The organism is Polynucleobacter sp. AP-Ainpum-60-G11 (genome assembly GCF_018688375.1).
Taxonomy (GTDB): domain Bacteria; phylum Pseudomonadota; class Gammaproteobacteria; order Burkholderiales; family Burkholderiaceae; genus Polynucleobacter.
On sequence record NZ_CP061318.1, the window covers coordinates 1,497,314 to 1,612,656 of the forward strand.

Sequence of the window (115,343 nt, forward strand, 5' to 3'; positions counted from 1 at the left end):
CTGACTACTCCCCGCGGCACGGTTACCTTAGAAAGAAATGGGAATAAATGAACATAGGCTTCAGCCTGCTCAAAATTCATCAGGCGAATACCCGGGGTTTCATAAAAACTTTTAACCAAAGGGGCTTCAGGAGCGCTGACTAAAAATACAACATCTAACTCACCTTTTTTGAACTTCTCTAATGCATCAAGCGGCTTTAGTTTCTCAGCACGAATATCATTCATACTTAAGCCACTTGCTTCAAGCAATTGGGATGCTAAGGTCAAGGTGCCACTGCCCTCATTACCAATAGAAACGCGCTTACCTTTTAATTGACTCAATAATCCCAATCGACCAGATTCATTTGGGAAACTAGAGTCGCGATACCAAACCCATACCGGCTCATAAAACACACCAGCAATTGAAACAAAATTAGGATACTTGGATAGGTCAGCAACACCACCCTGGACCATTGCAAAATCGACACCAGAATCAGGGTTGTTTAATAAAGCCAAGTTATCGCTAGTACCGCCAGTGGTGCGCAACTTCAGCGATACCCCCTCCTGTGCTAATTCAGCCTGAAGCTTTTCACCGAACCGCTGATACAAGCCATTTGGGAAACCCGTTGCTAACTCGATCGATCGAGGTGGTGGAGGCACCAAAACCCATAAGGTAGCAAAAAGTATGGCGACCAGAATTAAAAAGCCTATGCCAAATGCAATGGGGTTATAGATATTTTTGCGTATGAAGTTCATCAGAATTCTTCTCGTTTTTTGTCATTATGCCCCGAGCCAAAGGATCAAGAGCGGAATGAATTCAATTGAATTATTTCGGGATAAGATGGGGGTTTTCAAGAAACCATCGGGACAAGAATGAACTCAGCCGTCAAGAAAGTAGCCCTCATTACGGGAGCTGGAACGGGTATCGGCAAGGCGGCTGCAAAAGCACTCCTAGCAGGCGGCTTTCAAGTTGTCTTAACCGGTAGAAATCTTGAGAAACTCAATCTAGCCATCCAGGCTATTGACGGGAATCAGCAAAACAGCTTGGCGCTTGCTTGCGATGTAGGTAAGCCAGAAGATGTAAAACAACTATTTTCAGCAATCCAAAAGCAGTTTGGCCGTATTGATGTGCTCTTTAATAATGCCGGTGTAGGTGCTCCAGCAATACCCATGGAAGAGTTGAGCTACGAGCAATGGATGAATGTCGTCAATGCCAATCTTTGCGGAGCCTTTCTGTGCTCACAAGAGGCTATTCGCATGATGAAAGCACAATCACCCCAAGGGGGCCGAATTATCAATAACGGATCCATCTCTGCACATGCACCCCGCCCGATGTCTGCGCCTTACACAGCAACCAAGCATGCAATTACGGGATTAACCAAATCTATTGCATTAGATGGTCGCCCATTTAATATTACTTGCGGTCAAATTGATATTGGTAATGCTGGCACTGAAATGACTATCCCCATGGCCGCCGGCATATTGCAGCCCGATGGCTCGAAAAAAGTGGAACCACTCATGGATGTAGATCACGTTGGGCAAGCTGTGCTGCATATGGCGCAACTGCCTCTCGAGAGCAATATTCTCTCAATGACCATCATGGCAAGCAATATGCCATTTGTTGGTCGAGGCTAATTAAGGCCTAACTTGATTAATCATCAGGCGGGCATTCGTTGTGCCCACTTTGATATTTTGAGGTGCAGATAACAAATCGCCTGACTCCGGCATTGCCATACCTGTTTTAGAAATACGCACCTCAACCGACACTTCTGGCAATTGTGAGATCAAGGCATTGGGACTCATTGCAAGGGCGTCGTTCAGAACAAAATTTATTGGGAATGCAGTCACTGCAGTTTTTAGGACTGCTACTGGCATACGCTCACCAGGTTTACGTGCAATCACCATTAAGACATCGCCAGGCTGAATTTTGGATTTCAGCTCCGGTGCAATCTCTACTTGCCCACTTACACCTTGATTGCTGATTACTGGAGCCTTAGCTGGGGCCAAGCCTCCCTTGCTTCGCGCCTCAGCTATGGAGGCTGCAATGGCGCGGGCCTCATCTGTATCAGCAGGTAATTGCTTTGCCAATTTTTCCCAAGACTGTACTGCAGCTTTGTAGTTTTGTGCATTAAAGGCAGCCGTTCCGGAAAGCCATAGCGCTAGCAAATTATTTGGATCTAGTGCCAATGCTTTATTAATCAATTGCTGAGGTTTTCCGGCAAAATTGCCATCTGCATTTGCCGCCAATACATCAGCATAGTCAGCCAATAATTGGGGATCAGCATCCACAAAGGATCCTGCGCGGGCATAAGCCTTAGCAGCCTCAGCATTTCGACCCAAAATTCGGTAAGAGCGTGCCAGCATGGCCCAACCCTTCAAATTATCTGGCTCTTTTTCCATCTTGGCAGCAAACTCTGCAACCATCTTTTCGACAGACTCTTGCGTCATTGGCGCTTCAGCATTCTTTTCAGCTACGCGTGTGGCGTCGCCAAGATAGAAATAAAAACCTGCGGAGAGTAGCACCACAAAAAGGCAGATGCCGATAATGGTTTTCTTAGGTGAGCCCAACACTGCAAGGTCATCCGCCTCATCTGTATCCTGAAACAGTCTTTGACGCATTTCTGCATGGGTTTGTTCATAGCTATCGCCATCCACCCTGCCCGCTAAACGATCAGCCTCGAGCTTATCGAGCTCTTCTCGATAAATAGCTGCATTCATTTGACGACGTGAAGTTGCAGACTCCTTGGCGGGAAAAAATAACGGGCGCAACAAAAGCACCAATACCAAAATCAACAAAAGGAGAGCGGAAATTAAAAAACTAGTCATGTACATTTTCTGTTGGGCTGGATTTAACATCCCGAAGTAGCGCATCAATACGACGGTTGTCCTCTGCAGATAAGGCAGTGCTTGGTACGCTTTGATTTCTTCGGCGTAGGTAGACCATCAGACCGATAATGCCAGCAAGCAAAATAACAAAAGGGCCTATCCATAGAAGCCAAGTAATCGGCTTTACTGGAGGGCGATATAAAACAAAATCGCCATAACGCTCGACCATAAAGTTGCGAATTTGCTCATCCGTCTTGCCCTCATGAATGAGAATGCGAATTTCTCGACGCAGATCATTTGCCAAATCCGAACGTGATCCAGCTAGAGATTCATTCTGACAAACTAGGCAACGCATTTCTTCCGAGATCGCAATGAGGCGCTGCTCGGTAACAGGGTCATCCGCAAGTGGAACAGCATCTTTAGCCCAAACGTTATTGCCAGCACATGTCAGAGCAATAGCCGCAAGAGTAGAAAGAAAAAGCTTGTTCAAAATCACTTGAGCTCACCTAGCAAAGGGATAATTTTCTTGTTGAGCAATTCCATCGTGATTGGGCCAATATGTTTAAATCGAATTACGCCGGCTTTATCAATGACATAGGTCTCTGGTACGCCATACACACCGTAATCAATACCCACCCGTCCATTAGCGTCGAATGCAGATAAAACGTAAGGATTACCTTGGCGCGTCAGCATAGCCATCGCATCGTCACGCTTATCTTTGTAATCCAAGCCAATAATCGGTGCAACTTGTAACTTACCTAACTCAACTAGAACCGGGTGCTCTTCACGACACGCAACGCACCAAGAAGCCCATACATTCAAAATCCAAGGCTTACCTTTCATACTTTCCGGTGAAAAGGTTTTTTGAGGGTCAGCCAGTTGGGGCAACTCAAAAGCAGGGGCTTGTTTACCAATCAGAGGTGAAGGCACTTCATGTGGATCACGATTTAAGCCTACCGCCAAAAATCCAACCAAAATGACAAACAAGAGCAGTGGAATTAAAAACTTGGCTTTCATGCTGCTGCCTTGCGTAATTTAATACGATAGCGTTTATCCGACATTGCCAAGATGCCACCCAAAGCCATTAATAAACAACCGCCCCAAATCCAATCAACAAAGGGCTTGTAATAGACACGTATAGCCCACGCCTTATCTTCGAGCTCTTCGCCCAATGAGACATAGATATCCCTAGTGAGGCCTGCATCAATAGCCGCCTCAGTCATTGGCATAGTTGAAGAAAAGTAGCTACGCTTTTCTGGGTACATCGTGGCTTCCAGCTTTCCGTTACGGCTTAGCAAGAGGGTGCCTTGCATTGCCTTATAGTTCGGCCCGGGCACTGCAGTGACGCTTTGAAGTTGAATTTGATAGCCGCCAACGCTGACACTTTCTCCCGCCAGCATGCGCACATCTTTTTCTTCTTGGTAAGCACCCACCATAGTGACGCCAATGACGAAAACCGCTATACCAAGATGTGCCAATTGCATACCAATAAATGAGCGCGTTGGTTTACCTGCTTTTGCTTGGCGAATAATCTGCAATATGCCTGAAGCAATCACCCAGAATGCCAATAAGAAACCGAGGCTGCTAAGCCAGGTAAATTCACCCATAGCAAATGGGATTAAACCTGCAGCAATCACTGCCATTAATGCTGCAACCCATAGACGCTTAATGACATCCACGAGATTGGAGTTCTTCCAGCTAGTCCATGGCCCAATACCCATGAGTACCAGCAAAGGAATCATGATGGGTACAAATACGCTGTTGAAGTATGGGGGCCCTACTGAAATCTTGCCTAAATGCAAAGCATCAATCAGTAGAGGGTAAAGCGTACCCAGGAGCACGGATGCGGCAGACACCACCAAGAAAACATTGCCAAGCAAGATAAAAGTTTCACGCGAAGTTAGGCTGAACTTGCCGCCAAGCGTACTTTTAGGAGCGCGCCAAGCATAGAGCGTCAAGGAAGAGCCCACCACCAGCACCAAGAAAATCAAAATAAAGATACCGCGCTTAGGGTCAGTCGCAAATGCATGAACTGAGGTGAGCACTCCAGAGCGCACCAAGAACGTTCCTAAGAGTGACAGTGAAAAAGCAGTAATCGCTAATAGGACTGTCCAACTCTTAAAGCCACCACGTTTCTCTGTCACCGCCAAAGAATGGAGCAAGGCAGTACCAACCAACCAAGGAATAAATGAAGCATTCTCCACGGGATCCCAGAACCACCAACCGCCCCAACCTAATTCGTAATAAGCCCACCAAGAGCCCAAGGCGATACCGAGAGTTAAAAATACCCAAGCTGCTGTTGTCCAAGGACGCGACCAACGTGCCCAAGCAGCATCGAGTCGTCCAGACAATAAAGAGGCAATCGCAAATGCAAATGCAACCGAGAACCCAACATAACCCATGTACAACATAGGCGGATGAAATACTAATCCCGGATCTTGCAAGAGTGGATTTAAGGAACGTCCATCTTGCGCAGCAGGTAATAGCCGTTCAAATGGATTTGAAGTTAACAGGACAAATAAGAGCAAGCCGGTGATGACCAAGCCCAAGACGCCAATCACTCGAGCAACCATAAACTCATCAAGCGACTTAGAGAGCTGGGCGACTAAAAATGTCCAAGTAGATAACAAGAAGATCCATAGCAATAGGGAGCCTTCATGACCGCCCCATACAGCGCCCAAACGGTAAATAACGGGCATCTGTGAGTTGGAATGTTCTGCTACATAGAGAACAGAAAAATCATTTGTATAAAAACTCCAGGCCAAAATCACAAATGCCATAGCAAGCAATAGGAAAACTGTTTGCGCAGCTGGCCTAGCCAACAAAATCCATTCGCGACGACCTTGATGTGCGCCAACCAATGGCAGGATGCCTTGAATGACCGCAATGCATAAGGCTAGAATTAATGCGTAATGCCCAAACTCAGGAATCATTATTTATTTCCATTTTTTTGAGCTTGCTCCAAGGCATGCTTAGCTTCTGGAGGCATGTAGTTCTCATCATGCTTAGCCAATACTTCGCTAGCAATAAATTGTCCATCTGGATTAAGGCGACCTTGAATAACTGCGCCCTTACCCTCTTTAAATAAATCCGGAAGAATGCCGGTATACGCAACTGGAATGTCTTTCACCATGTCGGTAATCACAAAGTGCACTGTTAAACCATCTCGTTTAACTGAGCCATCTTTGACCATGCCACCAATTCGGAAAACTTGACCGGCCGGAGACTTTCCAGCAGCCACTTCACTAGGCGTTACATATAAGGCGATGTTGCTATTGAGCGCATTCAAAATCAACACAGCCGCAATGCCAATAGCAATGAGTGCGCCAACAATAATGGCAGCTCGTTTGTGTCTTGGTTTCACTTGCTACCCTTTTGATCAAACTGCTGCGCCATCACTTCACGTTGGAGCCTTTGAACGATTTTCTTGTGGCGAGCACGAACAGCCAAAGGCTCTAATAGAAGCACTAAAGCGCAAACACCAAAGCTGCACCATACGTATAGCGCATAACCACCCATTGCAAAGAATTCAGCTGGACTATTCCACATCAAGGCTTTACCTCGTTTAATTGCTTAACCCAGTCAGTATGGGCCTCACGCTCCAAAATGATGGCGCGGACACGCATTAACCCCACTGCAATTGAGTACATCCAGAAGCATAAAGCCATTAAGAGCATTCCCCACAGCATGGTTTGAGCCATGGCTGGGGCCTTGGTTAAGGAAACTGAGGCACCTTGATGCAAGGTATTCCACCATTTCACTGAAAAATAAATGATGGGAACGTTCACCACACCCACTAAGGCCAAAATGGCACCTGCCTTATCGGCACGGCGCGCATTATCAATAGAGGCTTGCAGCGCCATAAATCCAAGGTACAAAAAGAGCAGAATTAACTCTGAAGTTAGACGTGCATCCCAAACCCACCAGGCGCCCCACATCGGCTTACCCCAAAAGGCACCAGTCCATAGAGAAAGAAACGCCATCCAGGCACCAATGGGAGCCAAGGCCTGCGCCATCATGGCAGATAGTCGCGTATTAAATACCAACCCCAATCCTGCCCAAGCAGCCATCACTAGATAGATGAACATCGACATCCAGGAAGCGGGCACATGAACAAAAATAATGCGATAACCCTGACCCTGTACAGCATCTACTGGAGCCACAAAGAAGCTAACCCACAGGCCAGCAACCCCAAAAATAATCGTGAGCGCCCAGAACCAAGGGATCATTTTTCCAGCGAGCGGATAAAACGTACTCGGGCTCGAGAACTTCAACCAATTCATGATGCGACTAGAGGATAAATTATTTACATTACTCATTCGATTGCAATCTTTACTGCATTAGCACTCACCCAAGGCACAAATGCTAATGCCAAAATCAATAACGCGCCCAATAGCGAAAAATGCCCCGTGATATCTAGCCCCACGCTACTGGCGTACACGGCACCTGCGCCAAAAATCAATACAGGAATATAGAGAGGCAAAATCAAAAGACTCATCAAGACGCTGCCGCCTCTCACTCCTAGAGTTAAGGCCGCCCCTATCGACCCCAACAAGGACAAAACTGGTGTCCCCAGCAATAAAGTCACCATCAACACTTTCAAAGACTGAGCATCCAGGTCAAACTGAATACCAATCACCGGCGCCAGCAAAACTAAAGGTAGTCCACATACCAACCAGTGAGCAATAATTTTGCCAAACACTAAGGACGTAAATGCATTTGGAGATAAGACCAATTGCTCTAAGGTACCGTCTGCATAATCAGCTGCAAACATTCGCTGCAAACCAAGCAAGGTAGAAAGTAAAGCGGCGACCCAAATCACGCCTGGGGCAATTTTTCTGAGTAAAGCGGTATCAGCGCCAATGCCTAGCGGAAATAAGCTAGTCACGATGACAAAGAAAAATAATGCTGTCAGCACCTCACTCTTGCGACGCATTACTAATAGTAGATCGCGCTGGACGATAGCAATAAAGGCGTTCATAGGTCCAGCACTCGCAGACCAGGAATAGCTAAGGGCTGATGACTAGTCAATACAACCAAGCCATTGCTCTCAAGATGTTCGGCTATTAATGCTTGTAACTCCTGAACTGCATGAGCATCTAAGGCATTAAAAGGTTCATCCAAAATCCAAACTTGTGCGCGTCGCGTCAACATGCGGGCCATCAATACGCGTTTTTTCTGACCTGCTGATAAGCAACTCACAGACAGATCTTCGCGCCCCTTTAAACCAAATCGCCATAAGGAGGCAAAAGCATCTTGCTCAGAAAGAGTAATGCCATCGATTGCGGCATACAGACGTAAATTTTCTAGGGCACTGAGATCCTCTTTCAAAGCATCGCGGTGCCCTAAAAATAAGAGCTTGCTGTGATATTCCGAAGCTTCTTTTTTAATGGCATTGCCATTCCAAAGAACCTCGCCAGTCTCCGGGGAAGCTAGACCAGTTAGCAAGCGCAACAGACTTGTTTTGCCAACGCCATTCTCCCCACGAATATGGAGGCACTGACCAGCAAATACCTGTAAATCAAGATTTGAAAAAAGTTCTCGCTCACCCCTCACACACGAGATCGCTCGAGCCTCAAGGGCTGCAGTTGAAGATGCTGGAAAGGTGGGGTTAATGGCTGTCATCGGAAGAAATGGCTTGAATCAAACCACCTCAGGCATTGTCCAAGACCCATTTGGGGCTGTCAAACTACCTAAAACAGTATCTAAAGAATAAATTTCTTTTAATTCAATCGCTTAGCCAATTATAAGCGGATTGAGGGGGGAATACCTCTCTCACGCACGCTGTAACTACATAGGCTTAATGCCATTTTCCGGGAAAACAAGGATTACTTGCCCTCTGCGGACGCTTTAGAAAGTTTTGCGACTGATAGTCCCCGGACCTGATATTGCCTAATGAGATCAGCCACTAAACCGGATTCGATGAATTCCGCTACACAGGCATTTAAAAACTCAATCGACTCTTGGTGGGATTTTTGAGTAGCAATTGCCTGCTGTATTCCGGTAAATTGGCCGTCCAGAATTCTTGATCCAGGGATATCTTGAGAAACGGAAACTAGGCCGGATTTTAAGCCCGCTAAAGCATCTAATTTTTCACTGATAAATATTTCATTGCTTGCCTTCACGCTATCAGCATGTACTAAGCTGGCATATTTAAGATTGCGCTGTAGCCAAAGGTCATAAGCACTCTTGTAAAAAGATGCAATCCGAATGCCCGGCTGATCTACCTGCGACAAATCAGTGATAGGTGAATCAGCAGGCACCAAGTAGCAGGCTTCTAGTTCGACATAAGCAGGTGTAAACGTGACCTTTTGAGCGCGAGCGGGATCAGAGCCCAACAATACGATACCGCAGCTTCCGCTGACGGCAGCCTCAAGCAACTCATCCTGAGTATTGAAGCCATGTAGATTGAGCTCAACATCCAAATGCTTTGCAATAGCTCTACAGATATCTGGCGCAATACCAATCAGCTCACCAGCAGATGATCGACCAGTAACCAATAAGAAGTTACCCAAATAGACTCCAGCAGAGAGAACACCATGAGGTGCGAGCTGCTGCAACACTTTAGATGAAATCAGGTTCAAGAGGATCTCCAAAAGAGATTGATCTTCTGTGGCAATGTCGACTTTACGGCAATAGATCTCTTTTGAACTTTCTCTTCATAAGTTCCCTCAAGCTGGTAATCGCCTGTAGGTAAATTAATGAGCATGTAAGGGCCATCGGCTTGCGCATCAAATACGACTTGATTATTGGCATTCAGAATTTTGATCTTGGCACCAAAAATCCAAACACCACGACCATTTTCAAGCTGCGATAACTCTAGTAAAACAGGCCACTGCTTTGCTTCCGCCAAAATCGCCTGTGACTCTTCTTCTCCTACCCCGCCAGAGATATAGGAGACTCCCTGAGAATATTGAGTATTTGGAATTTGTGCGTATGTCATTGAAAAGCAAGTAAGACAGATTGTAGAAAGAATCGTCTTGATATAGAAGTTCATGTGAGCCTCTGTTAATTAGCGTAAGTGCTTGTATTTCATTCTACAGTTAAGTGAATCAATTAGCGGTCGAGTAGAAATTAAAAAAGCCCCGCACAAGCAGGGCTCTTCAACGAGCTACATCATTAGATCTCATGTGCGGTAACCCACATTAAGGCATGATCACAATCGCTCCTGAAACTTTTCTTCCCTCAGCAGCCTTATGTGCATCAGCTGCCTGCTCCAGCGTGAACTTGGCACCGATCTGCACTTTCACGCGACCTTGGGCAATCGCATCAAATACTGCACGAGCATTTTCTTGTAGCAGCTCTGGAGTAGCGTTATGCGGGAAGACAGAGGGTCTAGTTAAAAAGAGGCAGCCCTTCTTGTTCAAAATCTCTGGATGAATTTCTGGCGCTGGGCCAGAGGCTGCACCAAATAAAGCTACTGTGCCAAATGGCGCTGCACAGTCTAAAGATCCTAAGAATGTGGTTTTAGCAACTGAGTCATAAACTACATTCGCTTTACGACCACCTGTAGCCTTGATAACCTCTTCAACCCAATTCGGCTTCGAATAATCCACCACGGCATCACATCCCGCTTCTTTTGCAGCAGCAAACTTGGCCTCAGATCCTACAGTGCCAACCACAAAAGCGCCTAATGATTTTGCCCATCCCGCCAAAATCTGGCCAACTCCACCAGCGGCAGCATGCACTAGCACCACGTCTCCAGATTTCACTTTATATGTTTTCTGTACCAAGTATTGCGCAGTCATTGCCTTAAAGAAAACAGCCGCAGCTACTTCATCGGATACGCCGTCTGGTACAGATACTAGCTTATCTACAGCAACATTACGCGCACTCGCATAAGCACCGATGCCGGCATTCATATACATCACACGATCACCTACCTTGAAGCGAGTAACACCTTCACCAAGGGCTTCGACTACGCCAACTGCCTCATGACCTAAGCCTGTTGGCAATTCCAATGGGTAAACACCTGAGCGCTGATACACATCAATAAAGTTAAAACCAATCGCAGTTTGGCGAAGCTGTACTTCACCCTTACCCGGAGCTGGCAACTCTTTATCAATTAATTGGATTACGTCAGCGCTACCGAGTTCTGAAAGACTAACAATTCGAGCAGTTGTCACAAGTCACCTTATTATTTTTATATTGAAAAAATTATCTTACTGCAACAGAGGACGATACAAGATCTTCATCCTCAACGACAGCCCATGTGCTATCACCTAGCTTTTTGACCGCCATGGAATAAGTCCAGGCATCAGGGATACCGCAGCTCCATTGGTCAGGTCCATTCTGAATTAATACATTTAAACCAATGCGACTATCAAAATACAGATGGTAGGTTTTGCCATGCAGGGGGTTAAAACTAAATTTAGCGCTATGAACCATTTCCGTAGCATCTAATCGCGCCTGAAGCGAACGTGCCTGCTTCATCAATACTTCAGCTTGCTCCATGATGCGATCATATTCAAGCTTGGCATTTTGGCGAGCGACATTGACTGCCTTGTCTTTTTCCTCCAGGACTTTGATTGGTGCAAATACAGGCGCGCCCACTTCCATGGGGTACTCAATACCGGCATGCCGTGCTGGATCCGTGTCTTCAATTCTCATGGTTCTTTAACCCGCTGATTTATTTAGCGAAAGTGTGACACAAATTGACAAAATGCGTTGTAGCCGCTTATAGATCGGATAAGCCCATTACAGGGAGTTCAAATCCCCTAGCAAGCCTTTGGCATGAATCGCAATTGCCTGTTGGTCGGCTTCACTAATTCGAGATAAATTGGCTGTCATTAGCCGGGTACGTGGGCTTGCCTCAAATTGAGTGCGATGCTGAATTAAGAAGTTCCAGTACAAATTAGTCATCGGGCAGGCGCCCTCTCCAAACCGAATATCTGGCTTGTATTGGCAAGAGCCGCAATAGTTACTCATTCTCTTAATGTAAGCCCCGCTGGCAATGTAAGGCTTGCTGGTAAAGCGGCCACCACTCGCAAATAAGGCCATACCTGCTGTATTGGGCAGCTCCACCCACTCAATTGCATCTATGTAAACCGCCAAATACCAATCACACACCTCTTTTGGCAGAATTTCTGCCAGCAGGGCAAAGTTGCCTGTCACCATGAGGCGCTGGATGTGATGGGCATACCCATATTCCAAAGTCTGCCCGATTGCCTCCTGCATACACTTCATCTTGGTGTCACCAGTCCAATACCAGGCTGGCAATCGATTCTGATGATTGTAAAAATTATCCAGCGCCATTTGTGGCATATCGAGGTAGTACATGCCACGCACAAATTCTCGCCAACCTAAGATCTGGCGAATGAATCCCTCTACCGTCGCCATCTCTAAATCCTCTTTTTTCCAGGCCGCCACAACTGCATTAATAACTTCCCTGGGATTGAGTAACTTTAGATTTAATGAACTCGACAACAGTGAGTGCCAGCCAAAAGGCGTATCGGTCCACATAGCATCTTCATAGCTACCGAAGGTTGCTAAGCGATGCTCTACAAATCCCTCAAGAGCCTGAAGTGCTTGCTGACGAGTAACTGGCCACTGAAAGCGCGCAAGGGATCCCGGATGATCCGGATAACGCTCCTCTACCTCAGCAATAAGAGTCTTCGTGATGGCATCGGGTTCAAATAATTCTGGAGGCGGAATTAAGCCAGGGCCTTTTTTGGGGAAAGGCTTGCGATTATCTCGATCAAAGTTCCACTGCCCACCTTCAGGGTTACCATCTTGATCCACCAAGATCCCATGGGTTTTACGCATGAGTCTATAAAAGTATTCAAGCCGTAACTCTTTTTTGTTGGCAACCCATTCTTTGAATTCAGAATGCGTGCAATAAAAGTGGCTATCTTGTCGCATGTCTAAAAAAACCTGAAGCTCTTCCGACAAAGCTTCAATCAACTGCTTAAGACGCCATTCACCAGGCTCTACGCAGATCAGATGCGTAAATTTTTCCTTAATGATTTTGCTTTTGAGATTCTCAACAATACTCTTGGGGGAGTGCTGAACGTAGGTAAGGGAAAATCCTTGGCTTTTAAGATATTCCGCAAAGTGGCGCATAGCCGATAAAAATAAAACTATTCGCGCCTTGTGAGACCAAACGTGCTGAGCCTCATTGGCTGACTCCACCATCAATATTTCATCAGTCTTGGGATTGATGTCTTTTAAGGCGGCACTATCCACATCTAGTTGATCACCCAAAATTAATATGAGCTTTTTCAAACTAGTCTTTCTTGCTGATAGATGAATCTGAAATACGAATAAGCCATTAACTAGCGCTTATAGAAACTTAAAGTAACTTCACCCAAATCAATCCCAAACTTACTCATCTTGGCTTTATTGAGCATGACCTTTGGTGTAACTAAATACATCCAATCATTAAATTGCACATGATAGATAGTGCCGTCAACTGGCAAGGCTAAGGTGTAAGCCCAGTTGAGTGCATTACCTGCTGACTCACCTAAAGCCTCACCCACTACATCATCTGCTGTGCCAATATATTTACCAGGAGCAGTTTCAGTCAAAGTCCAAATGCGTTTTTGCTTAGTCCCATCGGAATATTCAAAGCTCTCATCCAGAGTGCCTACTTTTTTACCGTCCACGACTTTCCACTGCGCGACTAAGAGTACGGTAAATCGCTTTTTAACCTCGCCACTACGGTCAGTAAAAATCCCATAGACATCAATCGTGCCGTTGAAGTATTCACTGAGGTCTAAACTGGGTTTTTCCTTGGCGTACTGAGTAACTGAAGGCGATGAGCAGGCAAATAAGCTCGCCGATACCAAGCCAACGAGCACCCATTTGGCAGTCATATAAGTTCTACGCATTTAACATGCTCCCGAAATAAGTGGTGGCGGACAACCCTGTCCTAATAATTCTGTTCTGAGTTTTGGTGCGCTGGTTTTGGAATCTAGCCAAATACCAAAGAAGGCTTTCGCAAAATCGGCACCCTGAATTTGGGATATTTTTTTACCCTCAAAAAAGAAACTGGTCCCCTGCTTAGGTATGTAGACAGCTGCAATAGTTTGACCAGGCTCCACGTTGGGAAGAATGCTCGCAAGCTCTTTACCCCAAGAGGTCGCTTGAGTATCAGCTACGCCTAAATTTCTCATCTCATCAGCTGTGCGGCTGGCGATTGCTTCGCCAGAGAAAGATCTCTGGTATTTCAGCTCGAGAGCAAACTCCTGCGAATCCTTGGCGCTGCCACGATATAAATTAGCGTCGTACACATGGAATCCCCAAAAGTTCAGCTTTCCAAGCCCTTGCAGTTGGGTTTGACCCATCATACTTTTGATGTGTGGAGGCTCCTTAGCAAAACCAATTGGAGGTACCGCACTGAGGGCCAGAGTGATCACCAATGAATATGTCAGTTTCATATCTTCACCCTTTTCTATTCACTAGTCGCAAAGCTGTAGGGCCCAGTAAGGCAGAAATCGCATGGCGATGCTTTGCGAAAAATCGATAGCCAACATTCCAAAAAGGCTTAAGTGCCGGTCTAGAAAAAATCCATGCGAGTTTAGGTAGATTAGCGCGACTATAAGCGGCCGAAAATACCTCAACCCCCTCAATGAGCTGACCATCATCATATTGAGCGCACATTGAAGCTAGGGCCCGATCACAAGAGACCCCCACACGCTCAGGAGAATATTGATCGGAGTTGATGTCTACAAAGTTTAGTAACCCCGCTTGATTACGCCCGGACAGAAATTGAATTTCTGCCTGACATAGTGGGCAAAGACCGTCATAGAACATGGTGAGCTTTTTCATGGGGCTTACTTTTGTTTGTACTGAGTTGCACAGTAAGCGCGAGTAACTAACTTGCTGCGTAAGGCTACATGCTTAGTGGCTCTGCCAGTTACTCGCTTGCGCCACAGCTCAAAAGAATTACGCTTGAGATTTTTCCTCATCAAAGCTTTTACCTGAGGCTCGGAATATCCAAAAGTAGCCTCAATCGCATCAAAAGGGGTGCGATCCTCCCAAGCCATCTCAATTAACCTCGAGAGATCGGCTTCGGAAAGTATTTGAGGTAGGCGCGTTGACATCAAGCAAGTTTAAGACTTATTCAATAAACTGGCTGGACCCCATTCATTTACCCCATTCATGTCATTAATTCCTAATTCTTTCCGAGCACTCGTGATCGGCTCCTCAGGAACCATCGGCTCTGCCTTTATGGAATTGCTTGAGAATGACCCAGCGTGTTCAGAGGTCATCGGCATCAATCGCAGCTCTGCTAACCCGATTGATTACCAGGATCTCACTACGATTGAGGGGGCAGCAAAAGCCCTTGCAGACCAAGCACCATTTCAGCTCATTATTAATACCATTGGAATCTTGCACTCTAGCGAGTGGATGCCAGAGAAAAAGCTGGATGACCTTAATCCAGAGCAACTACAAACACTGATGCAGATAAACGCAATAGGCCCTGGCCTCACGATTAAGCATTTTTCTAAGATACTAGACCCGGCAGGATCCGTGATGGCAACACTCTCGGCTAAGGTAGGCAGCATTGAAGACAATCGTCTCGGTGGCTGGTACAGCTACCGCGCCTCTAAGGCTGCACTCAATATGCTCATCAAAACGGCATCGATTGAATTCACTAGAACTAAACCACACACTGCGCTTGTAGCACTACATCCAGGGACGGTTAATTCTCGCTTATCAAAACCCTTTAAGGGCGAGCAAATTGGTAGACCCCCTTTGGATGCTGCGCAAGATATGCTCAATGTATTGCTCTCACTGAGCAAAGAAGATTCAGGTACCTTTATTAGCTACTCAGGAGAACGCTTACCCTGGTAAGCCACACATCTTTATGAAACTACGCTTATCTTTTTTTCTAGCCCTTTGCGCCCTGCTTTTGGCCCAGAGCAATTTGGTTGTAGCGCAAAGTGAATTAGCCAACAAACTCCAAGATGGGACGCATGTGCTTTTAATGAGACATGCAGATGCCCCTGGGTATGGTGACCCAAAAAATTATCAAATCAGTCAATGCTCTACTCAGCGTAATCTGGGCGACCTAGGGCGGAAGCAAGCTAAGACTATTGGTGACTGGCTATCTAAGCAAGGCATTCAGCAGGCAAAGGTCTACAGTAGCCCATGGTGTCGATGCGTAGATACAGCGACCCTTCTAAATAAAGGGGCGGTTAAAAAAGAGCTTGCCTTAGGCTCATTCTTTGATGACATGAGTCAGGCAAAAAAGCAGACGGAAGAATTAACAAAATTCATTGCAGTTGAGACAAAACAATCTCCAAATATACCCATCATTATGGTGACTCACCACGTCAATATTCAATCTTATGTTGGCGAGGTTGTTAACTCGGGTGATATGGTCTTAGTCAAAGTAGACTCAGCCGGAAAGCCGCTATCTTTTAAGTTGTACCCAAGCCCTTAAAGCGGTTTCACTCTCATTTTTAATACAAAGAATACTTATGCAAGATGCCATCACCTTAAATGTATTGGGCCAACCTTTAGTGCCCTGCTCTTTCGATCCTTTAACGGGATTTTTTAGGGATGGGTGCTGCAAGACCAATGAGGAAGATGCGGGCAGTCATCTAGTTTGCGCAATTATGACGAATGACTTTCTACAGTTCAGCCTCAAAAGAGGCAATGACCTCATTACTCCACGACCTGAATATCAATTTCCAGGTCTCATAGCAGGCGACCAGTGGTGCCTTTGCCTTAATCGTTGGATTGAAGCCTTAGAGGCGAATTGTGCCCCCACAATTCAATTGGAAAGCACGCACGCAAACGCCTTGGAGAAAGTATCCCTGGAGGTGCTACTGCAATACTCTCAAAGCCATAGCCTTTGATACTCCCCCTGGGGATCGTGATCTTGGGTTTGTTTGGCGATATTAAAACGCCTTCCCCCTCGAGGATCCGTTCCTCGTCCGGCTAAATATAGCCAGTTACCTTGATTGCTATAAACATCATAGTCAAGCAACTGAGACTCAAACCAGGCAGCGCCTAAGCGCCAATCACCCTGTAAATCATAGATCCAGTAACTGGCAACAACCTGACGCATGCGATTAGACAGATAGCCAGTTTTGAGTAACTCACGCATTCCGGCATCTACTAGAGGCTCACCAGTAGCGCCAGCCTGCCATGACTCAAAGCTTTGAAGATTACTGCGCATGACAGGGGCGTCACTTAAGCCCTGAGCTTGATAGAGCTGCTTCCCATATTTAAAGTGCAGGAAACGGAAATAATCTCGCCATAGCAACTCAAACCACAACCAATAAGTACCGTCATTAGCACCATGAGATTGTTCATACGCAGTTAACTCAGTAGCAACCGTCCTAGCGGAGAGACAACCCAAAGCAAGCCAGGGAGAAAACTTACTGGAATAGTCCTTGCCAATGAGTTGGTTGCGAGTTTCTTTATAGGTATCTGGTAGGCGCCTTGCTAGATATTGCTTTAGATGATCAAGAGCGCTGCGCTCACCACCTGCAAACAGATAGGGTGAGGTGTTAGCTTGCTCAGCAGTTCTTATCAAGGAAGTCTCTACAAGTTCAGGCAAGGAGGGTATTTTCGAAGGCGCTACTACTGGCGCTGAAAATCTTAAGCCTGCGTTCTCTACTTTTTTACGAAACTGGGTAAACATGTCTGGCATATCTTGAACTGGAAAGGGCAGACACTCCAGCGATAACATGCTTGATTGCCAGAACTCCTTAAGCAAGATTCCCCGCTCTTGAATTGCCTGGCTCTGATGTATTTCTTCTGGGGCTTCAATGCGCTCACAATAAACCGCACTGGCACGTGTGAATTGCGCCAACTCCAGAAGCACTTCCGCGGGTTCGCCCTCATACTCCAATAAATCAGATCCCAGGGTACGAAGTTGCGCCTTTAAATCATTCAAAGATTCCCGCAAAAATACTCGGCGATGACGATCCCCTCTTGGGAAGCCCAAAGTATGAGTCTCCCGTGCCTGCGGAAGATGAATGTATACCGGCAACAATCTGTCAGCACGAAGACAAGCCTCCAATAAAGCCGGGTTATCTATCAGCCTAAGGTCATTTCTAAACCAATAAATGAGAGTGCTCACTTATTTCACCCCAGGTACGACTGCAGAAGATTTCTTGAGTCGGCAGGCATCGGAGCAATACTTAATAGACTCCCAGTTTTTAGCCCAAGATTTACGCCAAGTCATCTCCCTGCCGCAAGTCACACATAACTTACTTGGCAAAAAGGATTTATTTCCTTTAAATCCAGACTTTTCTGACTTACTCATACCGACCCATTTAAAAACGAATAGACTACAAAGCAAAATCGAGAAAGAGATTGCTTTGAAAGCTTTTTACGCAGATCACTATGTTTTACCACTTCCCGCCGGACACCGCTTTCCGATGGAGAAGTATGGAAGACTGCGCGATTTAGTTTCACAATTGGATGGCATTCAACTTGAGAACGCCCCCACCGTCACTGATACTCAAATACTGTATGCACATGATCCTAGCTACCTGATCAAAGTGCTACAAGGCACTCTCAACTCAAAAGAGCAACAAGAAATTGGCTTTCCCTGGAGCGTCCAAATGGTTGAGCGCTCGCGAAGATCTGCAGGAGCAACACTGGCAGCTGCAAAGCTTGCGCTCACTGAAGGTATCGCAGGAAATTTAGCTGGGGGCACACACCATGCCTATCGCAATAAAGGTAGTGGGTTCTGCGTCTTTAATGATTCAGCGATTGCAGCTAGGGCGATTCAGAAAGAAGTGAATTCCCAATTAAGGGTTGCCATCGTTGACCTGGATGTTCACCAGGGCAATGGCACTGCCTCCATTCTGGAAAATGATCCCTCTGTATTTACCCTATCGATACATGGGGAAAATAACTTCCCATTTAGTAAAGAGCTAAGTGATCTCGATATTGGTTTGCCAGATGGAGCTGGCGATGAAATCTATATAAGAGCTCTCCACCAAGGCCTAGAAATCCTAGATTCTCGCTTTAAACCTGACTTGATTATTTACTTGGCCGGAGCCGATCCACATGAAGGAGATCGCTTAGGAAAACTCAGCGTGAGTAAAGAAGGAATGCGCCAGCGAGATGAATGTGTTTTCCAGTACGGCTTAGATCGTCAAATTCCGATCGCATTTAGCATGGCTGGAGGCTACGGTAGAGAAATTCAGTCGACCGTGGATATTCATTTTCAGACCATTCAAACCGCACTGCGATACCAACAACAATACCCCTAAATCAATTTTTCTTTATTGGCAGGGTGTTCAATGTCTTTGCATCATTGAGTTGTCTATCAACTAAGTACAGGGTTCCACCATAGTTAGCCTGCAGATCGTAGCCAGATAAACCCACTGTATAGATTGAGATGTAGGGGTTGAAAGAGCGAATAGTTCCACCAGAGCCTGCAGAGAAATTAGCATCAACATCCATGCCGCCACGCTGGCCATCAATCGATGTTAGTAAGAACTGGTCAATGGCATCGGTATTTTTAAAGATGATGACTTGGTATTGCTCTTGATATCCCGCGCCAACTCCTTCACCGGTTTTCATAGCCTCCATAAATATAGGTTCCGGGCGACGCTTATCAAAGAGCGCACCTTCGCCTCTGGCGAGAACGAGTAAGACCACATTTACGTTCGTTGTGCTGAATACGGCATATCCCGGGGCTGTCTCGACCTCTTTTTTAATCGCCGGATTTTGCTTAATCAAAGCGGCCAGGCCTGTCTTAGACATTGCTAGAGTAGCTTGACGTTTTTGCAGAATCTCTTGCTCCGTTAAAGGCTTTCCATCACTACCGGTGGACTGGCAAGCAACTAAAGCCAAGGCGCAAACGAGAACCAGCAATCTTGATACAAAGAACATGAGAATCCTAAATACTAAAAGGTTGGCTACTAAGGTGGTATTTGCAATATTGGAAAATTGCCCCCAGTTTCAGGGGGCATCTTAATTAACCAGTAATTACGGTGTCGCCTTTTAATGCATCGACTTTATGGAAATATTTTTTTGCATAAGCTAGCAACTGTCCATCAGTAGGATGATCAACAGTTTCAATGCCAACTACTTTGTCAGCAATCAGATGATCATGCTTAGTAGCATGCTTCATGAGCTCTAATTTTGCAGATCCTGGTCCAACAATCAAAATCTCTTTTGATTCTTTCACTGCCTGAATCACTTCATGCAAATAATGCTCGTCTGGTCCAGCATGCGCACCACTGACGTTTCCACTTTTATGATGGATGTTCTTGTGCGTAGATCTCGTTTTGATCACTTCACTCTCACTTGCAGTGGGATTGAAATAAATAACATGTGCTTCTTGGTGGTCAATCCAAATTACTGAGTGATTAAATGACATAGGTTCTCTTTCTTATTAAAAAACGGACTACTAAGCACTACAAAATGATCAATCCAGGATTAAATCATGGCTAAACAAATGAACGGCACCATCAATAGCATGGCCGTTGATAATTTTTTGCTCTGCTATCGAAAGCAACTTTAATTGATGATTTTTAAATAACTGCAACGCATTCGTCTCAACGCTGTCAGGATCCAAATCCTGAAGAGCCTCATAGCTAAAACTGCACTTGAGGGCTTTACCGTCAAGTATTGCTGGATAGGAGACATCACCATTCTCTAAAACAGATACGGGACCAACAAATTCAAGCTTCATGGGGGCTCACTTTATTAAAAATAGTCAAATAGCTCTAATATTTTGAACCTGATATACAAAGTGTACTTGATGCATATCAAAATCTTTGGCCTTAACTAGCTGGCATCTAGCTTTCGTTGATTCAAAAAGTTCTGGGTAGTTCTAGCCAGATGAATGTCGTGAGTCTTACTTAAAGTCGACGATCGCCCTAATAGATCTTCTGCGGATGCTTGAAGATCCGAACCATTGCTGACAAAAAGAATTTGATTCATTCGATCATCCTCCACCACGAGGACCGACGGGTAGTCAAAAACACGATCAATGCGCTCTTGATAGACCTGATTAAGCCCCGCTGCGCCCGAGAAGTTGATCACTAATATGCCATGTGGCTTTAGGCACGCCAGACAACTGGCATAGAAATCCTCACTACAGAGCTGGGCTGCTTGTCCTAGCTTGGTATACCCATCAACCAGCAATACGTCAAATTGCTCTTCAGTATTGCGCAAATATGCTGCACCGTCAGCCTCCAAAACCTGAAATTCGGCTGTATTTTGCGGGACATGGAATTTATCCTTAAGTGCAATCACTTTAGAGTTATTTTCCAAAACCAAAATAGATGCAGCCGGCAAATGGTGGTGGCAGTACTTAGCTAAGGATCCACCGCCCAAACCAATCATTGCAATTTTTCTGGGATCAGTATGAAAAAGCAGAAAGCCCATCATAGTTTCGGTATAGCTCACCACTAAACGTATGGGCGCCTGCATGTCCATTAAGCTTTGCGTGGACTCACTATCAAAATACAGGGCTTTAAACTTGTTGCTTTCGACGATATAGGGTTCACCTTGTGTACCGTCAAACCTTTCTTTTAATTTAGAAAGGCCTTCTTTAAGACTTTGAATTCCTGCTGACTGGATGAGTGACATCCCTCATCATAAAGCCACCATCAGCAAGTAGGATGGGCTTAGTTTTTTCTACTAGCTAAGTACTGAACGCCTTCATTACCATAACTTTCAGCATGTTCTTGACTATGCGGCAAGTGAAATACGTCTCCAGTCAGATAAGTGCGCTTAGTGCCATCAATAACAATATCGATTTGACCTTGCGTCACTAGAGCCCTCACCTCAAATGGGTGGGCGTGATTATCCAAGAAGCCACTCCGCTCTCGAATCACCAAAACGGGCTCAGGAAAATCTTCTGCACTAAGCACTTTTAGAAAAGTTTCCAGATTCATACACTCAGACTTAAATTGGCACACTAATTTCAATGAGATTTTGATCTGGATCTCTCACATAGACTGAATTGATCTTTGTAGTGGCCCCAGTTCGAATGACCGGCCCCTCCATAATCGGCCAACCCATCTCACCGAGCTTTGAAATCACTTGCTCTAGTGGTCTATCGGCAATAAAACACAGGTCGAGAGATCCCGGCGTCGGAATATCTGCTTTAGGTTCAAATTCTTTGCCCTTAATGTGCAGATTAATTTTTTGATTGCCAAACTTAAAGGCCTTACGCTCTACTGGTGGCGTGCCGCCAATAAAGCTTTCTAGCTTCATCCCTATGACGCGCGTATAAAAGTCAACGCAGGCTTCTTCATTTGCAGTGGTTAATACCAGGTGGTCTAAGTGATCAATCATCTAATTCAACCCTCTATCAATCAGCCTCAATCTTGGCCGCCTTAACAACCGAAGTCCATCTGCCATTTTCGGCCTTAATAAACTCATCCAATTGCTTGGGATTCATATAGACAGCTTCTGCACCCATCTCTACTGCCTTTTGCTTAAACGCTGGCGCAGACATTACCTTAGCAATTTCAGTTGTGAGTTGATTCACAATTGGCGCTGGCGTATTGATTGGGGCAAAGACTGCAAACCATGAGGTGGCGTCTAGTTTTGGCAAGCCTGCTTCAGCAGCTGTAGGAACATCCGGTAGGCTCGGAATTCGTTTTTTACCAGTAGTGGCTAGGGCACGCAATTTACCAGTCTGAATATGCGGGATGAACGGTGGGGGCGTTCCGAATGTGAGATCTACCTGACCACCCAATAAATCAGCTAATGCGGGACCAGTTCCCTTGTAAGGAATGTGCGTCATTTTGATGCCCGCTTGTTGCTCAAGCATTGCACCAGTAACGTGCTGCAAGGAGCCGTTACCAGAAGACGCGTAATTTAACTTGCCAGGATTTGCTTTAGCGTAAGCAATGAGTTCATTCATCGTCTTAAATGGCAAGTCAGCCCGGACCACCACAATTTGTGGAGCTGAAATTACATTCGCTACAGGCTGGAAATCCTTAAGCTCCCATGGCAGTGGGTTCTTGCTTACCAAAGGTGTGATGACGTGATAGCCGGAGTACTGAACAAGCAAAGTGTAGCCATCGGGATCGGATTTTTTCACGGCTGCCGCTGCAATTGCACCAGAGGCCCCCGCTTTATTCTCAACCACAATTGTTTGACCCAATGCAGCGCCAAGGGGTTGAGCCAATACTCTTGCCGTGAAATCAGTTGTGCCACCCGGTGCAGATGATGCAATAAATGTAATCGGTTTATTTGGGTACTTACCTGAGTCTTGGCTATAGGCGGCAAACGGAGTTTGTGCAAGCAATATTAAAGTCAGAATATGCAGATTTGAAAAATATTTACACATGAAAAAGCCCTCAAAATGAAATCAATAAGAATTAACGTAACTCTGCCACATAAGTAGGTGCAGGATGCAAATCACAAGTGCTGCCAGCTTGAGCAACTTGCCCTGGGACAGCATGCCCCACAATTAGCGGCAACTCACGCGCCAACCCAATTAAACGCGGAATATCAATCCCAGTGTCATACCCCATCGCATCGAGCATATGAATCGCGTCTTCACTAGAGATGTTGCCACTGGCGCCTGGTGCGTAAGGGCACCCTCCTAGACCGCCAAGAGAGCCATCAAAGCGCACAATTCCGGATTGCACTGCTGCAAGTACGTTAGCTAGCCCCATTCCACGGGTATTGTGAAAATGAAAAGTTAACTGCAGATTGCCAAACTTCTGCTGCAAATCTTCAGACATTTTGCTAACTTGTGCAGGATGAGCCATTCCGGTTGTATCGCAAATAGTCACGCCGCGTATACCCAGATCCGCAAAGCGCTGAACAAATTGCTCGACCACAGACTGAGGAACATCCCCCTCCATTGGGCAACCAAAAGCTGTTGATAAGGAAACGTTGATTGGCGTTCTTCCATCAACAAATTGAATGACTTCAGCTAATCCTGCAAAGCTTTTTTCTCGGCCCATTCGTAAATTAGCTAAATTATGAGTTTCGGAAGTCGACATCACAAGATTGAACTCATCTGCGCGAGACTCAAAAGCGCGCTCTGCCCCACGTAGGTTGGGCACCAAGACTGTGTACTCAACTCCTGGAATACGTTGAATTCTGCCCATAACCTCTTCGGCATCCCGCAACATGGGAATGGCTTTGGGTGATGTAAAGGAAGTTACCTCAATCTTGGCAAATCCACATTGGCTTAATTCATCCACCAATTTAACTTTGTCATCAGTCGGAATAAAGTTGGGCTCAATCTGGAATCCGTCCCTGGTAACAACATCATTGAAATAAATTCTAGTCATAAGATTGAATCTTCTAGTTAAGTTAATAATTATTTAGTAAAGGCAATGCCGCGCTCTTTTAACGATGCTACCTGTGCCTCGGTTAATCCAATACTTTGCAGAATTTCATCTGTGTTCTCGCCAATATTCGGAGCCAAGGTTTTAATGGATCCTGGTGTGCGAGATAACTTCGGAATTACTCCGGGCACATCTAGCTTGCTGCCGTCTTGCATCTGGATTGTTTCAATATTGCCCCGTGCCTTGAAGTGTGGGTCATTTGCAATATCAGCAATGGTATAAATTTTCCCTGCAGGAACCGCCACAGAATCGAGTAACTCCAAGGCTTGATCTGTAGTCATTGTTTTTGCCCAAACACCAATTGCCTGATCCAACTCTGCAACACGAGCCACTCTGCCATCGTTATTTTCAAGCGCTGGATCATTGGCTAAATCTGCCCTATCAATCATCTTCATCAAACGCTTGAAGATGCTATCGCCATTACCAGCAACTAGTACATAGCCACCATCAGTACAAAGATAAGCATTGCTCGGAGCAATGCCTGGCAAAGCGCTACCACCAGCCTGTCGAACTTCACCAAAGGCGCTGTACTCAGGTAGCAAGCTTTCCATGCAATTAAAGACTGCCTCATACAAGGCTATATCGATCACTTGACCTTTGCCACTTTGATGACGCTCTTGTAGCGCCAATAAAATTCCGATAACACCATGTAGTGATGCCAAGGTATCGCCGATACTCACCCCAACTCGCACGGGCACTCTACCTGGCTCAGCAGTGAGATGACGCAGGCCACCCATAGCCTCAGCCACCACGCCAAATCCCGGCTTATCGCGGTAGGGACCAGTTTGACCATATCCACTAATTCTTAGAACAATGAGTTTAGGGTTGAGCTCGAGCAATTCTTCAGGAGCAAGACCCCAACCCTCTAAAGTGCCTGGCCGAAAATTTTCAATAAGAACATCCGCCTCTGTAATTAAAGTGCGAACAATGTCTTGGGCTTCAGCTTGTTTTAAATCCAGGGAAAGAGAGCGCTTATTTCGTGACTGAACCTGCCACCAGACTGAAGTGCCATCTTTGAGTAAGCGCCACTTACGCAAGGCATCCCCTACTTTTGGTGGCTCAATCTTAATAACATCGGCACCAAAATCGGCTAAGGTCTTGGCGGCAAAGGGGCCGGCAATTAACTGCCCCATTTCAATCACTTTCAAATTGGCTAATGGCTCCATACCTATCCTTAAATCTACTTTTTTAATAAATTACGCCCATTTGCCCCGCCTGAGAATTGCTATGAACTGAACAAGCCTTCTCATTTTGCGAAGGCTTAGATAGAATATATTCATGAACGCCTTCATAAACCCTGCCAGAATCGACTTTGTCACCCTCAAGCTCTTTTGCGCTGTTGCAAAATCGGGAAGCATTACCAAAGGTGCGAATGAATGTAGCCTCGCATTATCAGCAGCCAGTCGGCGGATATCCGAGCTAGAGGAAACGGTGGGCATCTCTCTCCTTGATAGATCTGCCAGAGGCGTCACCCTGACTCAAGCAGGCCATGCAGTAATGCAACATGCTCTACGCCTCTTCCAAGGTTTTGAACAATTTAGCAATGAATTAGGTGAGTATTCCAAGGGGGTGAAGGGACATGTTCGCCTCTGGGCGAATATGTCAGCCCTCACAGAATTTTTACCAGCCGCTCTAGCGCAATTTCTTATAGAGCATCCCGAGATTCAGGTTGAGGTAGAAGAGCAGATTAGCGGCGATATTGTGAGGGCCCTCATGGATGGAATTGCAGATATCGGCGTATTTGCTGAAGGATCTCCCACTACCGGCTTAGACACTCAAGTCATTGGCAATGATGAGCTCGTTATTACGTGCAGTAAATCTCACCCACTCAGCAAGAAGAAAAGCGTTACTTTTGAAGAGTGCCTAGAGTATGACTTTGTTGGACTCAATCGAGGCAGCTCGCTTCTAGAGCTCACCTCTAGAAGCGCCGAGAAGTTAGGCAAGCAAATGCGATTACGGATTCAAGTGCGAAGCTACGATGCAATGTGCCAAATGATTGCAGCCAATCTGGGAATTGGCGTTCTACCCATCCAAGCTTGCGCAGCACAGATCCAGGCCATGGGACTAGTAGCTATTCCCTTGAGAGAATCCTGGGCTAATCGCAATTTATTAATTGCAACTAGAGAAGGTGCAACCTTATCTCCCCCAGCTACATTGCTTCGAGAGCATCTGCTGGAGCAGTGCGTGAAATAGACTACATAGCGATAAATGCCAACCCTAAGGCTGGCATTTATTACTTACCCACCATCATGACAATTAATGTAAAGGTCTAGACTGCTTAGTCTCAGACACCGGAATAACTTTGCCACCCAATATAGTCGCAACAACTCCCACATCTTTAATCTTGATGCTAGGGATTGTTTGTGGATCCGCATCTAGTACTGCAAAGTCAGCAAACTTACCCGCCTCAATACTTCCGACCTTATCTTCGACACCCAAGGTGTAGGCAGCATTAATCGTAATCATCTTCATGGCATCGTTAGCACTAACAGCCTCAGCTGGCGCCCAGACTTTGCCATCGTTATAAACATCTTTACGGGTAACAGCAGTCCAAACCTCCTTTAATGGCGCCGGCGCTGACACTGGTGCATCTGAGTGAATGGAGGTCACAATGCCACTGCGCACTAAGGTTCCAATACGGGTTGCATAAGAAGCACGATCAACACCTAAGGCAGGGTACTCTAACTTGGCACGTTCAGAGATATAAGACAAATTGGCGCTTACAACTGCACCTAATGTCTTAATCTTCATTACCATCGCAGTAGATGGAATGCCGAAATGATTAATCGTATAGCGATGATCAAAACGCGGCTTTGCATCAATCATCAATTGCAAGGCATTGATTGAGTGCTGATTTCCGATATCACCATTGCTATGAATATGGATATGAAAACCAGCATCCCACCAAGGTCTCATCGTATTTGCAAAATCTACTGATGACTTGTAATTAGAGGAACCTAAAGTGTTATTTGTGTAGCCTGGATGCTCCATACGCATCGTTTCTGGCAAGTAACCACCGTCGCTATAAAACTTCACACCTTGGAAAATCAATCTGTCGTTATCTAGCTGACTCAAGTTTTGGGCTTCTTGGATAGCTTTATCGCCATACTTTTGAATAAATGGTTCAGCATAAACAACTGGCACGATACGAAGAGCACCGCGAGGTGATGTAGTGTAAGCCTTAGCTATTTTGGTTTCAGTTTCAATATTCAAAGTACCAAAAGCTAGATCACCTGATGTAGTAATGCCCGCCTGCTGCATCAAGTCATTGATATACATGTAATCATTTGGAATTTCACCTGGCTTCAAAACATTCTTTCCAGCCAAGCCAAGAATGTAGGTAACCGCAGGTATTTCCAAAAATTGGCCATTTAGCTGACCATCTTTGTCCAGACCAACGCCTTTGATAGTTTTCACCTTCTCTGGTGTGATGTCATATGACTTAATGAATGCACTATTAACGTACATATCATGGCCGGAGATATCCCACACAATGATCGGCCTTGTTGTTGATGCTTGATCTAGAAGTTGACGATCCGGCAACTTGCCCATTGCCACTACATCGTATCCCCAAGCCAATAGAGTCTCCTTGGGATCTTTAATATCAGTAGAATATTTTTTGAGTTGCGCTATTGCCGCCTGTAGGTTAGGAACCCCTGGAAACGGGGCGCCCCATGGATTAGGCATTGGAGATGGCGTTAGCAGTGGCTTATTAAATAAGACTCCAGCAAGTAGAGGATGCGCATGTGGCTCAATAAAGCCTGGATACATTACCTTGTTTGCAAACTGTCTATTAATTTGGGTTGGATACCTATCAGTCCAGGGCTTCATATCCTCTAATGTGCCGACCGATAGAATGCGGCCATCAGCAACCGCTACAGCCGTGGCATTTGGAATGGCAGGGTCCATTGTGACAATTTTCTTCGCCACAAAAACAGTAATCTCAGCGATCTTCGGCGTTGATGGGGGATCAATCAGCTGTACTGATAGAGCCGTTCCTGAGAAAAGCCCCGCCACGAATACATAAATAATTTTTGATTTCAAACTCATAAAGATTCCTAAAATTTTCTTCTACTTGACCGCGATAGATAACCATTAGCCCATTAAAGACAAACACCCGCATCAGCGAGTGTTTGTCATGACTACTTAATTAGTTAAGCTTTTTTATTTCAGACTCACCTGCTTACCGTCAATCCAGGTTCCATTCACTTTGATATTACGAATTTCTGCTGGCGGAGTCTTGCGTGGATTCTTCTCCAATACCACCAAGTCAGCTTGCTTACCAACCTCTAAGCTACCCACGATATTGTCAGCAAAGATTTGATATGCGGCATCGATAGTAATCGCACGAATCGCATCATCAACAGAAACTGCTTGGGTTGGCCCAAGTACTTTTTGTGGAGGCAGTTGCCATAGGCGCGTTACCTCTTCACTTACATAGTTCAAAGGTCCGACATTGGAAACCGGTGAGTCGCTATGAAGCGTAAATTTACCGCCCAAACGCTTAAAGTCTCCGGCTGGGTCAATTCGCGCAGCACGCTCTGATCCAATGATGTGGTTACTAAATGCCGCACCCCAATAATTGACGTGGCCAATAGTAAAGCTAGGTATTACACCCAACTTCACCGCTTTTTTCACCTGTGACTCACTATTCACAGTGAAGTGTTCAATACGCAAGCGACGTTCTTGCGGCTTTGAATTGCCAGTCAAAAGCTTAGCGTAACTATTCAAAGCTTGGTCAATTGCTTTATCACCATTAGAGTGTGAAGAAATCTGCCAACCCTGATCAAAGAACGACTTCATGGAAGCATAAATATCAGCATCCTTATAGTTCAATGCCCCAGTCCACTTAGTATCTTTTGGATAAGTGTAAGGCTGGTTGAGTGCCGCCGTTAAACCTTGTGTAGAACCATCGGTGATGTATTTGATTCCAACAAAGCGTAACTTATCATCGCCCTCATTAGGCTTAATAGCGTTATAGCCTGCAGGCAAAGTCTCACTAAATAAATAACCACGAACCCGAATAGGTGATGCATTTTTAGCGAAGATTGCTTTATAAATTGCCACTTCTTTATCCACGCCAAAATTACCACCAACACTCATATCGGAGGCAGTTGTTACCCCTGTTGATGCCATTTTCTTCATAGTCCCCTGAATAGCACCAAACAACTCAGCTTCAGTAGGATTGGGCATCTTTGCCATGAATGGCAAGTAAGAAGGTGGCTCTACCAACTTGCCTGTAAGCTTACCTTTGGCATCTTTTACATAGATACCACCACCCTTGGGGTTTGGAGTCTTATCAGTAATGCCTGCTAACTCTATCGCCTTATGGTTAACATATCCAATGTGGCCAGACTGATTCACAATGAAGATTGGAACTTCTTTAGAAACCTGATCCAAATCATCTGCCGTAAGCTCTGCCATAAATGGCGTTGTACGTGATGGATCTACGCCAAACCCAAACAACCAACCCCCCTGCGGAATATTTTTTAGGTGAGCCTTCATTTTTGAAATCAAAGTCTCTTTAGTGTCATAGGGCAATGAGAAGTTGCTGAGATTCAAGCCCAAGCCTTCAAAAACCGATGTAACCATAATATGGACATGTGGCTCAACAAAGCCTGGCATCAATGTTTGCCCTTGAAGATCAACCAACTTAGTGCCGCTTGACTGCCATTCTTGGGTGATGGCATCTTTAGTGCCAACCGCAACAATCTTCCCATTCTGAACCGCAAGGGCCTGAACTTCTTCATTCTTAGCATTCACTGTAACAATAGGGCCACCATAGAAAATGGTGTCAGCATTACCTTTTGCAAAGGTAAGCGCACATTGGGTCATCAATAATGTGCTTAATAGTTTTTGTGCAAATTTCATCTTAAGTTCCTAACTTAGGTACAAATTATTTCAGAATCACAACGGTTGCAGTTGCACGAGCGCCCCAGCCAGATGGTCCGCCCGGCGTATTACTCACGTAGTACATTGGTCCAGCGCCAAACTGAAATGGCACACCATCAAATACCATGAGCTTTGAGACTCCCGCGTACAGTGGATTTGAAGTACGGCGTGCGTCATAGTTATATTGCGCTTCCATATTGGCAGTGAGAGTCCAAGCTGTCTTAGTCGTATAGGCTATAAAAGGCTGGCCATAGAGATTATTTTGAGTTCCAAAACTTGGATTACCACCAACACTCCAAGATTGGTAACCCAACGCACCATAAGTCCAAGGCCCAGCACGATTGAGAACAACCGCCGTCACACCGGCGCCAGTTTGTTGAGATCCAAATTTGCCGCTATTACCAGAAGGTGATTGAGCGTAAGGGCCCACACCCCAGATCCAGGAAGAGTTGGTGTTAGGCGCATAAAAAGATTCGAGCGTAACACTTGCGATACCGTATCCTGAAAATGATTGGCCTGCTGCATTTTGGACGCTGACTTCTCTAGCTCCCGCAACAATAGGACGCACAATAAATGTATCGCCGCCCCCAAGGTCAAATGGAGCTACCGGCTGAAACAGTAAAGTTTGCTCAGAGCCGCCTTGATTTTTTCCAACACCTCGACTGAACTCATACTGCAGAGGTACTGAAATCATATTGGCGATAGGGTTTGCTAATTTTTTGGCAATATCAACCTTATCAACATCGCCACTAGGCGCTGACACAGCAGAAGATTTACTAGCTTGCGTAGATTGACCTAGCACAGGGGCAGTAATAGTAAGTGCCAGCAATAGAGTTGCTAGCGTTTTAGAGAAATGATTCATGAAGTATCTTTAGAGGTAATTAGAATTTAAAGGTAATGGCAACTTGAGGGCCTTGCATAGTGGTCTTTTGCAACACGCCACCAGATTTCATATCGTAGTAGAGAGCACGATACGTTAGCGATGCATCAATCAAACTACCAAATGATTTACCTACACCGGCCATTGCTTGCCATGTCAGGTTAGTAGTACCCCCACCACCACCAATATCAGCATATGCAGGAATGTACCAAGTGGAATCTGCAATACGGTAACGCCCCTTGGCACCAATAATCGGGTCTATCGTAGAGGTCGTTTTGGAAATAGACTCCTTCTCAGCTGTACCAACGAGGTTGCCGAAAAGTGTAGCGGTAACATTAATTGAGCGTACGCCAAGCAAAGCATCAACGTAGGCATCCTTCGTATTAGCTAGCGTATAAGTGGCAGCACCAGTCAAAATAGTCTGCTGCAAAGTAACCCTATCTGCAACGGTGGCGGCTCCACCCGCTACTGGAACCGAACCAGACTTTTGCAGGGTAGCAGAGATGACATCACCCATGATTCCCCAATTACCTTTATGCGCCTCTGCTGCGATCATGCCACCGGACTTCAGGTTGCTAAGAACATCGCTGGAAGTAAAGTCCGCAGATTTAGCAAGGCCATTATCAAAATTCATGGTGCCTTTGATGCCCGTAAGCCAGAGATAGGGGGTTACTTCAAAGCGCCATTCATTTGAGGCCTTGGGGATTGGAGAGACTTCTTGGGCAAGAGCAAAACCTGAGGAGGCTAGTAGCGCAAATATTCCAAAGAAAGTCTTAAAGAGGGATTTTTTCATAATGGGTGAATAATTCAGAGTGAAGTAAGAAGGTGATAAAAATAACAATCGTTATTTTAAAGGGCTTTATCTATTTAAAGGCTTATTGGAAACCCCAATAATGGGTGGCTCTGCAATTAACTCTAGCCTCCGCTAAACTGCATCCAAGTCAGCATAAATGCACTAGAAGGAAGAAAAATGAGCTTAATTAATCAATTACAGTGGCGCTATGCAACCAAAAAGATGGATGCCAAAAAACTGGTTCCGCTTGAAAAGGTCGAACACATCCTTGAGGCTATTAGGTTAACTGCCAGCTCAAGCGGACTTCAGCCCTATGAATTGATTGTGATCACCAATCAAGATATTCGCCAAAAAATTAAGGAGGCGGCCAATAATCAATCTCAAATTACAGACTGCTCCCATTTAATCGTTTTTGCAGCCTGGGACAACTACACCGCTGATCGCATCAATGCTGCCTTTGATATGACGGAGACAATTCGCAACTTTACAAGTGAGTCAGGTACCGCATACCGACAAATGCTCTTGAAGACATACCCAGCCAGAGATGCTGAAGTGAACTTCACGCACGCTGCCAAACAAGCATATATTGGACTGGGCACCGCCTTGATTGCAGCCGCTTACGAAAAAGTAGATTGCACTCCGATGGAAGGTTTTAACCCGACAGCAGTAGATGAAATTTTGAATCTGAAAGCCAAAGGTTTACGGAGCGTTGTCATGTTGCCCTTGGGATATCGAAATTCAGAGGAAGACTGGCTAGTCAATCTTAAAAAGGTGAGAAGAACTAAAGAGCAATTTATCTCATGGATAGAGTGACGGGGTTTAAGCCTGCATTAAATGCCCGGTCTTAACAAAAATCGTGCAACCTTCCTTACTGAAAGGCTGATGCAAACTCATATGAGGACTACGAATCCATGAGCCAGCTGGATAGCGTCCATGCTCATCCTCAAATACGCCTTCGACTACAAAAATCTCTTCACCGCCATAATGCTTGTGGGGGTTAAAGTAAGTTTGCGGCGCCCACCTTACTAATGTTGAGCCTGTGCCCTGATTCATTAAAGGCATCACCGTCAGCCCAGGAACCATTCCCTGAAACCAAGATGTCGAATGGGTATCCACAATCTCTCTCTCAATTTGCTCCGACCCTAAGTGTCGTAACTTCACAAAAAGAGTACAGCCATGCTCGCTAAAAGGCGCATGAGATGAGCCGGGAGGATTCATGATGTAAGTACCAGCAGGATAACTTCCTGTTTCATCACTGAAGACCCCCTCTAAAACGAGAATCTCCTCACCCAACTCATGAAAGTGATTTGGAAAATTCGCTCCTGCCTCATAGCGAACAATTGAAGTGGCCCTAGCCACCTCATCCCCCTGACGATCAAGCATGCGCCTCTCAACCCCCAACGAAGGACTGGGGATCCATGGCAGATCATGGTGGTTAAGCACTACTCGTTGACTATAGTCAGAATGAAGATCCATTAAGAACTTTGCAGTTATTGATTTTGATGAGTAAGCATAACAATGGATTGAAATTGTTGCTCAAAAGAAGAAAACCACCCGAGGGTGGTTTTCTTGTTGCAGAGAATGACTAGCCCTACTTTTGAGGACAACTATTCGCCAATGACTTTCCAGCAATGCGATCTTTAACCCAGTCAAGATACATCGGGGCTGAAACTCCGGGAGTAGTAAAGTGAGTTTGCTCTCCTGGCAACTGAATTCTTCCTACATTTGCCCCCATACCGCACATTTGCTTCTGATAAAGCTCATGCATGATTGGAGGAACTGCGGTATCTTTTGTGCCCCAATAAATCACAACAGGTGCAGTAGGTTTTACCGGCTTAACACTGCCATCAACAAATGCCTTGACCCATGCCAAGGAGTTGCTTGGTTCTGACTTCAGGAGAGTTTTATAGTTATCCCCATAAGCATAACTAAAGGTATCTGCTAGAACATGCATGCACTTGTTTCTAGATAATTTATCTACCACCTTTACACCCTCATCAGTCAGTACATCGGATAGCTTCAGATCAGGAAAAGCCGCCTGTGTACCCCACAGTCCCATCATATAGTGGGCGAACAGAAATACGTTTGGCACATTAGCCTGGGTAAAGCCATTCATGAGTTTTTTCGCACCTGCCTCATCAGCCGGTACATTTGGAAGCATGGCTGCTACATCTTCTGGTGCCAAGGCAACAAATCCTAGATATTGCAGATTATCTGCTGCAGTGCCTTGAAGGGCTTGGTAGTCTGGCAGACTTGCGGCAGCAATAGTAGCGCCACCACCCTGAGACCATCCATACACTACAGTCCTTTTACCGGCGCCCACTTCTTTCATGGAGCTGGCAGCTCTTGCAGAATTAATAACGTCCCTACCGTTTGTTTGTGCCACAGCATACTGATGCTTGCCACCGCCACCCAAGCCTTGGTAGTCTGTAGCAACAACAACATATCCTTGATTGATGAACTCTTGACCATTTGGAATTCCGTAATCGGTCCAAGAGTTACCGTCCATCAGGAAATATTCATTTAACGCAGCAGTTGGATCAATAATTTGAGATGGTCCACAGTTTTGAGCCGAACCTGTTGTGCCATGTGCCCAAGCCAATATTGGCCTTCCTTCTTTTGGGCTTGGTCCAACAGGCGCGATGATGGTCCCAGTAGCAATCGTTTTACGGCCCGCCACATCAGATGAGATATAAGCAATCTTCCAAGCCTGCGCACCTTTTACAGATGTTGCAATTTTCTCTTTAGAGATGACTTGACCCAACTTACCTTCAGGCGCCATTTTCATGACGGAGGCATAAAAAGGTGGCATTGGTGGATCGGCATATACAGCGGAAGACAAAACGCCTAGGGCTGTGCTAAGTACTACTAGTAAAAGTTTAGTAATTTTTTTCATGATCCATAAAAATAGAAGAAGCTATAAGTTCAATATTAAACGACAACTCTACATACTAAATTAGGGACGAACATACAGATCTTTACCATTCTTAATCGTCTTCACAATCTGAATATCCTTAATCTCCATTGGATCCACTTTCAATGGGTTGCGATCAAGCAGAACCATATCGGCAAGCTTGCCGGCGGCAATACTACCCTTTGATGCCTCTTCTTTGTATTGATATGCAGCTACAGAAGTAAATGCACGAAGAGCAATATAAGGATCGATACGTTGATCAGGGCCCAAAACTCCCCCTCCGTAGATATTACGGTTTACAGCAGTTCCAATCGTAAACAAGGCACTTGGACCAGACGAGGGGGTGTCATTATGAATACCAAATTGCATCCCCTTTGTATGGGTCAAATTGAGCGGCACCATATTGCTAGCCCTCTCCTCGCCTAGAATTTTTCTATACACATCGCCATACATCCAGATATGGTTAGGCATAAATTGAGGAAGGATTTTATTAGTCTTGTACTGATCTAGTTGATCATCGCGAATAAAAAAGGAGTGTGCAATCGCTGTTCTGCGATCTTCAGTAATACCCGTTTCACGGATTGCTTTAGTAATACCAGAAAGAGTCATATCAATCCCAGCATCGCCATTGGAATAGCCGTAATACTGGATATTTTTTTCGTAGGCCAGCTTTGCGTAATGATCAACCAAAGCCTGGGTAGCAACAGCCATACCACGCCAATCTTTTGGGAATCCCGTAGTGTCGTTATAAGGCTTAGTAAAGTACGCTAAACGTAATTGAGGTGCGCCATCGGTAGACACCAAGATTCCAGCCACTTTGAAGCCACCATCACCCCTTGTGTAAACACCAAATGGGTATTTTTGGTTTGTTGCCAGCAACTGATCGACTACATCGTAAGTTGGTAGCGCAATCAGATCCAGACTAATCATGTTGCGATCCACTGCTTGACGCATATTGCGAATATCCTCAAGTGTAGTTTCATAGCTCTGTGCAGTGGTAAACCCATTTGAAGCGTAAATCTTTTCAGCCTTGCGATAGGTTTCCATCATCAAGTCTTGGGAATATTTACCAAATACCTTAGCAGTTGCACTTATATTAGGGCTGCCAATTAATTCACCGGTAAGTTTTCCTGTTTTTGGATCAACAGGAATCATCCCCTGCACAACTTTGGTGGATTTAGTAATGCCTAATTTTTTCAAGCCAGCGGAATTCACAATTCCTGTCAGAGTAGAGATGTTATTAACAAAAACAGGCTGATTCGGAAATGCCGCGTCTAATTGCGCAATTGTCAAAGGGCCATCAGTTAAAAAAGCATCCGCATACTCCGCCCCAATGATCCATCCATTAAATGGTCGAGCCTCAGCCTTTAAGCGGCCTATGAGCTCCTGAGTTGTATTGGGAGGCTTCTTTGAAAAATAACCGAGATTAACGCCCAGAGTATTTTGAGCAATTAAAGTGAAGTGACCCCAAGCATCAATAAAACCCGGGATTAAGGTTTGACCTTTTAAATCATGAATATCTGGATTTGCACCAGCTTCATTTAAAGCATCTTTCATACTGCCGGTATAGCTAATCTTCTTACCCTTCACCACTATTGCCTCAACATACTGTGGCTTATCACCCTCCATAGTCAGGATGTCGCCATTGAAATACACGCTTGCACTACCAGCAAATACTTGAGTAGTCGTTAATAACAATAAAGCGGATAAATATATTTTGAGGATTTTCATGATTGAATCACTTATGAATGGATGCGGGGTTCTGTGGGGCAAGATTACTCAAGGCAAGGCCAACTAAAAACTGGATAGCCCATTATTACAAAAAGATAGCCCTAACCAACAAAAAACCACCCGAAGGTGGTTTAGTGGAGAAACTTATTTTAAGAACTCTGCTGTCAGGTCATTTTGAGGGTATGGTAATTTATCAACCAACCAAGTCTTCGTCTTTCCGGACTTAAATACTTCATTCAAATTAATCTCAATAAAGTTCGTACGATTTGCATAGTTTGCAATTTTCATGCGATTATTTTTTAAGTCCTTGATATTAACCCACTGCGTGTAATCAGAAGTAATCTGCTTACCATCCATTGACCGAGCAACGCCAATAGGAATATCGACGTTATTTAACACATGGTCGGCGGCTTGCATTGCATCAGCGCTATTACTTGGCTGATACATAAACTGCTTTAAATAAGTCGCTCTCACAAAGCGAGATGGTGGAGTGTAATCTGCTGGTAAACCCAATAAGCCCCCACCCTGACCTAGTTCAGTAACGTTGGTATTGCCTACAGTTACAGATGCGGTTGCAGTAGATGTAAGTGATATGTAATTACGCACATTGTTCAGATGCCAGTCATAGGTTGGCGCATTAGTCAGCACTCCAGCTACGTTATTGTGGATCGTCATTTGACCCTTCACAAACTCAACAACAATGCTGTCACCACCTCGGTCCGTTAACACCAGGTGCAGCCATGGTGGCGTTGGCAATCCTTTGACTTCACTTGGGTCAAACCACACCTTGTATTTAGGTAGTTCGTTTCGCAACTCTTTAACTGAACCAAACATTCCTAAAATGAAGCCTCCTAAATTCAAGATAGAAACGTAGTTCTTATCTTGTGGAGTAACGGTTTGATATTCAGTAAAGCCAGGTAAAAAATTTCCGCTAATAGCTAGGCCTGCTTCATTTTGACCCTCAAGATATGCAGGGGGACCGGCTAAGACTCCAGGGGCAATTGCAGCAAATGCATATTTACTAGATAGGTTTGTTGCAGGTAACTTAAGCGATGCTGGGGCGCTAAGGGATATTGGCGTGCCCTTAGGATTTGCGGTGAGCTGCCACTTCATATCGAATGCCCACTCCATCGTTCTACCTGCAACAACAGAGCCATCTTTTGCAACGATATTGACAGCGGTACATGCATTACTCGCAAATGGGGTAAAAGTCAGAGTAGTGACAACCGAAGCAGCCACTATTTTTTTAATCATTGTTTGTTTCACTGGAACTCCTTAGTACAGGTCAAATTGAATGTGAAAAGCATAGCATTGATCAGGTGTCGATAGCTGCTAGCCATCAAAGAAAATGAAATATGGGGCGCAAAAACTTCTAAGTTTCCCTCACTTAAAGTATTTTCCTTGAGCTATTAACGACTTCTAGCCCTGCAGACCTCAAGCAGACATCCAAAAGAGCTTCATCTCCGGAAGATCTTGCATACCTCGCTCATACCCATACTTGATAGCAGGCCCCATAATTTCTGGGTCTACAACACTCATGGTTTTTCTACCTGGCAACATGCCAACAACAACTAACTTTGTCTTTGTGCCTCCCGCCTCTAGATCTTTTACTTCTTGCAAAATCGTATTAGGCAAATGATTTAAACGCAGACCTTCTTTTTCTTGTTGAATCGTATCCGCTAAAGCAACAACAAGGGCCCTTCTTGACCCAGCCACAATATCGCAGTGCGTTTCTGTCGAGCCAATACTTCCATCCATGCAAACGCGATCTTTTACCCAGGTTGGTCCAGTGACTCCAGGTGCTGAGGCGCTGGCAGCACATGCATCAATCACAGATACACCCGAATCTGGAGCAATAACTAAACGCTCAGCGGTGTAGCAATCAATAGTAGTGATATACATTTTTTTCGGGATAGTTTTCATATCACCTAGAAATACTTTCATGTTTGCTTGAAACTTATCAGATGGAATTGATTTTGCAGCCATCGCAGCATGGCCAATTGCCTGAATAGTATCGGGATTGCCATCCTTAGCAGTGAGACCCATTTTCATTACTCGCTCCTGGCTAGGGGAGAACTTCTTGGTTGGCACTAACTTAGCCATGATCTTTGGATAGTCTGCTAATAAATTAAATTCTGCAGAAAATAAATCTAGACGGCTACCCAATAAAGCGCTGCCTAATACTGCACCAGCAGAGGTGCCGACAACGATATCAGCCAAGCGTAGATCAATTCCATTTGTCAGCATGGCATGAAAGTAGCCAACTAAAAAAGAGCTCATATATTCAGAGCCACCACCCAAAACGATTGCCCGATCCTTACCCTTTCCCGGGGGATTTTTATACGGTATGGGATGAGCTAGGCCATCATTCCAGCCAGAGGTCGTTTTCTGAATTTCTTTAGCCTCTAACGCTCTCACCTCGGCTATCGTTTTCTTAGATAGATTGAGAGATTGTGAAAATGCCTGCGTGCTTGCGACAGCTGCCACGCCTGCAGCGGAGGATTTTAAGAAATTGCGTCGAGAAGATCGTTTCATATTAGCCCAGTTAATTGTTATCCCAATAACTATCTTTATATCAAACCTTTCTTAACGCCTAGCAATCCTAAATATTCGAAAATTTCCACACCTTGATTCGATACTTTGCGGCATCAATAGAAAAACGACTTAGGAATTTCTCCCTAAGTCGTTAATTTCATTGGTGGGCCCACCAGGACTTGAACCTGGGACCAAAGGATTATGAGTCCTCTGCTCTAACCAACTGAGCTATAGGCCCGTTAGTCTTTGGATCAATCTTCTTCGAGGAAGGTCTTGAGTTTGTCGCTGCGGCTTGGATGACGCATTTTTCTCAAAGCCTTGGCTTCAATCTGACGAATACGCTCACGCGTCACGTCAAACTGTTTACCCACTTCTTCGAGAGTATGGTCTGTGCTCATCTCAACACCAAAGCGCATACGCAATACTTTTGCTTCACGTGGTGTTAATGAATCGAGTACATCCTTAACCACATCGCGCATCGAATCATGCAATGCCGCTTCAGCCGGAGCCAAGGTATTGCCATCCTCAATGAAGTCACCTAAATGAGAATCTTCATCGTCACCAATTGGTGTTTCCATAGAGATTGGCTCTTTAGCAATCTTCATAATCTTGCGAATCTTGTCCTCAGGAATTTCCATCTTGAGAGCCAAGGTTGCAGCATCTGGCTCATGACCAGTTTCTTGCAAGATCTGACGGCTAATACGGTTCATCTTGTTGATCGTCTCAATCATATGAACTGGAATACGGATCGTACGAGCTTGGTCGGCGATAGAACGGGTAATTGCCTGACGGATCCACCATGTTGCATAGGTAGAGAACTTATAACCACGACGGTATTCAAACTTATCTACCGCCTTCATTAAACCAATGTTGCCCTCTTGAATCAAATCCAAGAACTGCAAACCACGGTTGGTGTATTTCTTAGCAATCGAAATTACTAAACGTAAGTTGGCAACCGTCATCTCACGTTTCGCTTCACGCGCACGCTTCTCACCAGCGATCATTTGCTTATTCACTTCTTTTAATTCTGGAAGTGGCAATACAACACGGGTTTGTATATCGATTAACTTCTGCTGCAGTTCCTGAATCGCTGGAACGTTACGTTGTAACAATGCAGTGTATGGCTTGTTTTCTTTGAGTAGCTTATTGACCCACTCTAAATTCATCGACATCTTCGGGAAGTCTTTTAATACATCACCACGATTGACGCCAACTTTATCCACCAACAAGCTCACAATACCGCGCTCGAGTTTCCAAACTTGGTCTACTTGTGAGCGCATGGTGTCGCATAACTTCTCAACACTCTTTGCAGTCAAGCGGAAACCAAGCAACTCACCACGAATAGCTTCTTGTGCCTTGATATACGCTGGGCAGTTGTAACCCTCTTTATCAAAAGCCCGACGCATCTTGTCAGCCTGGGTGCGAACAATTGCAAACTTCTCTAATGAGATTTGCTTCAATTCTTCTAATTGCTTGGCGTTAGCTGTAGCTGCACCACCGCCGCCACCGCCACCTTCATCTTCTCCACCCTCTTCGTCGCCCTCTTCGGCATCTGGGTCAACTTCTGGCTCTTCAGGTCCAAGCTTAATATCTTCAGCATTAGGATCGACCAATCCATCAACGAACTGATCAATCTCCATCTCGCCACTAGCAATCTTGTCTACGTTCGCCAAGATTTCGCCAATCGTGACAGGGCAAGCAGCCAACGCCATCACCATGTCTTTAAGGCCTGCTTCAATCTTCTTCGCAATGACGATCTCGCCCTCGCGAGTCAAGAGGTCAACCGTACCCATCTCGCGCATATACATACGCACTGGATCGGTTGTACGACCGAACTCTGAATCAACAGTAGCTAAAGCAGCTTCCGCTTCTTCTTCAGCCTCTTCTTCGGAAGTGGTTGCTGAAGCGTTTTCATTAAGCAAGAGTGTTTCAGCATCTGGAGCTTGCTCGTAAACAGTAATGTTGATGTCGTTTAAGAGGCTGATCAAGGTCTCTAACGCATCTGCATCAGACAACTCATCTGACATCACGTCATTCATCTCACCATGAGTTAAGTAACCCTTGGACTTACCCATCTTGATCAAGATCTTGAGGCGAGTACGGCGTAATTCTTGCTGCTCCTCTGAGCCTAACTGCTGTGCTGCGAATTCTTTTAAGAGTGCTTTTTCTTTTGCTTTGCGCTCACGTGCTTTTTGGCGATCCGTTAATACTGGCTCAGCGCCTTCTGCAGGGGCATCCGCTTTTGGCTTGCGGCCTTTCTTTACTTCTTCGGTCGCCACAACCTCCACCTCAACTGCTTTTGCTTTTTTACCTTTAGCCTCTTTGACTTCTTTTGCGGGCTTGGCTGGCTTTTCTACCTCAACCTTAGAAGCAACAGCAGCCTTACCTTTCTTAGGCGCCTCTACTTTTGCTGCTGGCTTGGCCACAACCTTAGCTGCTGGCTTAGCTGGAGTCTTTGCTGCCGGCTTGGTCGCTTTAGCAGAGGTCTTCACTGGCTTAGCAGGCGCTTTTGCTACTGGCTTAACCGCTTTCACTGGAGTCTTAGCTTTAGCAACTGGTTTAGCAGGTGCCTTGGCTTTTGCTACTGGCTTGGTGACTTTAGCTGGAGTCTTAGCTTTAGCAGCTGGTTTAGCTGGTGCCTTGGCTTTTACTACTGGCTTAACTGGTTTAGCGGGGGCTTTTGCTTTAGCAGCCGGTTTAGCTGGTGCCTTGGCTTTTGCTGCTGGTTTGGCAGGAGTCTTGGCTTTTGCTACTGGCTTAGCTGGTTTAGCTGCAGGTTTTTTCTTGGTATTAGGCATTTATTAGCACTTACTCACGTTACTGATGATTGTTCTGAACTGCTTAGGTGCAGCTACTTTTTCCACTTGCCCCAAATTTCTTCAAAATAAAGCGCAAGTGGCTGAATTAAATCGGTTTTTTTCTGGGAATAGAGGATTATAGTCGATTGTGACTTTTTTACCCCCTAGGAGGATAAAAATATGGTGTAAATTTCGGGTTTTTCTGGGCTTAAATCAGAAAATTCTTAGGAAAATTTCAATCTTTCGCCCAACTCGCGATATCGAGCCCGATCTTGCTCGGTAGCGGTACTTCCAGCAATCTTTTGAGCAATTTCCGTCATCTCCATCTTGAGATGGGTAAGCTCCAACTTTTTAAATGCACCCTCCAGATCGGCAACCGCACCATCGAGGTCTAAATCCGAGCCCATCACCCGCTTTCTCAACACCTCATAGAGCGGAGCCAACTCACTTCGGGACAACTGCTCTTGGAATAAAGCGAATGCACCGGCACCAACTGTGGGTGGCTTGCCATTCTCGCCAGGAATCAATTCAACCTGATCACATTGAGCCAATAAATCCTTCATGAGTTCCAATGCTTTTACTGAACGCAATTCAGAAGCCTGCAAAGCAAGCGCCCTCTGATTGGCATCTAAGGCTTTCCCCAAATGCGGGAACTGAATCAAGACGCGCAACATCTGCTCAGCTAAATCCGTGGGAGCTTGAGGAGGTGGAATGTTTTGTATTGGCGCTCTTTTTGCTGAACCTTTAGATGCTTGCCAAGGTGCTCCCTGTGTCCTGTTGCCGCTATTGGCTTGTACAAAGTTTGGTGCACGTTGATTGGTTGTTGCGTAAGAACCTTGCTGCACTGGTGCAGGCGCCACCGTCAATCCACAGAAAGACTCTAACTCGGCAGGCGTTGAATTTGTTCGAATCGCTAGCTCACGCAAAATTTGTGTACGCAGCGCAATTGGCGGCATGGATAACAATAACGGCTTTGCAGCGTGGTGTGTTTGCGCTCTACCTTCAGGCGTTGTCAACTCATGGTCTTGGCTGGCAATCTTGAAGAAGAAGCTCGAAATCGACATGGCCTCTTTGATCACCTTCTCAAAGGCGGGTGCACCATAGGCGCGGACATAGCTATCGGGATCATGCTCTGTCGGCAAGAACAAGAAACGAATTTCTTTGTCGTCGGACATTAAGGGCAGACATGCTTCTAATGCTCGTTGTGCTGCACGCTGACCAGCAGAGTCACCATCAAATGAAAACACAATGCGATCCGTTTGGCGCAACAACATGCGTACGTGATTGGCGGTACAGGCTGTACCTAATGTAGCCACTGCATTAGGGAAGCCCAATTGCGCGAGCGCCACGACATCCATATAGCCCTCACATACGAGAACGTATTCTTGAGAGCGAATGGCTTGCCTTGCTTCGAATAAACCGTAGAGCGTATTACCTTTAGAGAACAGTGGCGTCTCTGGAGAATTTAAATACTTCGGCTCGCCTTGATCCAAGATGCGACCACCAAAGCCAATCGTCTGCCCTTTGGGATTACGAATTGGAAACATGATGCGATCACGAAAGCGATCATAGCGTCTAGCAGTTTGACTACTTTCGCCCTGCTCACTCTGAATGAGCAAGCCACCCTCAAGTAAAGTCTTTGCCACTTCATCATTGGCATAAGTACCAAAGACTAACTCAAGCCCTTGCCAACCATCGGGCGCATAACCCAAGGCATAGCGCTTAGCGATTTCACCGGTAAGGCCGCGCCCCTTGAGATACTCAACTGCACGGGGCGCTACTTTAAGTTGTTGTCGATACCAATCTGCTGCTGCACTCATCACCTCACTCAATGCCATGGTCTGCTGTTGGCGTGCAACATCATTTGCAGTGCGCTCTTCACGTGGCACATCCAATCCCGCGGAACGCGCTAAGTCTTCAATGGCATCCACATAGCCAAGACCGGAATACTCCATGAGAAAACTAATCGCAGAGCCGTGAGCTCCACAACCAAAGCAGTGATAAAACTGCTTAGTAGGTGATACCGAAAATGAAGGGGATTTCTCAGAATGAAAGGGACACAAACCTTGATAGTTCGCGCCCGCTTTTTTTAACTTCACGTGCTGCCCAACCACATCCACGATGTCGACCCGATTCAATAAATCGGCAATGAAGGATTGAGGTATCAGAGCCATCAGTAATTGATGAGGCTTTTAAGTATTGAGTCTTAGCTTATCTTTAACTTACTTAGCTAGCGCAGCTTTGACCAAACCAGAAACTTTACCCATATCGGCTTTACCTGCCAATTGGCCTTTGAGAACGCCAATCACTTTACCCATATCTTGCGGTCCAGCAGCGCCAGTCGATGCAACTGCCGCAGCTACAGCTGCTTCTACCTCTGCATCAGATAACTGTGCTGGTAAGTAGTCTTGCAAAATGATCATTTCGGCAGCTTCAATTGCAACCAAGTCATCACGACTGGCTTTTTCAAATTGAGAGATCGAGTCTTTACGCTGCTTAATCATCTTCTCAACAGTAGCGATTACGCTGGCATCATCCATCACAATGCGCTCATCCACTTCACGCTGTTTGATGGCCGCCAATAAAAGACGGATAGTTCCCAAGCGCGCTACCTCTTTTGCACGCATAGCGTTTTTCATATCTTCAGTGATTTGATCTTTCAGGCTCATGGCATTTTTCCCGGTATTCAGTATCTAATAAATTGCTGGCGATTCAAAAGCAAAAACCCGCTGCGTTTCACCGTCAGCGGGTTTCAAAGCCTCTCGGTGAGGAGAGCTTTTAAATTCGATTAGTAAAGCTTTTTAGGCAACATCTGGCTGCGAATACGCTTGTAATGGCGTTTAGCAGCAGCGGCCTTTTTACGCTTACGTTCAGCCGTTGGCTTCTCGTAGAACTCGCGGGCACGCAAGTCTGTCAAAAGACCATTTTTTTCAATGGTGCGCTTGAAACGGCGCAATGCCACTTCAAAAGGTTCGTTCTCACGGAGGCGGACTGTAGTCATACTTGTTTAACTCGTATATGCTCGAAAAATATCGAAAAATTAACTGAAACGCGATTCTAGCACGACCAAGCGAAAAAATGATTGTTTTAGGCATAGAAACTTCTTGTGATGAGACCGGGGTAGCCATATACGACACAGCCCCCTGGGAAAACCACGCCCCAGCCCACCAGGGCATCCTAGGACAGGCATTGCACTCCCAAATTGATATGCACCGTGACTATGGGGGCGTTGTCCCGGAATTAGCCTCTAGAGACCATATCAGGCGGGTTTTACCCCTTTTGGATGATGCTTTACATGATGCTGGGCTCAAATTAAAGGATATGGATGCGGTGGCCTATACCGAGGGTCCAGGCTTGGCTGGGGCCCTGCTTGTGGGTAGCGCTTTCGCCAAATCCTTAGCTCAGGGTCTTAATTTGCCCTCGATTGGGGTTCATCACCTCGAAGGACACCTACTTTCCCCGCTTTTAGGGGTTTCTGTACCGGAATTTCCCTTTATCGCCCTTCTAGTCTCCGGCGGACATACCCAGCTGATGCTGGTGAGTGGTGTTGGTAAGTACCAACTTCTAGGTGAAACCTTGGACGATGCTGCTGGAGAGGCCTTTGATAAAACCGCCAAATTACTGGGCCTGGACTATCCGGGCGGAGCCTCCATCTCCAAGCTGGCAGAAAAAGGTCAATCCGGACGATTTGATCTACCGAAACCAATGCTGCACTCAGGGGATTTAGATTTTTCCTTCTCCGGACTCAAGACTGCGGTTCTGAATCAGGTGAAAAAATTTGAGGCCTTAGGCATTACTGATTCAGATGAAATTGCGACATTCCATGCGGATCTTGCACGCAGCTTTGTAGATTCCCTAGTAGCGGTGCTAGTCAGTAAATCCGAAAAAGCATTGAGGCAAACCAGCTGCAAACATTTGGTGCTTGCTGGTGGCGTAGGCGCAAATTTGCAATTACGCGCAGCTCTCAATGCGAGCGCCAAGAAGAATCGATTTGAAGTCCACTACCCACCAGTCGATCTATGTACCGATAACGGTGTGATGATTGCATTTGCTGGAGCACTCCGCATGTTGGCAGAAAACAATGGTTCCACTACTTCGGGTGCTTTTGATATCAAACCCCGTTGGGATTTGGCGAGCAATAATCTCGCTTAAGTAAATCTCGTTTTAGTGCTGCTTACTTAGTCAGACTAATTTTGGCGTAAGCACTGTGATTGTGAATCGACTCAAAGTTCTCAGCCTCAACTACTAAAGACGAAATACGATCATCGCCTTTCAGTTGACCGGCAACATCTCTCACCAAGTCTTCTACAAACTTTGGATTGTCATAGGCACGCTCAGTAACCCACTTTTCATCAGGGCGCTTGAGCAAGCCCCACAACTCGCTTGAGGCTTGGCTCTCAGCGGCTGCAACCAAATCTTCGACCGTCATCTTAGTCTGTGGATCAAGCTCAACAGACATCGTTACATGTGAGCGCTGATTATGTGCTCCGTACTCAGAAATCTCTTTTGAGCAAGGACACAAGCTCATCACTGGAACTAAGGCACGAAGGTTTAACTCAACGTCAATTACCCCAGATGCCTTTTGTTTAGCTTTCGCTGTCCAAGTCACTTCGTAATCCATCAAACTTTCAACACCAGATACAGGCGCAGCTTTTTTAACGAAGTGTGTATACGTAAATTGAATGCGGCCTTCTGTTGCATTAAGTAGCGGCAACATCTCACGCACCATGGAAACTACAGATGCACTATCAATGGGCTCATTGTGTTTTTGCAAGAGCGCAATGAAACGGGACATGTGGGTGCCTTTCACATGCGCAGGCAAAGCCACATCCATTTCAAAATTACCAACAGCAGGCATTACGCCTGTCTGAGTGCGAATACTTAATGGATGACGCAATCCCCGAATCCCCACCTGCTCAATTGGCAAAGCACGCTCATCATGCGAGGATTGAATATCCGGCATGGCTTGCGGTTTGAGAAAGGCGGTGTTGATGTCGTTCATAGCGCTATTTTCAGGCAAAAATGACTTATTTGCCTACAGCCACAGGATTTGCAGCAGTTTTAACCGGGAAACGCAGGGAAATAGCCTTAGCAATGCCCTCCAAGTCTAGGCCACATTTACTCATCAAGAGCTTGTAATCGCCGTGCTCAACAAATACATCTGGAAGACCAAGTTGAAGCAAGGGCTTATTGATACCCATAGCGGAGAGTGCCTCCAAGCAAGCGCTACCAGCACCACCCTGAATTGCACCATCTTCAATCGTCACAAAATAATCATGATCTTGCGCCAAGGATTTAAGCAGATCAAGGTCTAACGGTTTTACAAAACGCATATTGACAACGGTGGCATCAATTTGTTCAGCAACTTCGAGAGCCGGATAGAGCAAGGTACCAAAAGCCAAAATCGCAATGCGTTGACCAGCAGGTGCATTGGACTTGCGACGCAATTCACCTTTGCCTAATGGCACAGTACGTAATTCTTTTGAAGGAATCGTTCCAACACCAGCACCACGTGGATAGCGAACTGCGCTTGGGTGCGGTTGATGAAATGCGGTGGTTAATAAATCACGGCACTCCGCTTCGTCTGCAGGCGTCAATACCAACATATTCGGAATACAGCGTAAGAATGGAATGTCGTACGCGCCTGCATGCGTTGCGCCATCTGCGCCAACTAAGCCGGCACGATCCAACGCAAACAACACCGGCAGATCCTGAATCGCCACATCATGAATGAGCTGATCGTATGCACGTTGCAAGAAGGTTGAATAGATTGCCACAACTGGCTTCATACCCTCGCACGCCATACCAGCAGCAAAAGTCACTGCGTGCTGTTCCGCAATACCAACGTCGTAATAACGCTTCGGGAAATTCTGCTCGAACTCTACAAGGCCTGAACCTTCACGCATTGCTGGAGTGATACCAATTAACAATGGATCAGCATGCGCCATATCGCAGAGCCATTCGCCAAAGACTTGAGTAAAGGTTTTTTGAGACGGCGTAGCGGACTTCTTAACACCCTCTTCTGGATTAAATTTACTAGGGCCGTGATACAGAACCGGATCTGCTTCAGCTAACTCGTAACCTTGACCCTTGCGGGTCACGACATGCAAGAACTGTGGGCCACGACCTTCAAGCGCTAAACGACGTACGTTTTGCAACATGGGTATCAATGCATCTAAATCGTGACCATCAATTGGCCCGAAGTAGTTAAAGCCAAACTCTTGAAAAATAGTTGATGGTGAGACCATACCCTTGGCATGATCTTCCAAGCGTTTTGCAAACTCACGCAAAGGAGGGGCAATCGATAAAACACTATCAATACCCTTTTTAGTGGCAGAGTAAATGTTGCCGCTCAATAATCTAGCCAAGTGTCGATTGAGCGCGCCCACTGCTGGCGAGATCGACATATCGTTGTCATTCAGAATTACCACCAATGGCAAATCGTCATAGACACCGGCATTGTTCATAGCTTCAAATGCCATGCCACCCGTCATGGCGCTATCACCAATCACGGCAACAGCAACTTGTTTCTCGCCCTTGGTTTGGAAGGCGCGTGCCATACCCATCGCCGCAGAAATACTCGTAGAAGAGTGGCCGGTGCCAAAGGCATCGTATTCACTTTCAGCGCGACGTGGAAAACCAGATAAGCCATCGAACTGACGCAGGGTATTCATACGCTCACGACGACCAGTCAAAATTTTGTGTGGATAGCTTTGATGACCCACATCCCAGACGATTCGATCCTGCGGCGTATCAAATACATAGTGCAGGGCAATCGATAGCTCAACCGTTCCTAAATTAGAGGAGAGGTGTCCGCCCGTTTTGGAAACAGAATCCAATACAAATTGACGCAACTCATCAGCAAGCGCAGGTAACTGCTCGCGAGGAAGTTTTTTTAAATCTGCAGGGGAGTGAATGGAATTTAAAGTCATCAAATCTTCAATAATCTTATTTGCCTCTATTAACTACCAACAGAGCCAAATCTTTCAGAGCTTGAGCTTTGGGGCCAAAACTCTCTAAGCTAGCAATTGCCGTTTCTTGCAAATCTTTTGCTGCCTTCTGAGCATAGTCTAAACCCATCAAGGTCACATAGGTCGGCTTGTCATTGGCAGCGTCTTTCCCGGCGGTTTTACCTAGGGTTTGACTATCCGCGGTGGCATCGAGTACATCATCCACAATTTGAAAAGCTAGACCCAAAGCCTCAGAGTAATGATGGAGATACTGCATTTGAGTCGAGTTGAGCTTGGCAGCAATACCACCCATCTGCACCGAGCAAGAAAGTAGAGCTCCTGTTTTCATAGCGTGCATTTGCTTTAATCCGTCAAGGTCTAATTTTTTACCCACACTCTCCAGATCGATGGCCTGCCCACCAGTCATACCGCGTGAACCAGATGCACCAGCTAATGCACTAATCATTGCCAAGCGAATATCGGCATCGCACTCTGCGTTTGCCAAGACTTCAAATGCACGGGTTTGTAATGCATCCCCCACCAATAAGGCAGTCGCTTCATCATAGGCCTTATGCACGGTAGGTCGCCCACGACGCAAATCATCATCGTCCATGCAAGGTAAATCATCGTGCACTAATGAATAAGCATGAATACATTCGATTGCTACTGCAGCAGCATCTAATGCATTTTGATTTGCATCCTCACTCAAGGCGCCAGCGGCATAAACCAATAAAGGACGAATCCGTTTGCCGCCGCCCTGAGCAGCGTAGCGCATAGCTTCATGTAAACGCACAGGATTGGTATTGGCAGCATCTAGCAATTTCTCTAAAGCCACTTCAGTTCGCTGCCCGTGAGTGTGAACCCAATCCTCGAAAGAAAACATGTTGTTCATGAAGGTCAAATTTCAGCGCAGCTTACGCTTCAAATACCCGAACTTGTTGCTCAACTTGAGCAAGCATGGCCTGGCAATGCTTCAAGAGTGCTGCACCACGTTGGTAAGCCAAAAGCGTCTCCTCCAGGGAGAATTTGCCTGACTCCATGTCGGAAATGAGCTTTTCCAGCTCCTTCACAGCCTGCTCGTAACGCAAGTTAGGGTCGATTTGAACCTCAAGACCGGGTTTCTGACCCTCAGATTTCTTTGCTGGCATTGGCTTATTTCCTTCAAATTTCTTACAGATATAGCCCTACATATTAAAGCGAGACGGGGGCCAGATGGGTATAATCCCCTCCTTCCTTTCCAATATCGATCCGTCGATGGTTGGATTGGTTATTCCGCTTAGCTTCGGCTGACGTTTTCGGGGGTGGGGAGAATGACTAATCTGGCTACCGCGCAGCAGCTTGCGCCGTCCAATTTACAACTGCCGGTTTCGGCTTATTTTGACGTTGATCTCTATCAGCGTGAAATTGAACTGCTTTTTAAGCAGGGCCCAGGCTATGTTGGTCACGAACTCATGGTTCCTGAAATTGGCTCCTACCAAACATTGACTTCAGAAAATGAGGGTCGCCTACTAGTTCGAAACCAAGCAGGTATTGAGCTCCTTTCCAATGTCTGCCGTCACCGCCAAGCACTCATGCTCAATGGCAAAGGTAAAGCGGACAATATTGTTTGCCCACTACATCGCTGGACCTATGATTTAAATGGTCAGCTCATGGGTGCGCCGCATTTTGAAGATAAGCCTTGTCTCAATCTCGGTAAATCACCTTTGCAAAATTGGCAAGGGCTCTTATTTGAAGGTCCGCGCGATGTCCGCACGGATCTCGCCAAGCTTGGCGTTGCTGAAGATCTCAACTTTGAAGGTTACGTTCTGGATCACGTTGAAGTCCATGAATGTAATTACAACTGGAAGACTTTTATTGAGGTCTACCTCGAGGACTATCACGTCGTTCCGTTTCATCCTGGACTAGGTAAGTTTGTTTCTTGCGAAGACTTGCGCTGGGAATTCGGTGACTGGCACAGCGTACAGACTGTCGGTATTCACAAGAACCTGGAGAAACCCGGCTCACCGGTTTACCAAAAGTGGCATGAAGCAGTATTACGCCACCATGATGGCAAAACACCGCGCCATGGCGCCATCTGGCTTACCTACTACCCCAATGTGATGGTGGAGTGGTATCCAGGCGTTTTATGCGTTTCGACATTACACCCCATGGGTCCAAACAAAACGCGTAACGTTGTGGAGTTTTATTACCCAGAAGAGATTGCCCTCTTTGAGCGCGAATTTGTAGAAGCAGAGCGTGCAGCTTATATGGAAACCTGCATAGAGGATGATGAGATTGCAGAGCGCATGGATGCGGGTCGCGCCGCCCTTCTCGCCCGTGGTCAAAATGAAGTAGGGCCATACCAAAGCCCGATGGAGGATGGCATGCAGCATTTCCATGAATGGTACCGCCGCGCCATGAGTTACAAAGGCGCATAATTCAGTAACACTTACCCGCTCTCAACAGGAAGCCATCATGACGCCGCTCATCACTGCAAATCAGTTAGAAGAAATCATTAACAGCGGCGAAAATGTTTTGGTCTGCGACTGTCGATTTGATCTCGTCGATCCACTGGCAGGCAAAAAATCTTACCTAGAGGGTCATATTCCTGGTGCTCTCTATGTCGACCTAGACCACGATTTATCTGGTGAAAAAACGGGCAAGAATGGTCGCCACCCACTACCTAGTCCTGAGGCTTGGGCAAAAACCAAATCACGCTTAGGCATTGACTCAAACACTTTAGTAGTCGCCTACGACAATCAAGGTTCCGTATACGCTAGTCGCTTATGGTGGATGCTCAAAGCTACTGGCCATGCCAATGTACAAGTCTTAGATGGCGGTTTGGATGCTTGGAATGGTCCGATTGGCACAACACCGCGTGAAGCAGAGCCAACAACAACGCCAGCGCCTGTCATGCCTTACGTTGGCTTAGTAACAGTAGAGGAAGTGGTTCACAACCTCCAGGCCAAAATGAATGTCGTTGTTGATGCTCGTGCAAATGATCGCTTTCATGGTCAAAATGAAACCTTAGATCCTGTTGGCGGACATATCCCTCATGCGATCAATTATTGCTTCAGAGAAAATCTTTCCAAAAAAAGCTTCAAGGCACCAGAGCAACTTTTTAAAGACTTTGTAGATCTCCTGGGCGCAACTAAAGCCTCTGAAGTAATTCATCAATGTGGCTCTGGAGTAACCGCCTGCCATAACCTGCTGGCTATGGAAATTGCCGGCCTTAAAGGTTCACGTTTGTATGCAGGTAGCTGGAGCGAGTGGTGTGCTGACCCCAGCAGGCCAGTTGCACTTTAATGTAGCAGCGAGAGCAGAATCACAAAGCCAACACCACAGGCAATCAAAATCGTTTGACGTAAAGACTCAGCCCAATGGGGTCGTCGATGCATTTGCGGAATAAGATCACTCACTGCAATGTAAATAAAGCTACTGGCTGCAATCACGAGTAAGTAAGGCATCGCCGCATGCGCTTTCTCCAAGAAGAAGTAAGCCAATACGCCACCCACCACTGCAGATAAACCGCAAATCAGGTTGTACATCAATGCGCGGGTGCGAGTGAATCCGGCATTTAGCAACACGATGAAATCCCCAATCTCTTGTGGAATCTCATGAGCAATGATGGCAATCGCAGTAAAGATACCTACCTGATAGTCCGCCATAAAAGCTGCAGCAATCAAAACACCATCAACAAAATTGTGCAGGCCATCACCAACCAATATCATCCATCCACTTCGACCCGCAACCTCTGCATCATGGCCGTGATGGTGGCCGTGACCATCTCCTTCATGGTGATGACTGTGGCGTAGTAGAGCAATTTTCTCAAGCAAGAAAAAGCCAAGGAGACCTGCCAGTAAGGTTGCAAATAGCAACTGAGGATGCACACCTGGCATCGTAAATGCCTCAGGCAATGAATGGAGCAAAGCAGTGGCCAGCAATATACCTACTGACACACTGACCATGCTGTGAACCATCTTCGACAACAATGACAAAGAAAAGCTCGCGGCAACCAGAACGCTAACGGTTCCCGCTAGCGCTGTTACCAACAAGATGCTTTGTAGTACTGACATGAAAATTAAGCAACTCCGTTTTGTTTAAACCAGGCGATGCATTTTTCCCAACCGTCTTTAGCGGGGCCTTCGCGATAAGTGGCGCGGTAATCAGCATGGAAGGCATGGGGTGCATCAGGATAGATTTCAAAACGACAGGCTTTGGCTGCAGGATTTTTGGGAGCGGCTTTTGCAAGCGCTTCACGCATTTGCTCAACACTCTCCAAGGAGATGCCAGTATCAGCACCGCCATACAATCCCAACACTGGAGCCTTCAGGTCAGCAGCAATATCTACCGGGTGACGCGGGTTGCCTTCAGTTTTTTCGCCGATGACGCGACCGTACCAGGCTACACCAGCCTTAACTTGAGGCAGCGTGGCTGATAGCCAAGTAATGCGACCACCCCAGCAAAATCCAGTGACACCAACTTTTTTCAAGTTGCCGCCGTTCTTGCCAGCCCAGACTAAGGCAGCCTGCAGATCATTAAGGACCTGTGTATCCGTAGTTGGGGCAACGATATTTTTCTGAATCTCAGCAATGGTGCCGTAGGTGTTCGGATCGCCAGCGCGCGTAAAGAACTCTGGGGCAATAGCCAAGTAACCCAATTTAGCAAAACGTCTAGTGACGTCTGCAATGTATTCATGCACACCAAAGATTTCACTAGCGACGATCACAATTGGCAAACTACCTTTGGCTTTTTCTGGACGAGAAACATAAGCAGGCATCTGAAAGCTGCCAACCGGAATCATTTGCTCGCCAGCTTTAATGCCGGTGAAATCCGTTTCAATCGCCGCTGCCAGAACTGGCTCAGAGGCAGCGACAAAACCAATACCCATTGTTGTTGCGGTAATAGCAGAGGCTTTCATAAAACCCCTTCTATCGCTAGACACTATTTTTGAATCTTGATCTTTTTTTGTTGTCATTTTTAGTCTCCTGAATTAGTGCGCTTCTTCCCAATTATCGCCAATCCCAATACCAACTACCAAAGGAACCTTCAGTTCAGCTACTTTGCACATTAAGTCCGGTAACTTTGCCTGCAAGAGTTCCAATTCATCCAAGGGTACGTCAAATACCAATTCATCATGGACTTGAAGCAGCATACGGGTTTTAAGCTGCTCTTTTTCTAGCCAGTTCTCCACAGCAACCATAGCCAATTTGATCAAATCTGCCGCAGTTCCCTGCATTGGCGCATTAATCGCAGCCCGCTCGGCTCCTTGGCGGCGAGGACCATTCGAACCCTTAATCTCAGGAAGCCATAGACGTCTGCCAAACACCGTCTCAACATAGCCATTCTCCCTAGCTTCCAAGCGAGTGCGTTCCATATATTGAGCAACACCTGGATAGCGATCAAAGTACTTGGCGATGTAGTTTTGAGCTGCTGAGCGCTCAATACCCAAATTACCTGCTAAGCCAAAAGCGCTCATACCGTAGATCAAACCAAAGTTGATGACCTTGGCATAACGACGCTGCTCTGAATTCACGCTCTCTAGCGGCACGCCAAAAATCTCAGCAGCTGTAGCCTGGTGGACATCTTTTCCAGCAGCAAATGCGGCTAGTAGATTTTCATCTTCGGCAATGTGGGCCATGATGCGCAATTCAATTTGAGAATAGTCAGCAGAGAGGAGTTTGCAGCCTTCAGCCGGAATAAATGCCTCACGAATACGACGCCCCTCCTCGGTGCGCACAGGAATGTTCTGGAGGTTTGGATCGCTCGAGGCTAAACGCCCTGTCACTGCAGTCGCTTGAGAGAAGCTGGTGTGAACGCGCCCCGTCTTAGGATCAGCCATGCGTGGCAACTTCTCGATATAGGTCGACATCAATTTAGCAAGACTGCGGTAGTCCAAAATACGCGCAGGCAAAGGATAGTCTTCAGCCAACTTTTGCAAAACCTCTTCGTCAGTAGATGGCGCGCCCGATGGCGTCTTCTTAATTACCGGGAGCTCCAACTGACCAAATAAAATTTCTGCGATCTGTTTTGGGGACTGAATATTAAAAGGCTGTCCTGCAAGCTTATGAATCTCACCCTCTAAAGAGAGTAGTCTTTTGCCAACTTCTTGACCCTGCCGTGAGAGCAGTGCTGAATCAATTCGAATTCCATTGCGCTCCATGATGCCAAGGACACGCATCGCTGGCATCTCGATGTTTTCATAAACATAGAGCAGGCCAGGACTAGTTTGGATTTGTGGCCACAAGACATGATGTAAACGCAGGGTGATGTCCGCATCTTCAGCCGCGTAGTCTGTTGCGATCTTGAGATCTACTTGATCAAAGCCAATCTGATGCGCACCTTTACCGCAAACTTCTTCATACTTAATGGTCTTCATGCCAAGATGTCGCTCAGCCAAGTTATCCATATTGTGTGGCATGTGTGATTCGAGTACGTAAGACTCCAGCATGGTGTCAAACGCAATACCCTGCAAAGTAATGTCGTAGTTCGCGAAGATGTGGCTGTCGTACTTGAGGTTTTGACCCACCTTCAGATGGGTGGCGCTTTCTAGCCAAGGCTTCAAGCGCGCTAACACCAATTCGCGGCTAAGTTGAGCCTCTCCATTACGGTGCGCTACTGGGATATAACATGCCTCTCCGGGAGTAATGCAAAGCGAGATGCCAACCAGCTCTGCGGCAAGTGCATCTAAGCTAGTAGTTTCAGTATCAACCGCCGTAAGATCAGCGCCTTCAATTTTTTTAAGCCAACGATCTAATGCCGCCTCATCAACAACGCATTCATAGTACTTAGCAATCGCACCTTGCAGATCGGTTGTTTCTTGCGATAAGGCAGTTGTCGCTTCTGTAGCAGTGGGACCAAATTTATTAGTTGTCGCTTTGAGATTGTCTTCGGCAATAGTTTTGATAGGGCTTCCTGCCAAATCAAAACCACCGCCGGATTCATGAGAGATACCGCCTAATTGCTTCTCCACGTCACGCAACCAAGTCTTAAATGCGTAGCGCTCAAACAATTCACGCAAGAGCGGCGCATCCTCTGGTTTCGCGTGAAGGTCATCTAAGCCTGGAAGATAGGGAGATAGATCGCAATCCGTTTTAACCGTAATGAGTTGGCGCGCTTGTGGAAGCCACTCCAAACTGTTTCGTAAATTCTCACCAACAACGCCTTTCACTTGATCAGCATTTGCCATCAAGTTGTCTAAGTCACCAAATTCAGCCAACCATTTATTGGCTGTTTTAGGGCCGGCTTTTGGTACGCCCGGCACGTTATCAACCGTATCTCCAATGATCGAAAGATAGTCGACGATACGCTCGGGAGGTACGCCAAATTTGGCAATCACGCCATCGATGTCCAATTTCTCATCGGTCATCGTGTTGATCAGAGTTACGGAGGAATTGACTAGCTGGGCTAAATCTTTATCTCCGGTAGAAATAATCGTTTCCCAACCGGCTTGGGTTGCTTGGCAGGCCAAGGTCCCGATGACGTCATCAGCCTCAACCCCAGAAACCATCAGTACCGGCCAACCTAAGGCCTTCACCATAGCGTGGATCGGCTCAATCTGCTTAACCAAATCCTCTGGCATGGGAGAACGGTGCGCCTTGTACTCGGAGTACATTTCATCTCGAAAAGTCTTGCCTTTGGCGTCAAAAACACAGGCAATGTGGTCAGCCTTGAGTTCTGATCGTGCTCGGCGCATCATGTTGACCATTCCATAGATTGCCCCCGTTGGGTCGCCTGCCCCATTTCTGAGGTCTGGCATGGCATGAAAGGCGCGATAGAGGTAGCTAGAACCGTCTACCAACAAGAGTCTATGTTTAGTCATACCGCAATCGTACAATCTAGTTGCTAACTGCCTACAGATCAGGTTCAAATCCTCCTGAAAAGAGGCCTAAAAAGGTGAAAAATGATGCACGCTCTAACTAACTTACTCCACTCTGCTGCGAGCCAAACCCTTGTTCTGACAAGCTTTTTAGTGGCTTTTGCCTCTTTTGGCCTGAATTCAGCGCATGCCCAAAATAATTCTCAAGCGTTAAGCCCGTCAGAGCTGCAGCGCATTAATAGCCAACCCCTAGCACCTGCGGTCAGCGCATCACAAGTCACAAATGCGCCTGAAGGTCGTAAACCCAGCTTTCAGCACAAAGAGGCGACTGGCACTGAAATTACTGAATACAAAGATACCAATGCACCCACTCAGGTGGATGTGAAGACACGCTATACCAGCTACGAAATGGCACCTCCGGCAACAGTGATGCCTGGCGTCCCAAGAGAAACCGATCTCATCAGCGTTCCTAGCGTCAGCATTCCTTTTTAATATCTGATTCGCTTTATTACCCACGCCCTTCATTTTTAGTTATGGCCGTCTTTACACCTGTTGAGCTGAGCGATATCTCAGACTGGATCGCGAGCGATTTTGACATCGGGCAGGCAATCGATATTCGCGGCATTCATGGTGGCATCGAGAACTCGAATTTCTTTCTCGACACCAAGAAGGATGGCAAGAAACAAGAATATGTTCTCACTATTTTTGAAAGACTGTCGGCAGAGCAACTACCCTACTACTTAGAGTTTATGCGTCACTTGGCCAACAAAGGCATTCCAGTACCCAAGCCGCTTGAGAATAAACAAGGGCAAATTCTGTTTAGCCTAAAGGGCAAGCCGGCAGCCATAGTGAGCAAGCTTCCAGGCCTCTCCAGACTGACACCTGAAGCAAAACACTGCGCCTTAGTTGGCGAGAACCTAGCAAAGATGCACTTAGCCAGTGCTGACTTTCAGCAGCACCAAGAAAATCTCCGCAGCCTTTCTTGGTGGCAAAAAACTGTGCCTCAAGTGTTGCCACACCTCAATGATTCTCAAAAAGAATTACTTACAACTGAGCTTGCAACTCAAGAGCAATTCTTTAGCTCTACAGCCTATGCATCACTGCCGCAAGGGGCAAGCCATTGCGACCTCTTTAGAGATAACGTGCTGTTTGATCCGCAGGGTGCGAGCGATAGTTCTCAAGATCGACTGGGCGGTTTCTTCGATTTTTATTTCGCTGGAACTGATAAGTGGTTATTTGATTTAGCAGTCACCGCGAATGATTGGTGTCTTGCTGACAATAAACAAGATTTGGATCCCGCTCGCTTCAAAGCCCTGATGGATGCCTACCAATCGGTTCGTCCACTCAGCCAAGAAGAGCAGGCAAGCTGGCCCCTCATGATTCGCGCAGCAGCTCTACGTTTTTGGATTTCTCGCCTGTGGGATTTTTACTTGCCACGTGATGCGCAGATGTTGACCCCACATGACCCTCGTCATTTTGAAAATATTCTCTTAAGCCGCAAAGCGATATGAAACTAAACTCCGTCCCTCCAAAAGAAGGCTATACCTGGATACGTCAAGGCATTTGGCTATTCAAGCAAAATCCTTTGGGCTTTTTGATGTTGGTATTCATGTACGTGTTTGTGGCGCAGCTAGCGGTACTCGTTCCCGTGATTGGTATTTTCGCCGTTTTATTGCTGACACCTACTTTATCGGTTGGCTTTATGACTGCCTGTCGCCAAGCAATTCAGAAAGAGCGTATTCGTCCATCGGTATATGTTGTTGCCCTGCAATCCTCACCATTAATTCGTAAGCGTATTCTGCAATTGGGCTTGGTATATGCAGCGCTCATTCTTGCTCTCAGCTTTATCTTAAGCATGTTGGTAGATTTTGAATTGCTCATCCCATTGATGACTAATGACAAACCCATTACCCCTGAAGCCGTGCGTCAAATTTATTTGATTCTTTTTTTCGGCGGACTGTTCTATGTGCCAGTTGCGATGTTGATGTGGTTTTCTCCCGTGCTCGTTGCCTGGGCTGATATGTCAGTTGCACAGGCACTCTTTTCTAGCGCTATTGCTTGCTGGGCAAATCGCGGGGCATTCTTTTTATATATCGCGATTTGGGGGGCGATCTTAATCGCAATCCCTCTAACGATTGGCTCTATCTTTGATGCGCTCGATTTAGGTCAAGCGGCATCATTCATCATTGCCCCAATTTCCATGGCGGGTTTGACAGTAATGCACTGTTCATTCTTTGCCACTTGGAAAGCGTGCTTTGCTGAAAAAGAATCAGCAAGCTTAATTGCATAGTAATTTATCTGACTGCTTGCTCAGTCTATTGCTGCAAGCTTAGCAATACTGAGCTGCAACCATTTCACACCATGTCGCTTGAAGTTCACTTGAGCTCGCGCATCAGCATCATTACCCTCTAAGCCTGTAACCTTTCCCTCTCCAAACTTGGTGTGGAAAACATTTTGCCCAATCGTAAATGGGTAATTACCTCTTGGTGGTGAAGCCATTCTGGTTACAGCAGTCGATGCAGAGCCTACACGCCCAATTTGTCTAGCGGGTCGCTCGCGTTCATTACCGCTGTCAAAAAAATCATTAGATCCAAATTCACGCTGACGCGTGTAGCCATCCTGCCAAGTCGAGCCTGCGCGACCGCCATTGCCACCGGTAGCACCACCCCAACGAGCATCTTTTACTTTTGGGGTAAGCCACTTCAATGAATCAGACGGCAACTCTTCCAAGAAGCGGGAGGGCATGTTGTAACGCACCTGGCCATGAAGCATCCGAGACTGCGTGTGAGAAAGGTAGAGACGCTCTTTTGCTCGAGTAATCGCGACATACATCAAGCGACGTTCTTCCTCTAAACCATTCTGCTCATTAATACTGTTCTCGTGCGGGAACAAACCTTCTTCTAAGCCAGTAATAAATACGGAGGTGAACTCCAAACCTTTGGCGGAGTGCACTGTCATCAACTGCACAGCATCTTGACCTGCTTGTGCCTGGTTATCACCAGCCTCAAGCGAAGCATGCGAGAGGAATGCTGCTAACGGGGAGACCTCTACTGTCCCGGGTGCGTTCTCACCCGGTAGCGTGGCAGCGGTGGCATCCTGACCATAACCCTCTTCCGCAATAAATGCGGTTGCGGCATTGATGAGTTCTTGTAAGTTTTCGACACGATCCTGGCCCTCACGCTCTGAGAGGTAATGCTGAATCAATCCGCTGTTCTGAATCACAAACTCCACTGTTTCAGGCAGAGTGTTGTGACGCGTAGCTTCACGCATGTGATCTACTAAACGTACAAAACCTCCCAAGGAAGCGCCGGCTTTACCATCCAAGGTTGAGGCTGCTAAATACAGAGAGCAGTTTTGTGCACGCGCTGCATCCTGCACTGCTTCAATGGATCTCGCCCCAATGCCGCGTGTTGGGAAATTGACGACACGAGAGAAAGAGGTGTCGTCATTCGGATTTTCTAAAAGGCGGAGGTAAGCCAAAGCGTGCTTAATTTCAGCGCGCTCAAAGAAGCGTAAACCACCATAGACACGATAAGGGATCGCTGCAGAAAATAAAGCGTGCTCGATGATGCGTGACTGGGCGTTACTGCGATAGAGCAAAGCAATTTCAGTACGCTTGATACCGCTATTTACTAGCGCTTTGATTTCGTCTACGAGCCAAGCGGCTTCTGCGTGATCACTCGGAGCATCATAAATACGGACTGGCTCGCCATGACCCGCATCGGTTCGCAGGTTTTTGCCTAGACGATCCGTATTGTTGGAAATTAGGTAGTTAGCAGTATCCAAGATGTGGCCATGTGAGCGGTAGTTTTGCTCAAGCTTGACCATCATTGGGTGATATTGCTTTTCATACAGACGCATGTTCTCTACATCGGCGCCGCGGAATGCGTAAATACTTTGATCATCATCGCCCACTGCGAAAACTGCACTGCTTCCCATGCCGCTGACATTGACGCGACTAGCATCATGACCGGAGAGTAATTTAAGCCACGCGTATTGCAAGGCATTGGTATCTTGGAACTCATCAATCAAGATATGGCGGAAGCGCTCTTGGTAGTGCGTACGAATCGCTTCGTTATGTTTGAGCAATTCATAGCTGCGTAAGAGGAGCTCAGCAAAATCAACTACGCCTTCACGCTGGCACTGCTCGTCATAAGCCTCATAGAGTTGAGCCATCTTTGCTTGGAAGTCATCCCCTACGGATAATTCTTTGGCGCGCTGACCACGCTCTTTGGCATGCGCAATGAAATACTGCAACTGCTTAGGGGGGTATTTTTCATCATCGACCTTTAAGCCCTTTAAAAGACGCTTAATGGCAGAAAGCTGATCCTGGGTATCCAGAATCTGAAAAGTAGATGGTAAACCCGCTTCCTTGTGATGCGCACGCAGTAAACGATTACAAAGACCGTGAAAAGTACCAATCCACATACCCCGAGTATTGATGGGCAACATCGCGCTTAAGCGCAACATCATCTCTTTAGCGGCCTTATTGGTGAAGGTCACTGCTAGAACACCAATGGGTGAAACCTGGCCCGTCTGGATCAACCAAGCTATACGGGTCGTGAGGACGCGGGTCTTTCCACTGCCGGCACCAGCCAAAATGAGGGCTGACTGGGCCTGGCCATTTGAATTGACAGGCGGGAGGGTCACTGCCTCGCGTTGTTCTGGATTAAGGTTTGCGAGCAAGTCTGAGTACATCGCCCCAATTATAATTTGCCTCTTATGCCAAATGCTTCGAATACCCCTAATTCACCAGCGGCCAGTTCCTTAGACGAACTAGCCAAATCCTACGAACCCGCCCCAATTGAAGCTTATTGGGGTCCGGAATGGGAACGCCGAGGCATTGCCGACGCCACCCTAGATGAGGGCAAGGGAGATTTCTCGATTCAATTGCCACCACCGAATGTGACGGGCACCCTCCACATGGGTCACGCCTTTAATCAAACCATCATGGATGGCTTGGTGCGTCATGCCCGCATGTCTGGCAAAAATACTTTGTGGGTTCCAGGCACAGATCATGCTGGTATTGCCACACAAATTGTTGTTGAGCGCCAGCTTGATGCACAAAAAGTTTCTCGTCACGATTTAGGTCGTGAGAAATTCTTAGAAAAAGTCTGGGAGTGGAAAGAAACTTCCGGCAATACCATTACCCGTCAGATTCGTCGCCTAGGCGCTTCGATTGATTGGGGCAAAGAATATTTCACGATGGACAGCAAGATGTCCAAGGCGGTTGTTGAAGTCTTTGTGCGCCTACATGAACAAGGTTTAATTTACCGCGGCAAACGTTTGGTGAACTGGGACCCTGTTTTAGGAACTGCAGTCTCCGATCTAGAAGTAGTGAGCGAAGAAGAAGATGGCTCCATGTGGCACATCCGCTATCCATTAGCTGATGGCTCTGGACATCTCACCGTTGCCACCACTCGCCCAGAGACTCTGTTAGGCGACGTGGCCGTCATGGTCAATCCAGAAGATGAGCGCTACAAACACCTCATCGGTAAGTCAGTGCAACTACCGCTGTGCAATCGTGAAATTCCGATCATCGCAGACGACTACGTGGATTTAGCTTTTGGTACTGGCGTGGTTAAAGTGACACCTGCGCACGACTTCAACGACTATGCCGTTGGACAACGTCATCAGTTACCACTCATTAATATCCTTACTCTGGATGCCAAGATCAATGAGAATGCGCCAGCGGTGTATCAAGGTCTTGAGCGATTCGCTGCACGCAAACAAATCGTTGCTGATTTAGATGCTGCCGGTTTATTGGAAAAAGTACAGCCACATAAATTAATGGTGCCACGTGGTGATCGCACTCAAACCATCATTGAACCCATGCTCACTGACCAATGGTTTGTTGCAGTCTCAAAGCCAAGTCCTGATAACAAATATCAACCTGGCGCATCCATTGCTGGCGCTGCATTAGATGCCGTCACTAAAGGTGATATCAAACTCGTTCCAGAAAATTGGATCAGCACCTATACGCAGTGGTTAGAGAATATTCAAGACTGGTGTATCTCGCGCCAACTCTGGTGGGGTCATCAAATCCCTGCCTGGTATGGCGATGATGGGCAGATCTTTGTGGCTCGCTCTGAAGAAGAAGCCAAGGCTAAAGCTGCTACTGCCGGATACAAAGGTCAACTCAACCGCGATCCTGACGTTCTGGATACCTGGTTTAGCTCTGCGCTAGTGCCTTTTAGCTCCTTAGGCTGGCCAGAAGAAACGCCTGCGCTCAATCACTTCTTACCATCTTCAGTATTGGTAACCGGCTTTGACATCATTTTCTTCTGGGTAGCCAGAATGGTCATGATGACTTGCCATTTCACCGGCAAGGTACCGTTTAATACGGTGTACGTTCATGGTCTAGTCCGTGATGCCGAAGGTCAGAAGATGAGTAAATCCAAAGGAAACACTTTGGATCCAATCGACCTCATTGATGGCATCAAGATTGAAGGCTTAGTTGCTAAGCGCACCACCGGCTTGATGAATCCTAAGCAAGCTGAAAGCATTGGCAAGAAAACCAAGAAAGAATTTCCCGAAGGTATTCCTGCATTTGGTACAGACGCTCTGCGTTTCACCTTTGCCTCACTCGCATCACTCGGTCGGAATATTAACTTTGACCAGAAACGCTGCGAAGGCTATCGCAACTTCTGCAACAAGCTCTGGAATGCCACTCGCTTTGTGCTCATGAATTGCCCTGGCAATGATCAAGAGAATGGCTTTGCTCCTTGTGACAGCCAATGTGGTCCAGAGGGACAGCTTGATTTCTCTCCAGCAGATCGCTGGATTGTTTCTATCTTGCAAAGAACTGAGGCTGATGTTGCTAAGGGCTTCCAGAACTATCGCTTTGACAATATCGCTACCAGTATTTATCAATTTGTATGGGATGAGTATTGCGATTGGTACTTGGAGTTGGCCAAGGTTCAACTACAAACGGGCACGCCTGCACAGCAACGCGCGACTCGTCGTACGCTACTACGCGTTTTAGAAACGATCTTGCGCATAGCTCATCCACTGATTCCATTCATCACTGAAACTCTTTGGCAAACCGTTGGACCTAAGGTTGGTAAAGAGTTGGCAAAGCAAGATAAACAAACCATTGCTCTGCAGCCTTACCCTGTTGCTCAGCTCGATAAGATTGATGAGCAAAGCGAAGCTTGGGTAGCTCAGATTAAATCGATTGTGGATGCTTGCCGTAATTTACGTGGAGAGATGCAAGTCTCCCCTGCACTAAAGGCACCCCTCTGGATTAGTGGATCGCAAGATTTCTTAAAACAGGCAAGCCCTTACTTAACTGCCTTAGCCAAGCTGTCTGAAGTCAAAATCTATGATGATGAGTCAGCCTTAGAAAAAGATGCTCCAGGTGCGCCGATGGCCTTGGTTGGGAATCTCAAGTTATTACTCAAAATTGAAGTCGACGTAGCAGCCGAGAGAATTCGCCTCAGCAAAGAAATTGAGCGCTTAGCCAATGAGATCACTAAAGCCCGCAGCAAGCTTGGCAATGAAAGCTTCGTGGCTCGCGCCCCAGAAGAGGTTGTAGCTCAAGAAAAGCAGCGTCTTGCTGGCTTTGAGCAAAACCATGAGAAGCTTGTTGCACAATTAGATCGACTGAAATAAAGCAGCAAAATAACTGATCGGAATTGCCATGCCATTAAGCACTAAAGCCGTTACTAAAGCAGTTTTCCCCGTTGCAGGTTTGGGCACACGCTTCTTGCCGGCCACCAAGGCTAGCCCAAAAGAAATGCTGAATGTAGTAGATAAGCCCCTCATTCAGTATGCGGTTGAGGAAGCAATTGCTGCTGGCATTACCGAAATGATTTTCGTGACAGGTCGCAGCAAGCGCGCGATCGAGGATCACTTTGATAAGGCCTATGAATTAGAAGCGGAGCTCGAAGCAAAAAATAAGCAGGCTCTGTTAGAGATTGTTCGTAGCGTGAAGCCAAGCCACGTAGATTGTGTTTATGTTCGCCAACCAGAAGCACTGGGTTTGGGTCACGCTGTCTTGTGCGCAGAAAAGCTCGTACGAGATGAGCCTTTTGCCATCATCCTTGCAGATGACTTACTCGATGGCCAACCCCCTGTACTCAAACAAATGCTCAAAGTCTTTGATGAGCAAAATGGTTCAGTCTTAGCCGTGGAAAAGATTGATCCATCTAAAAGTAGCTCCTATGGAATTATCTCTGGCGCAGAGGTACCTAAAGGGATCTATCGTTTAAATGGGATTGTGGAGAAACCACAGCCCAAAGATGCGCCATCTAACTTAGCGGTAGTAGGTCGCTATGTTCTATCTTCAGATATCTTCAATCACATTCGCAATCTTAAGCCGGGCGCTGGCGGCGAAATCCAACTCACCGATGCCATTGCCTCCCTACTTAAGGAGGAGCCTGTATTCGCTTATGAATACGATGGCGTGCGCTATGACTGCGGTAGCAAGCTGGGTTACCTCAAGGCTTCCGTGGAGTTTGCTTTACGCCACCCAGAGGTGGGCACTGAGTTTGCAGCGTATCTTAAGAGTCGCTCTTTAACTTAAATCCAACCCCATCTCCACTGAGATCAAATCCAGTGAAATAAAAGCAAAAAAGGCAGAAATCACTTTCTGCCTTTTTCTTTGCTATCAAGAGTTTATAGATCGGTTCATCTTCTCTTGAGAAAGAAAACCAATACATTACCCTCGGTAGTGCTTGAGAGAAGTTCATTGCCAGTCTGCTTTGCGAATGCAGGAAAGTCATGAGCCGCACCAGAATCCGTCGCCTTCACTTTGAGCACTTCGCCAGATTGCATCGTAGCTAAAGCTTTCTTGGTGCGCAAAATAGGAAGTGGGCAGTTCATGCCAATCGCATCTACCTCGAGATTAAATTCGATGGCATCACTCACTTGGAAGCCACCCAATCTTTGACGCCAGCCAATGCCGCGCCCAATTTACTTGGATCGGTACCACCAGCCATTGCCATCTCTGGTTTGCCGCCGCCTTTACCGCCAACTTGCTGAGCAACAAAGTTCACCAAGTCACCCGCTTTAACTTTGGCAATCGAGTCTGCAGTCACGCCAGCAATCAAGCTGACCTTGTCGCCCTGGACGGAAGCCAAAACAATCGCTGCTGTTTTCAGCTTGGCTTTTAAGGCATCCATAGTCTCGCGTAATACTTGCGCATCCGCACCATCTAAGCGGGCTGCCAAGACCTTGATGCCGTTGACATCAATCGCCTGGGTTGCTAGCTCGTCGCCTTGGCTGGCAGCGAGTTTGGAATTCACCTTATCCAACTCACGCTCGGCTTGACGCAGGCTCTCTTGCAGTTGTGCAACACGATTCACTAAATCACCAGGATGGGTTTTCAGAACCGCAGCTGCTTCACTAATCTTGTCTTCCAAGTCCTGTAAGAAGTTCAATGCATTTCTGCCGGTGACTGCTTCAACACGACGGATGCCGGCAGCAACACCACTCTCAGAAACAATCTTGAGGCTACCAATGTCGCCCGTGCGACCCACGTGGGTACCACCGCATAGCTCTTTAGAGCTACCGATTTCTAGCACACGAACTTCGTCACCATACTTCTCACCAAAGAGCATCATCGCGCCAGTCTTTTGCGCATCATCCAAAGACATCACTTTTCCGGAAGTCGCAGTATTAGCCAAGATCTCCGCATTCACGATATCCTCTACCCGACGAATTTCTGATGCAGTAATTGGTGCATTGTGGGTAAAGTCAAAACGGGTTTTGCTGGCATCAACCAAAGAACCTTTTTGCTGCACATGGTCACCTAAGACTTCACGCAATGCTTTATGCAAAATATGGGTAGCACTGTGATTACGCATCGTTTCAGTTCTTTGCTGGGCATCTACCAAAGCATTGATTGCATCGCCCACTTTGAGCTCGCCCTCTTGCACTTCACCTTGATGACCAAAAACATCAGCCTGAATCTTGAAGGTATCTTCAACTGCAAAACGCACCGCTTCATTACGTAACTCACCCTGATCGCCAACCTGTCCACCAGACTCAGCATAGAAAGGGGTGTTATCCAGCACAACGACTGCAGTATCACCAGCCTTCACTGATTGCACAGCAGAGCCGTCAACGTAGAGTGCCGTTACTTTCGCGCCTTCATGTTTTAAGGTGTCGTAACCATGAAACTGAGTTGGCTTGCCGGAGTACTCCAAACCTTGGGCCACTTTGAACTTGCCGGCTGCTCTCGCTTGATCGCGTTGCTTTTGCATCGCCAAATCAAAACCTTCAGCATCCACCGTGACATCGCGCTCACGGCATACGTCTGCAGTCAGATCCAATGGGAAACCAAAGGTGTCGTGCAAACGGAAAGCGGTTTCACCATCAACGGTCTTAGCACCACCAGCAAGTGCGCCTTCCAAGATTTCCATACCGTTAGCGATGGTCTGGAAGAAGCGCTCTTCCTCCTGCTTAATTACCTCACTGACTTTATCTTTTGCTGCTTGCAACTCTGGATAAGCCAGGCCCATTTCTTTTACAAGCGCAGGAACCAATTGATAAAAGAATGGTTTACGTGCACCTAACTTATAGCCATGACGAATCGCACGGCGTGTGATGCGACGCAGAACATAGCCGCGACCGGCGTTACCTGGAATCACACCATCGACCACGATGAAACTACAGGCGCGAATATGATCAGCAATCACTTTGAGTGATGGGCTAGTTGCATCACAATTCTCACCACCGGCCGCATCAACAGCTTCTTTAGCTGCTTTGAGCAAATTAACAAAGAGATCAATCTCATAGTTGGAATGCACGTGCTGCAACACGGCTGCAATGCGCTCAAGACCCATACCGGTATCGACGCTAGGCTTAGGCAATGGATGCATATTGCCCGCTTCGTCGCGATTGAACTGCATAAATACGTTATTCCAGATCTCAATGTAGCGATCGCCATCTTCGTTAGGACTTCCTGGAGGACCACCGGCAATATGAGGGCCATGGTCATAGAAGATTTCAGTGCAAGGACCGCAGGGCCCTGTGTCACCCATCATCCAGAAGTTGTCTGAAGCGTAGCGGGCGCCCTTGTTGTCGCCGATGCGAATAATCCGCTCAGCTGGCACGCCAATTTGCTTATTCCAAATCTCGTAAGCCTCGTCGTCTTCCGCATAGACAGTAACGAGCAGCTTTTCTTCTGGCAATTTAAAGACTTCAGTCAATAAACCCCAAGCAAACTGGATGGCATCTTTCTTAAAGTAATCCCCAAAAGAGAAGTTACCCAGCATTTCAAAAAAGGTGTGATGACGGGCTGTGTAGCCCACGTTATCCAAATCATTATGTTTACCACCGGCACGGATACATTTTTGGGCAGTGGTTGCGCGGTTATAGGGACGCTTATCAAAACCCAAAAAGACGTCCTTGAACTGATTCATTCCCGCATTGGTAAATAACAGGGTTGGATCATCTCCAGGCACCACGGGGCTGGAAGGGACAATTTGGTGGCCTTTTTGGGCGAAGTAGTCCAGGTACGCCTGGCGAATTTGGGAGACTTTCATGCGAATAATTATCGCATTGGCACTAGTCGGGGGCAAACCCTAGTCAAACCCGCTCAATCCTGCCTTACAATCCCCTAACATTAATAAATAGATCGGCATTTAAGTCGATACATAAGGAGCTCAACTTGAAAATTCGCAATCAAAAAGACTTTGGTGCAGGGCTGATGTATATGGTCATCGGCCTATTCTTCACCATCATGGCGCTGCAATACCCTATGGGTAATGCGGCCAAAATGGGGCCTGGGTACTTCCCGTTTTGGTTGGGCCTACTTATGACTGCCTTAGGCCTATTAATTCTGGTGAAATCCCTTGGTGCCAAGGCTGCCATTGAAAAAATTCCACCATTCCACTGGAAAATCATCGCCCTCATTACTGGTTCAGTCGTGCTCTATGGGCTTTTATTACCAACCATGGGCTTCATCGTTGCTGTATTCGTATTGGTTTTCGTATCCGCCAGCGCCAGCCATGAGTTTCATTGGAAAGGCACCTTAATCAACGCCAGTTTCTTGGTTGCGTTTACCTATTCAGTCTTCGTTTTGGGCTTAAGTCTTCAGTTCCCATTACTACCAGCTTTTTTAAATAACTAACCGGGAAACTAAAAATGGACTTATTTGCTAATTTAGCCCTTGGTTTCGATACGGCTTTTACCCTCCAAAACCTGCTGTACTGCTTTATTGGTTGCATATTGGGCACACTAATTGGCGTTTTGCCAGGTCTAGGCCCCATCGCTACGATTGCGATGCTATTGCCAGCGACCTATGCACTGCCTCCAGTTGCTGCCTTGATTATGTTGTCAGGCATTTACTACGGATCACAATACGGTGGCTCCACAACAGCGATTTTGCTCAATATCCCGGGGGAAACGTCCTCGGTGGTGACGGCAATCGATGGCTACCAAATGGCCAGAAATGGCCGAGCGGGTGTAGCCCTCTTTACTGCCGGTATGGGTTCATTCTTTGCTGGTTGCGTAGCCACACTCGTTTTAGCTGCATTTGCTGCACCACTCTCTGAGCTGGCATTTAAGTTTGGACCAGCTGAATACTTCTCCCTAATGGTTTTAGGGTTAATCGGTGCGGTTGTGCTGGCTTCCGGATCCTTAGTTAAAGCAATTGGCATGATTGTTCTAGGCCTGCTCATGGGCTTAATTGGCACCGATGTTAACTCTGGCGTTTCACGTTATGCGTTTGATATTCCTCAGCTAAGCGATGGTATTGGCTTTGTTTCAGTTGCGATGGGTGTCTTCGGTTTTGCTGAAATCATGAGTAACCTTGAGAAAAAGGATGGTGATGAGGGCTTCTTGAACAAGATGACCACCATGATCCCAACCAAGCAAGATCTTAAACGCATGGTTCCCTCAATCTTACGCGGCACAACCATTGGATCCATCCTCGGAATTCTACCGGGCGGTGGCGCAGCTTTAGCCGCCTTTGGCGCGTACTCAGTTGAAAAGAAATCTTCCAAGTACAGCCATGAATTCGGTAAGGGCGCCATCGAGGGTGTCGCCGGTCCTGAAGCGGCTAACAATGCGGCAGCTCAAACCTCTTTCATTCCATTGCTCACTTTGGGTATTCCGCCAAATGCTGTGATGGCCTTGATGGTTGGTGCAATGACCATTCATAACATTCAGCCAGGTCCACAAGTAATGACCAGCAACCCAGCCTTGTTCTGGGGTCTGATCGCTTCCATGTGGATTGGTAACGTAATGTTGATTCTCTTGAACTTGCCACTAATCGGTATTTGGGTAAAGCTCCTGAAGATTCCCTACCGCTTCATGTACCCAGCCATTCTGGTGTTCTGCTGCATCGGCGTGTATACCGTAAACAATACGGTGTTTGATGTTTACGTCACCGCAGCATTTGGCTTAATTGGCTACCTTTTCTTCAAGCTGGGTTGCGAACCCCCTCCCCTGCTCTTGGGTTTTGTGCTCGGACCAATGATGGAGGAGAACTTCCGTCGCGCCCTGTTGCTTTCACGTGGTGACTTCTCAACATTCTTTACGCGTCCACTATCCCTCTGCTTGCTGATTGCAGCAGCCCTCTTGGTGGTGATCGTGGCCTTACCAGCGGTTAAGAAAACCCGTGAAGAGGCCTTCGTAGAGGAATAATTCTCGAATGCTTCCCAGAAACGAGCCCGCAGCAGTTTGCGGGCTTTTTTCTTTCTGGGCGGGGGTTTTCTCTACAATGAGCGCATGTCCCAAGATAGCAAACCCTCGAAATTACCCGGCACAGTTGCTGAGCCCTCTAACTTTTTGCGCCAGATCATCGATCATGATCTAGCGACTGGTGCCTACCAGAACCGCAGCAATCGAGATGGCCAAGCTATCCCCTCCATCATTACGCGCTTTCCACCAGAGCCCAATGGCTACCTCCATATTGGTCACGCTAAAAGTATTTGCCTCAACTTTGGCTTAGCTGCTGATTACAACAATCACGCAGGTGGTGCACGTTGCAATATGCGCCTAGACGACACCAACCCAGTCAAAGAAGATGTTGAGTACGCAGACAGTATTTTGGATGCAGTCAAATGGCTTGGTTTTGATTGGGGAACACATCTTTATCACGCAAGTGATTACTTTGATCAACTTTATGAGTTTGCAGAAATTCTGATCCAGAATGGTAAAGCGTATGTCGACAGTCAAAGCGCAGATGAGATTCACACCAATCGCGGTAACTTTGGTCAAGCTGGAAAAAATAGCCCTTACCGCGATCGCACTGCTGATGAAAATCTTGCCTTATTCCGTGAGATGCGTGATGGTAAATTCAAAGACGGTGAACATGTTCTTCGCTTGAAGATTGATATGGCGCATCCGAATATTGTGATGCGTGATCCCGTGGTCTATCGCATTCGCCATACCGATCACCACCGTACTGGTAATAAATGGTGTATCTATCCTTTATATGATTTCACGCACTGCATTTCAGATGCATTAGAAAATGTTTCACACTCTATCTGTACTTTAGAGTTTGAAAATAATCGCCCACTCTACGATTGGATTGTGGGTTCACTAGCCGAACTGGGAATCTTCAAAAATCCTGTTCCACATCAATATGAATTCGCCCGCCTCAACCTCACTTACACCATCACCAGCAAGCGCAAGTTACTGCAATTGGTAGAAGAAAAACGGGTTGATGGATGGGATGATCCTCGCATGCCAACTATCGTGGGTATTCGTCGCAGAGGTTACACACCTGAAAGTATTCGCCTGTTCTGTGAACGCATTGGTGTTTCTAAGGCGGATAGCTGGATCGATATGAGCACTTTGGATCAAGCCTTGCGCGATGATCTTGAGGCGAAGGCTCCACGTGCTACAGCGGTACTTAAGCCACTCAAACTAGTGATTGAAAACTTCGATTCATCTGCGAGTGAGCCTTGCTCAGCGCCGCGCCACCCCCAGCATCCTGAGTGGGGTAATCGTGAGTTTCATTTCACAAAAGAATTGTGGATTGAAGAAGATGATTTTATGAAAGAACCTATCAAGGGCTTCTTCAGACTTTATCCACCGATTGGTGATCAGCCTGGTGGTCGTGTGCGCTTGCGTCATGGCTTTGTGATTGAATGCACTGGCTTTGAAGTAGATGCCAATGGCAATGTGATTCAAGTTAATGCAACACACTTCCCGGACAGTAAGAGTGGCACCCCTGGCTCAAATAATTACAAGGTGAAGGGCAATATTCATTGGGTCAGCGCAGCAGAAGCGGTGCCAGCAGAAGTACGTCTTTATGACCATCTGTTTAACGACCCGCATCCAGATAGTGGCGATAAAAATTTCCTGGATGCGATCAATCCAAACTCCAAGCAAACGATTACTGCGTATTTAGAGCCTTGCATGAAAGACGCTAAAGCGGAAGATCGTTTCCAGTTCGAACGACATGGTTACTTTGTAGCAGATCAAAGCGATTGCAAACCAGGTCAGCCCGTATTTAATCGTACGGTCGGACTTAAGGATTCTTGGAAATAGTTTTCAGAAACTCTGCGACGCTGGGATAGCGTAGCGGAGTTTTCAATTCTGCTAGTCGCGTATTCGTTACGCGCCGTGACTCTCGCATAAAAGACCACAGCATTGGGGATACGATTTTCTCCAACTGCTCAGCGGGCAATCTTGGTGGTCGCTCTAAACCAAACGCATCAGCTACTTCATCAAAGTAATCACCCATCTTGGTTTCGCCGCCGTCACAAGCATTAATGACGCGCTGTGGTTTACCGTGATAGACAGCAGCACAAACCAATCTCGCCAAGTCATCACTCTGAATGTGGTTCGAGTAGGCATCCTCAGTTGCAACTAAAGCAGGTGTTCCCGCCTGAATACGCTCCACTGGCAAGCGGTCAGTGGCATAGATGCCTGGTACGCGCAGAATGGTGAGTGCGACTCCATGAGCCGGGGCCCAAAGACGGAGGCAATGTTCTGCATCGACTCTGCGCTTGGCGCGCTCACTTTGGGGATTCACCCGAGTCACCTCACTCACCCGACCACCCGCATGATCACCATAAACACCAGTCGTGCTCACATAAATCAAGCGCCCAACAGTATCGGAGCCTTGGGATAAAATTCGGAGGAGGTTGCGAGTTCGGCAATCGCGATGACCTGTATTTTGGGGTGGTGCCAAGTGGATCACGGTTTGCGCTAGTCCACTTAAACGCCACAAGCTATCGGGCTTATCCAGATCCCCCAAAATCGGAATCGCGCCCACTGCTCTCAACTCCTTAAAACGGATTTTTTGGGAAGTTAGGGCATATACGCGATGACTTCGAGCAAGCTGCTTGGCAACACGCAGGCCAATATCGCCGCAGCCGACGATCAGGATTCGAGATTTACCAAAAGGTTGCATAGGTCACATCGTAACGATTTATTGAAAGGAATGAGAGTGTCTTACCAAGTCACGCTCAAGACGAGCGGCAAACAATTTACCGTCCAAAAGGATGAGACCCTGCTTGAAGCAGCATTGCAACAGGGCATCACCTTGCCCTACGGCTGTAAAAATGGCGCTTGTGGGTCCTGTAAAGGCAAGGTTTTAGAAGGTCAGGTAGAGCATGGTCAACATAGTGCTGCAGCCTTAAGTCCGACTGATGAAGCTTCTGGAGGCACCTTGTTTTGCTGCGCCCACCCCAAATCAGATCTCATCATCGAGGCTCGCGAAGTTCAAGGCGCTGGCGATATTGCGATCCGCAAAGTCCCTTGTCGTGTGAATGCCATTACAAAGCCGAGTGCAGATGTAGCGATTCTGAAGTTGCAATTACCGGCTGCTGAGCGCTTTCAATTTCTGGCCGGGCAGTATTTGGAGTTCCTACTGAAGGATGGGCAACGTCGCGCCTATTCGATTGCCAATCCACCAGACCAAGAAGGCCCGCTTGAGCTGCATATTCGCCACTTGCCAGGCGGCCTCTTTACTGACTTTGTGTTTGGCGCAAAAGATCCTGCGTTAAAAGAAAAAGATATCCTACGCTTTGAAGGGCCATTAGGCAGCTTCTTCTTAAGGGAAGATTCCAAGAAACCCATCATCTTTGTAGCCGCAGGCACCGGCTTTGCTCCGATTAAATCCATCGTCGAGCAAATGCAGCTTAAAAAAATCCAGCGTCCGATTCATCTGTATTGGGGCGGAAGGCGCCCGAGCGACCTTTACCTTGATGCGCTCTGCCGGTCATGGGTAAAAGATATTCCGAGCTTTAAATACATCCCAGTTATTTCGGACGCCCTTCCCGAAGATCAATGGGCTGGGCGTACGGGCTTTGTGCATCAAGCGGTGATTGCCGACCACCCCGACCTTGGGCCATACCAGGTCTACGCCTGCGGTGCCCCCGTCATGGTGAATTCAGCCCGGCAGGACTTTTCATCTCACTGTCATTTACCTGAGGAAGAATTCTTTGCAGACTCCTTTACCAGTGCCGCTGATCTCGCCGCAAACTAAGCTCGTAACTAAGCGTGATAATAGAAACTTCATTTGATTTCACTTTGTACATGATATGAATAAGCCAGCCCAATCCGTAGATGCCCACTCAGTGATGTTTATTACCTCACGACCAGAGCTCGTCATGGTTGAGGGCAAAGGCTCATGGCTCACTGATAACAATGGCAAGCGTTACCTGGACTTCTTGCAAGGCTGGGCAGTGAACTGCCTTGGTCATAGCAATCCAGGGATGATTGAGGCGCTCAATGCGCAATCTAAGAAACTGATTAATCCGAGTCCGGCGTTTTATAACGAGCCAATGATTCGCCTATCTAATCTGTTGACTGATAACAGTTGCTTCAACAAAGTGTTTTTTGCCAATAGCGGCGCTGAAGCCAATGAAGGCGCCATCAAGCTGGCTCGTAAATGGGGTCAACTCAACAAGTCAGGCGCCTTTGAAATCATCACCTTTGATCACAGCTTTCATGGTCGCACCTTAGCGACGATGAGCGCGTCTGGTAAGCCGGGCTGGGATACGATGTTTGCCCCACAAGTTCCCGGTTTTCCAAAAGCCGATTTGAATGATTTAGATTCTGTCAAAAAACTAGTGACTGATAAAACAGTTGCAGTCATGCTCGAGCCAGTACAAGGCGAAGGTGGTGTGATCCCAACTACTAAAGAATTTATGCAAAGCCTGCGTAAATTCACTAAAGAAAATAACATTCTGCTGATCGTAGATGAAGTGCAGGCTGGTTGTGGACGCACCGGCAAACTCTTTGCTTATCAGCACTATGGTATCGAGCCAGACATCATGACTCTAGGCAAAGGCATTGGTGGTGGCGTGCCCTTATCTGCACTGATGGCTACTGATGCTGTTGCTTGTTTTGTGCCCGGCGACCAAGGCGGCACTTATAACGGCAATCCACTCATGACTGCAGTTGGCATCAGTGTGATCGAGCAACTATTAGCGCCAGGTTTCCTGGAATCTGTTCGCAGCAAAGGCGAGTTACTGAGCAAAGAGCTGCTATCAATCTCCGCAGAATTTAATTTAAACGGTGAACGTGGTGAGGGCTTGTTACGCGCTCTTATGTTGAGTAGTGATATTGGCAGCAAGCTAGTTGAACTTGCACGTGATCGGGGTCCCGAGGGGTTGTTGATTAACTCTCCTAGACCTAACCTCTTGCGCTTTATGCCAGCACTCAATGTGTCCGACGATGAAATCCGTCAGATGTGCAATATCTTGAGAGAATTGCTCAAGCAAGTTGCTTAATAAATATTGAAATTCAATTTAATAAAGGAGCTGTACGGCTCCTTTATTTTTTATCGCTAAGCAACTAAATTCTTTGGTAGCGAGAAGGTGATATCTTCAACCACGCCCTCTAAGTTACGAATACTGCGCGGGCCAAACTCTTGAATCTTCTCCACAATCGAGAGGGCTAAGCTTTCAGGAGCCGAAGCCCCTGCAGTAAGACCCACTCGCTTTTTGCCCACAAACCATTCAGCTTGAAGCTGCTCCGGCGCATCAACCATGTAAGCCGGTACGCCCAGTTTTTCAGCTAATTCGCGCAAGCGATTCGAGTTCGAGCTTGCCTTGCTTCCCACCACAATAACTACCTCAACTTGAGGTGCCATAAATTTCACAGCATCTTGTCGATTTTGAGTGGCGTAGCAAATATCTTGCTTACGCGGCTGCACAATATTCGGAAATTTTTGAGTCAAGGCGTCGACGATTTCTTTTGTCTCATCTACGGAGAGAGTGGTTTGCGTTACAAAAGCAATTTTTTCATTCTCAGCAAAAGGCAGATTGGCGACATCGGCCACTTTTTCAATCAGATGAACACCATTTTCAACCTGCCCCATCGTGCCCTCAACTTCAGGATGCCCAGCGTGACCAATCATCAAAACAGTAAAGCCATCTTTGCACATCTTAACGACCTCAAGATGCACCTTCGTAACCAATGGGCAGGTTGCGTCATATACCTGCAATCCGCGCGCCTCAGCATCTTGGCGAACCTCTTGAGAAACACCATGGGCACTAAAGACCACAATGCCACCTTTGGGAACCTCATGCAATTCATCTACAAACACGGCGCCTTTTTCACGGAGGCCATTAACAACATAGGCGTTGTGAACAATTTCATGACGCACATAAATTGGTGCGCCAAAGCGTGTCAAAGCCTCATTCACAATATTGATTGCACGGTCTACGCCTGCGCAAAATCCGCGAGGCTGTGCCATCAGAATTTCTGCAGCGTCTGGGGCAGCAGCTTGCGAAGTAATTTGATTACTCATCAATTAAAGAATGGCAACGATTTCAGCTTCGAAGGTAACGGGCCTTCCAGCAAGTGGGTGATTGAAATCAAACCAAGCACCCTCTTCATTAATCGATTGCAATACACCGGCGTATTGCGCTCCACCTGGCGCATTAAATTCAATCACATCGCCAGGATTAAATTCCACATCGTCATCGCGGCCCTCTTTGAGTGCACCCAAAGAAACCCACTGAATTAATTCTTCTTTACGCTCACCAAAGCTTTCTTCCGGCGGCAGTAAGGCGCTTTTCTTTTCACCCACAGCCAATCCAATTAATACCTTTTCAAAACAAGGCGCAAATTGTCCAGAACCCATCAGCACCGTCGCAGGACGATCGATAAAAGTATTGATGTAGTCATCCCCACTAGGCAAAGTCAGCCGATAGTTGAGGGTGAGGAAGGAGTTGGGCAAAACCGTAAGCTTAGTCATAAGGTAATTGTATCTAGGCCAGACCCCAGCGTGCATTCACCCATTACAGATTGGCCAAAAATGGAACAGCCCCGCGAGAAACTGCGTACCCTGGGAGCCGCAGCTCTCAGTGATGCTGAGTTACTGGCGATCTTCCTACGGGTTGGCGTCAAAGGCAAAACCGCGGTTGCTTTAGCGGAGGACCTACTCCACCACTTTGGCAATTTGCCACGCTTGCTCTCCTGCACCCCAGCAGAATTAACCCAGATTCATGGCATGGGTATTTCCAAATGGCCACAAATTCAGGCGGCTTATGAGCTTGTAAAGCGAAGTCTTGAGGAAACCCTCTCTCAAGAGTCTGTTTTTTCATCTCCTGCCTACGTAAGAGAGTTCCTGCAGGCTCGATTTGGGCGCCTGCCGCACGAAGTCTTTCTATGCCTGTACCTCGACTCCCGACTGCATCTGATTGAGTGCCAGGAGCTCTTTAGAGGCTCCCTGACCCACACAGCTGTGTACCCACGAGAAATCCTCAAGGAGGCCCTTTCTAGGAATGCCAGCGCCCTGATCGTGGCGCATAACCACCCCAGCGGCAATCCACTCCCTAGCATTGCCGATCAAGAACTCACCAAGATGCTCGCCAAAGCCTTGCAGTTAGTGGATATTCCACTGCTTGACCACTGTATTGTTAGTGAGAGCGGATTTTTCTCATTTTCAGATGCGGGTCTTATGAAAAATACTCTAAATTAGAAGTAAACACTAACTTATTAGGCATTTTTGCCCAATATCAGCAAGCAGGCAGTCCAATCGATAAAACTAAAGCCAATTAGGGGTAGATCAAAGTGCCCGGAGACTGATACAATCTTCTTTTTTCGCAATTAATGGAGTTATGTCATGGCAAAAGTTTGCCAAGTCACTGGGAAGAAGCCGATGGTTGGCAACAATGTATCCCATGCAAACAATAAAACGAAGCGTCGCTTTTTGCCGAATTTGCAAAACCGTCGTTTCTGGGTTGAATCTGAAAACCGCTGGATTAGCTTGCGCTTAACCAATGCTGGTTTGCGCGTTATCGACAAAAACGGCATCGATGCTGTTTTGTCTGATCTCCGTGCACGTGGCGAAATTTAAGGAGCGCACAAATGGCTAAAGGCGGCAGAGAAAAAATTAAATTAGAGTCATCAGCTGGTACTGGTCACTTCTATACAACTTCAAAAAACAAGCGTACAAAGCCTGAGAAAATGGAGATCATGAAGTTTGATCCAACCATTCGCAAGCACGTTGCTTACAAAGAAACAAAGCTCAAGTAATTTATCGATTCGATATTTATTTGCAGCAAATAAAAAACCCGCTGATGTAGCGGGTTTTTTATTATCTTGATTTTTACCAAGATCAAAATCAACTCATTTCTTAAGCGTAACGACGCAATCTCAAAGAGAAGTCACGTAGACTTGATAAACCACTCTCTTCGGCACGCTGACACCAAGAATGCAACTGAGAAACCAGTTGATCACCTGTAGCATTGGATCGATTCCAAATCGCTTGTAAATCACGGCGCATCTCAATCATCTTACGAAGCTGCGCATTCGTTGCCATCAACTCCTCTAGCTTGATTTTTTCTTCTGCACTTAAACGACTCTCATCTTTACCCAGCCAGGTACGCGCATCTTGCAAATGAGCAGCCAACACATGCATATGCTGAACCTCATTACTGAAAAAGGCGCTCAGGGTCTTACTGTAGCGAGCCATGATTTCATAACGGTTGGCAATGATGGCTTCGAGTGTGCCCTGATCGGCAGGACGTAAGTCACTCAGTATCGGCTTGGGAGAGGTCTTCTTCACTTTAGCTAAGCCAACCGCACTCATCATCTGAATGTACATCCACCCAATGTCAAATTCGTACCACTTACTCGAGAGCTTGGCGCTCGTAGCAAAGGTGTGATGGTTGTTATGCAACTCTTCGCCACCAATCAAAATCCCCCAAGGGAAAATATTTCTAGAGGCATCTTCGCAGTCGTAGTTGCGATAGCCCCAGTAGTGGCCAATGCCATTAATAATTCCAGCGGCAGTAATTGGAATCCACAGCATTTGTACTGCCCACACTGTTAGACCAATTGCGCCAAATAAGAACACATCGACAATCAACATCAAAGCAACGCCTTGCCAAGAAAACTTGGAATAGATGTTGTGCTCTAGCCAATCATCTGGGGTGCCATGACCAAACTTATCCAAAGTCTCTTGATTACGTGATTCTTCTTTATACAACTCAGCGCCACGAGAGAGGACGGTATTAATACCAAGAACTTGCGGGCTATGTGGATCATCCACGGTCTCGCACTTCGCATGATGTTTACGATGAATCGCTGCCCACTCTTTGGTGACCATGCCAGTGGTTAGCCAGAGCCAAAAACGGAAGAAATGAGACATGATTGGATGAAGATCCAAAGCACGATGTGCTTGGCAACGGTGCAAGAAGATGGTGACGGCTGCAATCGTAATATGCGTCGCCACTAAGGTGAAGACAGCGATTTGCCACCAAGCCCAATTGAGGTAACCGGAAGAAAGCCAGTTAAGAAATAAGTCAAAACCTGAGGCTGAAACTGTGTTCAAAAGGGGTATCCCTGAAAAGATCTAAAACCCTATTTTAGTTCTTTAACCGCTTTCTTGCTTTTGACTTTTACCGACTTTTCGTCATCTTTATCGACAGTTACTGCAGAAACAGCCGCTTTTTTCTGAAAAACAGCCCCAAAGAAGCCATCTGTACCATGAATATGGGGCCACAACTGCCACCAAGGGTTATCAGGGCTGCAGCCTAAGGGAATTTTATCCTTTGGAAACAATGATTTAAGAACTTCAGCAGCAGGAATAGCCTCAAAATTAGGGTGCTTTGCCAAGAAATCTTCTGCAATTTGCTGGTTTTCTTGTGGCAATAGGCTGCAGGTGGCATAAACCAAGCGACCACCTGGTTTGAGCAAGCGGCTGGCGGAGGCCAAGATATTCATCTGCTTTTGATTGAGCTCCAATACACCCTCTGGGGTCTGACGCCACTTGAGATCGGGGTTGCGTCGCAAAGTGCCCATGCCGCTACAAGGAGCATCCACTAACACACGGTCAATCTTGCCGGCTAAGCGTTTGATCTTGGAGTCGTTCTCACTATCAATCCACACAGGATGAACGTTAGAAAGGCCGCTACGGGCTTGTCGTGGCTTCAAATTGGCCAGGCGACGCTCAGATGTATCTAGGGCGTATAAACGGCCTGTGGAGCGCATGATTGCCCCAATCGCCAAAGTCTTGCCGCCAGCACCTGCACAAAAGTCCACCACCATCTCACCGCGTTTAGGGGCAAGCAAATAAGCCAACAGCTGACTGCCTTCATCCTGAACCTCAAACATCCCTGCTTTAAAGCCAACCGTATTTTGCAAAGCAGGCTTACCCATGATGCGCACACCATCAGGAGCATACGGAGTTGGAATTGCTTGATAGCGACCACCAAGGGCATTCATCTCTGCAAGCAATTGCTCGCGAGTTGTCTTCATGGTGTTCGCACGCAAATCCAAAAGTGCTGGATGCATGAGTGATTTAGCTAACTCTTCACGAGATTCTTCACCAGGATATTTTCCAAAAGCATCCCACAACCATTCCGGTAAATTATTGCGAACCAAGGGATTGAGCGCGGATGGATCGACTGTTGCAAAACGTTGCAACCACTCGTACTCGCCTGTCTTTAATACGTGGGCTAAATCAGCAATCGCACTCTCAGCACGGTTAGCAGAGCCTAAACCACCTTCAGACAAAGCAGACAGCAAACCCAATAGGGCTAAGCGTCTAGCCTGTGAACCCTCGCCACTAGAAGCGAACTGTGAGAACTCATTTTTACGACGCAAGATAGCAAAAGCACTCTCAGCAATTAAGGCGCGATCACGATTACCTAGTTGCGGTTCAGAGCGGAAATACCGGCTCACAACACGATCTGCCGGTTGCTCAAAATTCAACAACTCTGGAAGCAAGCGCTCCAAATGAATTGCATGCTGAGGCAACGCCTTGGCATTAGAAAAGTTTTTTTGACCTTCTGGCGCAATGATGTTTCCGCTCGCATTACGGCGCTCTGGGCGACGCAATGGATCTTTGGATTTAGCGGCGTAACTTTTTTGTGGGCCTAGGCGTGATCCAGACCTAGATCCAGACTTTGAACCAGCACTGGCTCCTCGGGATGAACGTTCTTTACTCATAATTTTATTAATTGCGACTCCGGTGGTTGAACCTGAACTTGATTACCTTCTATTCGCAATCGTCCATCTAGGAACCATTTTACGGCCCGCGGATAAATCTGATGCTCAGCAGCCAAAACTCGCGCTGCCAAACTATCCGCATCATCGCCCGGAAGCACAGGAACTGAGGCCTGGCAAATGATGGGGCCTTCGTCTACACCCTCAGTCACAAAGTGCACGCTGGCACCGTGTTCGGCCACGCCAGCCTCCAAAGCCCGCTCGTGGGTATGCAAACCAGGGAAGGCTGGCAGCAAGGCAGGGTGAATATTGATGAGTCGACCCTCAAAATGGCGAATAAAGCTCGGGGTCAGAATTCTCATGAAACCGGCTAAAACCACCAAATCAGCACCTAATTCATCGATTTTATGAATGAGGGCAGCATCAAAGGACTCTCGGGTGGCGTGCTCCTTGTGCTCAATGGCAAAAGCAGGAATCCCCTGGGAGCGAGCAAAATCAAGGCCCTTAGCTGCAGAGTGATTAGCAATCACCCCCGCAAATGTGACTGGCCAACGCTCTTTTTGAGCAGTTTTGACTATGGCCTCGAAATTGGATCCGCGGCCTGAGATTAAGGTGACGATAGATGGCATGCCCACAATATAATTGATGGTTACCCCGAAAGCGACCCTGAAAGCGATTTAGTGAACGTATTCCGTGGCCCCACCCAGTTTTCTGCAGGACCAGCTTGTGCCTTAACCATCGGTAATTTCGATGGCGTGCACAGGGGTCACCGCGCCCTGCTCAAACAACTGAAGGATGGCGCACATGATCGTGGCTTGGTTAGCTGCGTGATGACTTTCGAACCGCACCCTAAAGAATTCTTTTCCCCAGAACAAGCGCCCCCACGAATTTTAAACTTGCGTGACAAGCTAGCTGCCTTTGCTGACATTGGTATTGATCGCGTAGTGGTGGAGCATTTCAATAGCGCATTTGCGCGCCTCACCCCAGAAGAATTTGTTTCTGCAATTATTGTCAAACAACTTAATGCCAAATGGATTTTGATCGGTGATGATTTTTGTTACGGTGCAAAACGTGCGGGCAACTTTGCAAGCCTCAAAGCAGCAGGCGAACAATTTGGTTTTGAAGTTTCTAGTATTCGCACCGTGCTAGAAGATGGTGAGCGTATTTCCAGCTCAGCGCTACGCAATGCGCTAGCCAATGGAGATATGGATCAAGCGACAAAATTACTAGGACGTCCTTACGGCATCTCTGGCCACGTGATTCACGGGCAAAAGCTAGGCCGTACCTTGGGCTTTCCTACGCTGAATCTTGCTGTTGCTAATCACCTCCATCATCGTAAGCCCGCTTGCACCGGCATCTATACCGCACAAGTATTGGGACTTGGAGATAAACCACTTCCCGCTGTAGCTAGTCTCGGCGTAAGACCAACAGTTGAAGATGAAGGTCGTGTATTGCTTGAGACGCACATCTTTGATTACAACGCCGATGTTTACGGAAAAATTATTACCGTAGAACTCTTAGAAAAAATCCGTGATGAGGCGAAGTACTCTGACCTCGACACCCTTACTAAAGCGATTGCATCTGATGCAGCGCATGCCAGAAATTATTTCCAGAAAAAAGCTTATGTCTGAAAAAGAAAATTCTTATCCCGTCAATCTTCTAGAGACCTCCTTCCCGATGCGGGGAGATTTGCCAAAGCGAGAGCCGCAGTGGGTTGCGCAATGGCAAAAAAACAAGCTCTATGAAAAGATTCGTGCAGCACATGCCAATCAACCAAAGTTCATCTTGCATGATGGCCCCCCATATGCAAACGGTGATATTCATATTGGACATGCGGTCAATAAGATCCTCAAGGACATGATTGTGAAGTCCCGCTGGCTAATGGGCTTTGACTCTGCATACGTCCCAGGCTGGGATTGCCACGGCATGCCGATTGAGATTCAGATTGAAAAAGAATTTGGCAAAAATTTGCCGACTGCCGAAGTCCAATCAAAAGCACGCGCCTACGCTAAGGTGCAAGTAGATAAGCAGAAGAAAGACTTTGAGCGTTTAGGCGTGCTGGGCGACTGGAACAACCCTTACCTCACCATGAACTACCGCAATGAAGCTGATGAAATTCGTGCGCTTGGGAAGATCTGGGAAAAGGGGTATGTTTTCCGTGGCCTAAAGCCTGTCAACTGGTGTTTTGATTGCGGCTCTGCATTAGCTGAAGCTGAAGTGGAATATCAAGATAAAACCGATCCAACAGTCGATGTTGGTTTTGCTTTTGATGATGCGCAGCGCCCTCAACTTGCAAAAGCGTTTGGTCTGCCTGAGATTCCAGCTAAACCTGGAATGATTGTGATTTGGACAACAACACCTTGGACCATTCCATCAAACCAAGCACTCAATGTTCATCCTGAACTCAGCTACGCTTTGGTAGACGCTGGCGACAAGTTACTTATCTTGGCTAAAGATCGCGTAGAAACTTGTCTGGAAGATTTTGGTCTTGAGGGCAAAGTAATTGGCACCTGCTTAGGCAGTCAGTTAGCCAACATCTCTTTCTGGCATCCACTGGCGCCATTGCATGAGGGATACAAACGCCTCTCACCAATCTACCCTGCTGAATACGTCACCTTAGATACCGGTACTGGTGTTGTGCACTCTGCCCCAGCCTATGGCGAGGAAGACTTTAAGTCTTGCAAGGCAAATAAACTGGCTGATAAAGATATCTTGAACCCAGTCATGGGTAACGGTGTCTACGCTTCTTGGTTACCACTCTTTGCCAATGAATATATTTGGAAAGCCAATCCGAAGATTGTGGAAGCTATGCGTGAGGCAGGAAGTCTCTTGCGAGATAAGACCTATACCCACTCTTACATGCACTGCTGGCGTCATAAGTCGCCGATTATTTATCGCGCGACCTCACAGTGGTTTGCGAGTATGGACAAGAAACCATCTGATGGCAGCGCGAGTTTGCGTGAGACTGCATTAGCAGGTATCGAGAACACAGAGTTTTTCCCAGCCTGGGGTAAGCAACGTTTGAACAGCATGATTACTAATCGCCCAGATTGGACTCTGTCACGCCAACGCCAATGGGGCGTACCTATGGCCTTCTTTGTTCATAAAGAAAGTGGTGAGCCACATCCTCGCACAGTCGAATTGCTTGAAGAAATTGCAAAGCGTGTTGAAAAAGAAGGTATCGAAGCTTGGCAAAAACTCGAAGTGGCTGATCTGCTTGGCGAAGAAGCTACTCAATACGAAAAGAATCGCGACACCTTGGATGTGTGGTTTGACTCTGGCACTACGCATTGGCATGTCATCCGTGGCTCACACCGCAATGAACTCTATCGCCCTGAAGCTGAAAATGCAGATGGTCGTTTAGCTGACTTATACCTTGAGGGCTCAGACCAACATCGTGGCTGGTTTCATTCCTCTTTACTGACTGGCGCCATGCTTGATGGCAAGCCGCCATATAAAGCACTGTTAACGCACGGGTTTACGGTTGATGGCCAAGGCCGCAAGATGAGTAAGTCTGTGGGTAATGTGATTGCCCCCCAGCAAGTTGCCGATAAGTTGGGTGCAGAGATTATTCGCTTATGGGTAGCGTCTACCGATTACTCCGGCGAGATGACGATCTCGGATGAGATTCTGAAACGCGTTGTCGAAAGCTATCGTCGCATCCGCAATACATTGCGTTTCTTATTAGCCAACCTATCCGACTTCGATTCAAGTAAGCACACAATGCCAACAAGTGAATGGCTAGAGATTGATCGCTATGCGCTTGCACTCGCCAATCAATTGCAGCAAGATGTACAAGCACACTACAAGGCTTATGAATTCCAGCCCGCAGTAGCACGCATGCTGACTTTCTGCTCAGAAGACTTGGGTGGCTTCTACTTAGATATTCTGAAAGATCGTCTCTATACCAGTGCACCGGATTCGAAAGAGCGTCGCGCTGCACAGAACGCCCTCTTCCACATCACTCGCAATCTACTCAAGTGGCTCGCTCCTTTTCTCTCCTTCACCGCTGAAGAAGCTTGGTTGTCATTACCTCATGGTGAGAATGAGAAGCTTAGTGAATCCATCTTCATGGAAGAGTTCGGGACTTTCCCAGAAATCGCTCAAGCTACTGAACTGCTTGCTAAATGGAACCGAGTACGAGAAATTCGTTCTGAGGTAACCAAGGCGATTGAGATTGAACGTGAAGCCGGTAATGTTGGCTCATCACTTCAGGCGGAGCTCACCATTAAAGTAGGTGATGTCGATTTCGCAATTCTGCATTCCCTGGAAGATGACTTGCGTTTTGTGACCATCACCTCTAGCGCCAATATTGAACTCAGTAATGCAGGTCTTGAAGTGCTGGTTCGCGGTAGCCAATATAAGAAATGCGGTCGTTGCTGGCATCACACTGCTGATGTTGGTGCAAATGCCGAACATTCCGAGTTATGTGGTCGCTGTATTAGCAATCTCTTTGGTGATGGCGAATCACGCTTGTTTGCATAAACAAAAGATACTCAGACCCATCAAGCTCTATGAATGCAAACTTATCATTTCTCCGTTATCTAGCGATTGCAATTGTTACGCTATTGCTTGATCAACTGAGCAAATGGTACGCCTTGAGTAATTTGCAAATTGGTGTGCCGGAACCTGTTTTGCCATTCATGAACTGGCTCTTATTACTTAATCCTGGTGCCGCTTTTTCATTTTTAGCTCAAAGCTCGGGTTGGCAGCGTTGGTTCTTCACAGTTCTTGGCCTCGCAGCGTCTATCTATATTCTCTGGCTGCTTCGCAAGAGCCTGGGCGACAAAATGCTTTGCTGGGCCCTCAGTCTCATTTTGGGCGGCGCACTAGGGAACGTCTTGGATCGGATCATGTATGGCGCTGTAGTGGACTTCATTGACCTGCATTACGCGAATTGGCATTGGCCGGCCTTCAATATTGCTGATAGCGCTATTTGCATCGGTGCAGCCCTCATCATTTGGGGCGAGCTTCGCAAGTCATTTGGCAAAACCTCTCAACCCCAGTAAGCTGGCGCCATGCAATCACTTTTAAATAAGAAAATCGTTCTCGGTATCTCTGGTGGCATTGCAGCCTATAAGTCTGCAGAGCTAGCACGTCAGTTGATGCAAGAAGGGGCTAGCGTTCAGGTCGTGATGACTGAGGCTGCTCAGCAATTTGTGACGCCAGTCACTATGCAGGCGCTCACAGGCAATCCGGTCTATACCAGTCAATGGGATAGCAGCATTCCTAACAATATGGCTCACATTGAACTTTCTAGAGCTGCAGATGCCATTTTGATTGCACCAGCAAGCGCTGATCTCATGGCCAAGCTCTCACTCGGCTTGGCAGATGACTTGCTCACCACACTTTGCCTGGCTAGAGACTGCCCTCTATTACTAGCTCCCGCTATGAATAAGCAGATGTGGGAACACGCTGCAACACAAAGAAATGCAGAGCGACTCGCAGCAGACAAGGTTGCATTACTCGGTCCGGCTAGTGGCTTTCAGGCATGTGGCGAAGTCGGCTACGGACGCATGCTCGAGCCCGTAGAAATTACTGAGCAACTCATTGCCTTCTTCCAGAAAAAATCATTGGAGGGCAAACGGGTACTCATCACTGCAGGCCCTACCTTTGAAGCGATTGATCCCGTCCGCGGTATTACCAATCGCAGCTCTGGCAAGATGGGTTTTGCGATCGCGCGCGCGGCTGTTGAAGCTGGTGCAGAAGCTCACCTGATAGCCGGTCCTTGCGATTTAGATACACCGCTAGCTGCAACTGGAAAAATTACACGAACTAATGTTGTGAGCGCTAAAGAAATGCACGCCGCCACAATGCAATCCTCTGATTGCGATATTTTCTTTGCGGTAGCTGCAGTGGCTGACTGGGGCATTGCCAAGCCATCCAAAGACAAGATTAAGCGTCAAGGCAAGCAAGCTCCCAATTTAGAGTTCCTTGCAAACCCAGACATCCTTGCCGATATAGCTAAAGTAGTCAAAACCAAAGGCGGCAAGGCGCATCCTTATTGTGTTGGCTTTGCAGCTGAATCCACAGACCTCCTGAAGCATGCACAAGAAAAACTGCAGCGCAAAGGTATTCCGATGATCGTGGGCAATATTGGCCCAGATACTTTTGGTAGCGATCTAAATGAATTACTCATCATTGATGAGAGCGGCAGTAAGAAAATTGCGAAGGCTGAAAAACTTCAACTAGCACGTCAGTTGATTCAGCTAGTCGCCAAGAAAATTTAATCTCGCTTTAGGAAACTCTATGCAAGCACTTCAAGTCAAAATTCTCGATGAACGTATGCGCGATCAATTACCTACATACGGAACCCCTGGTAGCGCCGGGTTAGATTTGCGCGCCTGCATTGATGAAGCCATTGAAATTGCCCCCGGCCAAACCGTACTCGTGCCAACCGGCTTAGCAATCTATGTAGAAGACCCGCGCTATGCGGCGTTCATCCTGCCGCGCTCTGGCCTAGGCCATAAGCATGGGATTGTTCTTGGGAATCTTGTCGGATTAATTGATTCCGACTACCAAGGCCAACTGATGGTTAGCACATGGAATCGCGGATCTACAACATTCAAGCTCGAGCCTATGGAGCGCCTTGCTCAGTTAGTAGTGATGCCCGTGCAACAAGTAGAACTCAAAGTGGTTGAGGAATTCACCGAGAGTAGTCGTGGCGCAGGTGGGTTTGGAAGTACAGGACGCAGCTGATTTAGATATTTCGGCCTTACCCAATAAAAAACCACCCGTAGGTGGTTTTTTTCCTCAAATCTCCTCGACTGGAGCTACATCAGCTTTAGGTCTCTTACCCGGTACCACTGGGGCATCAAACTGAAGCTGCACTTTGCCATCAGCATCAATGTCGACATCCACATGACCGCCTTGCGCCAACTTACCGAATAGCAATTCATCAGCGAGTGCTTTGCGAACTGTGTCCTGAATAATTCGCTGCATTGGTCTTGCGCCCATGAGTGGATCAAAGCCATGCTTAGCCAAATGCGCGCGTAATGCTGTGCTGAATGTAGCATCCACCTTCTTCTCGTGGAGCTGCTCCTCCAACTGCATCAGGAACTTATCAACCACACGCATGATGATGGTTTCATCAAGCGCCTTAAAGGACACAATCGCATCCAAGCGGTTGCGGAACTCTGGGGTGAAGAACTTCTTAATATCCGCCATCTCATCGCCAGACTCACGCGCATTGGTAAAGCCGATGGTGGACTTCTGCATCGCTTCTGCACCAGCATTGGTTGTCATGATGATGATGACATTACGGAAGTCTGTCTTACGACCATTGTTATCCGTGAGAGTGCCATGATCCATTACCTGCAAGAGGATATTGAAAATGTCAGGATGGGCTTTTTCGATCTCATCGAGCAGGAGAACACAATGCGGCTTCTTATTGACAGCCTCAGTGAGCAAGCCGCCCTGATCAAAGCCAACATACCCTGGAGGCGCACCAATCAAACGGCTAACTGCATGGCGCTCCATGTACTCGGACATATCAAAACGTAAAAGCTCAATGCCTAGGATGTACGCAAGCTGCTTAGCAACCTCAGTTTTACCTACACCTGTTGGACCTGAGAATAAGAATGAGCCAATTGGCCTGTCAATCTTGCCAAGACCAGCGCGAGTCATCTTAATGGCACTTGCTAAGGCCTCAATTGCAGGATCCTGTCCGAAGACCACACTCTTGATGTCACGATCTAGTGTTTGTAGCTTGCTACGGTCATCCACGGTTACAGACTGTGGCGGTATACGGGCAATCTTCGCTACGATCTCTTCAATCTCTGGGCGACCAATCGTTTTCTTCTGCTTAGACTTTGGCAAGATGCGTTGGGCTGCGCCAGCCTCATCAATCACGTCAATTGCCTTATCTGGCAAATGGCGATCGTTGATATAGCGTGAAGAGAGCTCAGCGGCCGCCACTAAAGCAGCAGAAGCATACTTAACGCCGTGATGCTCTTCGAAACGGGACTTGAGACCACGCAAGATTTGTACGGTTTGGTCGACGGTTGGCTCAACTACATCAACCTTCTGGAAACGACGTGACAATGCCGCATCTTTTTCGAAAATGCCGCGGTACTCAGTAAAGGTGGTTGCGCCAATACATTTGAGCTGACCATTCGATAAGGCGGGCTTTAATAAATTACTAGCATCTAAGGTCCCGCCCGATGCGGCACCTGCACCGATTAAGGTATGAATCTCATCAATAAACAAAACACCATGAGCGCTGTCTTTCAAAGACTTCAAAACACTCTTGAGGCGTTGCTCAAAATCTCCACGGTATTTAGTGCCAGCCAATAGCGCACCCATGTCCAATGAATAGACCGTAGCATCAGCCAGAATTTCAGGGACATCGCCTTTGACAATTCTCCAGGCCAGGCCTTCAGCAATCGCAGTCTTACCAACGCCGGCCTCACCCACCAATAGCGGATTGTTTTTACGGCGACGGCACAGCACCTGAATGACGCGCTCAACTTCACTATCACGACCGATGAGCGGATCAATCTTGCCCTGCTTAGCGAGCACATTGAGATTTTGGGTGTACTGCTCCAAGGGGCTCTCTTTACCGCCAGAGGATGCGTCTTCAGCCTCCTGAGTAGATTCAGCAGGCTTCACTTGCTCAGTTTGATCTTTGCGAACACCGTGACTAATAAAGTTCACTACGTCTAAGCGGGTTACACCTTGCTGCTGCAAGAAATACACCGCATGCGAATCTTTTTCACCAAAGATAGCAACTAATACGTTTGCACCAGTAACTTCTTTTTTACCGCTTGAGGTGGATTGCACGTGCATGATGGCACGCTGAATCACACGCTGAAAACCCAAGGTTGGCTGCGTATCAACCTCATCGTTACCAGGTACAACCGGTGTGTTGTCATTAATAAAGTTTTTGAGTTGCGCACGCAATTCGGCAATATTGACAGCGCAGGCCTTTAAAACCTCGACTGCGGTTGCGTTATCCAACAAGGCGGCAAGCAAATGCTCGACCGTAATAAATTCGTGTCTTGAAGCTCGCGCATCAACAAACGCCATGTGCAAACTGACTTCTAGTTCCTGGGCAATCATGCTTCCTCCATAGTGCACTGTAGTGGGTGACCCGCTTCGCGGGAGAGCTCGATAACTTGATGCACTTTTGTTGCCGCAACATCACGTGTAAATACACCGCAAATGCCTTTGCCAACTAAATGAACCTGCAACATGATCCGTGTAGCTGTTTCATGATCTTTATTAAAATACTCCTGAATGACCATCACTACAAATTCCATTGGCGTGTAATCGTCATTCAATAGTAAAACTTTATACATCGAAGGCGCCTTTAATTTCTCGGCCTGCTTTTCGAGAAGAATAGTGTCTTCAATATGGGGGTTGTTTGGATTGCCAACCGTGGGATTTTTCGTTGTACGACTCATGAGAAACATTCTAAACACAGATATAAAAATTGGGATTTGAGGGCTTTGTTGCAAAAAAACCATCAAGAAAGACCTCTTAACCCCATATTGGGCCATTTTTCGATAAAAAAAGGGGGCTTTAACAGTAACTATCTTTACCCAACCCCTTGACACCCCACCATAAAGGGCAAACAATCAGGGGGTAGGCTTTATTTGAAGTCCTATTTAGGCGTGTTGTAGAGCGAGACTGATTAAAAAGTATTCACCCTCATCACGGTTGTTTTAAGTTTATGTAATGGAGTTCGCATGGCGACCGGAATTGTTAAGTGGTTCAATGATGCAAAAGGTTTTGGCTTTATCAAACCTGATGATGGTGAAGAAGAGTTGTTTGCGCATTTCAGCGCAATCACAATGCCTGGGTTCAAAACCCTCAAGGAAAACCAAAAGGTAACGTTTGACATTACCCAAGGTCCTAAAGGCAAACAAGCTACTAATATCCAAGCAGCTTAATCTGCTTTAGATCATTATTAAAAACCCAGGACTTGTTCCTGGGTTTTTTTTCGTCTGGATTTTTTCTTGTCTTACCAGCGCTGCCTTAGAATTACCCCACTTATTCTTACTAAGATTTGCCACTCAGAACACCATGCGCTTACCCAACATCAAATCATTTATCTTTTCGCTGGCAACAATTGCCGGCATCTTTTCCAGCGCTACATTTGCACAGCAAAATGTTGGTCTACCGATAATTGAACTCAAGACTGGAATCTATCGCATTCAGGCGGAGTTGGCGGATACACCCAAGGCTCGTGAAGTTGGACTTATGAATCGGACCAACATGCCTACTAACTCTGGAATGCTGTTTATCTTTGAGCAGAAGGCAGGCCATTGCTTTTGGATGAACAACACCAAGATCCCTTTATCGATTGCCTTCATTGCTGACGACGGCAAGATTGTGAACATCGAAGAGATGCAAGCCGAGACCACTAACAACCACTGTCCTAAAGCGGCTGTACGTTATGCGCTAGAGATGAATAGGCAATGGTTCTCTGAAAGAGTTATCGTGCCCGGCATGAGCATTCAAGGTCTGCCTAAGAAATAAGGCGCTGAGTTCTTGAGGATAAATTGGGCTGCAGCCTGAATGAATTCAGGCTCTTTCTCATTAAAGCCGTGATAGGCCTTTGATCCACAGATATCACCCTCGCTAACACCACCCTCGATTGCCACAAATTGGCTCGCCGAATTGCTAGGCCTGCTTTTGATAATACTTTCTGACGTAGAAAATGGTGTTGATGCACAGCCGTCATCCACATGATGAATCGCTTGAACTGGCATCGATACGCCCGAGTCTATGGAGGCGGAGCGATAAGTCCCAGCAACAATTACCCCAGAAATAAGTGCTGCCTGATCTTCCCCGCCATTTACAAACTCAGTAACACTCACCGTCCCCATGCTATGCCCAAATATCCAAATGGGTAAGTTGAGTTTTTCTTTATAAAAGCGCACGACATTGAAGATTCTTTGTTGATGATCTCGAATAGATCGGGAGTGAGCCCGGCCATTGCCAAGGTCATAAGGCGTATCAACCAATACAGCATCAATTCCGTATTGAGCCCATAAATTTTTAGATCTCATGAAGGTATGAAAATTAGCGCTTGATCCATCTTCCTTCAGACGCAACATGCCGCCGCCACCGGGAAACAATAAAACTACCGCTTTTGCCTTTTGGGTCGGCACCAATAGCGTTCTTGTCGGGGCATCATCCTTGTAAGGAACGTCAAAAACCTGCGCACTCACTAAATTAGAGAATGCAATCCCCGCAAACATGATTATTTGAATTAGCTTCATACTCTCTTTTTTACACCGATCCAAATGAAAAAACCACCCGCAGGTGGTTGTTCAGCTTTTAAGCATTCGGCCTTTATTCGAAGTGGCAAACGTAATGCACTGGGGATTCAGCGCGGATGATGAAATAACCCCCCTTTTCCACTTCCCAGCTTTGGCCCGCCTTAAATTCGACTTCTGGAGCGCCATTGATACTAACGAAGGCATTTCCATCCACCACTTCCATGACTTCTTTAGTGCTGAGGTCAAAACGCAAAGTGCTTGGCAACACTACGCCAACTGACTTACGAACGCCGTTTGGCAAAGTCACGGTATGGGATACGCACTTACCATCGAAGAATACATTGGCTTTTTTGCCTACAGAAACTTGATCAAATTGCATCTTTATTCTTTCTAATCTGAATTACTAGCTTATTGTTTATCTAAATTATTTAGCACGCTTGCGTCTTGCAGTTTCAGCAATCCGCATACGTAATGCGTTGAGCTTAATAAATCCACCTGCATCAGCTTGGTTATAAGCACCACCATCATCATCAAACGTAGCGATAGTCTGATCAAACAACGTGTTCGCCGAATCACGTGAGATCACAGAGACAGATCCTTTATAAAGCTTGAGACGTACAACACCATTAACCATCTGTTGGGTGTGATCAATCAAGGTTTGCAGTGCGAGGCGCTCTGGCGCCCACCATAAACCGTTATAGATCAAGCTAGCGTAACGTGGCATCAAGTCATCCTTGAGGTGAGCTACTTCACGGTCCAAAGTAATACTCTCAATACCGCGATGTGCTTTTAGCAAGATAGTGCCGCCAGGAGTTTCATAGCAACCGCGGCTTTTCATACCAACAAAGCGGTTCTCAACTAAGTCGAGGCGACCAATGCCGTGCATGCCGCCGATACGATTAAGCTCAGCCAACAGATCGTGCGGCTTATATGCTTTGCCATTAATTGCTACTGGATCACCAGCGCGGAATTCAATTTCAATAATTTCTGGGGCATCTGGAGCCTTCTCGGGAGACACGGTCCAGCGCCACATGGATTCTTCTGCTTCAGCATTGGGGTTCTCGAGATGACGACCTTCATAACTGATGTGCAACAGGTTGGCATCCATGGAATAAGGTGAGCCGCCTTGCTTATGCTTCATCTCCACTGGAATGCCATGCTTTTCTGCATAGGCCATCAATTTTTCACGTGAGAGCAAATCCCATTCACGCCATGGAGCAATCACTTTGATTCCTGGCTCGAGTGCGTAGTAGCCCAATTCAAAACGGACCTGGTCATTACCCTTACCAGTAGCGCCATGTGATACAGAGTCTGCGCCAGTCTGACGAGCAATTTCAATTTGACGCTTAGCAATCAATGGGCGCGCGATAGAGGTGCCCAATAGATACTCGCCTTCGTAAATCGTATTAGCTCGGAACATAGGGAATACAAAGTCACGCACAAATTCTTCACGCAAGTCATCGATAAAAATATTTTCTGGCTTGATGCCAAATTGCAGCGCCTTAGCGCGTGCTGGCTCCAGCTCTTCACCTTGACCTAAATCAGCAGTGAAAGTCACGATCTCGCATTGGTAAGTATCTTGAAGCCATTTCAAGATCACGCTAGTGTCAAGACCACCGGAATACGCTAAAACTACTTTTTTAATATCAGACATGATTTCTATTCAATCAAAAAATTAATTAACAAGCCAATGAAACAAATTACTTCAACGATTAATCTAAACGACCACAGAGCAAATACTCCATCAAAGCCTTTTGCACATGCAGACGATTTTCAGCCTCTTCCCAAACAATACTTTGAGGGCCATCAATCACTTCGGCCGCAACCTCTTCACCACGATGCGCTGGCAAGCAATGCATGAACAAAGCATCTGGCTTGGCTAAAGCCATCAACTCTTCATCCACCATCCAGTCCTTGAATGCAGCCATACGCGAAGTGTTCTCATCTTCGTAGCCCATACTGGTCCACACATCTGTCGTGACTAGGTCAGCGCCCTTGCAAGCATCATTTGGATCGGCGCAAACGGTCAAATGCTTTAACGCTTTTTCGGTCAACCTAGAGTCATCTAGCTGATAACCGCCAGGCGCAGAAAAGCGAATTTGAAAATCTAAACATTCGGCCGCCTGAATCCAGGTATAGGCCATATTGTTGGCATCACCAACCCAAGCAACGGTTTTGCCTTGGATGGGGCCGCGCGCCTCTACAAAAGTAAAGATATCAGCCAACACTTGGCAGGGATGGTATTCATTGGTTAAGCCATTAATCACAGGCACACGAGAATTGGCAGCAAAGCGCTCAATAATCTCTTGGCCAAAAGTGCGGATCATGATGATGTCAGTCATTCTGGAAATCACCTGCGCAGCGTCCTCTACAGGCTCGCCACGACCCAACTGGGTATCGCGGGTGTTCAGGTACACAGCGTGACCACCAAGCTGGTGTATGCCAGCCTCAAACGAAAGGCGCGTCCGGGTGGAATGCTTCTCAAAGATCATCGCTAAAGTGCGATCGTGCAAAGGATGCCAAGTCTCATAACTTTTGAACTTGGTCTTAAGCCAAGCAGAGCGCTTAAGAAGATAGTCGTACTCTTCACGCGTCAGGTCAGCAAACTGCAAGTAATGCTTAACCTGGCCAGGCACTTGAGGCTTTGCCAATGATGTCATTGTTGAGCTTTCTACTAGAGTTTTAGCTTGCATTTTTTGTTTGAAGCACCGAACTGCACGAAAATAGTTCCTAAAGTCATCTTAAGGCCTTCGCAGACTGTTAAGCTAGAGGGCTGAAGCAACACCGATTCCTTACAACGATTTCTACGCCAACTTGAACCACAAAAAGCTTTTCATTCAAGGCATTACAACTTCTGGCAAACCTTTTCGTCCCAGCGACTGGGCCGAACGTCTTTGCGGAGTGATGGCTACTTTTCGCCCTCCAGGCGATGCTGGAGACCCCCGCTTCACTTACTCGCCCTATGTCAGACCAGTGGTTATTGCAAAAGTGAAATGCGTTGTTATTGATACCAGACTAAGAGACCTTGATCCGAGAGCGCTCGACTTTGTCATGAACTTTGCCAAAGACAACGGCCTACCAATCGAAGAGGCCTGTGAATTCGAACCGAATTCACAATCCCAGTCCTAAAAACAAAAACCCGCTCTGATAAGGAGCGGGCTTAGACCCAGATTTCTCTAGAGTCTGCCTAAAACTATAAAAGTCTTACGCTGCCATTGCCTTGATAGCTGCAGACAAACGTGACTTTTGACGTGATGCAGTATTTTTGTGAGCAATCTTTTTATCAGCAATCTTGTCGATTGTTGATTGAGTTGCTGCGAACACTTTAGCTGCAGCAGCCTTGTCGCCAGTTTCAATTGCTTTACGAACTGCCTTGATGGAAGTGCGAAGCTTTGAACGCAAACTGGAGTTGTGCTCATTCTGTTTTACTGCCTGCCGTGCGCGTTTACGCGCTTGTGCGGTATTGGCCATCTTTAAACCTTGCTATATAAAAATTACAAAATACGATTAACTGAAAATCTGCGTGGGTTCGCCAAATTTGTAAGCTGACTCACCAAAACCCAAGATTTTACATTAAAGGACTAAAAAAGCCCAGTCGCTTGATAAATAGGGGAAAATTGACCCATGAATCTGCTTTCCGCTGCCGCCAAGGTCAGCTCCCTCACGATGCTCTCCAGGATCACCGGACTTCTCCGGGAGACCCTGATTGCCCGTAGTTTTGGGGCTTCGGAGTGGACAGATGCCTTCAATGTAGCCTTTAGACTGCCTAATTTGCTACGCCGCCTCTTTGCCGAGGGAGCCTTTTCTCAGGCATTTGTACCCATTTTGGGGGAAATTTCAAGCCAAGGGGATGTAAAACAGTCCCAAATCCTCGTAAATGCTGTTGCTACGCTCTTATTTTGGGCTTTGCTACTGACGGTATGCCTTGGAGTGATTGGCGCCCCGGCGCTGATTCTAGTGATTGCCACGGGCTTTGAGGGCGGACCAGCATATGAGGCAAGCGTGGTGATGACTCGCATCATGTTTCCCTATATTGGCCTCATTTCAATGGTTTCCCTGTCAGCCGGGATCCTCAACACCTTTGGCCGTTTTGCCATTCCAGCATTTACTCCGGTTTTACTGAATTTAGCCCTCATTGGCAGCGCTATCTTTTTAGCGCCCCACCTGGAACAACCAATTTACGCCCTTAGCATCGGCGTACTCTTGGGCGGTTTTTTACAGCTTGCGATTCAGGTACCGGCACTATCTCGCCTCGGCTTATTACCTAAAGTGGGTCTCTTGCCCGGCGCCATCAAAGCAGCCATTCAAAATCCGGACGCAAGGCGCGTCATGAAATTAATGGGCCCTGCAGTGTTCGCGGTTTCTGTTGCTCAGATTTCCCTCATCATCAATACCAATATTGCTTCTCGCCTACAGGCAGGTAGCGTCTCTTGGCTCTCTTATGCAGATCGTCTGATGGAATTTCCGACGGCTCTCTTAGGTGTGGCACTCGGAACGGTTTTGCTGCCAAGCCTGAGCAAGGCAAATGCAAAAAATGATTTAGTGCATGCTGGTGAACTTCTCATTTGGGGACTGCAACTCACCTTTTTGCTAGCTGCCCCTTGTGCAATTGCGCTCTTTGTATTTGGGGAGCCCCTCGCTGCAGTTTTGTACCACTACGGCAAATTCAATGCCTTGGACGTATTAATGACGCAGCGGGCACTTGCGGCTTATGGCGTTGGGCTCATTGGCCTCATCTTGGTGAAGATCTTGGCCCCCGGCTTTTACTCGCGCCAAGATATCCGTACGCCAGTCAAAATCGGCTTGCTAGTCTTGGTGGCCACCCAATTAGCTAATTTAGTTTTTGTTCCCTGGTTCGGCCATGCTGGCCTTGCACTCTCCGTTGGTACTGGCGCCTGCCTAAATGCCGCACTATTGTGGGTCGGACTGCAGCGACGTGGCGCTCTACCTAGCGCCGCATGGTTAAAGTACTTAGGGCAGCTCTTGCTTGCCTTAATTCCTTTTACGCTCCTGCTCTATTACGCCGCCACAGCACATGATTGGATTGGATTGCAAACTAGCCCCTGGGTTCGTATTGGGCTGGTGGCTGCTTGGCTAGCCGCAGCTGCGGTAGTGTATTTTGCCGCCCTAGGCCTCGTTGGCATCCGCTGGCAAAAATTTCTGCGTCATGCAAAATAGCTCTTATGCCAACACAACAACTCGACTATTTCACATCCCTCGTTGCTGAAGACGAGCACCTCCCTTTAACTGAGGCGACGATAGCCGTTGCACAGCATGCCTATCCTGATCTCGATGTTCAAGGAGTCCTCGATCAGATTGATCAGTGGGGCAACAAGCTCAAGCAACGGATTACTCCTGATACGCCACCGATTCAGCGTCTGCAGTTGCTCAAGCATTTCTTTTATAACGAGTTAGGTTTTGGCCCTAACCCGAATGATTTTTACGCCCCTGAAAATTCATATCTCCATCAGATCATTGAGAATCGTCGCGGCATTCCGATTTCTCTAGCCATCTTGATGATGGAGCTGGGTCAGCAAATTGGTTTAAATATTCGCGGCGTATCTTTCCCAAACCACTTCATGATGCGCATCTCCTTGCAACAAGGCGAAATCATCATGGACCCATTGAACGGCGAGTCCCTCTCAAAAAATCAATTGCAAGAAATGCTTGATCCCTACCTCGATGCTAAGGGCTATCGCGGTGAACTGAGTCTGCCACTTAATATCTTCTTGCGCGCTTCAAGCTCCCGAGAAATTATTTCCCGCTTTATGAGGAATCTGAAAATGATTTACTCAGAAGATGAGCGTTGGGAGCGCCTGCTTGGCATTCAAGAGCGTCTCGTGATTTTGTTGCCCGATTCAAGCGAAGAGGTGCGTGATCGTGGCTTAATCTTTGCGCAATTGGAGTACGTTCGACCTGCAATAGCGGATCTTCATCACTACCTCAGCGAAATGCCTGGTGCGGATGATGCTGCAGATATTCGTGAGCATATTGCTACGCTCGAAGGTCAAACTAAGCTGCACTAATCAGTGTTAAGCAACCCATCTCAGCAATCTTATTTTTAGCTCTAAGAACTTATTTCTTTTTGCGCTGAAATAATTTGTAGAGTGCGGCCAATACGATTGGAATAGCTGCGGCACCAATGCCGACCAATACGATTACATTGAGGTTTTGACGAATGATCGGAATATTGCCAAAGAAGTAACCGGCAACGACCAAACCAAATACCCACAAGAGAGCGCCAGTGATGTTAAAAAACTGGAAGCGAGAGAAATTCATGGCAGAGACACCAGCAACGAATGGTGCAAAAGTACGAATGATCGGTAAAAAGCGCGCCACGATAATTGTTTTACCGCCATGCTTCTCATAAAAAGCATGTGTCTTACGCAAAGCAGCCTGATCAATCCAGCGTGACTCACTACTAAAAATTCTTTCGCCAATCCAACGTCCAATAAAGTAGTTCACGGTATTGCCCGCAATCGCAGCAATTAACAAACCAATGCAGAGTGTCCATAAATTGAAATGCTCAGTAGCGCAGTAGGCCCCAGCAATAAATAACAAGGAGTCACCCGGCAAAAATGGGGCCACGACTAATCCGGTCTCCGCAAAAACGATTGCAAAAAGTAAACCATAAGCCCAATAGCCGTATTGCTGAATCACCACGTCCAAATGACGATCAATGTGTAATAGCAAATCGCCTAACTGCAATAAGGTGTCGATCAAATCGTGCTCCAGGTATTCGTTGCAAGGATATTAACAGGCCAGCAATACAGATTGCGACATTTCATTCTTATAATGAGGGATGCGTACTGAACCCCACATTCAGCCCAAGCATGCTCCTAATCAAGCGCCAATACTCTGTATTGTTGGTCCTACAGGCGCAGGCAAAACCCATCTCGCAATGGCATTAGCGGAACATGCGAAATCCATTGGTCAAACCCTTGAATTAATCAGCATGGACTCCGCCTTGGTATATCGCGGACTAGATATTGGGAGCGCTAAGCCGACCAAAGCAGAACAAGCCGCAGTTCAGCATCACCTGATCGATATCCTAGAGCCAACTGAATCCTACTCTGCGGCACGCTTCGCAAACGATGCCAAGCGACTGTGTCAGGAAATTCGAGAGCGTGGAAATATTCCTATTGTGGTGGGGGGCACGATGCTCTACTGGCGCGCGTGGGCATATGGCCTTTCCTCACTTCCGCCAGCAGACCCAGTAATCCGTGCCCGCCTTGATGAGCAAGGTAAAGCGATTGGCTGGCCTGCGATGCATGCTGAATTAGCCAAGGTAGATCTCATTACTGCTGCACGTTTACAGCCCAATGACTCTCAACGCGTGCAACGTGCTTTAGAGGTTTATGAAATTACTGGCAAACCCATGTCGGAACTACTGGCTGATGCCCCAAGCGAAGATGGTAGAGAAGGCTCCTCTATTCCAGAATGGATTGACCTGATCTCACTAGAACCAAGCGATCGCTCACGCTTGCACCAGAACTTAGAAAAGCGCTTTGATGAAATGCTTGCCGGGGGATTGCTAGAGGAAGTTGAGCTACTCAAAAAGAATCCAGATCTTCATGGCGATCTGCCTGCCATTCGCTCTGTTGGCTATCGACAAGTCTGGGAATACTTATCCGATCAAGTAGATCAAACTGAAATGCGCTACAAAGCCCTGGCAGCAACTCGGCAGCTTGGTAAACGACAGTTAACGTGGTTGCGAGCAATCGCCGGAAGAAAAACATTTGACCCGTTCAACCCAACCGAGCTGAACGCGGCCCTAGAGTACTGCAAGCAAAGTCTGAGTCAATAGACTTGTATCGAGTTTTAAATCACGATAGTTTGTGGGGCACCAGCTGGACGCTCTACAACCTCACCAACAGTCCAAGCATGCAAGCCTTCAGCCTTGAGTGACTTGATTGCCGCATCTGCCTGATCAGCAGACACAATCACCACCATGCCAATACCGCAGTTAAATACGCGCACCATTTCTGCATCAGCCACTCCGCCCTTCATCTGCAACCAACGGAAAAGCTCTGGCATTTGCCAACTGTCACGATGTAATACGGCCTGGGTATTTTCTGGGAGTACGCGCGGCACGTTGTCCACTAAACCACCGCCAGTAATGTGAGCCATGCCCTTCACATTGATCTCGCCAATTAATTTCAGCAATTGCTTTACGTATATTTGTGTAGGCGCCATCACGACATCACCCAAAGGACGGCCACCCAAATCATCAGTCGGTTTTGCACCAGCACGCTCAATAATTTTGCGAACCAATGAATAACCATTGGAATGCGCACCACTCGAGGCGATTGCAACAACGATATCACCCGGAGTAATTGTTGCACCAGTAATAATTTTGGATTTTTCAACGGCACCAACAGCAAAGCCAGCTAAGTCGTACTCACCTGGAGGGTACATTCCCGGCATCTCTGCAGTTTCACCGCCGATCAATGCACACCCAGATAACTCACATCCTTTGGCAATCCCGCCAACCACGGTGGCAGCAGTGTCTACAGTGAGCTTGCCGCAAGCAAAGTAATCCAAGAAAAAGAGGGGTTCAGCACCCTGCACCAAAATATCGTTCACACTCATCGCTACCAAATCCTGGCCGATCGTATCGTGACGGTTCCACTCAAAAGCCAATCTGAGTTTTGTACCAACGCCGTCAGTCCCAGATACCAGCACTGGCTCTTTATAACGTTTTGGCACCTCAAATAGAGCTCCAAAGCCGCCAATTCCGGCCAATACGCCTTCGCGCATGGTTTTCTTAGCCAAAGGCTTTATGCGATCGACCAGGTCATCCCCAGCGTCGATATCGACACCAGCATCACGGTAGGAAAGGCCTTTTGAGGAAGAATTGGTAGATGAGTTCATGGCAGAGATAGAAGATTAGTAAAAAACACTACTTGGTCGGTAGAATCATTGAATTCTAGAGGATTCGAGCACGATGGCTGAAATTTTTACCCCTTTTTTAACTGCATTTATTCTGGCTTATGCCTTACGCCCAGTTTGTTTGTGGCTTGAGGGTCATAAGCTACCCCGCGCAGCCGCAGCTGCAATTGCCATGATTTTTGGTCTGGGAGTGGTTTTTTTGATTTTGAGTCTGTTTGTAACCCTGCTCAAAACCGAAATTCCCCTCATTAGGACCCAATTTCCAGAATGGATCCAAAACACCCAAGCTTGGCTTGGACCTAAGCTGAGCGAATTAAATATCAATGTGGATTGGGGTGCCCTGAAATCCAGTGCGACCCAAAAAATTACGACTCACCTCAATGACAATTCCGATGCGCTCATGACATCCACTTTAGAGACTGTGTTGATGTCTGGTAGCTCAGTTATTACAGGGTTCGTTAATGCAGTTCTGATTCTATTTGTGATGTTTTATCTGTTGATCGACTGGGATCATTTTTTTAAGCTGGTTAAAAAAATCGTACCGCTTCGTGCACAAGATACAGTTCATCACTTGATCATGCATGCTGATGGCTTGTTATCTCAATATCTTCGAGGCATGTTGATCGTTATCTCCATTATGTCTGTTTTCTACAGCGTTGGATTAAGTCTTATTGGAATCAAAGGCGCTGTGGCATTTGGTGTATTCACAGCGCTCATGATTGTGATTCCTTATATCGGCATTACCTTAGGCTTCAGCTTGGCCATCCTTGCAGCCCTTTTGCAATATGGTCCTGGCGGCGCAATCATCGGCGTCCTAGTGCTGTATGGACTGGGGCAGTTTATTGAAGGCTTCTTCCTAACGCCACGCCTCGTGGGCGAGCGTATTGGTCTTCACCCAGTTGCCGTGCTCTTTGCCTTACTGCTGTTTGGAAAATTATTTGGCTTCTTTGGCGTGCTACTGGCATTACCAACGAGTGCTGTTGGCTTGGTCCTTCTCCAATACGGCTGGTCGCGTTATACCCAAAGCTCTTGGTACCAAAAGTAAATTTCTGTAGTAATGAATAGCTCTCCACTACCAAAACAGTTTGCGCTCGACATCGGTCATACGCCTAAACCCAGCTTAAATAATTTTTTGGCCGGAGAAAATTTAGCGCTGCACTCTGCTTTGTCAGCTTTGGTTAAATCTTGGGAAGAAAACATCCCAAGACCACCAACTGAAAATCCCTTAAATCAACGCTGGATCTATTGGTGGGGGCCAGAGGGCTCTGGTCGCACCCATTTGCTCAGTGCAATTGGTAATGCTGCTCAGCAATTGGGTCTCGAATACTTTCCACTCACGCCCAATGAACCGATTTCCTGGATTCGCCTAGAAGAGCGTCTATCCGCCTTTTGCGTGAGCGATAAGCCCTCGATAATTACTGTAGATGACGTGGATCGACTGGATGAGCGCTTGGTCGCCTCTTTATTTCGCATTCTGAATGCCATTCAAGGTAGCAAAGCGGTTCATATCTTTATGGTTGGCAATGCCGCCCCTGGCGCATTAAGGCTTAGAGAGGACTTGCGTACTCGATTGGGCTGGGGTTTGATGTTTCAAACTCACCTTTTAGGCGATGATGAGAAAATAGAGGCATTACAGCAAGCGGCGCAAGCGCGCGGCTTGGTTTTATCGCCAGAGGTATTGCCATGGTTGTTAAATCGCTTTTATCGCGATATGCCCAATCTCATGGCCTTGATTGATGCTTTGGATGCTTATTCACTAGAAACAAAACGTGCTGTCACATTGCCTCTTGTTAGAGAGCTATTGCAGCCTAAATAAATTAATTCATATTCAATTCGTGACCCAATTAGCCCTTTTCGATTTAGATCACACCCTTCTTCCCTGCGATAGCGATTACGAATGGGGCCAGTTTTTGGCGCGCATTGGTGTAGTAGATAGCAAGTACTATGCGCAGCAAAATGAACGTTTCTATCAGGACTATAAAGATGGAAAACTCAATATTCAGGAGTTTTTGCGCTTTGCTTTAAAGCCGCTCTCGGAGCATTCTCGTGCGCAACTTAAAGAGTGGCATGACGCATTTATGGAAGAAGTCATTACCAGCCAACTGCGTCAACAAGCACTTGATTTAGTAAAGCGCCACCAAGATGCTGGTGATCTTTGCTGCGTTGTCACCGCAACCAATAGTTTTGTCACTCGGCCAATCGTAGAAAGCTTTGGAATTCAACATCTTGTAGCTACTGAGCCTGCCACCGCGGGAGATAACCCCCTGGCTAATTTCACTGGCGAAGTTAAAGGGATTCCGAGTTTTCGGGAAGGCAAGATACAACGCGTACACGATTGGCTTGCCACGCAAAATCTCGTATTGGATCAATTACCGCAAAGTTATTTTTACTCAGACTCTATGAACGATTTACCTCTCCTGGAAAAAGTCAGCAACCCTGTTGCTACCAATCCAGATGCTCGCCTACGTGATGAAGCTCTCAAGCGTCACTGGCCCATACTTGAACTGTTTGCATGATTACCAAATTTATTAAACGCATTTTGCGTCGCGACCCGATGGTCCGACATACCGCAGCCCATACCTCGGGCGCTCCAAAACGAATCCCTAAAAAATCGCATCGCATCGATCCGCATTTGCTATCTAAAAATGCTGTGAAGGTAACCCAAACATTGCAACAGGCTGGCTACGATGCATTTATCGTCGGTGGGGCAGTCCGAGATTTAGCTTTAGGAATTGGCCCAAAAGATTTTGATGTGGCAACCAATGCAACACCCGAGCAAGTACAAAAATTATTCCGTAAAGCGCGTTTGATTGGGCGTCGCTTTCAGATTGTGCACGTGACTTTCTTTGGCAAAGGCCAACCTGAAATCATTGAGGTCTCAACCTTCAGAGCTCTACTAGAAAACGCCGGTGAGCATGTCGCCGAAAATGGCCGCATCTTGCGCGATAACGTCTGGGGAAGCCAGCATGAAGATGCCGCTCGCAGAGATTTCAGCATCAATGCGATGTACTACGACCCTGCTACTGAAACCGTACTCGACTACCACGGTGGTATGGCCGATATGCAGAAGAAAACTTTACGTATGATTGGTGATCCTTCTAAGCGCTATCGCGAAGACCCGATTCGGATGTTGCGGGCTGTTCGTTTTGCTGCGAAGACAGGCTTTACTCTAGATGCAGCTACAAGCGCGCCCATCGCTAAGCTAGGCAAGCTAATTCATGATGTTCCCTCTGCACGCCTCTTTGATGAAATCCTCAAACTACTCATGTCAGGTTATTCATGGGCCGCGATTCAAGGTCTGAAAGATGCAGGACTGCATCATGGCCTGCTACCTTTGCTGGATCACATCTTGGATCAGAGTGCAGAATCGAAAGAGGCGAATGATTTTGTACGAATAGCTCTTGCTAATACCGACCAACGCATTCAATCAGGCAAAAGTGTCTCAGCTGGCTTCTTGTTTGCGACCTTGCTCTGGCCAGACCTGCTCAGCAACTGGAAAAAGAATATCGCCAAAGGACTTTCCAATATTCCTGCATTGCATGATGCAATGGATGAGACTATCGCCAGCCAAAGTAGCGGCATGGTGATCCAGCGTCGCTTCGAGAGTGATATGCGAGAAATCTGGTCTATGCAGCCCCGTTTTGAAAAGCGTGTTGGACGCTACCCTTATCGCTTGATTGAATCCCCACGCTTCAGGGCGGGTTATGACTTTATGTTGCTACGTTGCGCTACCGGCGAGAAAAGCCCATCCCTAGGCCAATGGTGGACTGACTTTATTACTGCCGATCCAACAGGCCAGGAAGCCCTGATGGCCAGCGTCAAAAATGAGACTGGGAATAGCGCCTCCCCAGCAAAGCGACGTCGTCGTAGAAAACCCAAATCAGCTGTGCCCGCCGAAGGTGCAGCAGACTAAGCAGACTTGAGAAAAATTCAGTAAAGTAGGCCGATAGTTTCATGTAGTTTTCTCTTGTTTGGAATAAGTATGGCTCGAGCTTTTATTGGATTTGGCGGCAATATCGGTGACACGCGTCAGCTTATTACTGACGCGATTGTGTGCCTTGCGCAACGCTGCGAACTCCAAATCCTGGCCAAAAGCTGCTTCTATCAAAGCGCCCCCTTCCAAGCTACTGGTGGCGACTACATCAATGCAGTGATTGAAATTGAAACGCAATTAAGCCCTTATGGTTTACTGCACGTCTGCCAAGCCGTTGAACAAGAATTTGGCCGTGAGCGCCCTTACGCTAATGCACCCCGCACGATTGATCTAGATATTCTGGCATTTGAGGGCGTATCCCAAACAGATACCGAGCTCACGATTCCTCACCCCAGAATCATTGAGCGCTCTTTTGTCCTCCTACCTTTACTGGAAATTGCTCCAGATTTCTTCTTGCCCAACTGGGGCGAGCTCAAGGCATATTTACCCAATGTAGCCGATCAGCGCATCGAAAAACTCCCTTGCCGCAACTGTAATTGCGGTGAAAAAGACGTTTATAGCCAAGTCGCGCATTAATTCATTAAACTCACGCCATGGGTTACTTACAGGGCGAAAAGCCAACTACGATTTCTAAACTCCTCGCCATGCGTGCTGAGGGTGAAAAAATTACCATGCTGACGGCATACGATTCAACGATGTCAGCCTTGTTAAATCGTTGTGGGGTGGAAACCATCCTGATTGGAGACTCCCTAGGCAATGTGATTCAAGGTCACTCAAGCACAACCCCAGTAACCGTCGAGCAAGTGGCGTATCACACTGAATGTGTAGCCCGCGCCAATACCCATGCATTTGTGATTGCCGACCTTCCCTTCGCAAGCTATGGTGATCCAGTACAAGCCTTAGAGTCAGCTGCAGAACTCATGCGTGCTGGCGCTGATATGGTCAAGCTTGAAGGTGGCGACTGGCAAATCGACATCATCCAGTATTTAGTAGAGCGCAGCGTTCCCGTTTGTGCACACCTGGGCTTATTACCCCAGTCTGTTCATATTCTAGGCGGCTACAAGGTGCAAGGTAAGTCGAAAGATGCCGCAAGCCTCATGCTTGAGCAGGCGCTTGCTTGTGAGCAAGCCGGTGCGCAAATGATTGTGCTCGAAGCAATTCCTTCTTCATTGGGTAAGCTGATTACTGAATCGCTTTCCATTCCTACGATTGGAATTGGCGCAGGATCAGATTGCGCTGGGCAAGTTTTGGTTCTGCAAGATATGCTGGGCATCAGCCCCGGAAAGCCACCGAAGTTTGTCAAAAACTTTATGGATGGACATGCCTCGATTGAGGCGGCAGTCAAAGCCTATGTTCGAGAAGTGAAATCCGGAAAGTTTCCCGGACCCGAACACGGCTTTGCTGGATAAGCTTGAACTACTAGTTAGCTAAAAAAACTCTTCACGCCGTCAAACCAACCCTTTTGATGTGGGTTATGTTTGTCACCACCAGACTTCAAGCTGTCATCGAACTTTTGCAGTAATTTCTTCTGCTCATCAGTCAGCTTCACTGGGGTCTCCACGGCAACGTGAACGAAGAGATCACCCGCCATCGTAGAGCGCAGTCCTTTAATGCCCTTGTTACGTAGACGGAATGTTTTACCAGTCTGCGTACCCTCAGGAATCGGAAACTCCACGCGTCCTGAAAGCGTTGGCACTTCAATATCGCCACCAATCGTTGCAGTTGCAAACGAGATTGGCATTTGGACATGCAAATCACTGCCATCGCGCTCAAAGACCTTGTGTGGCTTTACTCGCACTTCTACATAGAGATCGCCGGATGGTCCACCATTGACGCCTGGCTCGCCGTTACCAACGGAGCGCACGCGCATACCATCATCAATGCCCGCAGGGATTTTGATTTCGAGTGTTTTTTGTTCTTTATGTTTACCACTGCCATGACAAGTCTTGCATGGCTTAGGAATGTACTCGCCTGTACCGCGGCACTTAGGGCAAGTTTGTTGCATTGAGAAGAAACCTTGCTGAACACGAACTTGGCCATGACCATCGCAAGTAGTACATCTCTCGGGTTTGCTACCAGGTTCAGCACCAGTACCGTTACAAGGCTTGCAGTTACTCCAGCTTGGCACGCGAATTTGGGTGGTGTATCCCTCGGCAGCCTGCTCAAGAGTGATCTCCATGTTGTAACGTAAATCAGCGCCTTTATAAACCTGGGGTCCTGATTGACGTCCGCCACCTTGGCCAAAGATATCGCCGAAGATATCGCCGAAGGCATCCGCAAAACCTCCACCGCCAAAGCCGCCACCGCCAAAGCCACTGGATTGATCAACACCCGCATGGCCATATTGATCATAAGCAGCGCGCTTGTTTGGATCCGTGAGGGTTTCGTACGCCTCCTTAACTTCTTTGAATTGCGCTTCCGCTGTTTTGCTATCGGGGTTGCGATCAGGGTGATGCTTCATCGCCATTTTCCGATAAGCCTTTTTTAGCTCCTCATCGCTGGCACCTTTCGCAACACCAAGCACTTCGTAATAATCGCGTTTACTTTTAGGCACAAAATTCCTCTCAACAACCTGAATGACACAAGTCGGCACGAGGCCGACTTGTTATTTAAGTACTTCCAAACTACGTTAAATGGCTCTCAATTAGGGGATTACTTCTTGTCATCCACTTCTTTGAAATCTGCATCCACTACGTCAGCATCCGGAGCAGCAGCTTGCGCGCCACCAGGAGCTGCGCCGGGAGCAGCGCCACCAGCTTTAGCTTGTTCAGCGGCCATAGCCTTTTCGCCCAACTTCTGACTTGCTTTACCCAAAGCTTCAGTCTTCGCTTCAATAGCAGCTTTATCGCTACCCTTGATGGCTTCATCCAATTCTTTCAAGGCAGCTTCAATTGCCTCTTTCTCAGAAGCCTCTAAAGCAGAGCCATGCTCTTCCAAAGCCTTCTTGGTTGAGTGAGCCAAAGCATCAGCAGTGTTGCGTGCTGTTACTAATTCCAATGCTTTTTTATCTTCATCGGCATTAGCTTCAGCATCTTTCACCATGCGTTGAATTTCTTCTTCAGTCAAACCAGAGTTCGCCTTGATGGTGATCTTGTTTTCTTTGCCTGTCGTTTTGTCTTTTGCAGCTACGTGCAAAATACCGTTGGCATCGATATCAAAAGTCACTTCAATTTGTGGCATACCGCGTTGCGCTGGAGCAATACCTTCCAAATTAAACTCACCGAGCAATTTGTTGGCAGCAGCCATCTCACGCTCACCCTGGAAACACTTAATCGTTACCGCAGGCTGGTTGTCTTCCGCTGTGGAGTAAACCTGTGAATGCTTAGTAGGAATAGTCGTGTTCTTAGGAATCATCTTGGTCATTACGCCACCCAAGGTTTCGATTCCCAATGACAATGGTGTTACGTCCAAGAGTAATACGTCTTTACGATCGCCAGACAATACGGAGCCCTGAATGGCAGCACCAACGGCAACCGCTTCGTCTGGGTTCACATCTTTACGTGGCTCTTTACCGAAAATCTCCTTAACTTTGTCCTGAACTGCAGGCATACGGGTTTGACCGCCAACCAAAATAACGTCATCGATATCAGCTACATTGACGCCAGCGTCTTTAATTGCAGTTAAGCAAGGACCAGCTGTACGGTTGATCAACTCCTCTACCAAAGACTCCAACTTAGCGCGAGTGAGCTTCAAATTCAAATGCTTAGGGCCGCCCGCATCAGCAGTCACGTATGGCAGGTTGATTTCAGTTTGCTGTGCAGATGACAATTCGATCTTGGCTTTCTCAGCAGCGTCTTTCAAACGTTGCAATGCCAATACGTCTTTGCTCAAATCGACGCCCTGCTCTTTCTTGAACTCAGCAATGATCCAATCAATGATGCGTTGGTCAAAGTCCTCACCACCCAAGAAAGTATCGCCGTTAGTGGAAAGCACTTCGAACTGCTTCTCACCATCCACGTTAGCAATTTCAATGATGGACACGTCAAATGTACCGCCGCCCAAGTCATACACAGCGATCTTGCGATCCACTTTGTCTTGCTTGTCTAAGCCGAATGCCAATGCAGCTGCGGTTGGCTCGTTGATGATGCGCTTCACATCTAAACCCGCGATACGGCCCGCATCTTTAGTTGCCTGACGTTGGCTATCGTTAAAGTAAGCGGGGACAGTAATCACTGCCTCAGTCACTTCTTCGCCGAGGTAGTCTTCGGCCGTCTTTTTCATTTTTCGCAGAATTTCTGCTGACACCTGTTGTGGTGCCATTTTTTTGTCACGCGCTTCAACCCAAGCATCACCATTGTCCGCTTGAACAATCTTGTAAGGCATCAGACCGATGTCTTTCTGCACTTCAGCATCAGTAAATTTGCGACCCATCAAGCGCTTTACTGCATAGATCGTATTTTTAGGATTAGTAACGGATTGGCGTTTTGCAGGTGCGCCAACCAATACTTCGCCGTCTTCAACGTAAGCAATGATCGAGGGAGTTGTACGACCGCCTTCGGCGTTCTCAACAACTTTTGGTGCATTGTTTTCAACAACAGAAACGCACGAGTTCGTGGTTCCTAAGTCAATTCCGATAATCTTTCCCATAATGGCTCCAAAAATTAAGTTATGTGTAATTTCGTAAAACTGTGAATAAATCGATATTTCATAAATGGGGTCAAAAAGAGAGAATTCAAGGCCTAAAAATGCAAAAAGGCAGATTTCTGCCCTTTTACCCCGCTTTGTGCTGAAAAACCCCTAATTTAGGGGTTTAAATGACTTATTTGGGTGCGCTCACGGTTACCAAAGCTGGGCGCAGAATGCGATCGGCAATAGAGTAACCCCTCTGCAGCACTGAAACCACCGTATTGGCTTCTTGATCCGAAGGCACCGAAGCAATAGCCTGATGATGGTGCGGGTCGAACTTATCACCTACCGCAGGATTAATCTCGCTCATGCGGCCTTTTTCAAAGGCTGAGAGCAACTGCTTTAGGGTGATCTCCAAACCTTCTTTAAAAGCTTTAGCATCAACGGCCTCTGCGTTCAAGGCCGCGTACAAGCTGTCTGTTACTGGCACGAGATGCTCAGCAAAACTCTCAATCGCAAACTTATGCGCCTTAGAGACATCTTCTACCGCGCGGCGACGAATATTCTCGCCTTCAGCTTTTGCGCGCAGGTAGTTATCTTGCATCTCCGTTAGCTTTTGATTTAACTCGGCAATTTCTTGTTCTGGAGTCTTTACTTCAGCTTCTGTAGGAGCTGTGTCTGCACTTACCTGAGCCTGAGGATCGGCGGCTGTGTTTTCCTGCTCAGTAGATGGGTTTTGATTTTCTTGGGTCATAGGTACAAATTCACTTTTCTATCAGAATGGCTGCTTCTCATCAATATGGGGCCAATTAAAGCAATTTCAAGTGTCACTGAGTTTTAAGCAATTTTCGCTTTAGCCAACTCAGCCAGTCGATCTCGCTCCTGCAACACTGCATCGGACTCTACCCCTAAGCTCCAGCCTGACAAATGCTGTTGGGCAATGTCATACATCGCATCAATCCATTTTGGGTTGCTATTCAGGCAAGGGATGTAACGGTAATCCTTACCGCCATGCTCCAAGAAGATTTCACGGGCTTCCATAGCAATCTCTTCCAATGTCTCCAAGCAGTCTGCCGGAAAGCCGGGGCAAAAAATATCTACTCGCTTGCAACCTTCTTTGCCTAGCTTTTCAATCATTGGTGCCGTGTAAGGCTTAAGCCATTCTGCTTTACCAAAGCGAGATTGGAAGGTGACTAAATATTGCCCAGACTCCAAGCCCAATGACTCACCAAGTAAGCGACCGGTTTTTAAGCACTCGCAATGATAGGGGTCACCCTTCATTAAGTTACGCTTAGGCAAGCCATGGAAAGACAGAACGAGACGATCTCCAGCAGCAAAATCTGGGCGGCCATCCTTATCCCATGCACTCAGTACTTGATCCCGTAGTGCGGTAATGTAAGCAGGGTTATCGTGATAGTGCTTTACCAAGCGCAACTCAGGTTGATTACGCCAAGTTCCGAGCACTCGAAACACTTCATCAAAACTGGAAGCAGTCGTTGTCGCTGAATACTGCGGATATAGTGGCAACAACAAAAGACGCTCCATCCCTTGTGCCTGCAGGGCTTCCAGGGCTTGTTGGGTTGATGGTTGACCATAGCGCATGGCCAAATCTACCAGCACTACCTCACCGTGATTAGCGAATTTCTCACCCAACTCTTTTGCTTGCAGACGCGAGTAATGCATTAATGGAGAGCCTAGTTTTGGCAACCAAATGGAAGCGTATTTCTTTGCAGAGGCACCACTACGAATTGGCAAAATAATGCCGTTCAAAATGCACCACCAAATAATGCGGGGAATTTCAACGACACGTGGATCAGATAAAAATTCTTTGAGATAAGCTCTCACTGCTTTAGCAGTTGGCGCAGAAGGAGTGCCCAAGTTCAGCAATAAGACAGCTGTCTTGGAGGGGCGTAAGTGGGGATTTTGATTCAAGGAGGATCCGTCTTAATTAAAGAGAGCTAAAAATAAAATTACTATCAAGTTCCCATTGAGGAACTCAATGCGCCTGATAACAACTTAGAAGTAATGTCGACAATCGGAATCACCCGATCGTATGCCATACGAGTAGGGCCAATAACGCCAAGCGTTCCGACGATCTGCCCATCTACGCTATAAGGTGCGCTGATGACTGCGAGATCTTCATAAGGCAGCAAATCACTTTCGCCACCAATAAAGATCTGAATACCATCAGCATGACTTGATACATCCAGCAACTGCATAAGCACCGACTTCTGCTCCAGCATGTCAAACATCTTACGCAGCTTATCTAAATTAGTACTGAGATCACCAACATTGAGTAGGCGTCGCTCACCCGATAGCAGCATGTCTCCTTGGCCCATACCGTAATCGCTAACGCCACTGTGTAGGGCCAAGGCCATCAAGCCAGAAATATCACTACGCAAGTTATCGAGATCAGAGGCTAGATGCGCCCGCACTTCAGCAAAGCTCTTACCAGCGAACTGCATATTGATGTAATTGCCAGCCTCCACCAGCTGACTTGGGGTGTAGTCCTGCGTTGTCGGGAGGATGCGATTCTGGACATCACCCTCTGGGGTCACCATGATGAGCAAGATCTTGCCCTCGCCAAGTCGTAAGAACTCGATATGCTTAAACACCTGAGCCCGCTTAGGCGTCATCACCACCCCAGCAAAATGGGTCAAATTAGACAGAATTTGCGCAGCAGAGTTCAGCACTCTTTGCGGGGAATCTGGCAAAAGTCCTTTTTCCATCTCCCGAGTAGCGATTTCTTCTAAGGGGCGAACGGTCACCATCGTATCTACAAAGAGTCGATAACCTCTTGGGGTTGGTATACGCCCAGCTGATGTGTGGGGGCTGGTAACCAGGCCCATGTCTTCTAAATCCGCCATAACATTGCGGATCGTAGCCGCAGAAAGATCCAATCCCGAGAATCGAGACAGGGTGCGTGAGCCAATAGGCTGCCCCTCTTCGATATAGCGCTCGATGAGGGTTTTCAGTAAGGCGCGGGAACGATCATCCATAGTGGAAGGGATTTTATGCGTATGGTTTAATCGTTATATGTTAAGCCCATCCCCAAATTCCAGCAAAAAGGCATTTAGCCGGGTTGCGCTCGTCGGCAAATATCAAGCCGATGGCATACAAGAGCGCCTCAAGGACCTGGCAACCCTATTAAGCCAGCAAGATTGTGAAGTCTTTGTCGAGAGCGCTACTGCAGGCCATCTTGGGCTGACCACCTACCCTATTAAAAAAGTCGAAGAATTTACAGGCGCCATTGATTTAGCAGTCGTTTTGGGTGGTGATGGCACGATGCTCGGTATTGGACGCCAATTAGCCGGTAGCGATGTGCCTCTGGTGGGCATCAATATGGGTCGCTTGGGTTATATGACCGACATCCCCATTCAGAATGTTCAAACTGTCCTGCCGCAAATTATTGCTGGTGAATACGAAGCTGACACCAGAACTCTGCTTGATGCAGTTGTCATGCGCAACGGCAAAGAGATTAATCAGGCTCTTGCCTTAAATGATGTTGTGGTCAATCGCTCTGGAATTTCTGGAATGGTAGAGCTCGCAGTGCGTGTCAACGGCTCATTTATGTACAACCAGCGTTCAGATGGCTTGATTGTCTCGACCCCTACCGGTTCTACGGCCTACGCTCTCTCTGCCGGCGGCCCCATTCTGCATCCGCGCGTAGCTGGAATTTTATTGGCACCCATTGCGCCACACTCTTTATCTAATCGCCCCATCGTATTGCCACAAGATATCGTGGTGAGCATTGAGGTGGTTGATGGCAGGGAAGTCATTGTGAACTTTGATATGCAGTCACAAACCAACTTGCAATCAGGTGACACTATTGAGGTCAGTCAATCTAAAAAAACAATCACCCTACTTCATCCTCGCAGTCATAGTGACTACAAAACCTTGCGAGAAAAGTTACATTGGAATGAGTACCCATCGACATTCTGATGTCGAATTTTTTGGTACGCTAGAGCATGCTTCAAACCCTATCGCTTCGCGACTTTGTCATTGTTGACCAGTTAGAGCTAGATCTTTCCTCAGGCTTTACAGTCCTCACCGGTGAAACGGGTGCCGGCAAATCCATCCTCCTAGATGCGCTCAGCTTGGTATTGGGTGAACGAGCCGACAGCAGCCAGATTCGTGAAGGCAGCAACCGCGCCGAGATCAGCGCGCTCTTTCGGATTGATCCACAGCAAATTGACCACTTCAATCACTGGCTTGATGAACAAGGCTTTCCACTTGAAGATGAAGGGCAAAGCCTGTTCCTCAAAAGAACTGTGGAAGCAAATGGTCGCAGCCGCGCTTTCATTAACGGCAGCGTAGCAACCTTGGCACAACTGCGTGAAGCAGGCGATCAGTTGGTGGATATTCATGGGCAACACGCGCACCAACTGCTACTGAAAGGCGGGGCGCAACGCGAATTGCTCGATCGTCATGCGAATCACATGGATCTCGTTACTGAGGTCGCTCAATTATTTAAAACTCTCAATGAGTCACGTCGCAAACTAGAGCAAGCAGAAAATGCTGGGCAAGATATTGAACGTGAACGTGAGCGCCTGGAATGGCAACTAGAAGAACTCAGCGAACTCTCTCCGCAAGAAGGCGAATGGGCAACCATTCAAAGTGAGCACGCTCGTCTAGCCAATGGTGCAAAAATTATCAGCGGTTGCCAAGAGGCAATTGATGTACTGAGCGATGCCGAGAACTCGGTAGAGTCAACCCTCTCTAAAGCTAGCGCCAATATGAGTGCATTGGCAGAGCATGACTCCGCACTGAGCGACATTAGCCAAGCCTTAGAGTCAGCGCAAATTCAGATTGATGAGGCAGTACACAGTCTTAATCGCTATTTGCAAAAACTCGATTTAGATCCTGCACGTCTTAGTGAAGTCGAGGAGCGCATGCAAGCCCTCCATGGCGCAGCTAGAAAATATCGCACTGAAGCAGATGACTTGCCAAAGCTACTGCTCGATACCACTGAACGCTTAGAGGCATTAACTGCCTCTCAAAATATAGAGGCCTTACGCGAGAAGGTGCAACAAGAAGAGTTAGCCTATCTTAAGCAAGCAAAGCAACTCACGCAAAAGCGTAATGAAGCTGCGCTCGATTTAGGAAAGCAAGTTACCGCCGCAATGCAAGACCTATCCATGGCAGGCGGGCAATTAGAAATCGCATTACTACCCCTTGCTGAAGGTGGCGCTCATGGTCTCGAGCAAATTGAATTTCTGGTGGCCGGTCATGCTGGTAGCACCCCACGCTCATTGGCAAAGGTGGCATCGGGCGGCGAATTGGCTCGTATCAGCCTAGCCATTAGTGTGATCACCAGCAAAGCATCGTTCACACCTACACTTATATTTGATGAAGTTGATGCGGGGATTGGGGGAGCTGTTGCAGAAACAGTGGGCAAGTTATTACGACAACTGGGCGAGTCCCATCAAATTCTTTGCGTGACCCATCTACCCCAAGTAGCCGCGCAAGGTAATCACCATCTGAAAGTCAGCAAATCTCAGGCGGGTGATAAAACTCTGTCCCAAGTCGCACCGCTTGGGAGGTCTGAGCGTGTAGAAGAGGTTGCTCGCATGCTGGGTGGTGCAACCATTACCGACACTACGCGTCGACATGCTCGAGAACTACTAGAGCAACACTAATTTTTTCAAGCTTCAGAAGGAGCAAGAAAGATTTCTTGCCACAAGGCCAGCACAACCTCTCTTGCTTGAACTAGCTGAGGCTCAAGCTCCAAATTTGCCCGTGTCTTTTCTGCGCCATCTAAACGCAAGCGATGTTGACGCGCCCTGAGCAGTCGATAGGCATCGCCCACCTCTTCTGCCATTGTGGCTTGAATTAGACCCGCCTTTGCAGCAATACGCAGCAAGGCAATATTGCCCAAATTACCGATGAGTTGTGGGTGTGTATTTGAAAACGCCAAGACTAAAAATTGCACAATGAATTCAATATCCACCATGCCACCGGCATCATGCTTTAAATCAAAGTCAGGGCTCGGATTTGGATGTCCGGCATGAACCTTGCGCCGCATTTCTAAAATCTCATGGCGCAACTGATCAACATCGCGCTTCTGA

116 protein-coding genes and 1 tRNA gene (2 of these 117 running past the window's edge) are annotated in these 115,343 nt (G+C 47.0%); 42 read left to right on the top strand and 75 right to left on the bottom strand.

Annotated features, from left to right (window positions below; translation table 11 throughout):
- Window positions 1-734: the 5' portion of a TAXI family TRAP transporter solute-binding subunit gene (locus FD971_RS07790; RefSeq protein ID WP_215333767.1), read on the bottom strand. 568 nt of this gene lie to the left of the window's left edge; the window shows 734 of its 1,302 coding nt (coding positions 1-734); its start codon is at window positions 732-734; its stop codon lies beyond the left edge, outside the window.
- A 105-nt stretch (window positions 735-839) separates the two neighbouring features.
- On the opposite strand from FD971_RS07790, the gene FD971_RS07795 reads away from it, so the two are divergent.
- Entirely contained in the window at window positions 840-1,613 is a 774-nt protein-coding gene (locus FD971_RS07795) for an SDR family oxidoreductase (protein ID WP_371743076.1), read from the top strand.
- On the opposite strand, the gene ccmI is transcribed toward FD971_RS07795, so the two are convergent.
- The 18 genes from ccmI to FD971_RS07885 all read right to left on the bottom strand — a co-directional run bounded on the left by ccmI (window position 1,614) and on the right by FD971_RS07885 (window position 14,848).
- Entirely contained in the window at window positions 1,614-2,804 is a 1,191-nt protein-coding gene (ccmI, locus tag FD971_RS07800) for a c-type cytochrome biogenesis protein CcmI (protein WP_215333769.1), read from the bottom strand. It abuts the gene before it with no gap.
- Window positions 2,797-3,261, bottom strand: coding sequence for a cytochrome c-type biogenesis protein (locus tag FD971_RS07805; RefSeq protein ID WP_215335298.1), 465 nt, complete (start codon window positions 3,259-3,261; stop codon window positions 2,797-2,799). The genes ccmI and FD971_RS07805 overlap by 8 nt, the downstream gene beginning before the upstream one ends.
- A 35-nt stretch (window positions 3,262-3,296) precedes the next feature.
- Complete coding sequence (locus FD971_RS07810; RefSeq protein WP_215333770.1) at window positions 3,297-3,821, bottom strand: DsbE family thiol:disulfide interchange protein; 525 nt, start codon at window positions 3,819-3,821, stop codon at window positions 3,297-3,299.
- Window positions 3,818-5,737, bottom strand: a complete 1,920-nt coding sequence (locus tag FD971_RS07815) for a heme lyase CcmF/NrfE family subunit (protein ID WP_215333772.1) — start codon at window positions 5,735-5,737, stop codon at window positions 3,818-3,820. The genes FD971_RS07810 and FD971_RS07815 overlap by 4 nt, the downstream gene beginning before the upstream one ends.
- A complete protein-coding gene (ccmE, locus tag FD971_RS07820) occupies window positions 5,737-6,168 on the bottom strand; it encodes a cytochrome c maturation protein CcmE (RefSeq protein ID WP_215333773.1) in 432 nt (143 codons plus the stop codon). Before ccmE ends, FD971_RS07815 begins: the two co-directional genes overlap by 1 nt.
- Window positions 6,165-6,353 carry a heme exporter protein CcmD gene (gene ccmD / locus FD971_RS07825; RefSeq protein ID WP_215335301.1) on the bottom strand — a complete coding sequence of 63 codons (189 nt, stop codon included), beginning with the start codon at window positions 6,351-6,353 and terminating at the stop codon, window positions 6,165-6,167. The genes ccmE and ccmD overlap by 4 nt, the downstream gene beginning before the upstream one ends.
- Window positions 6,353-7,123, bottom strand: a complete 771-nt coding sequence (gene ccmC / locus FD971_RS07830) for a heme ABC transporter permease CcmC (RefSeq protein ID WP_215333775.1) — start codon at window positions 7,121-7,123, stop codon at window positions 6,353-6,355. The genes ccmD and ccmC overlap by 1 nt, the downstream gene beginning before the upstream one ends.
- Window positions 7,120-7,785: a heme exporter protein CcmB gene (ccmB, locus tag FD971_RS07835; RefSeq protein ID WP_215333777.1), complete on the bottom strand. Its 666-nt coding sequence runs from the start codon at window positions 7,783-7,785 to the stop codon at window positions 7,120-7,122. Before ccmB ends, ccmC begins: the two co-directional genes overlap by 4 nt.
- A complete protein-coding gene (ccmA, locus tag FD971_RS07840; protein WP_215333778.1) occupies window positions 7,782-8,429 on the bottom strand; it encodes a cytochrome c biogenesis heme-transporting ATPase CcmA in 648 nt (215 codons plus the stop codon). Before ccmA ends, ccmB begins: the two co-directional genes overlap by 4 nt.
- A gap of 203 nt (window positions 8,430-8,632) precedes the next feature.
- Window positions 8,633-9,388, bottom strand: a complete 756-nt coding sequence (locus tag FD971_RS07845; protein ID WP_215333779.1) for a transporter substrate-binding domain-containing protein — start codon at window positions 9,386-9,388, stop codon at window positions 8,633-8,635.
- Window positions 9,385-9,747 (bottom strand): carboxypeptidase-like regulatory domain-containing protein, encoded by a 363-nt coding sequence (locus tag FD971_RS07850; protein ID WP_251368611.1) that lies wholly within the window; start codon window positions 9,745-9,747, stop codon window positions 9,385-9,387. Before FD971_RS07850 ends, FD971_RS07845 begins: the two co-directional genes overlap by 4 nt.
- A 202-nt stretch (window positions 9,748-9,949) precedes the next feature.
- Complete coding sequence (locus FD971_RS07855) at window positions 9,950-10,930, bottom strand: quinone oxidoreductase (RefSeq protein ID WP_215333781.1); 981 nt, start codon at window positions 10,928-10,930, stop codon at window positions 9,950-9,952.
- 31 nt (window positions 10,931-10,961) lie between these two features.
- Window positions 10,962-11,414 (bottom strand): DUF2452 domain-containing protein, encoded by a 453-nt coding sequence (locus FD971_RS07860; protein ID WP_215333782.1) that lies wholly within the window; start codon window positions 11,412-11,414, stop codon window positions 10,962-10,964.
- 87 nt (window positions 11,415-11,501) lie between these two features.
- Window positions 11,502-13,028, bottom strand: a complete 1,527-nt coding sequence (locus FD971_RS07865; protein WP_251368612.1) for a cryptochrome/photolyase family protein — start codon at window positions 13,026-13,028, stop codon at window positions 11,502-11,504.
- Between the two features lie 50 nt (window positions 13,029-13,078).
- Window positions 13,079-13,633, bottom strand: coding sequence for a DUF3833 domain-containing protein (locus FD971_RS07870; RefSeq protein ID WP_371743031.1), 555 nt, complete (start codon window positions 13,631-13,633; stop codon window positions 13,079-13,081).
- Window positions 13,634-14,182 carry a chalcone isomerase family protein gene (locus FD971_RS07875; RefSeq protein ID WP_215333783.1) on the bottom strand — a complete coding sequence of 183 codons (549 nt, stop codon included), beginning with the start codon at window positions 14,180-14,182 and terminating at the stop codon, window positions 13,634-13,636. It abuts the gene before it with no gap.
- 4 nt (window positions 14,183-14,186) lie between these two features.
- Window positions 14,187-14,573, bottom strand: coding sequence for a thiol-disulfide oxidoreductase DCC family protein (locus FD971_RS07880; RefSeq protein ID WP_215333784.1), 387 nt, complete (start codon window positions 14,571-14,573; stop codon window positions 14,187-14,189).
- Window positions 14,574-14,578: 5 nt separating this feature from the next.
- Window positions 14,579-14,848 (bottom strand): TIGR03643 family protein, encoded by a 270-nt coding sequence (locus FD971_RS07885; RefSeq protein ID WP_215333785.1) that lies wholly within the window; start codon window positions 14,846-14,848, stop codon window positions 14,579-14,581.
- A 58-nt stretch (window positions 14,849-14,906) separates the two neighbouring features.
- On the opposite strand from FD971_RS07885, the gene FD971_RS07890 reads away from it, so the two are divergent.
- The 3 genes from FD971_RS07890 to FD971_RS07900 all read left to right on the top strand — a co-directional run bounded on the left by FD971_RS07890 (window position 14,907) and on the right by FD971_RS07900 (window position 16,612).
- Complete coding sequence (locus tag FD971_RS07890) at window positions 14,907-15,602, top strand: SDR family NAD(P)-dependent oxidoreductase (protein ID WP_215333786.1); 696 nt, start codon at window positions 14,907-14,909, stop codon at window positions 15,600-15,602.
- A gap of 133 nt (window positions 15,603-15,735) precedes the next feature.
- Window positions 15,736-16,194, top strand: coding sequence for a histidine phosphatase family protein (locus FD971_RS07895; RefSeq protein ID WP_251368715.1), 459 nt, complete (start codon window positions 15,736-15,738; stop codon window positions 16,192-16,194).
- Between the two features lie 37 nt (window positions 16,195-16,231).
- On the top strand, window positions 16,232-16,612 hold the full coding sequence (locus tag FD971_RS07900; protein ID WP_215333788.1) for a DUF2237 family protein: 381 nt from the start codon (window positions 16,232-16,234) through the stop codon (window positions 16,610-16,612).
- Here FD971_RS07900 and FD971_RS07905 read toward each other — a convergent pair.
- Window positions 16,594-17,844: a DASH family cryptochrome gene (locus FD971_RS07905; RefSeq protein ID WP_215333790.1), complete on the bottom strand. Its 1,251-nt coding sequence runs from the start codon at window positions 17,842-17,844 to the stop codon at window positions 16,594-16,596. The two genes, FD971_RS07900 and FD971_RS07905, sit on opposite strands and share 19 nt — an antisense overlap.
- Window positions 17,845-18,030: a DUF2256 domain-containing protein gene (locus tag FD971_RS07910; RefSeq protein ID WP_215333791.1), complete on the bottom strand. Its 186-nt coding sequence runs from the start codon at window positions 18,028-18,030 to the stop codon at window positions 17,845-17,847.
- A 55-nt stretch (window positions 18,031-18,085) separates the two neighbouring features.
- On the opposite strand from FD971_RS07910, the gene FD971_RS07915 reads away from it, so the two are divergent.
- Window positions 18,086-18,988, top strand: coding sequence for a histone deacetylase (locus tag FD971_RS07915; RefSeq protein ID WP_215333792.1), 903 nt, complete (start codon window positions 18,086-18,088; stop codon window positions 18,986-18,988).
- Between the two features lies 1 nt (window position 18,989).
- Here the strand turns inward: FD971_RS07915 and FD971_RS07920 are convergent, their stop codons facing one another.
- From FD971_RS07920 to FD971_RS07960, 9 genes are all read right to left on the bottom strand, one after another.
- Window positions 18,990-19,613 carry a hypothetical protein gene (locus FD971_RS07920; RefSeq protein ID WP_251368613.1) on the bottom strand — a complete coding sequence of 208 codons (624 nt, stop codon included), beginning with the start codon at window positions 19,611-19,613 and terminating at the stop codon, window positions 18,990-18,992.
- Between the two features lie 85 nt (window positions 19,614-19,698).
- Window positions 19,699-20,103, bottom strand: coding sequence for a translational machinery protein (locus FD971_RS07925; protein ID WP_215333793.1), 405 nt, complete (start codon window positions 20,101-20,103; stop codon window positions 19,699-19,701).
- 48 nt (window positions 20,104-20,151) lie between these two features.
- A complete protein-coding gene (locus FD971_RS07930) occupies window positions 20,152-20,418 on the bottom strand; it encodes a DUF1488 family protein (RefSeq protein WP_215333794.1) in 267 nt (88 codons plus the stop codon).
- 95 nt (window positions 20,419-20,513) lie between these two features.
- Window positions 20,514-21,320: a hypothetical protein gene (locus FD971_RS07935; RefSeq protein ID WP_215333795.1), complete on the bottom strand. Its 807-nt coding sequence runs from the start codon at window positions 21,318-21,320 to the stop codon at window positions 20,514-20,516.
- Between the two features lie 38 nt (window positions 21,321-21,358).
- Window positions 21,359-21,628, bottom strand: a complete 270-nt coding sequence (locus FD971_RS07940) for a cupin domain-containing protein (protein WP_215333796.1) — start codon at window positions 21,626-21,628, stop codon at window positions 21,359-21,361.
- 10 nt (window positions 21,629-21,638) lie between these two features.
- Entirely contained in the window at window positions 21,639-22,031 is a 393-nt protein-coding gene (locus FD971_RS07945; protein WP_215333797.1) for a VOC family protein, read from the bottom strand.
- A 16-nt stretch (window positions 22,032-22,047) separates the two neighbouring features.
- On the bottom strand, window positions 22,048-23,034 hold the full coding sequence (locus FD971_RS07950) for a tripartite tricarboxylate transporter substrate binding protein (RefSeq protein WP_215333798.1): 987 nt from the start codon (window positions 23,032-23,034) through the stop codon (window positions 22,048-22,050).
- A 31-nt stretch (window positions 23,035-23,065) separates the two neighbouring features.
- On the bottom strand, window positions 23,066-23,992 hold the full coding sequence (locus FD971_RS07955; protein ID WP_215333799.1) for a hydroxymethylglutaryl-CoA lyase: 927 nt from the start codon (window positions 23,990-23,992) through the stop codon (window positions 23,066-23,068).
- 29 nt (window positions 23,993-24,021) lie between these two features.
- A complete protein-coding gene (locus FD971_RS07960; RefSeq protein ID WP_215333800.1) occupies window positions 24,022-25,215 on the bottom strand; it encodes a CaiB/BaiF CoA-transferase family protein in 1,194 nt (397 codons plus the stop codon).
- Window positions 25,216-25,327: 112 nt separating this feature from the next.
- Between FD971_RS07960 and FD971_RS07965 the strand changes: the two genes are divergently transcribed.
- Window positions 25,328-26,242: a LysR family transcriptional regulator gene (locus FD971_RS07965; protein ID WP_215333801.1), complete on the top strand. Its 915-nt coding sequence runs from the start codon at window positions 25,328-25,330 to the stop codon at window positions 26,240-26,242.
- Between the two features lie 63 nt (window positions 26,243-26,305).
- Here FD971_RS07965 and FD971_RS07970 read toward each other — a convergent pair whose 3' ends face one another.
- The 4 genes from FD971_RS07970 to FD971_RS07985 form a co-directional block, all read right to left on the bottom strand.
- On the bottom strand, window positions 26,306-28,099 hold the full coding sequence (locus FD971_RS07970; protein WP_215333802.1) for an amidohydrolase: 1,794 nt from the start codon (window positions 28,097-28,099) through the stop codon (window positions 26,306-26,308).
- Between the two features lie 114 nt (window positions 28,100-28,213).
- On the bottom strand, window positions 28,214-29,920 hold the full coding sequence (locus FD971_RS07975; protein WP_215333803.1) for an amidohydrolase: 1,707 nt from the start codon (window positions 29,918-29,920) through the stop codon (window positions 28,214-28,216).
- Between the two features lie 25 nt (window positions 29,921-29,945).
- The gene (locus FD971_RS07980; protein WP_215333804.1) at window positions 29,946-30,803 is read right to left on the bottom strand and encodes a hypothetical protein; all 858 of its coding nucleotides are present in this window, start codon (window positions 30,801-30,803) and stop codon (window positions 29,946-29,948) included.
- Between the two features lie 19 nt (window positions 30,804-30,822).
- Window positions 30,823-31,614 carry a hypothetical protein gene (locus FD971_RS07985; protein ID WP_215333805.1) on the bottom strand — a complete coding sequence of 264 codons (792 nt, stop codon included), beginning with the start codon at window positions 31,612-31,614 and terminating at the stop codon, window positions 30,823-30,825.
- Between the two features lie 177 nt (window positions 31,615-31,791).
- Here FD971_RS07985 and FD971_RS07990 point away from each other — a divergent pair, with 177 nt between their 5' ends.
- A complete protein-coding gene (locus FD971_RS07990) occupies window positions 31,792-32,427 on the top strand; it encodes an NAD(P)H-dependent oxidoreductase (RefSeq protein WP_215333806.1) in 636 nt (211 codons plus the stop codon).
- A gap of 6 nt (window positions 32,428-32,433) precedes the next feature.
- Here the strand turns inward: FD971_RS07990 and FD971_RS07995 are convergent, their stop codons facing one another.
- The 10 genes from FD971_RS07995 to rpsU form a co-directional block, all read right to left on the bottom strand.
- Complete coding sequence (locus tag FD971_RS07995) at window positions 32,434-33,090, bottom strand: cupin domain-containing protein (RefSeq protein WP_215333807.1); 657 nt, start codon at window positions 33,088-33,090, stop codon at window positions 32,434-32,436.
- 115 nt (window positions 33,091-33,205) lie between these two features.
- Window positions 33,206-34,510 (bottom strand): lipase family protein, encoded by a 1,305-nt coding sequence (locus FD971_RS08000; protein ID WP_215333808.1) that lies wholly within the window; start codon window positions 34,508-34,510, stop codon window positions 33,206-33,208.
- Window positions 34,511-34,570: 60 nt separating this feature from the next.
- Window positions 34,571-36,259 (bottom strand): amidohydrolase, encoded by a 1,689-nt coding sequence (locus FD971_RS08005; protein ID WP_215333809.1) that lies wholly within the window; start codon window positions 36,257-36,259, stop codon window positions 34,571-34,573.
- A gap of 144 nt (window positions 36,260-36,403) precedes the next feature.
- Window positions 36,404-37,525, bottom strand: coding sequence for a linear amide C-N hydrolase (locus tag FD971_RS08010; protein WP_215333810.1), 1,122 nt, complete (start codon window positions 37,523-37,525; stop codon window positions 36,404-36,406).
- 168 nt (window positions 37,526-37,693) lie between these two features.
- Window positions 37,694-38,794 carry a patatin-like phospholipase family protein gene (locus FD971_RS08015; protein ID WP_215333811.1) on the bottom strand — a complete coding sequence of 367 codons (1,101 nt, stop codon included), beginning with the start codon at window positions 38,792-38,794 and terminating at the stop codon, window positions 37,694-37,696.
- 161 nt (window positions 38,795-38,955) lie between these two features.
- Window positions 38,956-39,032, bottom strand: a tRNA-Ile gene (locus tag FD971_RS08020).
- Between the two features lie 13 nt (window positions 39,033-39,045).
- The gene (gene rpoD / locus FD971_RS08025) at window positions 39,046-41,592 is read right to left on the bottom strand and encodes an RNA polymerase sigma factor RpoD (protein WP_215333812.1); all 2,547 of its coding nucleotides are present in this window, start codon (window positions 41,590-41,592) and stop codon (window positions 39,046-39,048) included.
- A gap of 224 nt (window positions 41,593-41,816) precedes the next feature.
- On the bottom strand, window positions 41,817-43,760 hold the full coding sequence (dnaG, locus tag FD971_RS08030) for a DNA primase (protein ID WP_251368716.1): 1,944 nt from the start codon (window positions 43,758-43,760) through the stop codon (window positions 41,817-41,819).
- Window positions 43,761-43,814: 54 nt separating this feature from the next.
- Entirely contained in the window at window positions 43,815-44,261 is a 447-nt protein-coding gene (locus tag FD971_RS08035) for a GatB/YqeY domain-containing protein (RefSeq protein ID WP_215333814.1), read from the bottom strand.
- A gap of 119 nt (window positions 44,262-44,380) precedes the next feature.
- Window positions 44,381-44,593: a 30S ribosomal protein S21 gene (gene rpsU / locus FD971_RS08040; protein WP_011903537.1), complete on the bottom strand. Its 213-nt coding sequence runs from the start codon at window positions 44,591-44,593 to the stop codon at window positions 44,381-44,383.
- Between the two features lie 77 nt (window positions 44,594-44,670).
- Here rpsU and tsaD point away from each other — a divergent pair, with 77 nt between their 5' ends.
- Window positions 44,671-45,744, top strand: a complete 1,074-nt coding sequence (gene tsaD, locus FD971_RS08045) for a tRNA (adenosine(37)-N6)-threonylcarbamoyltransferase complex transferase subunit TsaD (RefSeq protein WP_215333815.1) — start codon at window positions 44,671-44,673, stop codon at window positions 45,742-45,744.
- 22 nt (window positions 45,745-45,766) lie between these two features.
- Here tsaD and folE2 read toward each other — a convergent pair whose 3' ends face one another.
- The 4 genes from folE2 to xseB are packed head-to-tail and all read right to left on the bottom strand — an operon-like array spanning window position 45,767 to window position 49,690.
- A complete protein-coding gene (gene folE2 / locus FD971_RS08050; protein WP_215333816.1) occupies window positions 45,767-46,594 on the bottom strand; it encodes a GTP cyclohydrolase FolE2 in 828 nt (275 codons plus the stop codon).
- Window positions 46,595-46,619: 25 nt separating this feature from the next.
- Window positions 46,620-48,524, bottom strand: a complete 1,905-nt coding sequence (dxs, locus tag FD971_RS08055; protein WP_215333817.1) for a 1-deoxy-D-xylulose-5-phosphate synthase — start codon at window positions 48,522-48,524, stop codon at window positions 46,620-46,622.
- A gap of 16 nt (window positions 48,525-48,540) precedes the next feature.
- Window positions 48,541-49,425 carry a polyprenyl synthetase family protein gene (locus FD971_RS08060; RefSeq protein WP_371743077.1) on the bottom strand — a complete coding sequence of 295 codons (885 nt, stop codon included), beginning with the start codon at window positions 49,423-49,425 and terminating at the stop codon, window positions 48,541-48,543.
- Between the two features lie 31 nt (window positions 49,426-49,456).
- Window positions 49,457-49,690, bottom strand: a complete 234-nt coding sequence (gene xseB / locus FD971_RS08065) for an exodeoxyribonuclease VII small subunit (protein WP_015421852.1) — start codon at window positions 49,688-49,690, stop codon at window positions 49,457-49,459.
- A 162-nt stretch (window positions 49,691-49,852) separates the two neighbouring features.
- On the opposite strand from xseB, the gene FD971_RS08070 reads away from it, so the two are divergent.
- Window positions 49,853-50,959, top strand: coding sequence for an aromatic ring-hydroxylating dioxygenase subunit alpha (locus FD971_RS08070; protein ID WP_215333819.1), 1,107 nt, complete (start codon window positions 49,853-49,855; stop codon window positions 50,957-50,959).
- 37 nt (window positions 50,960-50,996) lie between these two features.
- Complete coding sequence (locus FD971_RS08075; RefSeq protein WP_215333820.1) at window positions 50,997-51,827, top strand: sulfurtransferase; 831 nt, start codon at window positions 50,997-50,999, stop codon at window positions 51,825-51,827.
- On the opposite strand, the gene FD971_RS08080 is transcribed toward FD971_RS08075, so the two are convergent.
- The 3 genes from FD971_RS08080 to polA are packed head-to-tail and all read right to left on the bottom strand — an operon-like array spanning window position 51,824 to window position 56,343.
- Entirely contained in the window at window positions 51,824-52,597 is a 774-nt protein-coding gene (locus tag FD971_RS08080; protein ID WP_215333821.1) for a ZIP family metal transporter, read from the bottom strand. The genes FD971_RS08075 and FD971_RS08080 overlap by 4 nt on opposite strands.
- Window positions 52,598-52,602: 5 nt before the next feature.
- The gene (locus tag FD971_RS08085; protein WP_215333822.1) at window positions 52,603-53,499 is read right to left on the bottom strand and encodes a dienelactone hydrolase family protein; all 897 of its coding nucleotides are present in this window, start codon (window positions 53,497-53,499) and stop codon (window positions 52,603-52,605) included.
- Window positions 53,500-53,514: 15 nt separating this feature from the next.
- The gene (gene polA / locus FD971_RS08090; protein WP_215333823.1) at window positions 53,515-56,343 is read right to left on the bottom strand and encodes a DNA polymerase I; all 2,829 of its coding nucleotides are present in this window, start codon (window positions 56,341-56,343) and stop codon (window positions 53,515-53,517) included.
- Between the two features lie 81 nt (window positions 56,344-56,424).
- Between polA and FD971_RS08095 the strand changes: the two genes are divergently transcribed.
- The 3 genes from FD971_RS08095 to FD971_RS08105 are packed head-to-tail and all read left to right on the top strand — an operon-like array spanning window position 56,425 to window position 58,630.
- Entirely contained in the window at window positions 56,425-56,832 is a 408-nt protein-coding gene (locus FD971_RS08095) for a hypothetical protein (protein ID WP_251368614.1), read from the top strand.
- A gap of 41 nt (window positions 56,833-56,873) precedes the next feature.
- On the top strand, window positions 56,874-57,851 hold the full coding sequence (locus FD971_RS08100; protein WP_215333824.1) for a homoserine kinase: 978 nt from the start codon (window positions 56,874-56,876) through the stop codon (window positions 57,849-57,851).
- On the top strand, window positions 57,848-58,630 hold the full coding sequence (locus FD971_RS08105; RefSeq protein WP_215333825.1) for a BPSS1780 family membrane protein: 783 nt from the start codon (window positions 57,848-57,850) through the stop codon (window positions 58,628-58,630). The genes FD971_RS08100 and FD971_RS08105 overlap by 4 nt, the downstream gene beginning before the upstream one ends.
- A gap of 20 nt (window positions 58,631-58,650) precedes the next feature.
- On the opposite strand, the gene FD971_RS08110 is transcribed toward FD971_RS08105, so the two are convergent.
- Window positions 58,651-61,038, bottom strand: coding sequence for a UvrD-helicase domain-containing protein (locus tag FD971_RS08110; RefSeq protein WP_215333826.1), 2,388 nt, complete (start codon window positions 61,036-61,038; stop codon window positions 58,651-58,653).
- A 24-nt stretch (window positions 61,039-61,062) separates the two neighbouring features.
- On the opposite strand from FD971_RS08110, the gene FD971_RS08115 reads away from it, so the two are divergent.
- Window positions 61,063-63,954 (top strand): valine--tRNA ligase, encoded by a 2,892-nt coding sequence (locus FD971_RS08115; RefSeq protein ID WP_215333827.1) that lies wholly within the window; start codon window positions 61,063-61,065, stop codon window positions 63,952-63,954.
- A gap of 28 nt (window positions 63,955-63,982) precedes the next feature.
- Window positions 63,983-64,867: a UTP--glucose-1-phosphate uridylyltransferase GalU gene (gene galU / locus FD971_RS08120; RefSeq protein WP_215333828.1), complete on the top strand. Its 885-nt coding sequence runs from the start codon at window positions 63,983-63,985 to the stop codon at window positions 64,865-64,867.
- A 104-nt stretch (window positions 64,868-64,971) separates the two neighbouring features.
- Here galU and FD971_RS08125 read toward each other — a convergent pair whose 3' ends face one another.
- Window positions 64,972-65,199: a sulfurtransferase TusA family protein gene (locus tag FD971_RS08125; protein ID WP_215335309.1), complete on the bottom strand. Its 228-nt coding sequence runs from the start codon at window positions 65,197-65,199 to the stop codon at window positions 64,972-64,974.
- Window positions 65,200-65,207: 8 nt separating this feature from the next.
- Window positions 65,208-67,832, bottom strand: a complete 2,625-nt coding sequence (gene alaS / locus FD971_RS08130; protein ID WP_215333829.1) for an alanine--tRNA ligase — start codon at window positions 67,830-67,832, stop codon at window positions 65,208-65,210.
- A 125-nt stretch (window positions 67,833-67,957) separates the two neighbouring features.
- Between alaS and FD971_RS08135 the strand changes: the two genes are divergently transcribed.
- From FD971_RS08135 to FD971_RS08145, 3 genes are all read left to right on the top strand, one after another.
- Window positions 67,958-68,419 (top strand): tripartite tricarboxylate transporter TctB family protein, encoded by a 462-nt coding sequence (locus FD971_RS08135; RefSeq protein ID WP_215333830.1) that lies wholly within the window; start codon window positions 67,958-67,960, stop codon window positions 68,417-68,419.
- A 14-nt stretch (window positions 68,420-68,433) separates the two neighbouring features.
- Window positions 68,434-69,936 (top strand): tripartite tricarboxylate transporter permease, encoded by a 1,503-nt coding sequence (locus FD971_RS08140; protein WP_215333831.1) that lies wholly within the window; start codon window positions 68,434-68,436, stop codon window positions 69,934-69,936.
- 84 nt (window positions 69,937-70,020) lie between these two features.
- Window positions 70,021-71,790, top strand: coding sequence for a glutamine--tRNA ligase/YqeY domain fusion protein (locus tag FD971_RS08145; RefSeq protein WP_215333832.1), 1,770 nt, complete (start codon window positions 70,021-70,023; stop codon window positions 71,788-71,790).
- Here FD971_RS08145 and FD971_RS08150 read toward each other — a convergent pair.
- The gene (locus tag FD971_RS08150) at window positions 71,771-72,658 is read right to left on the bottom strand and encodes an SDR family oxidoreductase (RefSeq protein WP_215333833.1); all 888 of its coding nucleotides are present in this window, start codon (window positions 72,656-72,658) and stop codon (window positions 71,771-71,773) included. The genes FD971_RS08145 and FD971_RS08150 overlap by 20 nt on opposite strands.
- Before the next feature lie 36 nt (window positions 72,659-72,694).
- On the opposite strand from FD971_RS08150, the gene FD971_RS08155 reads away from it, so the two are divergent.
- Entirely contained in the window at window positions 72,695-73,735 is a 1,041-nt protein-coding gene (locus FD971_RS08155) for a CDP-6-deoxy-delta-3,4-glucoseen reductase (RefSeq protein WP_215333834.1), read from the top strand.
- A 55-nt stretch (window positions 73,736-73,790) separates the two neighbouring features.
- Complete coding sequence (locus FD971_RS08160; protein WP_215333835.1) at window positions 73,791-74,984, top strand: acetylornithine transaminase; 1,194 nt, start codon at window positions 73,791-73,793, stop codon at window positions 74,982-74,984.
- 56 nt (window positions 74,985-75,040) lie between these two features.
- Here FD971_RS08160 and ispH read toward each other — a convergent pair whose 3' ends face one another.
- Both ispH and FD971_RS08170 read right to left on the bottom strand, forming a co-directional pair.
- Complete coding sequence (gene ispH, locus FD971_RS08165) at window positions 75,041-76,006, bottom strand: 4-hydroxy-3-methylbut-2-enyl diphosphate reductase (protein ID WP_215333836.1); 966 nt, start codon at window positions 76,004-76,006, stop codon at window positions 75,041-75,043.
- Between the two features lie 3 nt (window positions 76,007-76,009).
- Window positions 76,010-76,456, bottom strand: coding sequence for a peptidylprolyl isomerase (locus tag FD971_RS08170; RefSeq protein WP_041484945.1), 447 nt, complete (start codon window positions 76,454-76,456; stop codon window positions 76,010-76,012).
- A 30-nt stretch (window positions 76,457-76,486) separates the two neighbouring features.
- Between FD971_RS08170 and radC the strand changes: the two genes are divergently transcribed.
- From radC to rpmG, 3 genes are all read left to right on the top strand, one after another.
- Window positions 76,487-77,182 carry a DNA repair protein RadC gene (radC, locus tag FD971_RS08175; RefSeq protein WP_371743033.1) on the top strand — a complete coding sequence of 232 codons (696 nt, stop codon included), beginning with the start codon at window positions 76,487-76,489 and terminating at the stop codon, window positions 77,180-77,182.
- A gap of 144 nt (window positions 77,183-77,326) precedes the next feature.
- Window positions 77,327-77,560 (top strand): 50S ribosomal protein L28, encoded by a 234-nt coding sequence (rpmB, locus tag FD971_RS08180; RefSeq protein WP_011903570.1) that lies wholly within the window; start codon window positions 77,327-77,329, stop codon window positions 77,558-77,560.
- Window positions 77,561-77,571: 11 nt separating this feature from the next.
- Window positions 77,572-77,739: a 50S ribosomal protein L33 gene (gene rpmG / locus FD971_RS08185; RefSeq protein WP_015421876.1), complete on the top strand. Its 168-nt coding sequence runs from the start codon at window positions 77,572-77,574 to the stop codon at window positions 77,737-77,739.
- A gap of 100 nt (window positions 77,740-77,839) precedes the next feature.
- Here the strand turns inward: rpmG and FD971_RS08190 are convergent, their stop codons facing one another.
- Genes FD971_RS08190 through purN form a run of 3 tightly spaced genes read right to left on the bottom strand, consistent with a single transcriptional unit; the run spans window position 77,840 to window position 81,284 of the window.
- Entirely contained in the window at window positions 77,840-79,039 is a 1,200-nt protein-coding gene (locus FD971_RS08190; protein WP_215333838.1) for a fatty acid desaturase, read from the bottom strand.
- Window positions 79,040-79,068: 29 nt separating this feature from the next.
- Window positions 79,069-80,658 carry an RsmB/NOP family class I SAM-dependent RNA methyltransferase gene (locus FD971_RS08195; protein WP_215333839.1) on the bottom strand — a complete coding sequence of 530 codons (1,590 nt, stop codon included), beginning with the start codon at window positions 80,656-80,658 and terminating at the stop codon, window positions 79,069-79,071.
- Window positions 80,655-81,284 (bottom strand): phosphoribosylglycinamide formyltransferase, encoded by a 630-nt coding sequence (gene purN, locus FD971_RS08200; protein WP_215333840.1) that lies wholly within the window; start codon window positions 81,282-81,284, stop codon window positions 80,655-80,657. Before purN ends, FD971_RS08195 begins: the two co-directional genes overlap by 4 nt.
- Window positions 81,285-81,335: 51 nt before the next feature.
- Here purN and FD971_RS08205 point away from each other — a divergent pair, with 51 nt between their 5' ends.
- From FD971_RS08205 to dut, 5 genes are read left to right on the top strand one after another with little or no spacing between them, the layout of a single operon-like run.
- On the top strand, window positions 81,336-82,286 hold the full coding sequence (locus FD971_RS08205; protein ID WP_215333841.1) for a bifunctional riboflavin kinase/FAD synthetase: 951 nt from the start codon (window positions 81,336-81,338) through the stop codon (window positions 82,284-82,286).
- On the top strand, window positions 82,261-85,140 hold the full coding sequence (gene ileS, locus FD971_RS08210) for an isoleucine--tRNA ligase (protein ID WP_371743078.1): 2,880 nt from the start codon (window positions 82,261-82,263) through the stop codon (window positions 85,138-85,140). The genes FD971_RS08205 and ileS overlap by 26 nt, the downstream gene beginning before the upstream one ends.
- Before the next feature lie 29 nt (window positions 85,141-85,169).
- Window positions 85,170-85,664 (top strand): signal peptidase II, encoded by a 495-nt coding sequence (gene lspA / locus FD971_RS08215; protein WP_215333843.1) that lies wholly within the window; start codon window positions 85,170-85,172, stop codon window positions 85,662-85,664.
- 9 nt (window positions 85,665-85,673) lie between these two features.
- On the top strand, window positions 85,674-86,885 hold the full coding sequence (gene coaBC, locus FD971_RS08220; protein WP_215333844.1) for a bifunctional phosphopantothenoylcysteine decarboxylase/phosphopantothenate--cysteine ligase CoaBC: 1,212 nt from the start codon (window positions 85,674-85,676) through the stop codon (window positions 86,883-86,885).
- A 19-nt stretch (window positions 86,886-86,904) separates the two neighbouring features.
- Window positions 86,905-87,354: a dUTP diphosphatase gene (gene dut / locus FD971_RS08225; RefSeq protein WP_215333845.1), complete on the top strand. Its 450-nt coding sequence runs from the start codon at window positions 86,905-86,907 to the stop codon at window positions 87,352-87,354.
- 54 nt (window positions 87,355-87,408) lie between these two features.
- Here dut and clpA read toward each other — a convergent pair whose 3' ends face one another.
- Complete coding sequence (gene clpA / locus FD971_RS08230; RefSeq protein WP_215333846.1) at window positions 87,409-89,715, bottom strand: ATP-dependent Clp protease ATP-binding subunit ClpA; 2,307 nt, start codon at window positions 89,713-89,715, stop codon at window positions 87,409-87,411.
- Window positions 89,712-90,068 (bottom strand): ATP-dependent Clp protease adapter ClpS, encoded by a 357-nt coding sequence (gene clpS / locus FD971_RS08235; RefSeq protein WP_062310600.1) that lies wholly within the window; start codon window positions 90,066-90,068, stop codon window positions 89,712-89,714. Before clpS ends, clpA begins: the two co-directional genes overlap by 4 nt.
- A 276-nt stretch (window positions 90,069-90,344) precedes the next feature.
- Here clpS and FD971_RS08240 point away from each other — a divergent pair, with 276 nt between their 5' ends.
- Together FD971_RS08240 and FD971_RS08245 are read left to right on the top strand one after the other, a co-directional pair.
- Window positions 90,345-90,548, top strand: coding sequence for a cold-shock protein (locus FD971_RS08240; RefSeq protein ID WP_011903586.1), 204 nt, complete (start codon window positions 90,345-90,347; stop codon window positions 90,546-90,548).
- Window positions 90,549-90,681: 133 nt separating this feature from the next.
- Complete coding sequence (locus tag FD971_RS08245) at window positions 90,682-91,137, top strand: DUF192 domain-containing protein (protein WP_215333847.1); 456 nt, start codon at window positions 90,682-90,684, stop codon at window positions 91,135-91,137.
- Here the strand turns inward: FD971_RS08245 and FD971_RS08250 are convergent.
- The 4 genes from FD971_RS08250 to argF form a co-directional block, all read right to left on the bottom strand.
- Window positions 91,116-91,883: an alpha/beta hydrolase gene (locus tag FD971_RS08250; RefSeq protein WP_215333848.1), complete on the bottom strand. Its 768-nt coding sequence runs from the start codon at window positions 91,881-91,883 to the stop codon at window positions 91,116-91,118. The two genes, FD971_RS08245 and FD971_RS08250, sit on opposite strands and share 22 nt — an antisense overlap.
- 73 nt (window positions 91,884-91,956) lie before the next feature.
- On the bottom strand, window positions 91,957-92,262 hold the full coding sequence (locus FD971_RS08255; RefSeq protein ID WP_215308360.1) for a pyrimidine/purine nucleoside phosphorylase: 306 nt from the start codon (window positions 92,260-92,262) through the stop codon (window positions 91,957-91,959).
- 45 nt (window positions 92,263-92,307) lie between these two features.
- Entirely contained in the window at window positions 92,308-93,537 is a 1,230-nt protein-coding gene (locus tag FD971_RS08260; RefSeq protein ID WP_215333849.1) for an argininosuccinate synthase, read from the bottom strand.
- A 58-nt stretch (window positions 93,538-93,595) separates the two neighbouring features.
- Window positions 93,596-94,543: an ornithine carbamoyltransferase gene (argF, locus tag FD971_RS08265; protein ID WP_215333850.1), complete on the bottom strand. Its 948-nt coding sequence runs from the start codon at window positions 94,541-94,543 to the stop codon at window positions 93,596-93,598.
- A gap of 154 nt (window positions 94,544-94,697) precedes the next feature.
- Here argF and FD971_RS08270 point away from each other — a divergent pair, with 154 nt between their 5' ends.
- On the top strand, window positions 94,698-95,012 hold the full coding sequence (locus FD971_RS08270; protein WP_215333851.1) for a DUF3579 domain-containing protein: 315 nt from the start codon (window positions 94,698-94,700) through the stop codon (window positions 95,010-95,012).
- Window positions 95,013-95,087: 75 nt separating this feature from the next.
- Here FD971_RS08270 and rpsT read toward each other — a convergent pair whose 3' ends face one another.
- Window positions 95,088-95,354, bottom strand: a complete 267-nt coding sequence (rpsT, locus tag FD971_RS08275) for a 30S ribosomal protein S20 (RefSeq protein WP_015421893.1) — start codon at window positions 95,352-95,354, stop codon at window positions 95,088-95,090.
- A 153-nt stretch (window positions 95,355-95,507) separates the two neighbouring features.
- On the opposite strand from rpsT, the gene murJ reads away from it, so the two are divergent.
- Window positions 95,508-97,061 carry a murein biosynthesis integral membrane protein MurJ gene (gene murJ, locus FD971_RS08280; RefSeq protein WP_215333852.1) on the top strand — a complete coding sequence of 518 codons (1,554 nt, stop codon included), beginning with the start codon at window positions 95,508-95,510 and terminating at the stop codon, window positions 97,059-97,061.
- Between the two features lie 5 nt (window positions 97,062-97,066).
- On the top strand, window positions 97,067-97,909 hold the full coding sequence (locus FD971_RS08285; RefSeq protein WP_215333853.1) for a SirB1 family protein: 843 nt from the start codon (window positions 97,067-97,069) through the stop codon (window positions 97,907-97,909).
- Window positions 97,910-97,958: 49 nt separating this feature from the next.
- On the opposite strand, the gene FD971_RS08290 is transcribed toward FD971_RS08285, so the two are convergent.
- Window positions 97,959-98,603: a DedA family protein gene (locus FD971_RS08290; RefSeq protein WP_215335311.1), complete on the bottom strand. Its 645-nt coding sequence runs from the start codon at window positions 98,601-98,603 to the stop codon at window positions 97,959-97,961.
- Between the two features lie 82 nt (window positions 98,604-98,685).
- Here FD971_RS08290 and miaA point away from each other — a divergent pair, with 82 nt between their 5' ends.
- Window positions 98,686-99,690, top strand: coding sequence for a tRNA (adenosine(37)-N6)-dimethylallyltransferase MiaA (gene miaA / locus FD971_RS08295; protein ID WP_215333854.1), 1,005 nt, complete (start codon window positions 98,686-98,688; stop codon window positions 99,688-99,690).
- Window positions 99,691-99,704: 14 nt separating this feature from the next.
- Here miaA and purM read toward each other — a convergent pair whose 3' ends face one another.
- Complete coding sequence (gene purM / locus FD971_RS08300) at window positions 99,705-100,757, bottom strand: phosphoribosylformylglycinamidine cyclo-ligase (RefSeq protein ID WP_215333855.1); 1,053 nt, start codon at window positions 100,755-100,757, stop codon at window positions 99,705-99,707.
- A 73-nt stretch (window positions 100,758-100,830) separates the two neighbouring features.
- On the opposite strand from purM, the gene FD971_RS08305 reads away from it, so the two are divergent.
- From FD971_RS08305 to panB, 6 genes are all read left to right on the top strand, one after another.
- Window positions 100,831-101,820, top strand: a complete 990-nt coding sequence (locus tag FD971_RS08305; RefSeq protein WP_215333856.1) for an AI-2E family transporter — start codon at window positions 100,831-100,833, stop codon at window positions 101,818-101,820.
- Between the two features lie 12 nt (window positions 101,821-101,832).
- On the top strand, window positions 101,833-102,591 hold the full coding sequence (gene hda, locus FD971_RS08310) for a DnaA regulatory inactivator Hda (protein ID WP_215333857.1): 759 nt from the start codon (window positions 101,833-101,835) through the stop codon (window positions 102,589-102,591).
- Window positions 102,592-102,610: 19 nt separating this feature from the next.
- Window positions 102,611-103,291 (top strand): HAD family phosphatase, encoded by a 681-nt coding sequence (locus FD971_RS08315; RefSeq protein ID WP_215333858.1) that lies wholly within the window; start codon window positions 102,611-102,613, stop codon window positions 103,289-103,291.
- Window positions 103,288-104,688: a polynucleotide adenylyltransferase PcnB gene (gene pcnB / locus FD971_RS08320; RefSeq protein WP_215333859.1), complete on the top strand. Its 1,401-nt coding sequence runs from the start codon at window positions 103,288-103,290 to the stop codon at window positions 104,686-104,688. The genes FD971_RS08315 and pcnB overlap by 4 nt, the downstream gene beginning before the upstream one ends.
- A gap of 69 nt (window positions 104,689-104,757) precedes the next feature.
- Window positions 104,758-105,285: a 2-amino-4-hydroxy-6-hydroxymethyldihydropteridine diphosphokinase gene (gene folK / locus FD971_RS08325; protein WP_215333860.1), complete on the top strand. Its 528-nt coding sequence runs from the start codon at window positions 104,758-104,760 to the stop codon at window positions 105,283-105,285.
- Window positions 105,286-105,302: 17 nt separating this feature from the next.
- Window positions 105,303-106,118 (top strand): 3-methyl-2-oxobutanoate hydroxymethyltransferase, encoded by an 816-nt coding sequence (gene panB, locus FD971_RS08330; protein ID WP_215333861.1) that lies wholly within the window; start codon window positions 105,303-105,305, stop codon window positions 106,116-106,118.
- A gap of 14 nt (window positions 106,119-106,132) precedes the next feature.
- Here the strand turns inward: panB and dnaJ are convergent, their stop codons facing one another.
- The 5 genes from dnaJ to hrcA form a co-directional block, all read right to left on the bottom strand.
- Window positions 106,133-107,263 (bottom strand): molecular chaperone DnaJ, encoded by a 1,131-nt coding sequence (gene dnaJ / locus FD971_RS08335; protein WP_215333862.1) that lies wholly within the window; start codon window positions 107,261-107,263, stop codon window positions 106,133-106,135.
- A 98-nt stretch (window positions 107,264-107,361) separates the two neighbouring features.
- On the bottom strand, window positions 107,362-109,296 hold the full coding sequence (gene dnaK, locus FD971_RS08340) for a molecular chaperone DnaK (protein ID WP_215333863.1): 1,935 nt from the start codon (window positions 109,294-109,296) through the stop codon (window positions 107,362-107,364).
- Window positions 109,297-109,468: 172 nt separating this feature from the next.
- The gene (gene grpE / locus FD971_RS08345) at window positions 109,469-110,029 is read right to left on the bottom strand and encodes a nucleotide exchange factor GrpE (RefSeq protein WP_215333864.1); all 561 of its coding nucleotides are present in this window, start codon (window positions 110,027-110,029) and stop codon (window positions 109,469-109,471) included.
- 83 nt (window positions 110,030-110,112) lie between these two features.
- Window positions 110,113-111,207, bottom strand: a complete 1,095-nt coding sequence (gene hemH / locus FD971_RS08350) for a ferrochelatase (RefSeq protein WP_215333865.1) — start codon at window positions 111,205-111,207, stop codon at window positions 110,113-110,115.
- A gap of 44 nt (window positions 111,208-111,251) precedes the next feature.
- The gene (hrcA, locus tag FD971_RS08355) at window positions 111,252-112,274 is read right to left on the bottom strand and encodes a heat-inducible transcriptional repressor HrcA (RefSeq protein ID WP_215333866.1); all 1,023 of its coding nucleotides are present in this window, start codon (window positions 112,272-112,274) and stop codon (window positions 111,252-111,254) included.
- Between the two features lie 37 nt (window positions 112,275-112,311).
- Between hrcA and FD971_RS08360 the strand changes: the two genes are divergently transcribed.
- The gene (locus tag FD971_RS08360) at window positions 112,312-113,217 is read left to right on the top strand and encodes an NAD kinase (protein WP_215333867.1); all 906 of its coding nucleotides are present in this window, start codon (window positions 112,312-112,314) and stop codon (window positions 113,215-113,217) included.
- 26 nt (window positions 113,218-113,243) lie between these two features.
- Window positions 113,244-114,914 carry a DNA repair protein RecN gene (gene recN, locus FD971_RS08365; RefSeq protein ID WP_215333868.1) on the top strand — a complete coding sequence of 557 codons (1,671 nt, stop codon included), beginning with the start codon at window positions 113,244-113,246 and terminating at the stop codon, window positions 114,912-114,914.
- A gap of 5 nt (window positions 114,915-114,919) precedes the next feature.
- Here the strand turns inward: recN and glnE are convergent, their stop codons facing one another.
- Window positions 114,920-115,343 carry the 3' portion of a bifunctional [glutamate--ammonia ligase]-adenylyl-L-tyrosine phosphorylase/[glutamate--ammonia-ligase] adenylyltransferase gene (gene glnE / locus FD971_RS08370; protein ID WP_215333869.1) on the bottom strand. The gene runs 2,393 nt beyond the window's last position, so 424 of the gene's 2,817 nt are visible here — the last part of the coding sequence; its start codon lies off the right edge, out of view; its stop codon occupies window positions 114,920-114,922.

Excerpts from the sequence above, each read along its gene's own strand:
- ccmI (WP_215333769.1), bottom strand. The coding sequence starts at position 2,804 with ATGACTAGTTTTTTAATTTCCGCTCTCCTTTTGTTGATTTTGGTATTG.
- FD971_RS07810 (WP_215333770.1), bottom strand. The coding sequence starts at position 3,821 with ATGAAAGCCAAGTTTTTAATTCCACTGCTCTTGTTTGTCATTTTGGTT.
- FD971_RS07815 (WP_215333772.1), bottom strand. The coding sequence starts at position 5,737 with ATGATTCCTGAGTTTGGGCATTACGCATTAATTCTAGCCTTATGCATT.
- ccmD (WP_215335301.1), bottom strand. The coding sequence starts at position 6,353 with ATGTGGAATAGTCCAGCTGAATTCTTTGCAATGGGTGGTTATGCGCTA.
- ccmC (WP_215333775.1), bottom strand. The coding sequence starts at position 7,123 with ATGAGTAATGTAAATAATTTATCCTCTAGTCGCATCATGAATTGGTTG.
- ccmB (WP_215333777.1), bottom strand. The coding sequence starts at position 7,785 with ATGAACGCCTTTATTGCTATCGTCCAGCGCGATCTACTATTAGTAATG.
- ccmA (WP_215333778.1), bottom strand. The coding sequence starts at position 8,429 with ATGACAGCCATTAACCCCACCTTTCCAGCATCTTCAACTGCAGCCCTT.
- FD971_RS07850 (WP_251368611.1), bottom strand. The coding sequence starts at position 9,747 with ATGACATACGCACAAATTCCAAATACTCAATATTCTCAGGGAGTCTCC.
- FD971_RS07860 (WP_215333782.1), bottom strand. The coding sequence starts at position 11,414 with ATGAGAATTGAAGACACGGATCCAGCACGGCATGCCGGTATTGAGTAC.
- FD971_RS07870 (WP_371743031.1), bottom strand. The coding sequence starts at position 13,633 with ATGCGTAGAACTTATATGACTGCCAAATGGGTGCTCGTTGGCTTGGTA.
- FD971_RS07875 (WP_215333783.1), bottom strand. The coding sequence starts at position 14,182 with ATGAAACTGACATATTCATTGGTGATCACTCTGGCCCTCAGTGCGGTA.
- FD971_RS07880 (WP_215333784.1), bottom strand. The coding sequence starts at position 14,573 with ATGAAAAAGCTCACCATGTTCTATGACGGTCTTTGCCCACTATGTCAG.
- FD971_RS07885 (WP_215333785.1), bottom strand. The coding sequence starts at position 14,848 with ATGTCAACGCGCCTACCTCAAATACTTTCCGAAGCCGATCTCTCGAGG.
- FD971_RS07890 (WP_215333786.1), top strand. The coding sequence starts at position 14,907 with ATGTCATTAATTCCTAATTCTTTCCGAGCACTCGTGATCGGCTCCTCA.
- FD971_RS07895 (WP_251368715.1), top strand. The coding sequence starts at position 15,736 with ATGAGACATGCAGATGCCCCTGGGTATGGTGACCCAAAAAATTATCAA.
- FD971_RS07900 (WP_215333788.1), top strand. The coding sequence starts at position 16,232 with ATGCAAGATGCCATCACCTTAAATGTATTGGGCCAACCTTTAGTGCCC.
- FD971_RS07910 (WP_215333791.1), bottom strand. The coding sequence starts at position 18,030 with ATGAGTAAGTCAGAAAAGTCTGGATTTAAAGGAAATAAATCCTTTTTG.
- FD971_RS07920 (WP_251368613.1), bottom strand. The coding sequence starts at position 19,613 with ATGTTCTTTGTATCAAGATTGCTGGTTCTCGTTTGCGCCTTGGCTTTA.
- FD971_RS07925 (WP_215333793.1), bottom strand. The coding sequence starts at position 20,103 with ATGTCATTTAATCACTCAGTAATTTGGATTGACCACCAAGAAGCACAT.
- FD971_RS07930 (WP_215333794.1), bottom strand. The coding sequence starts at position 20,418 with ATGAAGCTTGAATTTGTTGGTCCCGTATCTGTTTTAGAGAATGGTGAT.
- FD971_RS07935 (WP_215333795.1), bottom strand. The coding sequence starts at position 21,320 with ATGTCACTCATCCAGTCAGCAGGAATTCAAAGTCTTAAAGAAGGCCTT.
- FD971_RS07940 (WP_215333796.1), bottom strand. The coding sequence starts at position 21,628 with ATGAATCTGGAAACTTTTCTAAAAGTGCTTAGTGCAGAAGATTTTCCT.
- FD971_RS07945 (WP_215333797.1), bottom strand. The coding sequence starts at position 22,031 with ATGATTGATCACTTAGACCACCTGGTATTAACCACTGCAAATGAAGAA.
- FD971_RS07950 (WP_215333798.1), bottom strand. The coding sequence starts at position 23,034 with ATGTGTAAATATTTTTCAAATCTGCATATTCTGACTTTAATATTGCTT.
- FD971_RS07955 (WP_215333799.1), bottom strand. The coding sequence starts at position 23,992 with ATGACTAGAATTTATTTCAATGATGTTGTTACCAGGGACGGATTCCAG.
- FD971_RS07960 (WP_215333800.1), bottom strand. The coding sequence starts at position 25,215 with ATGGAGCCATTAGCCAATTTGAAAGTGATTGAAATGGGGCAGTTAATT.
- FD971_RS07965 (WP_215333801.1), top strand. The coding sequence starts at position 25,328 with ATGAACGCCTTCATAAACCCTGCCAGAATCGACTTTGTCACCCTCAAG.
- FD971_RS07970 (WP_215333802.1), bottom strand. The coding sequence starts at position 28,099 with ATGAGTTTGAAATCAAAAATTATTTATGTATTCGTGGCGGGGCTTTTC.
- FD971_RS07975 (WP_215333803.1), bottom strand. The coding sequence starts at position 29,920 with ATGAAATTTGCACAAAAACTATTAAGCACATTATTGATGACCCAATGT.
- FD971_RS07980 (WP_215333804.1), bottom strand. The coding sequence starts at position 30,803 with ATGAATCATTTCTCTAAAACGCTAGCAACTCTATTGCTGGCACTTACT.
- FD971_RS07985 (WP_215333805.1), bottom strand. The coding sequence starts at position 31,614 with ATGAAAAAATCCCTCTTTAAGACTTTCTTTGGAATATTTGCGCTACTA.
- FD971_RS07990 (WP_215333806.1), top strand. The coding sequence starts at position 31,792 with ATGAGCTTAATTAATCAATTACAGTGGCGCTATGCAACCAAAAAGATG.
- FD971_RS07995 (WP_215333807.1), bottom strand. The coding sequence starts at position 33,090 with ATGGATCTTCATTCTGACTATAGTCAACGAGTAGTGCTTAACCACCAT.
- FD971_RS08000 (WP_215333808.1), bottom strand. The coding sequence starts at position 34,510 with ATGAAAAAAATTACTAAACTTTTACTAGTAGTACTTAGCACAGCCCTA.
- FD971_RS08005 (WP_215333809.1), bottom strand. The coding sequence starts at position 36,259 with ATGAAAATCCTCAAAATATATTTATCCGCTTTATTGTTATTAACGACT.
- FD971_RS08015 (WP_215333811.1), bottom strand. The coding sequence starts at position 38,794 with ATGAAACGATCTTCTCGACGCAATTTCTTAAAATCCTCCGCTGCAGGC.
- rpoD (WP_215333812.1), bottom strand. The coding sequence starts at position 41,592 with ATGCCTAATACCAAGAAAAAACCTGCAGCTAAACCAGCTAAGCCAGTA.
- FD971_RS08035 (WP_215333814.1), bottom strand. The coding sequence starts at position 44,261 with ATGAGCCTGAAAGATCAAATCACTGAAGATATGAAAAACGCTATGCGT.
- rpsU (WP_011903537.1), bottom strand. The coding sequence starts at position 44,593 with ATGACTACAGTCCGCCTCCGTGAGAACGAACCTTTTGAAGTGGCATTG.
- tsaD (WP_215333815.1), top strand. The coding sequence starts at position 44,671 with ATGATTGTTTTAGGCATAGAAACTTCTTGTGATGAGACCGGGGTAGCC.
- folE2 (WP_215333816.1), bottom strand. The coding sequence starts at position 46,594 with ATGAACGACATCAACACCGCCTTTCTCAAACCGCAAGCCATGCCGGAT.
- dxs (WP_215333817.1), bottom strand. The coding sequence starts at position 48,524 with ATGACTTTAAATTCCATTCACTCCCCTGCAGATTTAAAAAAACTTCCT.
- FD971_RS08060 (WP_371743077.1), bottom strand. The coding sequence starts at position 49,425 with ATGTTTTCTTTCGAGGATTGGGTTCACACTCACGGGCAGCGAACTGAA.
- xseB (WP_015421852.1), bottom strand. The coding sequence starts at position 49,690 with ATGCCAGCAAAGAAATCTGAGGGTCAGAAACCCGGTCTTGAGGTTCAA.
- FD971_RS08070 (WP_215333819.1), top strand. The coding sequence starts at position 49,853 with ATGACTAATCTGGCTACCGCGCAGCAGCTTGCGCCGTCCAATTTACAA.
- FD971_RS08075 (WP_215333820.1), top strand. The coding sequence starts at position 50,997 with ATGACGCCGCTCATCACTGCAAATCAGTTAGAAGAAATCATTAACAGC.
- FD971_RS08080 (WP_215333821.1), bottom strand. The coding sequence starts at position 52,597 with ATGTCAGTACTACAAAGCATCTTGTTGGTAACAGCGCTAGCGGGAACC.
- FD971_RS08085 (WP_215333822.1), bottom strand. The coding sequence starts at position 53,499 with ATGACAACAAAAAAAGATCAAGATTCAAAAATAGTGTCTAGCGATAGA.
- polA (WP_215333823.1), bottom strand. The coding sequence starts at position 56,343 with ATGACTAAACATAGACTCTTGTTGGTAGACGGTTCTAGCTACCTCTAT.
- FD971_RS08095 (WP_251368614.1), top strand. The coding sequence starts at position 56,425 with ATGATGCACGCTCTAACTAACTTACTCCACTCTGCTGCGAGCCAAACC.
- FD971_RS08100 (WP_215333824.1), top strand. The coding sequence starts at position 56,874 with ATGGCCGTCTTTACACCTGTTGAGCTGAGCGATATCTCAGACTGGATC.
- FD971_RS08105 (WP_215333825.1), top strand. The coding sequence starts at position 57,848 with ATGAAACTAAACTCCGTCCCTCCAAAAGAAGGCTATACCTGGATACGT.
- FD971_RS08110 (WP_215333826.1), bottom strand. The coding sequence starts at position 61,038 with ATGTACTCAGACTTGCTCGCAAACCTTAATCCAGAACAACGCGAGGCA.
- FD971_RS08115 (WP_215333827.1), top strand. The coding sequence starts at position 61,063 with ATGCCAAATGCTTCGAATACCCCTAATTCACCAGCGGCCAGTTCCTTA.
- galU (WP_215333828.1), top strand. The coding sequence starts at position 63,983 with ATGCCATTAAGCACTAAAGCCGTTACTAAAGCAGTTTTCCCCGTTGCA.
- alaS (WP_215333829.1), bottom strand. The coding sequence starts at position 67,832 with ATGAAAGTCTCCCAAATTCGCCAGGCGTACCTGGACTACTTCGCCCAA.
- FD971_RS08140 (WP_215333831.1), top strand. The coding sequence starts at position 68,434 with ATGGACTTATTTGCTAATTTAGCCCTTGGTTTCGATACGGCTTTTACC.
- FD971_RS08145 (WP_215333832.1), top strand. The coding sequence starts at position 70,021 with ATGTCCCAAGATAGCAAACCCTCGAAATTACCCGGCACAGTTGCTGAG.
- FD971_RS08150 (WP_215333833.1), bottom strand. The coding sequence starts at position 72,658 with ATGCAACCTTTTGGTAAATCTCGAATCCTGATCGTCGGCTGCGGCGAT.
- FD971_RS08160 (WP_215333835.1), top strand. The coding sequence starts at position 73,791 with ATGAATAAGCCAGCCCAATCCGTAGATGCCCACTCAGTGATGTTTATT.
- ispH (WP_215333836.1), bottom strand. The coding sequence starts at position 76,006 with ATGAGTAATCAAATTACTTCGCAAGCTGCTGCCCCAGACGCTGCAGAA.
- FD971_RS08170 (WP_041484945.1), bottom strand. The coding sequence starts at position 76,456 with ATGACTAAGCTTACGGTTTTGCCCAACTCCTTCCTCACCCTCAACTAT.
- rpmB (WP_011903570.1), top strand. The coding sequence starts at position 77,327 with ATGGCAAAAGTTTGCCAAGTCACTGGGAAGAAGCCGATGGTTGGCAAC.
- rpmG (WP_015421876.1), top strand. The coding sequence starts at position 77,572 with ATGGCTAAAGGCGGCAGAGAAAAAATTAAATTAGAGTCATCAGCTGGT.
- FD971_RS08195 (WP_215333839.1), bottom strand. The coding sequence starts at position 80,658 with ATGAGTAAAGAACGTTCATCCCGAGGAGCCAGTGCTGGTTCAAAGTCT.
- purN (WP_215333840.1), bottom strand. The coding sequence starts at position 81,284 with ATGCCATCTATCGTCACCTTAATCTCAGGCCGCGGATCCAATTTCGAG.
- lspA (WP_215333843.1), top strand. The coding sequence starts at position 85,170 with ATGAATGCAAACTTATCATTTCTCCGTTATCTAGCGATTGCAATTGTT.
- coaBC (WP_215333844.1), top strand. The coding sequence starts at position 85,674 with ATGCAATCACTTTTAAATAAGAAAATCGTTCTCGGTATCTCTGGTGGC.
- dut (WP_215333845.1), top strand. The coding sequence starts at position 86,905 with ATGCAAGCACTTCAAGTCAAAATTCTCGATGAACGTATGCGCGATCAA.
- clpA (WP_215333846.1), bottom strand. The coding sequence starts at position 89,715 with ATGATTGCCCAGGAACTAGAAGTCAGTTTGCACATGGCGTTTGTTGAT.
- clpS (WP_062310600.1), bottom strand. The coding sequence starts at position 90,068 with ATGTTTCTCATGAGTCGTACAACGAAAAATCCCACGGTTGGCAATCCA.
- FD971_RS08240 (WP_011903586.1), top strand. The coding sequence starts at position 90,345 with ATGGCGACCGGAATTGTTAAGTGGTTCAATGATGCAAAAGGTTTTGGC.
- FD971_RS08245 (WP_215333847.1), top strand. The coding sequence starts at position 90,682 with ATGCGCTTACCCAACATCAAATCATTTATCTTTTCGCTGGCAACAATT.
- FD971_RS08250 (WP_215333848.1), bottom strand. The coding sequence starts at position 91,883 with ATGAAGCTAATTCAAATAATCATGTTTGCGGGGATTGCATTCTCTAAT.
- FD971_RS08255 (WP_215308360.1), bottom strand. The coding sequence starts at position 92,262 with ATGCAATTTGATCAAGTTTCTGTAGGCAAAAAAGCCAATGTATTCTTC.
- FD971_RS08260 (WP_215333849.1), bottom strand. The coding sequence starts at position 93,537 with ATGTCTGATATTAAAAAAGTAGTTTTAGCGTATTCCGGTGGTCTTGAC.
- argF (WP_215333850.1), bottom strand. The coding sequence starts at position 94,543 with ATGACATCATTGGCAAAGCCTCAAGTGCCTGGCCAGGTTAAGCATTAC.
- rpsT (WP_015421893.1), bottom strand. The coding sequence starts at position 95,354 with ATGGCCAATACCGCACAAGCGCGTAAACGCGCACGGCAGGCAGTAAAA.
- murJ (WP_215333852.1), top strand. The coding sequence starts at position 95,508 with ATGAATCTGCTTTCCGCTGCCGCCAAGGTCAGCTCCCTCACGATGCTC.
- FD971_RS08285 (WP_215333853.1), top strand. The coding sequence starts at position 97,067 with ATGCCAACACAACAACTCGACTATTTCACATCCCTCGTTGCTGAAGAC.
- miaA (WP_215333854.1), top strand. The coding sequence starts at position 98,686 with ATGCGTACTGAACCCCACATTCAGCCCAAGCATGCTCCTAATCAAGCG.
- purM (WP_215333855.1), bottom strand. The coding sequence starts at position 100,757 with ATGAACTCATCTACCAATTCTTCCTCAAAAGGCCTTTCCTACCGTGAT.
- FD971_RS08305 (WP_215333856.1), top strand. The coding sequence starts at position 100,831 with ATGGCTGAAATTTTTACCCCTTTTTTAACTGCATTTATTCTGGCTTAT.
- hda (WP_215333857.1), top strand. The coding sequence starts at position 101,833 with ATGAATAGCTCTCCACTACCAAAACAGTTTGCGCTCGACATCGGTCAT.
- pcnB (WP_215333859.1), top strand. The coding sequence starts at position 103,288 with ATGATTACCAAATTTATTAAACGCATTTTGCGTCGCGACCCGATGGTC.
- folK (WP_215333860.1), top strand. The coding sequence starts at position 104,758 with ATGGCTCGAGCTTTTATTGGATTTGGCGGCAATATCGGTGACACGCGT.
- panB (WP_215333861.1), top strand. The coding sequence starts at position 105,303 with ATGGGTTACTTACAGGGCGAAAAGCCAACTACGATTTCTAAACTCCTC.
- dnaK (WP_215333863.1), bottom strand. The coding sequence starts at position 109,296 with ATGGGAAAGATTATCGGAATTGACTTAGGAACCACGAACTCGTGCGTT.
- grpE (WP_215333864.1), bottom strand. The coding sequence starts at position 110,029 with ATGACCCAAGAAAATCAAAACCCATCTACTGAGCAGGAAAACACAGCC.
- hrcA (WP_215333866.1), bottom strand. The coding sequence starts at position 112,274 with ATGGATGATCGTTCCCGCGCCTTACTGAAAACCCTCATCGAGCGCTAT.
- FD971_RS08360 (WP_215333867.1), top strand. The coding sequence starts at position 112,312 with ATGTTAAGCCCATCCCCAAATTCCAGCAAAAAGGCATTTAGCCGGGTT.
- recN (WP_215333868.1), top strand. The coding sequence starts at position 113,244 with ATGCTTCAAACCCTATCGCTTCGCGACTTTGTCATTGTTGACCAGTTA.